Below are 113,153 nucleotides of genomic sequence, written 5' to 3' on the forward strand. Positions count from 1 at the left end.
GCCAGAAGGGCATGGCATTGGAGGCACAGCCATGACCGCCTGCACCGAGCGGCACCCAGCCGCACCGAACAACGGCATCGCACGCGAGGGCCAGAAGGGCATGGCATTGGAGGCACAGCCATGACCGCCTGCACCGAGCGGCACCCAGCCGCACCGAACAACGGCATCGCACGCGAGGGCCAGAACGGCATGGCATTGGAGGCAGCTCCGTGAGCATCTTGATCAAGGGCGGGACGGTCGTCGGGCCGACCGGGGCCGTCGCCGCGGATGTGCTGGTGGACGGCGAGACCATCGCGGCGATCTACGCGCCCGGGCGCGGCCCCGCGGAAGGCACCGAGGTCATCGACGCCACCGGGAAGTACGTGATCCCGGGCGCGGTGGACGCGCACACGCACATGGAGCTGCCGTTCGGCGGCACCCATGCCAGCGACACCTTCGACACCGGCACCCGGGCGGCGGCGATCGGCGGCACGACCACGATCATCGACTTCGCGGTGCAGCGCTACGGCGAGGTGGTCCAGGACGGGCTGGCCGCCTGGCACGCCAAGGCCGACGGCAACTGCCACATCGACTACGGCTTCCACATGATCATGGGCGGGGTCGACGACGAGTCGCTCAAGGCCATGGATCAGCTGGTGGCCACCGAGGGCATCAGCAGCTTCAAGCTGTTCATGGCGTACCCCGGGGTCTTCTACTCCGACGACGGCCAGATCCTGCGGGCGATGCAGAAGGCGCGCGACAACGGCGCCATGATCATGATGCACGCCGAGAACGGCCCCGCCATCGACGTGCTGGTGAAGCAGGCCCTGGAGCGCGGCGAGACCGACCCGATCAACCACGGGCTGACCCGGCCGCAGGAGCTCGAGGCCGAGGCGACCAGCCGGGCGATCTGGCTGGCGTCGGTGGCCGCGGACTGCCCGCTCTACATCGTGCACCTGAGCGCGTCGAAGGCGCTCGAACAGGTCAAGGCCGCCCGCGACCTGGGCCGCAACGTCTTCGCCGAGACCTGCCCGCAGTACCTGTATCTCACGCTCGAGGATCAGCTCGGCGCGCCCGGCTTCGAGGGCGCCAAGTGGGTCTGCTCGACGCCGCTGCGCAGCAAGCACGAGTCCCACCACGCCGACCTCTGGCAGGGCCTGCGCACCAACGACCTGTCGGTGGTGTCGACCGACCACTGCCCCTTCTGCTTCAAGGACCAGAAGGAACTCGGCCGCGGCGACTTCTCCAAGATCCCGAACGGCATCGGCAGCGTCGAGCACCGGGTCGACCTGCTCTATCAGGGCGTGGTGGACGGCAAGCTGTCGCTGGCCCGCTGGGTCGAGACGATCGCGACCACGCCGGCCCGGATGTTCGGCCTCTATCCCCGCAAGGGCGTCATCGCGCCCGGCTCGGACGCCGACATCGTGATCTACGACCCGAACGGCCGCACCCGGATCAGCGCCGAGACCCACCACATGAACATGGACCACTCCGCCTGGGAGGGCTGGGAGATCGACGGCAGGGTGGACACCGTCCTCTCCCGCGGCGAGGTGATCAGCTCCGGCGGGGAGTACACGGGCCGCGCCGGTCGCGGCCGCTACGTCCCCCGCGGCCTGTCCGACTACCTGCTGTAACGCCAAGGCGGCTTCGCCGCACTGCACAAGACATTCCGGGGTAGGAGAAACACAAGTGCACGAGATCAAACACTGGCTCGACGGTACGGCCGTCGAGGGCACGAGCGGCCGACGGTTGCCCGTGTGGGACCCGGCGACGGGCGAGCAGCAGGCGTACGTGGTCGCCGCGACCGCCGAGGAGACCGCGCGTGCGGTGGCCTCGGCCCAACGGGCGTACCCGGGATGGCGGGCGGCGTCGTTGTCACGCCGGGCCGAGGTCATGTTCCGCTTCCGCGAGCTGGTCGACGCCCACCGCAAGGAGATCGCCTCCCTCATCAGCGCCGAGCACGGCAAGACCGTGGCCGACGCGGCCGGCGAGCTGGCCCGCGGCCTGGAGAACATCGAGTTCGCCGCCGGCGCGCCGCACCTGCTCAAGGGTGGATACAGCGAGCAGGCGTCGACCGGCGTGGACGTCTACTCGATCCGCCAGCCGCTCGGGGTCGTCGCCGGCATCACGCCGTTCAACTTCCCGGCGATGGTGCCGCTCTGGATGCTGTGCAACGCGCTCGTCTGTGGCAACACGTTCGTGCTCAAGCCCAGCGAGAAGGACCCGTCGGTCGCGCTGATGCTCGCCGACCTGCTGCGCCAGGCCGGGCTGCCGGACGGCGCGTTCAACGTCGTGCAGGGCGACCGCGAGGCCGTCGAGACGCTCATCGACCACCCGGACGTGCGGGCGCTGTCGTTCGTGGGGTCGACTCCGATCGCCCGCGCCGTCTACGAGCGGGGCACGCGCGCGGGCAAGCGGGTGCAGGCGCTCGGCGGCGCCAAGAACCACATGGTGGTGCTCCCGGACGCGGACATCGACGCGGCGGCCGACGCGGCGGTCAGCGCCGGATACGGCTCCGCGGGCGAGCGGTGCATGGCGATCTCGGTCGTCGTCGCCGTCGGCGCGAGCGCGGACCCGCTGGTCGAGGCCATCAAGGAGCGGGTCGGCCGGATCTCGGTCGGTCCGGCCACCGACCCCGCCGCCGAGATGGGGCCGCTGATCAGCCGCGAGCACCGCGACAAGGTGGCCGGCTACCTGGCCGAGCCCGGCGCGGCCGAGGTCGTCGTCGACGGGCGGTCGGCGCCGATCTGCGAGGGTCCCGGCTTCTTCCTCGGCGCGTCGCTGGTGGACAAGGTGCCGACCGACTCGCCGCTCTACACCGACGAGATCTTCGGCCCGGTGCTGGCGGTGGTCCGGGTGGATTCCTACGAGCAGGCCCTGGAGCTGGTCAACGACAACGAGTTCGGCAACGGCACCGCCATCTTCACCCGCGACGGTGGCGCCGCCCGACAGTTCCAGTACGACGTCGTGTGCGGCATGGTCGGCGTCAACGTGCCGGTTCCCGTACCGGTCGCCTACTACAGCTTCGGCGGCTGGAAGTCGTCGCTCTTCGGCGACCTGCACATGTACGGCCCGGAGGGTCTGCAGTTCTACACCCGCACCAAGGTCGTCACCTCCCGCTGGCCCGACCCCGCCACGTCCGAGGTCGACCTCGGCTTCCCGAAGGTACGGTGAGAACGATGGACATCGGTGTCGTCCTGCAGTGCGACCCACCGTCGAGCGAGGTCGTGACGCTGGCGAAGCGCGCAGAGGACCTGGGCTTCAGCCACGTGTGGACGTTCGACTCGCACGTGCTGTGGCAGGAGCCGTTCGTCATCTACAGCAAGATCCTCGCGGAGACCTCGCGGGTCGTCGTGGGACCGATGGTCACCAACCCGGGCACCCGGGACTGGACGGTCATCGCCTCGCAGTTCGCCACCCTCAACGAGATGTACGGCAACCGCACGATCTGCGGCATCGGCCGGGGCGACTCGGCGCTGCGGGTCCTGGGCCTGCCGCCGAACACCCTCGGCCAGCTGCGCGAGAGCGTCGGGGTGATCCGCGGGTTGGCCAGCGGCGAGGCCGTGACCCTGCGGGACCGGGAGCTCCAGTTCGCCTGGGCCCCGAACAGCCGGCTGGACGTGTGGGTCGCCGCGTACGGTCCCAAGGCCCTGGCCCTGACCGGCGAGGTGGGTGACGGCTTCATCCTGCAGCTCGCCGACCCGGACATCGCGGCCTGGATGATCAAGGCCGTCCGGAGCGCGGCGGAGCGGGCGGGCCGCGACCCGGCGGCGATCAAGTTCTGCGTGGCGGCTCCCGCCTACGTCGGCGACGACCTGGCTCACCAGCGGGAGCAGACCCGATGGTTCGGCGGCATGGTCGGCAACCACGTCGCGGACATCGTCGCCCGGTACGGCGCGGACGGCGCGGTGCCGAAGGTGCTGACCGACTACATCAAGGGCCGCCAGGGCTACGACTACGCCGAGCACGGACGGGCCGGCAACTCCCACGCCACGTTCGTGCCCGACGAGGTCGTGGACCGGTTCTGCCTGCTGGGCCCGGTCGAGAGCCACCTCGAGCGCCTCGCGGAGCTGCGGGAACTCGGCGTCGACCAGTTCGCCCTCTACCTGCAGCACGACGACAAGGAGGCGACGCTCGAGGCGTACGGAAAGGACATCATTGCGACGATGTCCTGACCGAATGTCTCCGCTGTTTGCGAAACGTGCCGGGCGAGCGCGATCGACCACGTCAGTCGTCGGCGGTCGTCCGCCCGGGCACGTCTCGGCCCGTTTCACGCTTGTCGCGCGGCGAGCAGTTCGAGATGCGTGCGGTCCCGGGGTCGCTGGAGCATCCGCTTGGTGGCCGTGACGACGTCCAACCGCACGAGCCTGAACCCGTCGATCACGTCCGCCCCGTCGATCAACTGGTCGACGTCCCAGAGTTCGGGGAACCATCCGTCGAGGACCTCGATCTTGCCGCCGAACAGGCACACCCGATGGACGGTCGAGAATGGCGCGTCGACCACCGTCCCCAACCGGCAGACCTCGCGCCACGCCGCACCTCGGGCGACGACATCGACGTCACCGATGTCGTCGATCAGCCCGCGGACGTACAGCGGCCCACTTCCGGCTATCGCGAAATCCCCCCGAACCAGCGCAAGACTCTCCAGCAGCGCGAAGTCGGGATGCTCGCGAAAATTGTTCATAGCGCCGACAATCCTAGCGCCGGCCGGACGAGAGCCGCCTGATGAGAATCTCCGTCGGAGCTACATCGAGGTGAGGCGGGCGGCGAGGGCGACGGCGGCGATGTCGCCCTGGCGCAGGCGCGCCGCCGCGCCCGGTTCGCCGAGGCTGACGAGGCGCTCGGCGGCGGTGTCGACCAGGCGCTCGTTGCCCTCGGTGAGCAGCTTGCGGGCGAGGTTGGCCTGGATCGGGGTCAGCTCGGCGTAGGCGCACTTGTCGAGTGCCGTGACCGTCTCCTCGTCGAGGTTGCCGGCCAGGGCCCGCTCGGTGACGATGCGCAGCAGCCAGTTGGGCCACCAGCTGTAGCGGCCGATCAGATGGCCCGAGCGGACCGCGTCGGCCGGCGACTGGCCGCCCTCGAGCAGCCGCAGGGTCATCGGGATGTCGAAGCGTTCCAGGCGCAGCGCGGTGACGAACAGGCGGCGGAGCTTGACCGAGCCGACCAGCGGTTCGGCGGCGGCCGCCGCCTCGCCGAACTCGCCTCGCATGGCCGCCAGCACGATCGCCGCCTCCTCGGTGGCGATGGCCCCTCCGGTCGAACGGTCCTCGATGCGTTCGAGCGTCTTCGTGAGCCGCTCTATCGACTCGCGGGCCTGCTCCGCCCGCTCCTCGTTGGCGGGCCGTTCCAGATACCGCACCACCGCGTCCGCGGCGTTCTTGACCTCACGACGCAGCAGGGGCGAGTTGATGTGCGGAGCGACCAGGTCGCTGAAGTTCTCGAGCAGATAGGCCCGGTCGAATCGGTCCGAGTGTTCCAGGAACTGCGCCCACCACGACGCCAGGTGCACCTCCACACGATCAGGGTGGCGGAAAGACGGCCGCTTCGGGACCGAAACGCGCGGAGTTACCCTCGCGGGGCCCGGCGCCGGGTGCGCCGGAGCCCCGACAGGGCGGTCAGTCCTCGGATGGGGTCAGGACCACCGTCGCCGATCCGGTCTGCGGCGGGCTTCCGGGATCGGTGTATTCCGCCACGAACACGGCAACGAGGTTGTCGGCGCCGGAGTGGCCGCCGTCGATGAAGGTGGTGATCGAACCGGTGCAGCCGGAGGCCGTGGACAGCGGGTGCCCGTGCTGGTCGTGGCCCAGGATGTAGGTCACGGTGACCCGCGAGCAGTCGACCGGCTGGTCGTCGACGACGGCCACCCGGAAGGGCACCGTGTCGCCGAACTCGAACGGCTGATCCTCCGTCGGCGTCACGAAGGTCACCTGCGGCGCCAGCGTGCCGACCGGCAGGATCACCTCGGCGGAGGCCCAGCGGCCGGTCGGGTCGGTGACCTTGAGCGTCGGCCGGTAGTTGCCGTTCTCGGTGAACGTGTGTACCGCGTTCGGCTGCCGCGAGTCGACGATGCCGTCGGCGTTGAAGTCCCAGGCGTACCGCAGGGTGTCGCCGTCCGGGTCGACGGTGCCGGCGCTGGAGAACGTCACCGTCAGCGGCGCCTGCCCGCCCGCCGGGGTCGCCGAGACCTTCGGGATCGGGCTGCGGTTACCGCGCACGTAGTCGATGCGGGCGAGTTGCGCCTCCGGGTTCTCGGAGAAGAAGCCGTCGCCGTACTCGAGGACGTAGAGCGCGCCGTCCGGGCCGAACTCCAGATCCATCGGGTTGTCGAAGATGACCGACGGCAGCACCGGTGCGATCGCGGTGACCGCGTTGTCGGGGCCGAGGGTGAACTCCTTGACGTAGTCGCGGGTCCACTCGTAGAACAGCGGCTTGCCGTCGTAGTGCTCCGGCCACTTGGTCGCCGAGTTGTTCCGCGCCTCGTAGTCGTACGCCGGGCCGCCCATCGGGCCGATGCCGCCGACGCCCAGCTCGGGGAATTCGGCGCTGAGCCCGTACCCGTAGATGACCTCGGCCTTCTCCACCGGCGGCAGCGTGCGCAGGCCGGTGTTGTGCGGCGACTCGTTCACCGGGGCCGCGCAGTTGAACGGCGCGCCGGAGGTGTGGGTGGCGAAGTCGTAGTCGACGTAGGGCAGGTCCGGCGCCACGCAGTAGGGCCAGCCGTAGTTGGCGGGCTTGTCGACGGCCATCCAGCGCCCGTGCCCGGCCGGTCCACGCCTCGGGTTCGGCATGTTCGCGTCCGGCGAGTAGTCGCCCAGGTAGATCACGCCGGTGCCCTTGTCGACCGCGAAGCGGAACGGGTTGCGCAGGCCCATCGCGTAGATCTCCGGGCGGGTGTACGCCGTACCCGGCCTAAAGAGGTTGCCCCTCGGAATGCGGTAGCCGCCGGTGGGGTTCACCGCGATCCGCAGGATCTTGCCGCGCAGGTCGTTGGTGTTGGCCGCGGAGCGCTGCGCGTCGAAGGCCGGATTGCGGTTCGCCCGCTCGTCCAGGGGCGCGTAGCCGTCGGAGGCGAACGGGTTGGTGTCGTCGCCCGTGGACAGATAGAGGTTGCCCGCGGCGTCGAAGTCGATCTTCCCGCCGACGTGGCAGCAGATGCCGCGGTCGGTGGGCACGTCGAGGATCCTCTGTTCACTGCCCAGGGCCAGCGTGTTGCCGTCGAGCTTGAAGCGCGACAGCCGCATCACACCCTTGAACGGCGCGAAGTCCGCGGCGGTGCCTTCCTCCGGCGCGTCGCCCTCGTTCACCGTCGGCGTCGACGGATCGTCGGTCGGCGTGTCGAGCAGCGGCGAGTAGTAGATGTAGACCCACTTGTTCACCGCGAAGTCCGGGTCGATGGCGATGCCCTGCACGCCCTCCTCGTCGTGCTGATAGACGGGGAGGGTGGCGGCGAGGATGTTGCGGCCGCTCTTCGGGTCGTTGAGGCGCACGGCGCCCTTGCGGGCGGTGTGCAGGACCCGCTTGTCCGGCAGGACGGCGAGGGCGATGGGTTCGCCCGGGAAGTCGTTGAGCGTGACCTTCTGGAACTGCGAGTCGGGCGGCGGCACGGCGGCCGCCGGCGCGGCCGAGACCGCGGTCGTGGGGGCGGTCAGGGCGGTCAGGACGAGCGCGAGCGCGGGTACGGCGGCGAACGGACGCTTCATCGACGCTCCTCCTAGAACCGCAGGGTCGCGAGGTAGTCGTAACCGATTTCCGCGGTGACCAGTGCGTCCGCGGGCGTCCGCGGGGGGCTGCCGGCGTCGTCTCGCTCGACGATGTACTCCACCAGGCCGGCCTCCCGGGAGTGCTCGAAGATCCGGGCGAAGTCGATGAGCCCGGCGCCGGGATCGGCGAAGCCGCCGGTGTGCGCCAGATCCTTGACGTGCACCTGGCGTACCCGACCCCGGTTCTCGCCGATCAGGTCGACGGGGTCCCGGGCGCCCCGGAAGGCCCAGAAGAGGTCCACCTCGAGATGGACGAGGGCGGGGTCCGTCTCCCGGGTCAGGATGTCGTACCCGGTGGTGGTGCTGCCGTCCTGGCGGGCGAACTCGTTCTGGTGGTTGTGATAGCCGAGGCTGAGGCCGTACTCCCGGGCGATCGCGCCGGCTCGGTCGAGGTCGCGGGCGAAGGCCTTGTAGACGGCGCCGTCGCGGATCGGCGAGCCGTCGGGGCGGGCGCCGAAGTACGGGTGGACGATGAACCTGTTCCCGACGATCAGCGCGTCATCGAGCGTCGCGCGCCACTTGGCCTCGTCGAACGGCTGCGGTATGCCAGCGTGCCCGGAGGTGGCGCGCAGGCCGGCACGGTCCAGGGCGGCCCGGAACTCGGTCGCCGTGCGGCCGACGAAGCCGGCGTGCTCGACCCGGGTGTAGCCGATCTCGGCGAGCGCGGCGAGGGTGCCGGGCAGGTCGATGGCGAGCTGGTTGCGCAGCGTGTAGAGCTGCACGCTGATCCGGTCGAGCGGGACGCGGGACGGGTGGGAGTCGCCCCCGGTGGTGCCCTCGGCGGGCGAGGCGACTATCGCGGTGGTGCCGATGGCGGCCGCGCCCGCGGCGGCGCCCAGAAGCTGGCGGCGGCTGACGGTGTACTCGTTCTGCATCGCTTGCACTGCCTCCCGGTCGATGGTGCTCCGATGGACGTGGGCACGCGGGGACGGCCGATCCGGCGGCGACGGGTCGCGTGCCACAACGGAGCGCGGTGGTGCATCGAGAGCCTTCGAAGAAGGATGGTAAGCACAGGTTTCGCCGCAGCGAAGAAAAGAATCTTCGAAATATGCAAAAGTTTGGACGCGTCGGCGCCTAAGTCCGCGTCAAACGGGGCAAATCTCGGGCTCAGCCCGTGGCGACCGCCCGGCGCTGCGCCACCAGCAGCTCCGTCATGCTCGCGGCGGACATCGGCATCGCCAGGTGATAACCCTGGCCGTACGAGTAGCCGAGCGCCCGCAACTCCCGCGCCTGTGCCTCGTTCTCGATGCCCTCGGCGACCGTTTCCAGGCGCAGGGCCCCGGCGAGCTGGATCACGGCTCGGGCGACCGCCTGGCGCGCGTCCCGGCAGGCCGGATCGACCTCGTCGAACTCGAGGCCGTCCACGAACGACTTGTCGAGCTTCACGATCGCCACCGGGAAGGTCCGCAGCAGGCTCAGCGACGACTCGCCCGTGCCGAAGTCGTCGAGCGCGAGCCGCACGCCGGCACCGTCCAGGTCGTGCAGCGCCCGCGAGACCTGGCTGCCGCGCAGCACGGCCGACTCGGTGAGCTCCAGCACGAGGTGCCCCGGCGTCAGACCGGTGTCACGCAGCGCGTCGCGCACGTCCGCGACGAAGTCGAAGTCGTGCAACTGCCGGGCCGACACGTTGACGGCCACGTGGCCCGGCGCGTCCGAGCCGAACTCGGCCAGCCACGACGCCTCCTGCCGGCAGGCCTCGCGCAGCACATAGCGGCCCAGCTCCATGATCAGTCCGGTCCGCTCGGCGGCCGGGATGAACTCGCAGGGCGAGACCAGACCCCGGTCCGGGTGGTTCCAGCGCACCAGCGCCTCGGCGCCCACGATCTTGTTCGTGCCCAGGTCGAGGATCGGCTGGTAGAACACCTCGAACTCCTGGCGCGCCAGCGCCCGGCGCAGTTCGCCGCCGAGCCGCATGTGCGCCGTGACGGGCTGTGCCATGCCGGGCAGGTAGCGCACGTACGCCGCCTTGCCGCGCTGCTTGGCGGCGTACATGGCGACGTCCGCCTCGCGCAGCACGCTGTCGACGGAGGCGCCCGCCTCCGCCGTCGCGATGCCGATGCTGGCCTGCACGAGCAGCCGGTGCTCGCTGATCGGCTCGGTCAGCGCGTCCAGGATCCGCTGGGCCACGGTCTCGCCCACCGTCGTGCCGCCGACCAACAGCACGGCGAACTCGTCACCGCCGATGCGCACCGGCAGGCCGTCCTCGCCGGCCTGCTCGCGCAGCATGGCGGCCACCGACACCAGCAGGTGGTCGCCGACGTCGTGGCCGAGCGAGTCGTTGACGGTCTTGAAGTCGTCGAGGTCGACCAGCAGCACGGTGACGCCGTCGGAGCGGGTGAGCGCGTCGTGCATCGTGCTCCGGAACATGGCACGGTTGGCCAGACCGGTCAGCCCGTCGTGGCTGGCCTCGTGCTGCAGCCGCTCCTCGTGCGCGCGGATGTCGCGCAGCAGCGCGGCGTTGTCCCGGAACGCCAGGAACTGGCGCGCGATCACGAGCACGCTGACCACGACCGCCGAGCCGAGGGTGAGCCGCCCGGGCCATCGCAGCTCCCCCACCACGACCGCGATCAGCGGCAGGTCGACCGCGGCCACCGCCAGGTACGGCAGCAGGTGCGAGGAACGCCGCGAGACGCGACGGTGACCGATCGCAGAGTTCCACTGCGCGCGGACGGCCAGCACCAGCAGCAACGGCCCCAGCGGCAGCACGAGTGCCTGCGAGGGCGGACCGCCGGCGTCGCCGTACCTGGTGGCGCACACCGCCACCCCGGCCGCGGTCAGACCGATGGCCGCGACCAGGCGCAGCGCCGTACGGTCGACCGGCCCGTCGCTGAGGTACGCCACCTTGGTCATGCCGGCCACCGACAGCAGAAACGCGAGCCCGATGAGCGACAGCGTCTGCACGCTCCACCGCTCCGTGGCGGTGATCATCGGCGCGAGGCCGAAGTGCCAGAGCGGGGTCGCGCAGCCGAGGAAGGCGATCGTCCGGTCGAGGTTCATCCGCCGCCGCTCGGCCCGGCCCGCGGTGTCCACCGGCACGCGGGCGGCCGCCCACATCGCCGCCGCGAACCCGAGCCCGACGCACACCGCGGCGAAGATCGTCATGTCCGGCGGATCGTCGCCCACCGAGTAGCGGAACGCGTTGACCGCCATGAGCAGGAAGCCGATGGTCATGAAGCAGGCGCCGATCAGCAGCACCCCGCAGAACCGGCGGGCGTGGGGGTCGTCGCGCACCGCCCGCCACAGGCGACACAGGGCGACCACCGAGACCGCCCCGCCGAGCGGCACGGCCACATAGCCGAAGGCGACCGGACCGACCCCGAAGGTACGCCAGACCGCGAACCACACCCAGCTGGCGAGCACGAGACCGGCGACGGTCCACACATAGCGCAGCGGTGCGCGCCCGTCCTCGGCCATACCCGACCCGATCGGCCACCCGCCCGGACGCGTTAGGAAAACGGGGGTCGGCCGAAAGGCAGAGGGAGGCCGCTCAAGGCCCCTCCCCCGCCGGATGGTCCCCCGGCGCGGGCTTAGCGATGCTGACCGGGCCGTGCCGGCCTAGCTCTCAGGGGGAAACGATGACGTCCGGGCCGTACTCGTCCGACGCCACGCCGTTGGCGCACACCGACGTGCTGGTTCTCGACTATCTGGCGGCGCTCTGGGCTGCCGGGGAAGATCTCGATCCGGAGCTGCGCGACGAGCTCATGACCACGGTCGCCGACTACATCGCCATGCGCCGCGGCGCCGCGGGCGGGCCGGCCGACGATCCGGTGATGACTCTGCGGCGCCTCGGGTCGCCGGAGTCGCTGGCCGCCGCGGCCCGGCGCGGCCGGATGCCCGCCCACCTGCGGCGGCCCGCGGTGCTCGCGCCCGCGCCGGCGCCGGGCCCGTCGGCGGGTGCCGAATACGCGGGCCTCGCGTTGCTGGCGGGCGGGAGCGTGCTGCTGCCGGTGGTCGCCCCGCTGGCCGGGATGCTGCTGATCTCCGGTTCGCCGCGCTGGAGCGCCGCGCACAAGACGGCCGCCTGGGTTCTCGCCGCCGGGCCGGCGCTGCTCGGGTTCGCGCTGGTCGTGCTGGCCGCCCTGTTCGAGGGCGGCCCCGAGGCGCTGGTGATCGCCTACCTGATGACGATCGCCGGGGCGTTCGTGGCCGCCCTGTCCCTGCTGCCCGGGCTCACCGCTCGCCGCACCTACCCCCGGGGCTACTGACCGCTCGCGCCCACGGCGCCGGGTGCGTTCAGCGGGTCGCTCAGGAGGCTGTCGAAGGCCAGTTCCGCCGCGCCGATCAGGGGCGCGTCCGCGCCGAGGGAGGCCGCGCGCAGGTGGAGGTGCTCGCGGGAGGCCGGCAGTGCCATCGTGTCGAGCCGGCGGCGCACGGTGCCGGCGCCCGCCGCGTACAGCTCACGCAGGGTTCCCCCAAAGACCACGAGGTCGGGGTTGAAGACGTTGACCAGGTTGGCGACCCCGAAGCCCAGCCATTCCGCGACCCCGTGCACGGCGTCGCGGGCCACGGCGTCGCCGAGGGCGGCCGCCCGGAGGACGGCGACCGGGCTGGTGCCCGGCGGCGCTCCGGCCCGCCGCAGCAGGGCGTCGGAGCCGGCCTCGGTCTCCCAGCAGCCGCGGGATCCGCAGCCGCAGCGTCGGCCGTTCGGGTCGACCACCATGTGACCGACCTTGCCGCTGCGCCCGCCGTGGCCGACGACCAGGCGGCCGCCGGTCACGATGCCGGCGCTCAGGCCCGGGTCGCCGTGCAGGTAGACGAGGTCGTCGACGCCGGTGGCGACGCCGCGGGTGTGCTCGGCCAGCGCGGCGATGTCGGCGAGGTCGCCGGCCACGAAGCCGGGACGGCCGCGCCCGGCGCTTGCGAGGGCGGTGTCCAGCGCCGCCACGAGCGTCTCGTCCGCACCGGCCACGCGCACCGTCCCGTCGGCCTCCCGGACGGTGTCGGCGACCGCGACGGCGCTCCCGGCACCACGCGTGTCGTCGCTCAGATCCCGCTCCATCGCGCGGACCAGTTCGGCGAGCGGGACGACGGCGTCGAGCGGTGACGCGCCGCACGGGCGCGGCGTCTCGCGCAGATCGAGGATGCGGCCGCCGAGGCCGACGCGGGCCGCGCGCAGCCGGTGCGGCTCGATGCTCAGCGCGGTGGCGTGGACCCGGGTCGAGCAGGGGCTCACCACGAGCGAGGGCCGGCCCGCGCGCCGCGCGGTGGTCGGCGCCTCCTCGGTGACCAGACCGGCGGCGGCGAGGTCCGCGGCCAGCGCGCCGATGGTGCTGCGGTTGAGTCCGAGCCGGCTGGTCAGCTCGGCGCGGGAGGTGGGCCCGTGCAGGTGGACGAAGCGCAGCACCGCGCCGAGGTTCTGGCGACGGATCTCCTCCTGCCCGGCGGCGGGCGACGGCGGCGAGGGCTGCTGCTCGGGAGCCGGGGCGGCGGGCCCGGCTCGGCGCAGACCGCGCCGCAGCGGTATGGCCACGAGAACGAGCTCCTTAAGGGCGGCGGGTGGTGCACGGCAAAGGGTCCCCGGAGACGGACTCCGGGGACCCCAAGGGCCGTCAGCTAGATACTGGCGACCTACCCCTTGGTGAGCGGTCCGAGCGTCGGGTCGTTCGCGTACGCCTCAGCGGCGTTGTCCTTGGTCACGGCGACCGGCGGGAGCAGGTACGTCGGGACGATCTTGTTGCCGTTGTTGTACGACTTGGTGTCGTTGATCTGCGGCTCGGTGCCGGCCTGGAGAGCCTTGATCATGGTGATCGTCTCCTTGACCAGGTTCCGGGTGTCCTTGTTGATCGTCATGTACTGCTCGCCCTTGACGATCGACTTGACCGACTCGACCTCGGAGTCCTGGCCGGTGACGACCGGGACGGTCTTGCCGGCGCCCTTGATCGACTGGATGATCGCGCGGGCCAGGGTGTCGTTCGGCGACAGGACGCCGTCGAGCTCCTTGTTGCCGTAGGTCGAGGTCAGCAGGCTGTCCATGCGCTTCTGGGCCTCTTCGGCCTTCCAGCCCTGGGTGGCGGTCTGCTTGACGTCGGTCTGCTTCGAGCCGACCACGACGTTGCCCTTGTCGATCTCCGGCTTGAGCACGTCCATGGCGCCGTTGAAGAAGACACCGGCGTTGTTGTCGTCCGGCGAGCCGGAGAACAGCTCGATGGTGTACGGGCCCTTCGCCTTCTTCTTCTTCATGCCCTCCAGCAGGGCGGTGCCCTGGAGCTGGCCGACCTTGAAGTTGTCGAACGCGACGTAGTAGTCGAGGTCCGGGGTGTTCAGGATCAGGCGGTCGTACGCGATGACCTTGACGCCGGCCTTCTTCGCGGCGGCGACCTGGGTCGACAGCTGCGCGGCGTCGGTCGCGCCGATGACGATGACCTTGGCGCCCTTGGTGACCATGGCGGTGATCTGCGCCTGCTGGTCGGCGACCGTGGTCGACGCACCGGCGTGCTGCACGTCAGCCTTGAAACCGGCCTCCGTCAGACCCTTGTCGAACAGGTCCTTGGCGAGCACCCAGTTCTCCGAGGTCTTCGCGGGCAGCGCGACCCCGATCAGGGAGTCCGCCGCGAAGCCCTTGGCCGAGCCGCCGGCGGTCTTGCTGTCACCTTCGCGGCCGGAGCCGCAGGCCGTGAGGGCCAGCATCGCGATGGCACCGACGGCCACCGACTTGCCGAGGAAATTGCGCATGGGAGGTGTTGCCCTTCTTCTCGGGGTGTTGCGGGGTGAGAGGAGGTCGGTGGGCCGTCAGCCGGCCACCGTCGTCTTGGCGGGCTGGCTGCCCGCTTCCGACGATGAAGCCGGTGTGGCGGGTGCCTCCCGGCGGAACGGGCGAGTGATGCTGCCGATGATCGAGAACCGGCCCTGGCTCTTGTTGATGACGTCCAGGGCGACGGCGAGCAGCAGGACCAGGCCCTTGATGATCTGGACCCGGTCGGTGCCGACGCCGAGCAACTGCAGGCCGTTGTTGAGCACGGCCATGACGAGACCGCCGACGATGGAGCCGGAGATCGTACCGATGCCGCCGGAGACCGCCGCGCCGCCGATGAAGACGGCCGCGATGGCGTCGAGCTCCCAGCTGAGGCCGTCCTGCGGGCCGGAGGCGGCGGACCGGGCCACGAAGATCATGCCGGCCAGCGCGGCCAGGACCGACATGTTCATCATGACGAAGAAGTTGACGCGCTTGAGCTTCACGCCGGAGAGCTCCGCGGCGCGGGAGTTGCCGCCGACAGCGTAGATGTGCCGGCCGCCCGCGGTGTTGCGGGTGTAGAAGCCGTACGCGATCACCAGCACCACCAGGATGAGCCCGGAGATCGGGAAACTGGTGCCGACCCGACCGCCCGCGAAGCGCAGCGTCACGAAGATCAGGACACCGACCATGATGGCCATGCGGATGAGCGAGACCCACATCGGCGTCGGCTCGGCGTTCATCTCCTTGCGGGTACGGCGACCCTGCAACTCCCGCAGGACCACGGCGACGCAGGCGGCGAGGCCGAGCAGCAGGGTGAGGTTGTTGTAGCCGGTGTTCGGCCCGATCTCCGGCAGGAAGCCGCCGCCGATGCTCTGGAAGCCCTCGGGTACCGGAATCGTGTCGGCGTTGCCGACGTACTGGTTGGCGCCGCGGAACAGCAGCATGCCGGCCAGCGTGACGATGAACGCCGGGACGCCGATGTAGGCCACCCAGAAGCCCTGCCACGCGCCGATGACCGCGCCGATACCCAGTCCGTAGAGGATCGCCACCGGCCAGGGCAGGTCCCAGTCCACCATCGCCTTGGCGACGACGATGCCCACGAAGGCGGCGACCGAACCGACCGACAGGTCGATGTGGCCGGCCACGATCACCATCAGCATGCCGATGGCCAGGATGAGGATGTAGGAATTCTGCTGGAACAGCGCGATCAGGTTGTCCGACCGCAGGGTCAGGCCGTCACCGAAGCTGGCGCCGGCGTCGCGCGCGGTGAGGAACTGGAACAGCAGGACGATCGCCACCAACGTGAAGATCATTCCGAACTGGCGCGCGTTGGAGGTCGTGCCCCCGAACAGGTTCTTCTGAAGGTCCTTGAATCGGCTCATCGGCTCTGCATCTTCTTCGTCGAGGTCATCTGCTTCATGAGGGTCTCCGGATCCGCGTCCTTGCGGGCGATGTCACCCGTGATCTGGCCTTCGAACACGGTGTAGATGCGGTCGCAGAGCCCGATCAGCTCGGGCAGCTCCGAGGAGATGACGATGACGCCCTTACCCTGGTTGGCGAGCCGCTGGATGATGCCGTAGATCTCGTACTTCGCACCCACGTCGATGCCCCGGGTGGGCTCGTCGAGGATCAGCAGGTCGGGGTCCGTGAACATCCACTTCGCCAGGACGACCTTCTGCTGGTTGCCGCCGGACAGCTTCGAGACGCCCTCGTCGACCGTGGGCGCCTTGGTGCGCAGGTCCTTGCGGTAGGCCTCCGCGGCCTGGTACTCGGCCACCTCGTCGACCACGCCCCGCTTCGTGATCTTGGAGAGCTTGGCGGAGACCGTCGACGTCTTGATGTCGTCGAGCAGGTTGAGGCCGATCGCCTTGCGGTCCTCGCTCACGTACGCCAGTCCGTGGTGGATCGCGTCCGCCACCGACTTGAGCTGGATCGGCTTGCCGTCCTTGATGATCTGGCCGCCGAGATAGACGCCGTAGGAGCGGCCGAAGACGCTCATCGCCAGTTCGGTGCGTCCGGCGCCCATGAGACCGGCGAAGCCGACGATCTCGCCGCGGCGCACATGGAAGCTCTCGCCCTTGCAGACCAGCCGCTCGGCGGAGATCGGGTGCCGGACCGTCCAGTCACGGACCTCGAAGAACACCTCGCCGATCTTCGGCGTGTGGTCCGGGAAGCGGCTGCCCAGTTCGCGGCCGACCATGCCGCGCACGATCCGGTCCTCGTCGACGCCGTCCCGCTTGATGTTCAGGGTCTCGACCGACTTGCCGTCGCGCAGGATGGTGATCTCGTCGGCGATCGCCTCGATCTCGTTGAGCTTGTGCGAGATCATGATCGAGGTGATGCCGCGCTCGCGGAACCCGCGCAGCAGGTCCAGCAGGTGCTGGGAGTCGTGCTCGTTGAGCGCCGCCGTGGGCTCGTCGAGGATCAGCAGCTTGACGTCCTTGGCGAACGCCTTGGCGATCTCCACGAGCTGCTGCTTGCCGACCCCGATGTCCTTGATCAGGGTGTCCGGGTCCTCGTCGAGGCCGACCCGGGCCATCAGCTCGAGCGCCTGCCGCTGGGCGGCCTTCCAGTCGATCGCGCCGCGCTTGCGCGGCTCGTTGCCGAGGAAGATGTTCTCGGTGATCGACATGTGCGGGATGAGCGCGAGCTCCTGGTGGATGATGACGATGCCGGCGCGCTCGCTCTGCCGGATGTCCGAAAACCGCGCCTGCGCACCGTGGTAAACGATGTCACCCGCGTAAGTCCCGTACGGGTAGACGCCGCTGAGCACCTTCATGAGCGTGGACTTGCCGGCGCCGTTCTCGCCACAGATGGCGTGGATCTCGCCGGCCCGGACCACCAGACTGACGTCGGAGAGCGCCTTGACGCCGGGGAACTCCTTGGTGATGGACCGCATCTCCAGGAGGATGGGTTCGGTAGTCATCGCACGCACCACCTCGCGATCGTCATGATGCCTCCGGAGGGGAGTCGGGGTCGTTCCGATGTTTTGTTGCCGACGGCAACCTATTCCGACGCGAGACGGCTCCGCAAGCGGCGAGATCGACGCTCAGGTAACAATCCGGCAATGAAGAGAGCGGGCCGCCGCTTCGGCAACCCGCTCTCGTTCAGGACAAACCGTCAACCGACGGCGACTGGCACCCGCTCGGATGCCTGGTCAAGCTCCTTCCGGAGCTTTTCTCCCTCGATGTCGACGTTCGGCAGCAGGCGGTTCAGCCAACCCGGCAACCACCACGCTGAGCGACCGAGGAGTGAGATGACCGCTGGCACGATCGTCATCCGGACGACGAACGCGTCGATCGCGACGCCGACCGCCAGCGCGAAGCCCATCGACTTGATGACCGGGTCGTCGAGCAGCACGAAGCCGGAGAAGACCGAGATCATGATGAGCGCGGCGGCGGTCACCACCCGGGCGCCGTGGCCCATGCCGCTGATGGTCGCCTCCTGCGGGGTCTCGCCGTGCACGAAATCCTCGCGCATCCGCGACACCAGGAAGACCTCGTAGTCCATCGCCAGCCCGAAGAGGATGCCGATGAGCAGGATCGGCAGGAAGCTGATCAGCGGGCCGGGCACCGAGAGGCCGACCAGGTCGGCGAGGTGGCCCTTCTGGAACACCAGCACGGTGATGCCGAAGGTCGCCCCCACGGTGAGCAGGAAGCCGAGCGCGGCCTTGAGCGGCACCAGGATCGAGCGGAACACCAGCATCAGCAGCAGCACCGAGAGCCCGACGACGAGCAGCAGGTAGACCGGCAGGGCGTCGGAGAGCTTCTCGGACACGTCGATGCCGACCGCGGTCTGCCCGGTCAGCGAGACGTCCGCCCCGCCGAGCCCGTGGGTGCGGTCGCGGATCTCGTGCACCAGCGTCTCGGTGGCCTCCTCGGTCGGCCCGGTCGTCGGGATGACCGCCAGCACCGCGGTCCGCTGGTCCCGGCTGAGGTTCGGCGGGGTGACGGCGAGCAGGTTCGGCGTGCCCCGCAGTGCCTGGTTCACCGCACCGACCGCGGCCTTGGTCTTCTCCGCAGAGTCGCTGGAGACCACGAGCGCCAGCCGGCCGTTGAAGCCCTTACCGAAGCCCTCGGTGATCAGATCGGCGGCCTCGCGGGGGGCTGTGCCCTCGGGGCTCGCGCTCGCGGCCGGCAGTGCCACCCGCATGTCGAGGGCCGGCAGCGCCAGCGCGCCCAGGCCGAGGATGCCGACCAGGATCACGGGAACGCGCAGCTTGGTCACCAGGCGGGCCCAGCGGAAGCCGAAGCCCTCCTTCTCGGCCGCCAGCGGCGCGCGGTCGCCGCGCAGCCGCCGGGGCAGCACCCGGGCGCCGGCGAAGCCGAGCAGCGCCGGCAGCAGCGTGATGGCCACCAGGACCGCCACGGCGACCGTGCCGGCGGCGGCCAGGCCCATGACGGTGAGGAACGGGATGTTCACCACGGCGAGTCCGGCCAGGGCGATGACCACGGTGATGCCGGCGAAGACCACGGCGGAGCCGGCGGTGCCCACCGCGCGGCCCACAGCCTCCTCCGGCTCCATGCCCTCGGTCAGGTGCTGACGGTGCCGGGAGGTGATGAACAGCGAGTAGTCGATGCCGACCGCCAGGCCCAGCATGAGCGCGAGGACCGGCGCGGTGCCGGTGAGCTCGACGGTGCTGCTGAGCGCGAACAGTCCGGCCATGCCGGCGCCGACACCGATGAGCGCGTTCAGCATGGTCATCCCCGCGGCGACCAGCGAGCCGAACGTGATCACCAGAACGGCCAGCGCGATGACGACGCCGATGCCCTCGGTGCCACCGACCTCCGGTTCGGTGTTCATGACCTCGCCGCCGTGCTCGACCCGCAGGCCCGCGCTCTCGGCGGCGGCGCCGCTGTGCTCGTACGCGTCGCGCTGCTCTGCGGTGACCCCGTCGGCCCGCTCGGCGAACTGGACCTGGATCAGGGCGTGGCGACCGTCCTGGGACAGGGCCTTGACCTGGAACGGGTCGATGGCACCGAGCACGCCCGGAAGCACGGACGCCTCCTTGACCAGACCCTGCACCGCCTGCTGGAGCTGCGGGTCGGTCAGCGTGCGGCCCCGCGGTGCGGCCACCACGATGGTGCCGGTGGCGCCGCTGGCCTCCGGAAACTCGTGCTGCAGGGCGTCGATCGCGCGCTGGGACTCGGTGCCGGGCATGGTGAAGTCGCTGGAGGTCTGTCCCTTGAAGGCCATCGCCGCGCCGCCGAGGGCGGTCAACAGCACGAGCCATATGACGACCACCAGCCCGCGGCGCCGGAAGGAGACCCGGCCGAGCCGGTACAACAGGGTTGCCATGTCAGTCCTTGTCGTGAGGGTGGATCAGGGCACGCCGGGCCACACCCACGAGGGTGGCCCGCAGATCGGTGGGTTCCAGGTCCTCATCGATGACGACGGTGACGATCCCGGAGAGGAGCACCTTGGCGGCGACGCACTCGTCCGGGTCGGTGGACCGGGCGGCGAACGCGGCGCAGAGTGCGTCGAAGTGCGGCAGCAGGTCGGCGAAAGCCGGTTCCTGCAGAAACTGCGGCATGCCGCCGTAGATGAGCGCGGCCTCCTGCCGGTAGCGCAGGACGAGGTCGACGAAGCCGTCGATGGCCGCCTCCTGGGCGGCGGCGGCGTCGAGCGGCTCCAGCCGCGCGACCAGCTCGCCGAGCTCCCGCGCGGCGGCCTCGACCAGTTCGGCGAGGATCGTGTCCTTGCTGGCGAAGTGGTAGAGCAACGTCGCCTTCGAGCACCCCACCCCGGCGGCGATGTCCTGCAGGGAGGTGCCCTTGTACCCGAAGTGGGCGAACTGCTCGGCGGCGACGCGGAGAATCTCGTCGCGGGTGCTGACGCGAACCATGATCCCATCATGCCTGACCGATCGGTCAGAGACTGGCCGATCGGTCAGGAAAGTGCGGCACGTTACAGCCTGACGCCGACAGGCTCCGCGGGACGTACAATGCCGCCCTCGTCGTCGGGGCCGGTGGTGGCCTGGCGGGGAATGGCGGCGGTCACGACCTCCCGCTTTTCAGCGGTCCGCACCCCGCGACGCCGCCGCGCGGCGATCAGCATACCGATTGTGATCACCGCTACACCGGCGATCGCGTCCAACACCCAGTGGTTGGCGGTGCCGACCACGACCACCGCCGTGATCGCGGCGTAGAGCCCACCGAGCACGCGCGGCAGCAGGCCGGGCAGTGCCCAGGCGACCCAGAACGCCCAGCCGACGTGCAGCGACGGCATCGCGGCGAGTTCGTTGGTGAAGTGGCCGAGCCCGGCGGGCGCCGACGCGTGGCTCGACCACCAGCCCAGGTCGGCGGTGCTCGCGAGGGTGTCGACGAAGCCCGTGGGCATGAGGCGGGGCGGCGCGGTCGGCAGCAGCACGTAGCCCACCAGGCCGAGCGCCGACCCGATGATCAGGCCGTTGCGGGCCACCGGGTAGCGGTCGGGATGCCGGCGGTAGAGCCACACGAGCACCAGCGGGGTCACGAGGTAGTGCAGGGCGGCGTACCAGAACGACATCGCGGCGGCCAACCACGGCGTGCCGGTCACGGCCCGGTTGAGCACACCCTCGAGGTCCAAGCGCACCAGGTGCTCCACATCGAGCAGCGCCCCCGCCGTGGCCCGCGCCGAGGCGAGATCGGGATCCGCAAGCATCCGCGCCGCGCTGTACATGGCGAACGCCCCCAGCAACAGGACGATCTCGCGCCATCCTCGTCGTGACACCCGTGCCTCCCCCGTCGATCAAGGGGCAAGCCTGGCGTAACGAACGGCTTAACGGAATCCGGCGCGCGACTGAATCAGATCTTGCGCCGTCTCCTCCTTTCGGCCGATATCGCCCACCCGCCTACTGTGTCCCGTCCGATCCGGCGGCCACCCTGCGGCGCTCGAACGGGTCGCCGTACTCGCGGACCGCGGCCCGGGCGTACGCCTGCTGGAACGTCGCCACCCGCTCGGACCGGCCCCGGCCGAGGAAGCTGACGAACCAGTGCAGCACGGCGGTCACCCGGTTCTTGAAGCCGACGAGGTAGAGCAGGTGGACGGCGAGCCACATCAGCCAGCCGATGAAGCCCGAGACGTTCACCTTGCCGATGCTGGCGACCGCGTGGAAGCGCGAAATGGTCGCCATGCTGCCCTTGTCGAAGTACCGGAACTTCTGGCCCGTCTCCCGTCCCGCGAGCCGGCGCTTGATCTGGTCGGCGGCGTGCCGGCCGCTCTGGATGGCCACCTGGGCGACGCCGGGAAGGTTGTCGAGGGCCATCATGTCGCCGACGGCGAAGATCTCCGGGTGCCCGGGCAGGCTGCAGTCCGGCTCCACCTGGATCCGGCCGGCGCGGTCGGTCGACACCCCCGCGGCCTCGGCGAGCTTGCGGGCCAGCGGCGGCGCCGCGACGCCGGCCGCCCACATCTTCGTCATCGACTCGATGCGCTCGCGCCCGCGCGGGGTGTCGACGTCGATGCCGGTGGCGTCCACGCCGACGACCTTCGTCTCCAGCTCGACCTCGACGCCGAGCAGGTGCAGCTGGCGCAGCGCCCGGGTGGAGAGGCGGTCGCCGAAGGTCTTCAGCACCGCGTCCACGGCGTCGATCAGGATCACCCGCGCCTTGCGCGGGTCGATGTGCTTGTACTGACCGGGCAGGTTGCGGTGGGCCAGCTCGGCGATCTGCCCGGCCATCTCGACGCCGGTCGGGCCCGCGCCGACGACGACGAAGGTCATCCAGCGCTCCCGTTCGGCCGCGTCCGGCTGCAGGTCGGCCAGCTCGAAGGCGCCGAAGATCCGGGCGCGCAGCTCGAGCGCGTCGTCGATGCTCTTCATGCCGGGCGCGTGGTCGGCGAACTTGTCGTTGCCGAAGTACGACTGGGACGCGCCGGCGCCGACGATGAGCGTGTCGTACTCGACGGTGTAGTCGATGCCGGGCGCCGCGACGAACACCTTCTTCGCCTCGACGTCGACGTCGGTGACCCAGCCGAGCCTGACGTCCACGTTCTCCTGGCGCTTCACGATCTCGCGGATCGGCGGGGCGATCTCGCCCTCGGACAGGATCCCGGTCGCCACCTGGTAGAGCAGGGGCTGGAAGAGGTGGTAGGCGGTGCCGTTGATCAGGGTGATGTCGACGTCGGCGCGGCGCAGCGCCTTGGCGGCGAAGAGACCGCCGAACCCGGCTCCGACGATCACGACGCGGTGCCGTTGAGCAGTGCGTTGTGCCATGTGGGCCTCCGTGGTCGTTTGTCGTTCCCCGGGTACGGTATCGCTCGGCTTCGGTCCCTCACACCTTGCCCATTCCACCGGTGCGTCGATCGTGTGGGTGGTCACATTTCCCCGCTCTCCCGACGTGTAGCGTTTCCACACGTGCGTCGGGGACCGAAACTGAAACTGGCGGGCGCGGGCACGGCGATCGGAACATTCGCGGTCATCACCGCTCTCGCGCCTTCCGAATCCGGCCTCACCGCGGACCTAACCACCCGCGACTGGCTCGCTCACGCGGGGCCGTCGTGGCTCGCCACGGCAGCCCGCACCGCTACGTACGTCGGCCAGGGCGGACCACTCACGCTTGCCACGCTCGCACTCGCCGCCTTTCTGACCTGGCGGCGCAAAACGTGCAAGCCCGCGATTCTCTTCCTCGCGACGTTCATTCTCGTGATGGTTGTCGTCGGACTGCCGAAGGTCTATTTCCGACGGGGCGCCCCGGCCGATCCCGAGACCGACGCCGTGCGGTTCTTCAGCAAATCTTTCTGCGGTGGCCCTGAGTGTCAGTCCTATCCTTCCGGACACGCGGCCAACGCCGTGGCGTGGTACGGGCTGGCGATGCTCCTCCTGGCGAGCGCCGTGACCCTGGCGGCCCGATGGCTGATCCAGGGTGCGGCCGCGACGGTCACCGCGGTCGCGACGATCCTGTCCGGGTATCACTGGCTCACCGACACCGTCGCGGGCCTCGCGCTCGGTGTGGCGATCTACCTCGTGCTGAGCGTCGTGAACGGTGCCGACCCCAGGTATGTGACGTGGCTCGACGAGCGCCTCGTGAGAGTCCTCACTCGCGGTGGGCGACAGCGCGGCGATCCACCCGAGGGCGCCGGGCGGCCGATGCCCGTCCGCGCCGAGGCGGCCTAGTCTGTTCCGCACCGTCAAGTCGCAGGAGGCCGGCATGCGAGCCGCTCAGCTGTTCTGGGGTGTCGTGCTCCTCAACGTCGCCGTGGTGTGGACGCTGTTCTTCACCATGGCGCCCGAGCCGAAACATGTGCTGGTCGGCGTCGGCCAGTTCCTCGGACTGCACGCCGCCCTGCTCATGATCCTGCAGTTGACCCTCATCGCGCGGCTGCCGTGGCTGGACCGGCGGGTGGGCATGGACCGGCTCACCACGTGGCACCGGTGGACCGGGTTCACGCTGTTCTGGGTCGTCCTGGCCCATCCGATGTTCGTGATGGCGGGTTACGCGGCCACCTACCACTCCACGGTCCTGCGGGAATTGAAGAACCTGGCCGGAATGCCCGGGCCGTTGGTCGGCATGATCGCGCTGGTCGTCATCGTGGTCGCCGCCGGGACATCCATCCGGTACGCCCGCCGCCGCCTGCAGTACGAGACCTGGCACGCCGTACACGTCTTCCTGTACGTGGCCATCGCGCTCGTCCTGGTCCACCAGCTGTTCGAGATCTCCACGTTCACCGCCTCGCCGGTCGCGACCGCCTACTGGTGGGCGCTGTGGGTCTTCGCACTCGGCGCCCTGCTCGTCGGCCGGGTCGCGATGCCGCTGTGGCGCAACGCCCGGCACCAGTTCCGGGTCGCCGCGGTGGTGCCCGAGTCGGACAACGTCGTCTCGGTCCACATCAGCGGCCGCGATCTCGACCGCCTGCCCGCCCGGGCCGGGCAGTTCTTCATCTGGCGGTTCCCCGGGTACGCCTCCTGGTGGCAGGCCAACCCGTTCTCGCTGTCGGCGGCGCCGGACGGGCGTTCCCTGCGGCTGACCGCGAAGGCCGTCGGCACGGCGAGCGCGGCACTGCGGCACGTCCCGGTCGGATCCCGGGTGTTCGCCGAGGGGCCGTACGGCGCCTTCACCTCCCTGCACCGCACCCGGGACAAGACCCTGCTGGTCGCCGGCGGGGTCGGCGTCACGCCGATCCGGGCGCTGCTGGAAGAGCTGTCCGGCGACGTCGTGGTGCTCTACCGCGCGCACAGCCGGGCCGACGCGGTGCTGCTCGCCGAGCTGGAGTCGCTGGCGCGGGCTCGGGGAGCCCAGATCCACCTGCTGACCGGGCGTACGGGCGCCGGAGACCCGCCCTTCGCCCCGTTCGAACCGGACAACCTGGCCGCCACGGTGCCGGACGTCACCGATCGGGACGTCTATGTGTGCGGACCGCCCGCGATGACGGCGGCGGTGATCCGGGCGCTCCGGGTCCTGAAGGTGCCCCGCCGGCAGATCCACGCGGAGCGTTTCAGCCTCGCGGGGTGACGCCCGGCCCGCAGCGGCTAGAGTTCCGGGCATGAGTCTGCCGCCGCTGTCCATCCTGGAGGTCGCACCGGCGGAGAAGGGCCGCACCGCGTCGGAGACGCTCGCCGCCACCACCGCGACGGTGAAGGTGGCCGACGACCTCGGCCTGCGCCGCGCGTGGTTCGCCGAGCACCACGGCGCCCCGCTGATCAGCAGCGTGGCGCCCGCGGTGCTGATCGCGCACGCGGCGGCGACCACCACCCGGATCCGGACCGGCTCCGGCGGGGTGCTCCTGCCGAACCACGCGCCGCGGGCGGTCGCCGAGCAGTTCGCGACGCTGGACGCGCTGCACCCGGGCCGGATCGACCTGGGGATCGGCCGTGGCCCCGGCACCTTCGACGCCTCGGTCGTCGCCGCGCTGCAACGCGGCGCGGCGCCGACCACCGACGACAGCTACCGCGCCGGGATCGTCGAACTGCTCGGATACCTGTCCGGGGAGGGCGGGCCGCCGCTGCTGCCGGGATACCGTGCCGCCGTCCAGCCGTGGCTGTTGTCGTCCAGCACGACCGGTGCCTCGCTCGCCGGCGAGCTGGGTCTGCCTGTCGCGTTCGCGCACCACATCCGCCCGCAGAACACCGCCGAGGCGTTGGAGCGCTATCGGGAGTCGTTCCGGCCGTCGCGGTGGCTCGAACGGCCGTACGTGATGATCGCTGTCGAGACGATCTGCGCGGACACCGACGCCGAGGCGGCCCTCCTGGGCCGCCCGCTGGACCTCGTCAAGGCCGCGCTGTTCGCCGGGCGGGCCGACGAGCCCCTGCTGTCGCCCGCCGAGGCGACGGAGGTGATCCTGCCGGAGGACGTGCAGGAACGGCTCCGGGACTACCGCGCCCAGCAGGCCCAGGGGTCACCGACGACCGCGGCCGCGCGGCTGGCGGAGCTCGCCGACTCGACCGGCGCCGACGAGATCATGCTGGCGACCACGATCTACGACGCGGTGGCCCGGCAGCGCTCCTTCGAGCTGCTCGCCAAGGCCGCCGCCTGAGCCGCCGCCGGCCAGAGGGACGGCTCAGTTCGCGCCGTGTCGGCGGCGACGGGCATAGTTCCCGGCCACGACGAGGAGCAGCGGTCCCCAGGTGAGCATGGGGAGGTAGAGCGCCGCCACCTCGGATCCGGGTTGCGGGCGCGACGCCTCCGCCCTGGTCGGTCCGATCAGTACCGGTGCCTGCTCAACCCAGTGGAACACAGGGTTCAGGAGCGCGTAGAGGCACAGCCCGATGAGCAGCAGCGCACCGGCCATCGCGGGCACGGCGACGGCCGGTGCCGGAATGGCCCGGCCGCCCAGGAACGGCACCCACCGAGGGACGCGTTCACCCCACGGGTGCACCAGGCCGAGTGTGAGCAGCGCCAGACCGAGGGAGCCGACCGACAGGATCAGCAGGTACCAGCCTTCGGCGTCCAGGTCGACCGTGCCGTCGAGGAGCAGGGTGCAGCGCCACACCGCTGACGGCAGCACACCCGCCGGCACCGCGTACGCCGCGACAACCGCCCACCGCGGCGGCCGATTCGCCTCAGCGGACGCGTCATCCGTCGCCCGCAGAATACCGGTCGTCATGAATGGTCCCCCGTTTCAGTGGTCAACGAGGACAATCCTGCCGACCGGACCTGTGAGGCTCCTGAGGCGGCGGGTGACCCTCAGCTCCGCACGAACACCGCGACCGATCTCGCCGGGACGGTGAACGTGCCGGTTTCCGGGGCGAAGGACGCGGTGCGCAGGGCCGGGTCGGCCGCGGCTTGCTGCACCGGGTGCAGCGAAACCTCGGCCCCGCGCAGCGCGGCGACCGTCTGGGTGGTCACCGACGGCGTCGCGTTGAAGACCACCGTCACCGAGGTCCAGCACGGGTCGATGCCGCGCCCGTCGAGCGTCATCGTGATGACGCCGGGGGTCTCGGCGCCGCCGGAGAGCGGGAACGACAGCCGCTTGCGCACCTCGGCGGCGGTGGGCAGCCCGAACACCGGCGACGAGCGGCGGATGCTCAGCAGCTCGCGGTAGGTGGCGTCGGCGAGACCGATCGCCGCGCAGTCCGGCTTGAGCGCCGGGTCGGCCAACAGCGGCTTCGCGTACGGCCACTTCGCCTCGTTGTCCGCCGCCGGGGGCAGGCCGCGGCCGAAGCCGTTGCCCCGGGCGCAGTCCCATTCGATGCGTTTGAACCAGTCCCCGGAGTTGTACGAGTTACGGTCCAGCGACTTCGACCGCAGCAGCTCGCTGCCGCCCGTGACGAAGCCCGGGCCCTGGCCGAGGGCGGTGGTGGCCAGCGCCAGGGACTGCATGCGGGCCCGGTCGGTCGCCGAGGTGCCCTGCGGCAGCTTGTAGGCGAGCGCGTCGTAGAGGATCTCGTTGTCGTGGGCGTCCACATAGGTGACCGCCTCGGCCGGATCGGTGGTGTATCCGGCCGGGGAGCCGTTGTAGTCGATCTGGGCGCCGGTCTTCACCGTGCCGTCGGAGGCGGTGAAGGAGTACGACGCGAGGTTGCCGCTCAACCCCACCTTGATCAGGTCCTGGTAGTGCAGCAGGCGGGCCTTCTGCTCCTCGGCCGTCCCGTTGACCGGATCGCCGTTGGGCGCGGTGAACAGGCCGGAGCCGAATCCCTGCACGCGCGGGTTGTCGTCGAACGGGCCGCCGCCGCGGACGGCGTCGCGCAACCGGTCGTTGAAGGTGCCGACGCCGGTGCCGGCCATGTTGGCCTGGGTCGCCTGGACGAAGCGCGCGTCGTCGGCCACCTCGCCGAAGTTCCAGCCTTCGCCGTACAGGAGGATGTTCTTGCCGTCCACGCCGTCGCGGGCGGGGGTGAGCCGGTCGAGAGCGGCCCGGACGGCCAGGATGTTCGCCTTCGGGTGGTGGCCCATCAGGTCGAACCGGAACCCGTCCACCTTGTACGCCCTTGCCCAGGTGACAACGGAGTCGACGACGAGTTTGCCCATCATCGCGTGTTCGGGCGCGGTGTTGGCGCAGCAGGTGGAGTTCGCGACCGAGCCGTCGGCGAGCAGCCGCTGGTAGTAGCCGGGCACGATCTGGTCCAACACCGAATGCGGATCGGTGCCGGCGGCCGACGTGTGGTTGTAGACCACGTCCATGACCACGCGCAGCCCGGTGCCGTTGAGCGCGGCCACCATCTGCCGGAATTCCCTCGTCCGCGCCGCGCCTTCGGGATCGGTGGCATAGCCGCCCTCCGGCGTCGTGTAGTGCAGCGGGTCGTAACCCCAGTTGTAGCCGTCGCTGTCGGCCACGGCCGCGACGCACTTCTGCTGCTCGGCGGAGTCGGGCGGCAGCGCGGCGAGGTCACAGGCGGGCAGCTTCTGGTCGGCGCGTTTCTCGGGGATGGTGGCGAAGTCGAAGACCGGCAGCAGATGCACGTGGGTCGTGCCGGCCCGGGCGAGTTTGTTGAGGTGCGTCATCCCGGCGGAATCGGCGTCGGTGAAGGCCGCGTACGTACCCTGGTCGGAGAAGTCCCGTACGGACAGCTCGGTGATCTGGGTCTTGCCAGGCTTGGGCTTCCGCAGCCGGTTCCAGCCCGCCGGGGCCAGGGACGGGTCGTTCAGGTCGGCGATCTGGCTGTGCGTGGAGTTCGCCGACAGCGCCAGCGAATACGGGTCGGTGACGCTCGCCGTGACGACCTTGCCGGCGGCGGGCTGCCAGGCGGTCACCAGGTAGCGGTAGTACTTGCCCTTCCAGTTCCGTGCGCCGGTCACCGACCAGACGCCGGTCCGCGGGTCCCGCGACATCGGCACGATCCGGGCGGCGGAGGCCGGGGTGTCGAAGAGTTCCAGCCGCACCGACTGGGCGGTCGGCGCCCAGACGGCGAGCCGGGGACGGCCGCGGTCGACGACCGGACCGAGCCGGGCGCTCGTCGCGGCGGCGTAGACGTCGTCGAGCACAGCGGCGGTCTGCACGCCGGTGGCCGACAGCAGCTTGCCGTGAGCGTCGCGCTCGGTGATCGCGACCTGTCCTTTGAGGATCTCGCGGACGTCGGTGCCGCGCGGGAGCGTGAAGGCGCCGTACTGCCACAGGTGCGGGAACTTCTGCCGCTGCGCCTCGGTGAGGCCGTTGCGCTGGGAGCTCAGCCGGATGCTGTGCCCGGGCTCCTCCGGGTCCAGCCCACCGCCGGGTGCCCAGATCAGGTCGTAGACGCGTCCGTCGGTGCCGGCGCCTACCGGTTCCAGGCTGCTGCCGGTGCCGGTCTTCCAGGCGATGGTCGCGCGGTCCAGCCAGACGGCGGCGGCCTTGGTGAGGTCCACCCCTCCCCCGCCGCCGGCCTTGCGCACCGCCGGAACGAGCCGGTCCGCGACGCCGGCCAGGAGCCACACCTCCCGACCGGCCGAGGCGAAGTCGAGCCGCTGGTCCTCGGGCAGGTCCTTGATGTCTCCCTTGTGGATGATGTAGTTCAGCCCGGCGGCTCCGGCGGCGAGCGGCACCCGGAACGTCACTCCGAACGAGTCGGTGCCGGCCGGCGGCAGCGGTGCCGACCAGTCGGTCGGGGTCGCGGCGCCGTCCCACACGTGCAGGCCCCAGCCGGTGTAGTCACCGTCGGCGCGGCGATAGTGGATGATCGCGGTGTTTTCGTCCTGCGCCACCGGCGGTCGTTCGGTGCCGATCGCCGGATCGCCCTGCTTCAGCCAGATCTCGGGATTGACCGCCGGGTCGAGGAAGCGGTCGGCGGCCACGTCCTTCGTGCCGTTGGAGTCCACCACGATGAAGCCGACGTTGCGGGCGCCGGGCTTGAGTTTGACCCAGGCGAAGCGACCGTACGCGTCCACGCCGGCGAACGGCTGCCCCTGCGGCCAGGGGGTCTGGGCGGACTCGTCGATGTCGCCGAAGGCGTACAGCCCCCAGTCGTCGTAGTCGCCCGCCGGCCGCTGATAGTGCACGACCGCGTAGCCGGGTCCGGTCGTCACGACGGGCGTGCCCACCTTGATCCCACTGGTCGTCATGGCCGTCCGTCCCTTGCTGTCACGCACGGTGGCCCGGTAGGTGACACCGGTGGCGCCGGCGAGGCCGGTCAGATCGTGATAGACGCGGTACGGCGCGGTGTCGGCGGTGCCCAGGGTCCGCCAGCGGCCGTCGCCCACCCGGGCCTCGAACCGGACCGTGGCGAGCGGGTCGCCGGTGACGGCGGCGGTCAGCTCGGTGCGCGTGGGCACGTACGCACCGGACTCGGGCGCCGTGATCCGCACCGTCGGCGCGGCGGTGGGCGCGGCGACGGTCCCGCCGGCCCGGTAGGCGACCGACGACAGGGCCGGAACGGTGACGGTCAGCTTGCCGTCGGCGCCGGTGGCCGCGGCGCCCGCACCGCCGTAGATGCCCTGGAACGCCGTGCCCGGGGTCCACGTGTCGATGGTGACCGTCCGCGCGGCGGTCGCGTTGTTGACGGCGATCACGTATTCCCTGCGCTGGGCGCGGTCGATGCGCGACGCGGCGAAGACGCCGGGTCCGCCGGCGGCGTGCCGGGTCACCTGAAGGCCGTCGCGGAGCGCGGGGTGAGCCTTGCGCAGCGCGCCCAGCGCGGCGATCGTCTGGTAGACCGGGTGCGTCGTCTCGTAGTTGGCCTGCGCGTGCGTGCGGTCCGTGCCGAGCAGGTCGTCGTCGAGGTAGTCGGGCGTGCGGCTGGGGAACATGTCCTGGCGGGCGTCCTTGTCGCCGCCCGGGCCGGTAAAGCCCTGCTCGTCACCCGAGTAGATCACCGGCTGGCCACGGGTGAGGAACATCAGCTCGTGGGCCAGCTGGTCGCGGCGCAGGTGGGTGGCCGGGTCGGTGCCGCCCGCCGCGATGAAGGAACCGATCCTGCCCATGTCGTGGTTGCCGAGGAAGGTCGGCAGCCGGTCCGCGCTCGTGTCGTCGGTGGTGTAGAGGTCGTCCTTGGCGTACAGGGCGGCCAGCGCCTCGGCGGAGCCGCCGTCGGCGGTGAACGTGCGGGCCGCGGCCTGGAAGGAGAAGTCGAGGGTGGCGGGCAGGCCGCCGCGCCGCACGTAGGTCGACTCGATCTCCTGGTCGGCGCTGTAGACCTCGCCGAACATGAAGAACCCGGGCTTGCCCGCCCGCTTCGCGGCCGCCTCGATGCCCGCCGAGAACCGCGGCCAGAAGTCCAGGTTGGAATGCTTGACGGTGTCGAGCCGGTAGCCGTCGATGCCGGTGTCGGCGATCCAGTCGGCGTAGATCTTCGTCATGCCGCGGAGCACCTCGGGCCGCTCGGTCCACAGGTCGTCGAGGCCGAAGAAGTCGCCGTACTCGCTGTCCTCGCCGACGAAGGTGGTGTCGCCGCGGTTGTGGTACATCCTCGGATCGTTGAGCCAGGCGGGAACCTTGACCTTCTTGTCCGCGGCGGCCACCACCGGCGTGTACGGGAACGACGCCTCGTTCACGGCCGGGAACGCCCGGGTGCCGTCGGAGTAGTTGCGGTCCTCGAAGATCCGCCCCCGCGCGTCCCGGTACGGCTTCGCGGCCTTGTCGACGTAGGCGTACGTGTTCTGCGCGTACCTGATGACGTCGGCGGTGTGGTTGACGATGATGTCCAGGTAGATCTTCATGCCGCGCCGGTGCGCGAGATCGACCAGCCGCTTGAGGTCGGCGTTCGTCCCGAAGTGCGGGTCGACCTGGGTGAAGTCCGTGATCCAGTAACCGTGGTACCCGGCCGACACGTCGGCGCCGCTGCCCTGCACGGGCCGGTTCTTGAAGACCGGCGCCAGCCAGATCGCCGTCGTGCCGAGCCCCTGGATGTAGTCGAGGCGATCGATGACACCCCGCAGGTCACCGCCGTGGTAGAAGCCCTTGTCCGTGGGGTCGTACCCGGTGGCGAGCCGGTCGCCGGCCAGGCCGCCGCGGTCGTTGCCGGTGTCGCCGTTGGCGAACCGGTCCGGCAGGACAAAGTAGAACTGCTCGTTGGCGGTGGTGCCGCCGGGCCGGTCGAACCCCCGGTCGGCGGCCGTCGGCGCGGCCGGTGCGGCCTGCGCCGGGGCGTAGACCGGCATGCCGAGCACCAACAGAACGGCGAGCAGCAACGTGCTCACCCGCGAGGTCTTCACATCGAGGCCTTCCTATGGCGGACGACGCACGCTAACTCCCGCCGAAACCCCCATGCAAGGACTTGCAAGGCCTGACATGTAGTTACATCGCATCGTGCAAGAACGCACGGACGGTCCTATGCGGCCTGTTCCGCCTCGACCTGCTGGTTCCACTCGCGCTTGCTCGACTGCCAGCCGTCCTCGTTCAGCCCACGCCGCCAGTACCCGGAGATCGACAACCGGTCCATCGGAAGTTGCTTCTCGACGCGCAGCAGCCGCCGCAGATCCTTGACGAAGGCGGCCTCGCCGTGGACGAAGGCCTGCACGTCCCCGTCCGGCCAGTCGAGACCGCGCACGGCCGCCACCAGCGCCGCACCGACCGGCCGATCGCCACGGTGCACCCAGGTGACGTCGGCGTCGGCGGCCGTCTCGATCTTCTGCTCCTCGGCGGGACCGGCCACCTCGATGAAGGCGTGCACGCGCGCGCCGGCGGGCATGCCCTCCAACGCGGCGGCGATCGCGGGCAGCGCGCTCTCGTCACCGGCGAGCAGGTGCCAGCCGGCGGCGGGGTCCGGGGCGTACCCGCCACCCGGCCCCATGAAGCGGATCGGATCGCCGACCCGGGCATTGGCCGCCCACGGCCCGGCGATGCCCTCGTCGCCGTGCACCACGAAGTCCAGCCACAGCTCGGGGACCTCCGGCAGCCAGCGCCGGACCGTGTATGTCCGCACGACCGGCCAACTCTCGCGCGGCATGGTCTCGCGGATCACGCCGAGGTCGAACGGCTCGGGGTAGGTGACGCCGGGCTGCGGGAACTGCACCTTGACGTAGTGGTCGGTGCGGTCGCCGGCGGTGAGGCCGTGCAGGCCGGGCCCGCCCACGACGATCCGCACCATGTGCGGGGTGAGCCGCTCGACGCGGGTCACGACACCGGTCCGGGCCACCCGGACGGGACTGTTCGACATTGACTTCCTCCGGTTCGACCAGGCAAGGCTACCCTTAGTTGCCGGGTTCCGTACCCCACCCATTGTGACCTCGCTCACGGCACCCCGCGCGAGCGGCGTCAGGAGCGGAGGAAGGTCAGCACCGCCAGCACGCGCCGGTGGCTCTGCTCGGTCTGGGAAAGATCGAGCTTGAGGAAGATGTTGCGGATGTGCTTCGCCACCGCCGCCTCGGTGACCACCAGTTTCGCGGCGATCGCGGCGTTCGAGCGGCCCTCGGCGACGAGGGCCAGCACCTCACGCTCGCGGTTGGTGAGCGACTCGAGGGGATCGACGCGGCGGCGCAGAAGCTGGCGCACCACCTCCGGGTCGACGACGGTACCCCCTGCCACGACCCGGCCGAGGGCATCGAGAAACTCCTCGACATGCCCGATCCGGTCCTTCAAGAGATAGCCGACGCTGGTGCCGTCACCGGCATTGAGCAATTCCGTGGCATATCTCGTCTCGACATACTGACTGAGCACGAGAATCGGCAGGAAGGGGCGGATCCGGCGCAACTCGATCGCGGCCCGTAGACCCTCGTCCTTGAACCCCGGCGGCATGCGCACATCCGTCACGACCGCGTCGGGATCGTGGGACTCGACCGCCTCCCGCAGGCTTGCGACATCGGAGACCGCTGCCACGACGCGGTGCCCGAACCGCGCCAACAGACCGATGAGCCCCTCCCGCAGCAGGACGCTGTCCTCGGCGAGGACTATCCGGAGCTGGGCAGCGGCTGGCAAGGGATCTCCACAACTATCCGGGTCGGTCCGCCCGGCGGACTCGTCAGCGACAGTCTGCCATCGACGACGGAGACCCGGTCTCCGAGGCCGAGCAGGCCGGTACCGCCATTGACGTCGGCACCACCGCGACCGTTGTCGCAGACGCTGACGACGACACGCCCCTGCGAATATTCGCCATGGATCTCACCACGGTCGGCGCCGGAATGCTTGGCCATGTTCGACAGGGCCTCCGAGACGACGAAGTAGACGGTCGACTCGATCGGGCGCGAGAACCGTTGCGGGAGACAGAGGGCGACGTCGACGGGAATGGCCGACCGGGTCGCGAGATCCGTCACCGCCTCGGCCACGCCGAAATCGGTGAGCACGGGTGGATGGATGCCGCGGATCAGCTCCCGCAGCTCGACGAGAGCCACTTCGGCCTCGTCGTGGGCGCGCGTCAACTGCTCCGCGAGCGGGCCGGGCGGCGCGTCCAGTCGGGCTATGCCGAGCATCATCGTGAGGGCGACGAGCCGTTGCTGGGCACCGTCGTGCAGATCCCGCTCGATGCGGCCGCGCTCCGCCTCGAACGCGTCGACCAGCCGGACCCGGGACCGGGTCAGCTCGGTGATCCGCTCACCCAGCGCACCGCCGGCCGGGGTGAGGAGAAACCGGGCCAGCGCACCGCGCGCGCCGGCCAGCAGGCCCAGGCCGTACGCGCAGGCGCCCAGGGCGACGAGCCCCGCGGCGCAGACGGCGAGCGCGGCCGGCCAGGAGGTGACGGCGTACGCCTTCAGCACATTGACCTGCTCGCCGTCGCCCACCGTGGCGAGCAGCACGGGGGTGGCGAGCAGCGCAAGCGGCACGGACACTCCCAGGACCACAGCGAGCAGGTCGATCGGCCAGAGCACCAGCATGAGCAGGACCGCGTAGCCCCACTCCCGCCAGGTGAGCCGCTCCGCGAACCGGGTGCGCAGCCAGGAGACCAGGCCGCGGCGGGGCGGGGCACGATGGCCGTCGGGCACCGGGCGGTCGTCGATCATCCGCAGCGACCACCGCTCGAGCTCCGCCACGGGCAGGCCGAGCAGGGCGAGCGCGCCCAGGAGCGGAAGGCCGATCACGACCACGGTCAGCAGTCCGCCAACCGACAGCAGGAGCAGCGCGACGATCAGCGTCAGCAGCCCGGTCAACCCGTCGGCGACGAGATATCCGAGGGAGCGCAACGGCCAAGCGGACAACAGAAAACCGGGCCGGGCCAGGGCCTGCCACACGTTCCGCGCTCTCACCGGCACCACCGTAGACGCCGGAGGTAGTGCCTGCGCTACCGGCAAGACTCGCCTGGAGGGGAGTGTGCCCGGCCGCGCCGCGGACCAGGGTTGATTCCATGATCCGTGACGCGATCCGGCTCCGCTCCGTCTCCCGGTCCTATGGTTCGGCGGACGACGCGGTGACCGCACTCGACGACCTCTCCCTCTCCTTCACCGAGGGCACCTTCACCGCAGTCATGGGCCCCTCCGGGTCCGGAAAGTCGACACTGCTGCACTGTGCGGCCGGCCTCGACCGGCCCACCTCCGGCTCGGTGCTGCTCGGCGAGACCGACCTGACGGCCCTCAGCGAGACGAAACTGACACTGCTGCGCCGCCAGCGCATCGGCTTCGTGTTCCAGTCCTTCAACCTCCTGCCGGCACTGACCGCCGAGCAGAACGTCGCGCTGCCGTTGCGGCTCGGCGGACGCCGCCCGGGGCGCTCGGAGGTACAGGACGTGCTGGCCCGCGTCGGGCTCGCGGGCCGCGCGAGGCACCGCCCCGGTGAGATGTCCGGCGGCCAGCAGCAGCGGGTCGCGATCGCCCGCGCCCTGATCACCCACCCGGACGTCCTCTTCGGCGACGAACCCACCGGGGCGCTCGACTCCACGACGGGCCGCGAGGTGCTGCGGATGCTGCGCGCGATGGTCGACGAGCAGCGGCAGACCATCGTGATGGTCACCCACGACCCGGTCGCGGCGTCGTACGCCGACCGCGTCGTCTTCCTCGCCGACGGACGCCTCCACGGTGAACTGACGGCGCCCTCCGCGGAGTCCATCGCCGCCCGCATGACCCGGATGGAGACCGTCGCGTGCTGACCGTGACCCTCCGCACCCTGCGGACCCGCTGGGTGACACTCGTGGGCACCTTCGTCGCGCTCGCGCTGGGCGTGGCGCTGATCGCCACCATGGGTCTCGGGCTGGCGTCGACGTGGGAAGCCCCGGCGCGCGAGCCTGAGCGGTTCGCCGGCGCGGCCGTCGTGGTCCGCGGTGCCGACGAACTGCGGGTGCCGTCGCCGATCGGAGAACGCAAACAGCCCCTCGCCCGGCCCCGTGGCGTCGCGCCCGAGGTGGCGAAGGCGCTGGCCGCGAAGGCCCGTACGGTCGCCGACCGATCCTTCCCCGTCCGCGTGAGCAGGCGCGACGGCGACGACACGCTCGTCGGGCACCCGTGGTCGGTCGCGACCTTCGGCGGTTACCGGCTCAACGCCGGGCACGAGCCCCGCGCCGGCGAGGTCGTGCTCGCCGGATCGCCGGCGCTGGTCGGCACGGCGGTGCGGGTGCGCACCCCAGCGGGCGTGAGCACGCGGACGGTCGCGGGTGTCGTCGCGCCGGTGCGCTTCGAGCGGGCGCTGTTCTTTTCCGACGCCGAGGCCGCGAGGCTCTCGCCGCGGATAGACCACCTCGTCGTGGAGGCGGCACCCGAGTTGGTCCGTACCCTGGTCGGGCCCGGCGCGGACGTCCAGGTCCTCACCGGCGACGACCGGCGCCGGGCCGACCCGGATCCCGACCGCGACCGCGACGCCCTGATCGCCATGAACGCGCTGCTCGGCACCGCGGGCGGCGTCACCACCTTCGTCTGCGTCTTCGTGGTCGCGTCGACCTTCGCGTTCGCCGTGGCCCAGCGGCGCCGCGACATCGGCCTCCTGCGCACCGCCGGGGCGACCCCGCGACAGATCCGCCGGATGCTGGTCATCGAGGCGGCGGTGGTGGGAGTGCTGGCCTCGGCCACCGGATGTGTGCTCGGCTCCCACGGCGCCCCGATCCTCGCCGGCCTCCTCGTGGACGAGAAGCTCGCGCCGTCCTGGTTCACCATCGGGGCACACACCTGGCCCTACCAGGTGGCGTTCTGGACCGGGCTGCTGGTGGCGCTGGCCGGCGTCACGGTCGCCACCGTCCGGGCCGGGCGCATCCGCGCGGTCGAGGCACTGCGCGAGGCGTCGATCGACAAGGCCATGACGCCGGGCCGGTGGCTCTTCGGCGTCGGTCTGCTCGCCACCGGCGTGGGCATGCTCGTGTGGCGGCTCCTAGCCGACCCCGGCGACGCACTGCACCGCAAGACCTACACCACCCAGCCGATGCTGCTGATCACGGCGGTCGCTCTGCTCGCGCCGATCCTCGTCCGGCCGTTGACCCGGCTGCTGGCGTGGCCGCCTGCCCAACTGCCCGGCGCTACCGGCATGCTGGTCCTCCAGAACGCCGCGGCGGGCGTGCGGCGCACGGCGGCGGTCGCGGCGCCGGTCCTCGTCACCGTCGCGCTGGCCGGCTCGCTGCTGGGCGCGACGGCGACCATCGACGAGGCGAAGGCCGCCGAGATCCGCGAACAGACCAGGGCCGACCTCGTCGTGCGGGCGGACGACACGAGCGCCGGCTTCGACGACCGTACGGTGGCGCGGATCCGCGCGGTGCCGGGCGCCACGGTCATGGTCAGCGCCACCACCGCCGTCTACCGGCTCGAGGACGGCCACGCCCTGATCCGCTCGGACGCCCGGGCGGTCGACGCCCGGGGGTTGTCCGGCGCGCGCACCCTTCCGGTGGAGGCCGGCAGCCTCGACGGCCTCGACGACACGAGCATCGTCGTCAACACCGAGTGGGCGCAGCACACCGTCGGTGAGCGGGTCGACGTGTGGCTGGGCGACGGCACCAGAACATCGCTGCGGATCGCCGCCGTGATCGCCGCCGGTACGGGCGACAACGGCGTCTACCTGACCCGGCACCACGCCCGGGACGTGGCACCGGACCGCCTCGACGTGACCTGGGCTCCCGGGGCCGACCGCGTCGCCGGCGACGCCGCCGTCCGGGCCGCCCTCGAGCCCATCGGGGCGCGGGTGCTGACCCGGGCGCAGTGGATCGAGGCGGCCGACCCGAGCGTCAGCCGCCAGACCCGGGTCGGCTACGCGGTGGTCCTCGGCATCACCCTGGTCTACACCGGGATCGCGCTGGCCAACACCATGGTGATGGGGACCTCGGACCGTGCACCCGACCTCGCGACGCTGCGGCTCACCGGTGCCACCAAGCGGCAGATCCTCGTGCTCGTCGGCGCGGAGGCGCTGACGGTCGTCGTGGTCGGCGCCGTGCTCGGCTCGATCGTGACGGCGCTGAACCTGCTGGGCATCTGGGGTTCACTGGCGGCGCTGTCGGTTCGGTCTCCGATCGTCCTGCCCTGGCAGACACTCGGCGCGACACTGGCGGCGTGCGCGGTGGTGGCCGTCGTGGCTGCCATGCTCTCCGCGGTCGGCGCCCTGCGGACGCGTCCCATCGAGTCAGCCGGCGCCCGCGAGTAGGCACGCTGTCAGCCGGCCTCGGACAGACGGGCTCGCATCCAGGGGTACGGGTCGACGATGGCCCGGCGCCGCCGGCGGCACTCCTCGCGGAGCTCGCTCAGCCGCTGGCCAGCCAGGTAGTGCCGGCCACGGGTTTCCCCATGTGGACGCAGCAGCCCAAGGTCCGCCAAACGGCCAAAGTCGCGCGTGGCGGTGTGTCTTTCGACGCCGGTCATCTTCATGTATCCGGAACGCCGGACCCGGTAGCCGAGGACTGCCTCATAGAGCATGCCCGTCATCCGCTCGGGCAGCCGGTCAGCGCCGATGAGCTGGTCGAGCTCACCCCAGATCTGGGAGGCCTCATCCACCCGCTGCGCGACGGTCTGCGCCTGCATGTGGTGTGCGCGGAGATTGAAGGCGGCCCACAGGTTCGCGTCGGGGCGGGGCTGCCACGAACCCTGGCCGGTGATCGCAAGCACCCGGTAGTAGTCCTCGGTGTTGTGCCCGAGCCATTCCTCGATGCTCGAGAACGGCGGCTCGAGGATGGTTTGCCGGGCGATCGTCAGAGTCTGCAGAGCCCGGGCCATCCGGCCGTTGCCGTCACGGAACGGATGGATCATGACGAGGTTGAGATGTGCCATCGCGCCGCGGACCAGAGGGTCGACGCCAGAATCCTCCTGCACGCTGGACGCCAGTTCCTCCATCAGCGCGGGGACCCTGCCGACGTCCGGGCCTTCGTAGACAATGAGTCCGCTTTTGTCGTCATAAACGTAGATCGTGCCGGTGCGATACTGGCCGGGGCTCTTGCCCAGGTCGTGCGCGAGCATCATGTAGTGCATGCCCCGCAACGCCGAGGTGTCGGTCCTGAAGTGCGGATCGCCGGCCATCTGGAGGACGTAGCCGAGCGCCTGCCGGTATCCGCGGATCTCCGCCCACGTGCGCTCGTCCGCGCTCAGCGGCTCCTCGTCGTCGAGGGCCGCGGCGGCGTCGTCCTCGTCGACGACATAGCCCTCGATGCTGTTCGATCCCTGAATCGCCCGGGCGAGCATCGTGCGCCGCAGGCCGCCCTGCCAGCGGCGGGGGGCCCGCAGAACGCTCGCCAACTGTCGCCGCATCTCATGAATCTCGGCGAGGACCACGCGGTCCTCCGCGGTCAACGTGGGACTAACGAAGATCATGGTGCTGCGATGTCGCTAACATAACAACACTCTACTCTCACTTGTCGCTATGTAAGCAACATAGAGACACGAGGCCGAGGGCCTACTCCGGCTGCGGGGTGGCCAGGGCCAGGGTGAGCATGAGGAGCCATTGGGGGTCGCGGAGGCGGTCGCCGTAGAGCTCGCGGAGGCGGGACATGCGGTAACGCACGGTCTGTGGGTGGACGAACAGTTCCGCGGCGACGTCCTCGCGCCGACCCTGATGGAGGAGCCAGCTTCGTAGGGTTTCGACCAGTTTGGCACCCGTTGCGGCCCGTTCCGCGGACAGCGGGGCCAGCACCCGGTCGCGCAGGTCGGCGAGGGCCTGGAGGTCCGCCGTGACGACCAGGGCGAGCAGATGGTCCTCCGTGTCGACGACGGCGCCCGCGGGAGTGCGGAGGTCCATGCGGGAGACGCGGATCGCCCGGGTGAGCGAGTCTCGGGCGCGTAGCCAGGGGCGGGCCGGGCCGACGATGGCACCCCGGCCGGCGAGGAGCCGGATGAGGTGGGCGCGGGAGGGGCCCTGTGCCTCCGGGACCAGGAGCACCGCGGTTTCCGGGAGCTCCGGGCCCGCTTCGGCCACCTGGAGCGTGCGGGCGTCGAACAGGTCGGCCATCGAGCGGGCGGAGCGCTCGGGGACAAGGACGGCGGTCAGGGTCTGCGGTGGGGGCCATTCGGCGCGTTCCGCGGCGGCGATCACCACTTCCGGGGGGTCGCCCGCGACCAGGGCCTGGGCGAGCAGTTCGAGCTGGCGGCGGCGGGCCCGGCCGGAGGAGGCCAGTTCGTCGGCGTGGCCGGCGACGCTGGCCGCCGACAGCTCGTCGATGTAGGCGAAGACCAGTTCGGCGAAGCGGGCGATCGTGGTGGCGGGCTGGCCGGTGCTGACGCTGATGGCGGCGAACTGACGCCAGGCGACGCGGGCACCGACCCGGTACGCCCCGAGCAGGGCGTCGAGGCTGCGGCCGGAGCGGGCCTCGCCGCGGCCCAGGGCGTACGCCGCCTCGATCGCCGGGGCCAGCGGTGAGCCGGGGTCGGGGCCGGCCGCCCGGGAGACGAGGTTGAGGAACGTGCCGAGGGCGGCCCGGACCGCCTTCTCGATCTTGGCGCCGAGTTCGCCCGCGAAGGCCTCCGCGTACGCCGGGACGGTCGCGGTGATGGCGCCGATCGTCTGGACCGCGACCTCGGGCAGCCGCTGGCGCAGCGGGGCGACGATGTCCTCGGCGAGCCGGAAGTCGCGAACGTCGGGTAGCGCTTCGTTCATGGTCTCTCCGGGTTTCACCGCGCGATGTTGTCCTCCGCGCATAATATCCGCCGCGCGATTCACTTCGTCAGGTCATGCGTTCGTTCCCCCGCCACAGCAGGCTTGGGTGATGGCTCTCACGCGGACCCTGCGAACCGGGGCCTGGCGGGTCGTCGAGTTGATCACGACGCCGCTTGTCCCTGCCGACCACCTCGACGCGATCGTTCCCCTGCGCAACCGTTCGGTGCTGCGCGCGAAGATCGTCGGCGTCCAGGCCGAGACGTCGAACAGTGTGACGTTGACCCTGCGCCCCGGCGTCGGCTGGCGGCCGCACACGCCCGGTCAGTATGTCCGGCTCGGCGTCGACGTCGACGGCGTACGCCTCTGGCGCTCGTACTCGATCACCAGCGCGGCCCGGCCGGCCGGCCGGCGGGGTGACGACCGGTTCACCGTCACCGTCAACGCGGTCCCGGGCGGCGCGGTGAGCACCGAGCTGGTGCGCCGGGCGCGGACGGGCATGATCCTGCATCTCGACCTGCCCGACGGCGAGTTCACGCTGCCCGCCGTCGCCCCGGCCAAGGTGCTGTTCGTGACGGCCGGCAGCGGGATCACCCCGGTCATGGGCATGCTGCGCAGCCGCCTGCACGAGCTCGCCGACGTGGTGGTCGTGCACTCGGCGCGTGCCGCCGACGACGTGGTCTTCGGCGCCGACCTGCGGGCTCTGGCCGCGCAGGGTCGGATCCGTCTGGTGGAACGGCACACCCGGACCGACGGCCGGATCAAGCCGGCCGACCTCGACGAACTGGTGCCCGACCTCTTCGAGCGCGACACCTGGGCCTGTGGGCCCAATTCGCTGCTCGACGACCTCGAGGAGCACTGGGAGCAGGCCGGTGCCCGCTCCCGCCTGCGCACCGAGCGGTTCCGTCCCACGGTGGTGGCGGACGACGCCGGCGGCGGGGACGTGACCTTCACCCGTACCGGAAAGACGGTCTCGGCCGGCGGCGGGGAACCGCTGCTGGACGCCGGCGAGGCCGCGGGCGTGATCATGCCGTCCGGGTGCCGCATGGGCATCTGTTTCAAATGCGTGCTGCCGCTGCGGGAGGGCGCCGTGCGCGACCTGCGCGACGGCAGCCTCACCGTCGCCGAGCCCGGCGACTCCATTCTCGTTCAGACCTGCATCAACGCGGCCGCCGGCCCGTGCCGTATCGAGCTGTAGAAGAGGATCACCATGACCACGTTGCAGCGCAAGAAGGACAGCCCGATCGCGCACCTGACGCCCGAGGACATCGAGCAGCTCGGGATCGAACTCGACGCGATCCGTGACGAGGTGATCGCGAGCCGGGGCGAGAACGACGCGAAGTACATCCGCAGGATGATCGCCATCCAGCGCCGGCTGGAGCTGGGCAGCCGGGTGGTGCTGCTGTTCTCGATCTTCCCGCCGGCCTGGCTGGTGGGCACGGCCGGGCTGTCGGTCGCCAAGATCCTCGACAACATGGAGGTCGGGCACAACATCCTGCACGGCCAGTGGGACTGGATGCGGGACCCGAAGATCCACTCGTCGACCTGGGAGTGGGACAGCGCCACCCCGGCCGAGCAGTGGAAGCACTCGCACAACGAGCTGCACCACACGTACACGAACGTGGTCGGCAAGGACAACGACCTCGGGTACGGCATCATGCGCGTCGACGAGGACCAGCCGTGGACCCCGGCCTACCTGGGCCAGCCGTTCTACAACTTCGTCAACGCCGTCTTCTTCGAGTACGGCATCGCCGCGTACGACCTGGAGCTGGGCCGCAACCTCAAGTCGAAGAAGCGCCGCCGCTCGCCGGAGTTCAAGGCCCGGCTGAAGCAGGTCCGCCGCAAGATCGGCAAGCAGATGCTGAAGGACTACGTCGTGCACCCGGCGCTGTCCGGGCCGTCGTTCCTGCACACGATGGCCGCGAACTTCACCGCCAACATCATCCGCAACCTGTGGACGCACTCGGTCATCATGTGCGGCCACTTCCCGAACGGCGTCGAGACCTTCGAGCGGATGTCGATCGAGGGCGAGACCCGCGGCGAGTGGTACCTGCGGCAGATGCTCGGCTCGGCCAACATCAGCGGCAGCAAGCTGTTGCACATCATGACCGGCAACCTGTCGCACCAGATCGAGCACCACCTCTTCCCCGACCTGCCGAGCAACCGCTACCAGGAGATCGCGCCGAAGGTCCGTGCGCTGTTCGAGAAGTACGACCTGAAGTACGTGACCGGCCCGATGCCGAAGCAGGTCGCCTCGGCCTGGGCGAAGATCATCCGCCTGTCGTTGCCGAACCGGGGGCCGGCCTCGGTGCGCCCGCCGCGCAAGAAGCTGGACCCGGAGAACCTGCCGGCGCCCCGCTGGCAGCGCGCGCAGCCCAAGGCCTCCTGAGCTCAGCCGAGCAGTTCGTCCAGCCACGGGTTGCGGAAGACGCCGTCCGGGTCGTGCTCGCCGGCCAGTGCCACGAAGTCGGCGAAGCGCTCGTACCGGCCGCGTACGGTATCCGGATCGATGGTGTAGACCTTGCCCCAGTGCGGGCGCGGGTCGAGCGGGGCCAGCGCCTCCTCCACCCGCGCCACCGCCGGCAGGACCGCGTCCGCGTCGGCGATCCAGGTGAAGTGCAGGGCGAACGAGTCGCGTCGGTAGTTCGGGCTCAGCCACAGCGCGTCGGCCGCGACCGTACGCAGCTCGCAGACCTGGAGGACCGGCGCGACCCGCTCGCCGATCGCCTGGAGGGCGTCGATCGCCTCGAGGGCGCGGTCGCGCGGCACGTGGTATTCCGACTGGAGCTCCTCGCCACTGCTCGGGGTGAACTCCATCCGGAAATGCGGCAGCCGGGTGTGCCACGGTCCGGGCTCACCGGACTGGTCGGTGCTGTTGCGCGCCGCCATGCCCGGGACCGGGTGGCGCTGCGCGGTGGCACGGCGGGCGCCGTGGAAGTCGCCGGAGGGCATCGGCTCGCGCCGCTTGAGCCAGACCATCTCGATGTCGGGACTGGTCCAGGTCGTGAAGAGGCTGACGCTGTAGCCGTCGTCGAGGATCTCCGGCAGGTGGGCCTCTAGCGCGGCGCGGGGCAGGTCGTCGTAGACGTACTGGCGGATCTCGTAGGCGGGCTCGACGTCGAGGGTCAGCGCGGTGATGACGCCCAGCGCCCCCAGATGCACGACCGCGCCCGCGAAGCCGTCGGTGTCGCGGCGCAGGGTGACCGCCGTACCGTCGCCTCGGATCAGCTCGATCGCCGAGACGGCGGCGGCGAGGTTGGCGTGCCGGGTGCCCGAGCCGTGGGTGGCCGTCGCGACGGCGCCGGCGACCGAGATGTGCGGCAGCGACGCCAGGTTGTGCAGGGCGAGACCCTCGGCGTGCAGCCTCGCGGCGAGCTCGCCATAGCGGATGCCCCCGTCGATCCGCACCGACGCGCGGTCCGGGCCGATCTCGACGACGCGCGGCAGGCCGGCCAGCGAGATCAGGTCGCCGGCGGTGTCCGCCATGTGGTTGAAGGAGTGCCCGCTGCCGAGCACCTTGACCGGCCCCCCGGCCGCCACCAGGTCCCGCACCCGCTCGACGGTGTCCGGCTCGTGGAACCGGCGCGCGCTGTAGGCGATGGTGCCCGCCCAGTTGGTGACCCGCTCGTCGCTCATGGATCGAAGCACATCACCTCGCGGTGGGCGGCGTCCAGATCGTCGGGATGTGGCCGATCCGGACCCGCTGCGGGTGGTCGCCGACGGCGACGGTGGCGACCCGGCGGCCGGTCGCGAAGCTGATCGCCGTCACCCGGTCGGCGCCGGACTCCGAGATCACGCAGCTCTGCCCGTCGCCGCTGACCGTCGCCCAGTACGGCTTGCTCGCGCCGACCAGCTCCCCGGGCGCCAGCGTGGCCCGGTCGACGATCGTGGCGTAGTCGTCGACGGTGCCGGCCACGCACAGTTTGGCGCCGTCGGGGCTCATCGACAGCCCGTGGTGGCGGGAGTCGTTCACCCAGGTGGTGCGGTCCTCATTGGTCGTCGGACTCTTGGGGAACTCGCGGATCCGGGTGATGCGGTCGGCCGCCACGTCGTACTCCACGACGCCGCCGAGGAAGGACAGCTGGAAATACAGGGTGGACTCGTCGGGGGTGAAGACGGCCGGGCGGACGGCGTCGTTCAGGTCGGGACGGCCGAAGGCGTCGAGGCGCGGGCGCATGTCGATGGTGCGTACGGTCTGGAAGGTCCTCGGGTCGGCGATCGTGATGTGCCGGTCGCCCTTGGTCCAGTCCTGCGACGGGTCGTCGAGCGAGGTCGTGACCGCGCCGATCGACATGTTCCACAGCTGCCGTCCGCCGCCGGTGTAGAGGTTTTCGTGCGGCTGGTCGCCGGTGCCGAACGAGCCCAGCTCGCGGCCGGTGACGATGTCCAGCACGTGCACGGTGTTGGAGGTCGAGGCCGAGACCGCGACGGAACGGCCGTCGGGAGAGACGGCCATGTGGTCGCTGCGGAACCCGGATACCCCGAAACGCCACCGGACCGCCCCGGTGGTCAGGTCGATCGAGACCACGTCGGCGAAGCTGGGGCGCGAGACCACCAGCGCGTCACCGTCCGGGGTGGCGTACATGTCGTCGACCAGCTGGTCGTGGCCCTCGCCGGAGCTGTACCGCACGCCGAGGAAGAAGACGAGCTTGATCGGGTCCGTGTAGATCTCCCGGAGCCGTTCGAGCCGGTCGGGCACGACGTTGATCCGGCCGACGGGTGCGAAGTCGCCGCGGGCCTCGATGACGTCCACGGTCCCGTCCCAGTTGTTGCCGACGAACATGACCTCGCGCAGCGCGGGGGTCGCGGCCGCGGGGGTCGGGGCCGGCACGGCGCCGACGGACACCGCGAGCAGGAGGGCGACCAGAGCCCGGGTCTTCTTCGGTACGGACGCAGCGCTCACGACGCCTCCGGCGGACGGGCGGGACGCGGTGGGTGTTCCGCCGGACGCCCCGCAAATGTTACTTTGCGGTAACGCATAGGGAACAATGAATGTCCCCCGTGCCGGTAGAGGACGGGAACCAATGCCGCAGCCGCCCGTTGTGCACCGACCACAACCGCGCGACGACGCCCTCGCGGCGCTCGTGGACGACCTGGCAGCCGATCCCCACCTCGTCGACGAGGTGGTCCGCGCGGTCCGCGCGGCGTTTCCCGAGGCCACCCGGCGGCCGTCGGCGGAGATCCGGCAGGCGGTGGCCGCGCTGCTCACCGCCGGGTTCGTCGCCTTCACCCGCGACGGCGAGCCGGACTTCACCGAGGCGTGCCGGTTCGGCGCCGGCCGGGCGGCGCTGGGCGTGCCGGTCGCGGCGCTGCTGTCCGGGGTGCACGCCGGTCGCGGCCGGATCCTGGAGATCGCGATCGAGCGCGGACGCGCGGCCGGCATCCCCGCCGAGGTGATGATGCAGGCGCTGCTCCGGCTCGACCGGTACGGGATCCTGCTGGAGCGGCACGTCGTCGAGGCGTACCGGGCGGCACGGCGGGACCTGCGCCGCGATCACCGCGACGCCCGGATCGCCCTGCTGCGCACGCTGCTGCTGGGCGAGCACGGCGACGGTCCGGCCCCGGACCCGGCCCGCTTCGGCGTACGCGCCGACGGCCGCTACCACTGCCTGGTCGCCGACGCCGCCGATCCGGCGCAGATCCGGCACCTGGAACGGGCCTTCTCCCGGTGCGGCGGGGCCGTCGCCCCGGTCAGCGGCCGACTGGCCGGGCTCGTGCCCCGGCTCCCGTCCCCGGCGCCCGATACGCCCGCCCTGGTGGTGACCACCCCGGCGGTCGCCCTCGGCCGGGCGCCGGCCGCGTACGCCCTGTGTCTGACCGCCCTGCGCGCGGCCGGCGGTGACGCCCGAGCCGGGACCCGCCGGGCCGGGACGCACGACGTGACCGCGCTGGCCGGCGAGACGGCCCTCGCGGCGCAGCCGATGCTGGCCGGCTTCCTCAGCGAGAGCCTGCTCGGCGGCCTGGACCCCGGCGACGAGTTCCACCACGAGCTCGCCTCGACGGCCCTGACCTATCTGGACCACGGGCAGCGCCTGGACCGCACCGCCGAGGCGCTGCACCTGCACCCGAACACGGTCCGCTACCGGCTGCGCCGCCTGGAGGAACTGACCGGGCTCGGCGAGCGGCTGACCGTGCTGGAGACCGTGCGGTGGTGGTGGGCGCTGCGCTCGTGGCCCGCCTCCTCCATTCATTGACAGTTGTTAATGTCTTGACTACCGTCCGAGCCACCTGAGAAAACCCACCTTTTCTCGACTCCTCCGGACGGAGTGACGACGGTGACCGATCACCCTTCGACATCCCCGGGACGCACGAACTGGCGCCGCTTCGGCGTGGTGATGGCGCTCAGCGCCGTCGCCACCGCCGGCGTGGTGTCGCTCATCTCCCACGGCGCGCTGGCGGCGACCTTCGTGGTCTCCGGCCAACAGTTCAAGGTCAGCGCCGATGAGCTCGTGGCGACCGGCTTCATCCAGTACGGCACGGTCGACGCCCGCCTCGACCCCGGCGGCTCCGGGTCCCAGAAGCCCGAGCCGGTCGCTGTCTCGGCCATGAAGACCGCGACGATCAAGAACCTGTGCCAGTCGGTGATCACCGACCTCGGCGACTTCGGCTCGGTGAGCCTGGTCATCCGCGCGGGCACCGGCGAGCAGCCGGTCACCGCCCGGAACATGGTCGTCGACATGACCCAGCTCGACGGCAACGCCCGGTTCGAGACCATCGAGATCGGCCGCGACGCGTCCACCCTCGACAAGGGGCCGGAGAACGACCCCGGCGAGAAGGCGCAGCGCCGCGAGGGCTTCTTCAGCCAGCAGGCCGACAAGGTCACCATCACCAACCTCCAGCAGGTCGCCTGGTCCACGAACGCGGCCGAGTTCAACCTGCGCAACCTCAAGCTGGCCCTGCACTGGGGCAAGGACGAGTGCTTCTAAGGAGACACGATGCGACACATCCGTGCGGGCGTCGTCGCCGCCGCCGTCGGACTCGGCCTCGGCGCGCTGCCGGCGGCACCCGCCCTCGCGCTCGCCCCGGGCACCACCGTCGGTCCGGCCGGACACGAATACGCCGCCGCGCTGCTGAGCGGCACGACCGCGGACTTCGTGGTCGGCAACACCACGGTGAAGTGCAACCAGTCCGGCACCGTCGGCCAGGTGCCGGCGGAGCCCGCCAACACCAGCCCCGACGGCCCGGTCACGTCACCGCTCACCCCGGCGACCTTCGGCAACAACGGCGCCAACTGCCCGACCAACGTGCCGTTCACGACGGCCCGCACGGTCTCCAACTCCACCAACGGTCCGTGGACGATCGCACTGCGGTGGGACCCCGCGGGCGCCACCGGCACGATGTCCATCCCCGCCGCCGGCGTGGTCACCACGATCACCGGACTCGCCTCGTGCACGGTCACGGTGGCACCGGACGGCCCGGCGACGGTGAGCGGGCCGTGGCGCCCGGGTGACGAGGCCGGCCCGCCGGTCCTCGACTTCTCCGGCGGCGTCACCCTTCCGATCCAGGTCACCGGCGGCTTCGCCTGCCCGACGGGGGCGACCACGGCGACCTTCCGGGCGCAGTACACGATCGCCGACACGACGGACCCGACCCAGCGGATCACCGTCTCGGACGGCACTCCCCCGCCGCCGCCCGAAGGCTGAACTAGGACGGAAGCGCCACCCGGGCCGCGACGGTCGGGCCGAGGAAGGGCACCAGGACGAAGTAGGTGAGGTCGGGCAGGCGGTCCGGAAGCTCCGCCGCCCGACCCGTCGAGACCAGATCGAAGATGACGCCGTACACGCCGTTGATGACGGCCTCCACGACGCCGTCGGGCACCTCGGGAGCACCGGGGCGCCGGGGCACCTCGGAGAAGAAGCCGACGTAGCCCTCCAGCAGCCGCCGGCGGCGCTCGCGGGCCCGCGGCCCGGCGGCGAGCACCTCGACGATCGCGAGCACCGCGAACGCGGGCTCGGCGGCGAGGATCCGCAACAGCGTGTCGAGCCCGCGGTGGATCCGCTGCGGCCACCCCGCCGGCTGGGCGAACGCCTCGGCGACCGTCTTCTGCATCAGGACGATCCCGAGATCGAAGGCCGCGAGCAGGCACGTCTCCTTGTCGGCGAAGTGCTCGTAGAACGCCCGCGTCGACACGCCCGCGGTGGTGCAGACCTCGGTCAGGGAGGCGTTCGCATAGCCCTTCTGGGCCACCACCCGGGCCATCGCGTCGATGAGCCTGTCCCGCTGGGTGCGCGAGACGAACTCCCGGGGCAGGTCGTGGCGCCCCCGGGGCAACCGCGCGTCGGTCGGGCGCGACCCGGGCAGGCGCTCACGCTCGCCGGCGACCTCGACCATGGTGTCCCTCCCTGTACGTCGCCGCACAGCTTAGGGCCTGTCAGGCCGGCGAGCGGTCACCCACCGTCCCCGCGACGGGATACAGCATCCAGGCGCGCATGTCGCCCTTCGGATCGAACAGGTACGCGCCATCGCCCAGCGCCTGCGCGTCGTCGGTCGGGTTGTCGAAGACCGGCGTGGTCAGACCCCAGTACTTGTGGGTGGCGGTGTCTTTGCCCTTGCCGACGTGGACGTAGACCGAGCCGCCCGCCGGGATCGCGCTGCCCGCGCGGAACGTGTAGCGGCGCAGGCCCGAGTCGCGCACCCACCAGCCGCCGATCGGCACGGCCGACGCGGAGGGGTTGTCGAGGCGGACGTACTCGCCGTTGAGGTTCTGGTCGTCGAGGCCCTCGGCGTCGTAGTTGACGAAGGCCGTGATCGGCGCGTGCTGCGACGGGCCGCTGCCGCAGGCGTCGGTGTCGAAGAGGTTGAGGCCGTTCTGGGCGGCGCGGGCCTCCGCGGCACGGTACGTCGCGTTCCAGGCGTACTCGCCCTTGAACGGCTGCCACAGCGTCAGCCCGCGGCTCAGCAGGTCGAGGCCGATGTCGCGCCACACCCCGTTGATCCGGACCTGTACGGAGCGCAGCGGTCGGTTCTTGCTGGAGCTCGAGGCGTGCTGCGCGGTGAGCCGCACGACCCCACCACCGGCCCTGATCAGCTGCTCGACCCGCGCGGCGGCGTTCACGGCGTGGCACTGCCCGCGGCGGCGGGCCGCGACCGACGAGTAGACGGTCAGCTCCATGGCCTGCACGTTGACGAGCCGGATCCAGCGCGGGTTGTCACGGCCGTCGCCGGTGATGTCGACCAGGACCGTGTCGCCGTCGCCGACGCGTACCACCCTGCCGGTCCAGGTCTGGCAGGCCGGACCGCCGCCGGTGGGCAGGCAGGAGCCGGACGCGGCGGCCGCGGGGGCCGCCGGGGTGGCGAGGCCGCCCGTCCCGAGGACGGCGGCGAGCACGAGGGCGAGTCGGCGCAGCATGACCCTGGTATCGACCGCCGCGCGGCCGGCCTGAGCGATCACCGATAACGACCGGACGGCCGGTGCGGTGTCGCCCGATGCGTCACAAATTCCGCTCAGACAAGGGGTGGCACCGATCCGGCGCCGATTCCGCCTTAAGGTGGTCGGCGTTCCCAATGCCTCGTGAAGGATTCCGATGTCACTCGACGTATCATGGCCGTGGCACTCCGTAATGCCGGGCGACTCGTGGGACCAGCAATTATCCGACCGCGACGCACATTTCCTGCAAAGCACCCATTGGGCCGCATTCCAGCAGGCTCAGGGACGAGAGGTCTTCTTCGGCGAGGGACCGGGCTGGCAGTGCATGGCGATCCTCGAACGGGCCGGGGAGAACGCCCGCCTCTACGCCCCGTACGGACCGGTCGCTGACGACCTCGAGGCGTTCACCGCCGCGGTGGCCGCCCTGCGCGCGCTGGGCGAGAAGTACAACGTGCTGTTCATCCGGTCGGAGCCGTGGGCTCCCGTCGCGCAGGACGACGTCGCGGCGCTCGGCTTCTTCCGGGCCCGCAGCCTGCAGCCCGCGCTGACCTGGATCCAGGACCTGCGCAAGACGCGCGACGAGCTCTTCAGCGAGTTCTCGGCGAACAACCGCAACCGGTTCCGCAACGCGCACAAGAAGGGCATCACCATCGCGTCCAGCACCGATGTGGCCGACATCGAGATCGTGCTGGACATGATCCATGACGTCTCCAACAACACCGGCATGCAGCCGCACAACGACGACTACTACCGGCGCCAGGCCAAGGCGCTGCTCGACCGGGGCGCGGCCACCATCTACGTCACCCGGCACCACGACAAGCCGGTCGCCGCCGCCCTCGTGTACGACAGCGCCACCACGCGGTACTACGCGCACTCCGGGAGCCTGCTCGAGGCCCGCAACCTGCACCCCGGTGGCCCCATGCTCGCGACCATGGTCCTCGACGCGCAGGAGCGCGGGCAGGCGGTCTTCGACTTCATGGGCGCCGCCCCGGCGGACCAGCCCGATCACGCGTGGGCCGGCTTCACCCAGTTCAAGCAGTCGTTCGGCGGACGCTATCGGGCATATCTGGGCACTTGGGAGATGCCAATCACTGACAAAACCCGTTTCGCGGCGCAGAGTGATTCTCCCTCCCTCGACAAAGGCGGCCGGATAGCGTGAAAATCGACCCTGACTGCAACAGCGGACCGGGCGGGAAGCGTTCCCTTCCCATGACCACGAATCCGACCATCCGGCACCTCCTCGCCGCCGTGCCCACCGCCAGCCTGGAGCAGGGCGACGCGGACGGTCCGATCTCCGGCGTCACCCACGACTCCCGCCGGGTGGGTGCGGGCGAGCTGTTCGTCGCCATCCCCGGCGAGCGCTACGACGCGCGCCGGTTCGTCGCCGACGCGCTCGCGCGCGGCGCCGCCGGCGTCGTCACCGAGGGACCCGTCGACGTGCCGGACGGCACGGTGGTCATCCGGGTCCCCTCCGCCCGCGCCGCCCTCGCCGACTTCGCCACCGCCGTGTACGGCCCCGCCCCCGAACGCCTGCGCCTGATCGGCGTGACCGGCACGGACGGCAAGACCACCACGACGCACATGATCCACGCGGCGCTGGAGGCGCACGGCGAGCGGGCCGGGCGGCTGAGCACGGTCGGGATGACCGCCGGCGAGGGAGCGCCGCCGGCCGGCTTCGGCTTCACCACCCCCGAGGCCGGCGACCTGCACCGGATGCTGGCCGGCATGGCGGACGCCGGCTGCACCACGGCGGTGGCCGAGGTGAGCTCACACGCGCTGGCCCTCCAGCGGGTACGCGGATGCACCTTCCAGGTCGCGGTCTTCACCAACCTGACGCCCGAGCACCTCGACTTCCACGGCAGCATGCCCGAGTACGCCGCGGCGAAGGCCCAGCTGTTCGCGATGGTCGCGCGGAAGGCACCGGGCGGGTTCGGCGTCGTCAACGCCGACGACCCGGCGTCGGCCGTCATGCGCCAGCACGGCCCGAGCCGGATCCTGAGCTACGGCATAGACAACGACGCGGACGTGCGGGCCGTCGACATCCGGTGCGAGCCCGACCAGACCACGTTCACCATGGTCACCCCCTGGGGCGAGCAGAAGATCGTCTCCGCGATCCCCGGCCGGGTCAACGTCTACAACTGGCTGGCCGCCGCGACCACCGCGCTGGGCCTGGGCGTGTCCCTGGAGGCGGTCCGGGCCGCGGCCGAGGTCACCACCGTGGACGGCCGCCTGGAGAGCGTCGACAGCGGGCAGCCGTTCAAGGTGTTCGTGGACTTCGCCCACACGCCGCACGCGCTGGCGACCGTGCTGAAGACGGTGCGGCCGCAGACCAAGAACCGCCTGATGGTGCTCTTCGGGCACGCCGGAGGCCGCGACGCGGCCAACCGCGCGCCCATGGGCGCGGTCGCCGCGGGCCTCGCCGACGTGGTGATGGTGACGGCGGACAACCCGCTGCACGAGGACCCCGAGGCGATCGCCACGGAGATCGTCGCCGGCGCCCGGGAGCGCGAGGGCGCGACCCACGACGTCTCCGTGAACGTCGACCGCCGGCAGGCCCTGCGCACGCTCATCGACCGGGCCGAGCCCGGCGACACGATCGTCCTCGCGGGCAAGGGGCACGAGCGGTACCAGGCCCTGGCCCAGGGCAAGGTCGAGTGGAACGACGCCGACGAGGCCCGCCTCGCGCTGGCGGCCCGCGGCTGGACCTCGCCCGAGCCGGAAACCACCACCCGCCCCTCCGTGCCCCAGCAGCGGGCCGCGAGCGACGGGCCCGCGGAGGCGGCCGGGGTCACCCGGCAGCAGGGTGGCGTCGCGTAGCGGGACCTCGGGCGAGCCAGCCGCAGTCGGGGCACAGATCGAAGGTGGTGTACCGGCGGACCCGTCCGCGCTCGCAGAGCGGGCAGCGAGCCGGACGCTCCCCCGGCGGCCGGGGCCCGTCGAGGGCGAGCACCGTGAAATCCAGCACCGGGCGCAGCAGCCCGTCGCCCGGGTCGACGCGGAGCGTGCCGGTCGCCTCGGGCAGAGCGGCACGCACCACGAGCCACGGCCGGACCAGCGGCGCCTGGGAAAACAGGCCCGCCACGTCCTCGGGCGCCACCTGCTCGATGCCACTGACGGCCACCGCACCCGCTCGGACGCCCGGGGCCCCGAGGTCGTGGCGCCACGGGCGGTGCGGGCCGGGGCCCGGGTCCGGCTCGCCCGGGCCGGCCCGCAGCACCAGGCACACCCCGGCACCCTCGACGCTCACCATGGCGATCTTGACGGCTGCGGCGCGGCCGTCGTTGAGGCCGGACAACTTCGCGACGCCGGCGGGCGCCGAAGCACCGGGGTGCAGCACGGGGACCGCCCCGCGCACGAAGTCCCAGAGGACGGCCCGCACCGCGGGCGAGATCACCTCGTCACAGCGCCGCTCCAGCCAATGATCGGGATGCCGGCGGCGAGGCGGGACAAAGATCGCCGGGTGGGGCCGGGACGGCCCCGGAGACGCCGAACGCATGGAAGAAATCGTGGCATCATCGCCGCCGTCGATCGGAGCCGGGATCAGGCGGAGCAGACGCCGCGCCGGACCGCCTCGGCGGCAAGCCGGGAACGCCGCCGGTCGGCGTTGCTCAGCAGGCCGAACTTGTCGAAAAGACGGGTCAGGTGCTTCTTCACGGCGCTCTCCGACAGCCCCAGGGCGGACGCCAGCTCGCGCACCGACGGCGGCTCCGGAAACGCCGTGCCACCCGCCGTGTACGGCGCGCAGAGCGCCGCGAGCACGTCGCGTTCCCGGCGGGTCAGCGCCGGCGGGGCCGGCGGCGGGTCGGTGCTCACCGTCACGGTCGCCGGATGATCCGCCGGTGCCCGGAAGAGCAACCGGGCCGGCCCGATCTCGACCCGGTCACCGTCGCGCAGCTGGCGGGCCTGCCGCAGCCGCACGCCGTTGACCGTCGTGCCGTTGGTGCTGCCCAGGTCGCGGATCGACCAGCCGGACGGGAAACGCTCCACGACCGCGTGCAGCCGCGAGACGCTGCGGCTGTCGATGGTCAGCTCGTTGGCCGGCGCCCGACCGATCGCCAGCGGGCCGGCGGCCAACGGCACCAGCCGGACGGCGCCGGCCTGGTGCACCTCGAGATAGCTCACGGGCAGTGCGCGTCGGTCGTCACGGCCAGGGGGCCGGTGAGGCCTGCGCCGGTCATGGTGGCGGTCGCCCGGGTGCATCCGGTGGTGGTGGCCACCGGGTCCGTCCACAGTTCCAGCGGCTGGCCGGCGGCACGGTCCCTCTTGCCCCGCTCCGCGATGCCCAGCTCCACCGACCAGGTGCCGCGCGGGCCGGCGTTGTCGCGGTACTGCTTCCAGATCCACGCGTACGCCATCACCTTGCGGCAGCCCGGCGACCAGTACTGCTTCACCGAGATGGACTTCTGGCCGCCGACAAATCCGTACGCCGACTGCCCGACCTGGTAGGCGTCGGCGTAGCAGGGCCCCGGGGGCGGGTCGTCGTCGATCGCGTAGGACAGCAGGCCCGAACCGGTGACCGCGACCGTGCTGCCGGGCAGCCGCAGCGTGCCCCGGCGCGGCCCGGTGCCGGTGGGCGCGAACGCGACCCTGACCTCGCAACCGGCGCCCGGCAGGAGCGTATGCCCGCCGCAGCCGTCGGCGACGATCCGGAAGTCGGGGCCGTCGAGCGCCACCTGCCGCACGGCCACCGGCCGGCTACCGTCGTTGCGCACCGCCACCGGGCGTTCCCCCGCGGGCGAACTGACCTCCTGGCCGCCGAAGTCGACGGTGGCGGGCCCGGACACCGCGGAATTCCGCACGACACCCGATCCGCCGGCGAGGGCGAGCGTCGCCGCCACCACGCCCACCGCCGCCGCGGCCCGCTTCGGGGCTCGGCTTCGCACGGGTCGGCTGACGATGGTCACCGACATGCCACCCGACCGAGGGGCCGGGATGGGCACGGACACGAGCCCGTCGGACTCCGCGCCGGAGCCGTCTTCCCCGCCCTCCTCGCTGGCGATCAGCGGGGTGACGGCATGGCCGGTCGCCCGTTGCGCCCGCTGAAGCTCCTCCGCGAAGCGGGCGGCCGACGCGGGCCGGGCGGCGGGGTCCTTCGCCAGCGCCCGTTCCACCACCGCGCAGACGGCGTCGGGCACGCCGTGCGGCCGCAGATCGGGCACGCGGGCGGCGACGACGCGCGCCACGAGGTCACCGACCGGCTCGTGCGGTGCCGGGCCGAAAGCGGTGCCGCCGCGCAGCCACCAGTAGAGCGTCGACGCCAGCGAGTAGACGTCGGAGGCCACAGTGGCCGGCTGCCCCCGCAACACTTCCGGTGCGGCGTGCAGCACAGTCGCGGTGACCGTGCTCGGCGGCGGGGCGTCGCGGCGCACCGGGCGGGCCAGGCCGAAGTCGGCCAGCTTCGGGTCCCCGTACCGTGAGATCAGGATGTTCTCGGGTTTGACGTCGCGGTGCAGAACGCCGGCGCGGTGGGCACTCTCCAACGCCCCCGCGATCGCGATGGCGCCGGCTATGGCCTCCGGCCACGGCGCCGCACCCCGCCCGGCGAGCGAGCCGCCCTCCTCGAACGCCATGAGCAGGTACGGATTGCCGGCGGTGGTGAAACCCGCCTGGTGCACGGTGACGATGTGCGGGTGGCCGGAAAGCCGCCCCATCGCCTGCACCTCCCGCTCGAAGCGACGGCGGGCCGCGGCGTCGAGGCCGTCGGCGGCGAGCACCTTGACGGCGACCGTCCGCGAAAACGCCGGCTGCCGCACCCGATAGACGACGCCGAAGCCGCCACGGCCGATCTCAGCGGCGTCACCACATCCGGGTACGCCGATGTCCAGGCCGGACACGGCCACGGATTCCTGGCGGCGCACAGTCGCCTCCCGTGAGTTCGCCGCGCCCTCGTGAACGTCGGCGGCGAGGCGATGATACCGACCCCGTACGGACGGCTTCGGGGAGGGAACGGTGGCCATTTCGACACCTGTCGGCCACCCCGCACCGGCTGGTTTTCTTTGCACGGCCAAGAAATTCGTGGAAGGGAACCACATGTCGATCCTCAGCCGCACCCTCGCCGGAGCCGCCGCGGTCGCCGCCGCCGGTGTCGTGACTGTGTTCAATCCGACACCCGCTCTCGCCAGCACCCCGGCGAGCTGCTCCGACGTGCGCCAGATCGGCAGCACCCGGGTGCTGACCGTCGGCGGCATGGAGGCCGCCTCGGTCAAGCAGTACTACGGCTGCGGCTACAACTACGCCTACATCTACGTGTGGGAGCAGTACCGCAACACCCACAGCAAGTGGGACCTGCACGTGCACGTCATCGACCACTCGGACAGCGGCTCCGACTACGGCATGGCCACGCTGAACAACACGACCCGCAAGGAGCTGTGGGGCCCCCCGGCGAACACCGCCGCGCACTGCACGCACGTGACCGGCTACCTGAACTCGGTCGGCGGATCCACCAGCAAGGTCTGCTGACGCAAAGGAGAAAACCATCGTGAAGCTCGCACGTAAGCTCGCGGGCGGCGGCGCGGCTCTCGCGCTCGCCGCCACGGGCCTCGCGCTCAGCGCCGCCCCGGCCCAGGCCGCCGGCTACAACGGCGCCTGCGGTGCCGGCTACCGGGTCATCGACCAGATGAGCGTCGGCGGCACCGGCACGGGCACCGCGTACCTGACGTACAACAACGGCTGGAACTGCGTCGTGGTCATCACCAACACCCCCGGCAAGCGGGACTGGATGGTGGCCAGCATCGAACTGTCGAGCTCGCCGGGCAACGGCTGGATCGACGACGAGGGCTACTACACGAAGTACGCCGGGCCGGTCTACGTCTACGCCCCGAACGCCTGCATCGACTGGGGCGGCACGGTCGGCTACAAGGGCATGTCCTGGGTGCAGTGGAACGACCACTGCGGCTGAGCCGGTCGCTACGGGGGAGGAAGGGGCGCACCACACCGGTGTGCTCCTTCTTGCGTCCTTCCAGCTTCTGAGCTCACCAGTCGAGCGGCTTGCCATCAGCGAAGAGACCCCCCGTCGGCCCGTCGGCCGGCAAGGTGGCGAGCCAGATTGGCGTGGTGGCTCCCTCCTCGGGGCTTCGGGAGGTCTCGCCGTAGGCCATCCTGGTGTTCATACGGCCCGGCGAGCAGGCATTGACGAGAATGCCCTCGCCCTTCACCTCGGCGGCGAGGACGCGGGTCAACGCGTTGAGGCCGGCCTTCGAGACCCGGTAGGCGACGTTGGTGTCCGACATGGTCGATACAGAGCCTAGATGGCTGGTGATGTTGACGATTCTTCCGTAGTTGTTCTTCTTCATCTCCGAGACCGCGGCAGCCGAGCATCGCCATGCGCCGAGCAGGTTTGTCTCCAGCGTCGCGCGGACCTTCTCGAAGTCGGGATTGGTGGCGAGTTGTCCCCGATCGATGGCAATACCCGCGTTGTTCACGAGCACATCGAGCCGGCCCCATTTCTTCCCGGCGTCTGCGAGGGCGCGGACGACACTCGCCGGGTCTGTCACGTCAAGTCGGGAGGCAGTGGCCGCGATTCCGTCACGGCGGAGCTTGTTTGCCGCCGTTTCAACCGCGTAGGAGTCGCGACCTGCGACCAGGACGTGCATGCCTTGCCTGCCAAGACCTTCGGCGATCGCGAATCCGAGGCCCCGATTGGCTCCGGTGATGAGCGCGACTCGTTGTTCGACGGTCCCGCTCATGCCACCAGCCCCGCCAACTGCTCGTCCAACTCCTCGCCCCTCGGGTCGGAGCCGCTGAACGTGATCTTCTCGCGGGTGCGGTGGATCCGCTGCAGGTTTCGCTCTGACGGCGCCTGGTGGATCAGGGGAACAGCCTCCTTGATGAGGTGAGCCGCCTCGTCCATCTCACCACTGGCCGCCTGTGCGGCGGCGCGCCGAATCACATATGTCGCCCGGTCACGAATCTTGGTGTCGGGGGCCAGAGACAGCGATTGCTGAAGATAGAAGTCGGCTCGGCGGGAATCTCCAAGGTCCAGGTAGCACGTTCCCATCTGGGCGTAATACTCTGACTGATCGAAATACGTCAGCCAGGCGGGATGGTCGTCCGGGAACCGAAGCGAGCCAAAGGACGCCTCCGCTTCCCTGATGAGCCTTTCGCAGGACTTCGCGTCCTTCAACGCGGCGTGTGCCCGCGCTTCTCTCAGCGCGAGCATGGCTTTGGCCCGGGGCTGCGAGTCCTCGCTGCCCGCGTAAGCGCTTTGGGCCAGTGCCAACGCCTCAGCAGGCATTGCGAAGTCGTAGCACTGGAGGCTCATGGACTTCAGGATGTTGGCGCCAAGCAACCGATCGTCCGCCGCGTGCGCCAGGTGAAGCGCGCTGATCCAGTACCGTTGCGCGGCGGCATGAAGGCCGGCGTCGAAGGAGGCCCACCCCGCCATCCGACTCAATTCAGCCGCAAGCGCGTACAGGCGAATTCCGAGCGCGCTGGTGTAGCTGGAGTCGTTCAAGACGTCAATAACGATGCCCAGCTCAGCATCGATCAATCGCCTGGCACGGCTCCCCCCCGCGAGTCGCTTCCAGCAGCCGAAGGCGGCACAGGCCAGCTTCCATGCTGGCGACGAACTCTGACGCGACCTGCCCTCCGCGCAGAACTGCCGTCAGCGCGGCCGGCTCCACCCCCAGCCACTGGTCGGCCACATTGATCAACGACGGTCCCAGCACCTTCATGAAGGCGCGACGATCCAAGGCGGCGTACTCCAATGCGTCTGCCAGTGACTCGAGACTGCCGCGCTGGGTCCAGGCGTAGTCCGTCCGAATGGGCTGACCGTCAGGCAGCCAGGCCGGCCAACGAACTCGCCTCACGATCTCCGGGTCGAGCCCGAGAGCTCGCGCCAGCGCTTCCTGCGAGGCCAGGTCGGGCACGACGTCCCAGTTCTCCCAGCGCCATGCCTTCTCGCGGCGGGCCGCTGAACGTGTCCCATCGGCAATCCTGGCGACGTCTTGCAGCGTCCAACCTCGCTCGGCCCGCACGACGCTCAGGGGGTGCCCGAGCCGCTGGGGTGTGGTCGCTGGTACTCGACGTGCCATCGCTGACCTCCGCTTTCACTGGACTGTATAGCAGGCTCGACGCCCCGGTCCGAGGTCGATCAGCGCTCCTGACGACGAAGACAACACAGAGACAACGTTGCGCGCCTGGCCTTTCCGCGCAGTGCGCGATTGGCTGGAGACAGGCAACTTCCCATGGAGCGGGAGGCGTGATGTTGGTTCCTCGAACGGAGCACATCGGATCAGGCCCGTCATGGGACTGCCGTGTCTGCGCCAATCCGTGGCCGTGCGTCGTAGCCAAGGTGCAGCTGAGTGAGCAGTACGGTCGATGGCCGACAGGCCTCGCCGTCTTCCTGGCGTCGTGTATGTACAACGCCATCGAAGACGTGCGGGCGGCCGGCTGCAGATCGCCGACCGACATGTTCGACAGGTTCCTCGGCTGGGCGCGGCAGCCCGCCATCGACACTTCAGGAGGCGTCTTGAGCATCACCGCAGGCCGATCGGTCACGTGCGCTACGGACCCCCAGACTCTCGTCTCGGCCGAAACGTTCGACAGGATTGCCCGCTACTTCGCCACCAAGGCCGAGGTAACTCAGACCTATGCCGAGCGGGCGACCGGACAGTTTCTGCTCTTCCTCAAGGCACACGCCGACGCGCACCGCAGCCCCGACTTCGGGATGCGGCTGCCCACCGGCGAGTCATACCGGGTCGTTCCGACCCGCCCGGTCGACGCCGTCTGGCACGCCGCTCTTCAGATCAGCGAGTCCTACACCGCCGCCTGCGAGCGGATCGCCGGGGCCTACGTCCACCACCGCCCGATCCTGACCGAGGCCATGGGGGACGGCACCGCCATCACCTACACGGTGGCGGCACTGCACGCGACCGGCTTCCAGGTCGACATGGAGTTCTGGGCTGGCGAGGCCGAGTCCTGCTGTCCGCCGAACCCGCCTCAGCCCGGCGTCGCCGGCTGACGGATAGGGTGGCCGATGCGCATCGACTGGACCGCTTTGCCGGAAAGCGTCACGGCGGAGATCGCGGAGCGGGTTGGTGGAACCCGGGTGACCCCGGCTACCGGTGGCGACCATGCGGAGATCGCCTCGTCCGTCGCCGGGGCGAACGGCACGGTGTTCGTCAAGGCGGCTTGCTCGGAGCTGGGTGTCCGGTCGTTGCGGTACGAGCTGCTGGTGACGACGGCCGTCGACCGGCCCTACTCACCAGCGGTCGAGTGGCATTTCGAGACGGACGGTTGGGTGGTGGTGGGGTTCGAGCATCTCGACGGTCCGCACGCCGATCTGTCTCCGGGCAGCCGGGATCTCGATCTGCTCGCCGAGATCCTGGACGACCTCGGAAAGACGCCCGCGTCGGGTCCCGCCTGGTTCAGCCCGGCGGCCCGGCTCGGGTTCTCCCATCCGGCGATGGACGGCGAGACGCTCGTCCACTCCGACCTCAACCCGACCAATCTCATCGTGACGCCGAGCGGGCTACGGATCGTCGACTGGGCGTACGCGACCCGGGCCGCGCCGTGGCTCGAGCTCGCGCTGCTCGCCCAGTGGCTGATCGGCGGCGGCCACAGTCCGGAGCAGGCCGACCGGTGGTTGAGCCGCTTTCCCGCGTGGAGTGCGATCGGTCCCGCGACGCTGGATGAGTTTGCGTCGAGGAACGCCTCGAAGTGGGCGGCCAAGGCGGGTCAGAGCACCGAGAAGTGGGTGCGTGACCTCGCCGACTGGACTGGGGCGTGGGCGAAGTACCGGGTCTAGCGGGCGGGCTGGCCGCTGCGGCGGCGGGCCTCGGTGACGTCGGCCATCAGGCGGTCCCAGGCGGGGTCGGGGCGGAACGGGCCCAGTGGCAGCCGGCCGCCGACGCGGGCCCAGCTGTACTCCCACCAGGCCGCCACCCGGACCGGCCACAGGCCGACGCGGACCGCGCCGGCCAGGAAGCAGCGGTGTACGAGCAGGGTGGCGGCGAGCATCTCGTCGTCGAACTCGGCGTCCTCGATGTCGACGGCGCGGCCGAGGGCGCGGACGTCGCGGTGCATCTCCGAGTAGGCGATCAGGTCCGGGGTGGCCGGCACCCGGACCTCGGCGTCGGGCACCAGCATGTCGGCGGCGTACGCCGGCATGAAGACCACGTTGTCGACGGTGATGATCAGCGGGAGCTGCTCGTGGCCGCGCCGGATGCTGAGCTCGAGGCCCGGGTCGCCGGTCGGCACGACGATCTGTTCGAAGCCGAGCACGTCGCGGACCGCCAGGCGGACCGAGTCGCCGATGGCCGGCACGTGGACCGTCACCACGCCGGCCTCGACCGACACCTCCGTGCCCGGCACTTCGCCGAGCAGACCCACGAGCGCTTCATTGTGCATGCGCCCGGTTATACAGGATGGGCGCGACCTCGCTTCAGAAGCGTTCGAACTTGCTCTCCAGATCCGGCACGGCGACCTCGCCCCGGCTCGTGGTGGGGGTCTTGTTCTCGTTGTAGACCCCGCCGCGCTGGTAGCTGTCGTTCGTCCAGGTCTGGCGGCCCGGCGCTCGACTGTGCCGGTCATGATCGGCCGCGGCGTCGAGCCGGTGACGCGCGCCGCGAGGCCGAGCGGCTCAACCTGCCTTCGAGCTCGGCACGCCGAGCCCGTCGGTCGGCGCGGTGCTGGCGCTGGCCAGGCTGATCGGTGCGAAGGAGGAGTGATGTCTGCCGACGACGACATGCCCGAAGCGCTCGAGACGTTCGTGACCGAGGCGCGCGGCCTGGCGCAGCAGCTCGAGGAGGGCCTGCTGGACCTCGAGGGGAACCCGCCGGGTGGTCCGCGACGTCGGCGTGGAACTCGGCAAGGAGGTGTCGCTGGTCATCACCGGCGGCGACGCCGAGATGGACAAGGTCCTGGTGGAACGGATCAGCGACCCGTTGCCGCACCTGGTCCGCAATTCGAGGGACCACGGCATCGAGGCGCCGGCGGAGCGCCGGCGGCACGGCAAGGCGGCGCGGGGCACGGTGCGGCTCGACGCCTACCACGACGCCGGCAGCATCGTGATCGAGGTCAGCGACGACGGGCGTGGCCTGGACCGCGAGCGGATCCTGGACAAGGCGGTCGAGCGCGGGGTGGTCGCACCCGGTGCCGCCCTGAGTGACAACGAGGTCTACTACCTCATTTTCGGGCCCGGATTCTCCACCGCGGAAACCTGGGGCGCGGGGACGACGACCGCATCCGGTTGCCGCTGACCCCGCCGACGCCGTTCGCGACGCGGGAGGAGTGGGTGGCGCCGTGATCAAACCGCTGGGAGTGCTGTTCAGCAGGCTCGAGTGCATCAGTGGATCGACGATCCTCGGCGGTGGAGAGATAGCGCTCATCCTCGACGTCGGTCCGCTGGTCACGGACCATTCCGAACGGGAACACATCCGCCAGGCGCGGTCCGCGGCATGACCATTTCGATGCGTTATCGATCAGCTACACAAAGTCATATTTTCGGGGGGTGACAAGTGGACGAGGCTTAGCCTCCGAGTACTACGCACCCGCGCACTTGTCGACGACGGGGAATCGGACAAAGAATCGTGGCATGACGCTCGGCAAGAAGGATCTGCCTTTCCCGTATAATCAGGACTTTTCTGGCATCGTCACGCGTGTCAAGGGAGTCCGGGAGGCGACCCGTGCCGCGCTGGTCAACTCGCCGAAGGTCGCGTCGTACCTGAAGGCCGGCGCCAATCTGGTCGAGCAGAACCTGGGCGCCCGCACGGAGCCGCCGGCCGTCGACGGCCGCAAGCAGTACTGGTCGGGCCTGCGGTTCCTCACCGAACGCGCATTGTCGCGCGAGATGGAGAATCTCGAACCGCCGTTCCTGCGCCAGAAGGGCGACGGTCCCTATCGCGCCACGTGGGCGACCCACGACGACTACCTCAACGACCTGTTGACCTTTCTGTTCCACGCCATGAATTACGACCCGCAGTACGACGCGGAGGTCGAAACCCGCGGGTGGCTCGACGACGAGAAGAGCTTCGTCGACGCCATCGACCGGGCCACCTTCCACGAGCTGCAGGCGATCTGCCGGATGCCGCTGTTCCGGCTGCAACTGATCATGGTGGCCACCGCCGACCGCAACGACGGCATCCACGAGGCGATCTCCAACAACTACGCCGGCGCCCTCGAACCGTGGAAGAAGATCTACGAGTCCACATTCGCCTCCCGGGGCTTCCAGCTCCGGGAGGGGGTGACCCTCGATCAGCTCGCCTACATGCTCGCGGCGGTCACCGAGGGCTTCGCCCTGCACCACCTCGGCGATCCCGGCGCCGGCATCGTCGGCGACGACCCCGAGGACAACCTGGTGGGCATGGCCGTCCTCGCCATCCTCGCCGGCTACCTCGAACCGGTCGCTGAACCCACCGGCTCGACTCTGCGTGAACAGTTCCGAGGCGTCTCGAACCGAGCGCGTCCCGCCGACCGCACCATCGAGCACCGCGGGAAGTGACATGACGAGCACCACGCAGCAACCGGCCGTCCGGGCCGCCGACCCTCCCTCCTGGTGGGATCGCCAGAGCGACCTGGCCATGCGCCGCCCGTTCAACGAGTTCACCTTCACCCACATGAACTGGCTGATGCCGACCGAGCGGGTCGCCCGCGGCCCGGCCGCCCGGCCGCTGCCCTTCGCACCCGAGCCCCTGGACCTCACCTACCGCTTCGATGACCGCGACCTGAGCCTCACCGACCTGCACCGGCGCACGTTCACCACGGCGTTCGTCGTGCTGCACCGCGGCGCGATCGTGCACGAGAGCTACCCGGGAGCGTTCGCCGGGCCGCGCACCCGGATGCAGCTGTTCTCCCTGTCCAAGTCGGTCACCTCCGTCCTCATCGGCATCGCGCTCGCCGAGGGTGCGATCGGCAGCGTCAAGGACCAGGTCACCGACTACCGGCGCGACTTCGAGGGCACGGCCTACGACGGCACCACGCTGGCCGACCTGCTCGACATGACCAGCGGCGTCGGCGACCTGGAGACCTGGGACACCCCGGACAGCTTCATCCGGCGCTTCGAGCGGGCCGTGCTCAGCGGCGGCGACGTGCCGGCGATCATCCGCGCGGCGCCGCGGACGGCCTCGATCGGCGAGCGCTTCAACTACTCCACCTTCGACGCCCAGGTGCTCGGCTGGGTGCTGGAAGCGGCCACCGGACGGTCACTGGCGGCGTACGCGTCCGAGCGCCTGTGGTCGCGCATCGGCGCCGAACGCGACGCGTACTACGGGCTGACCCGGTCCCACCCCCGGACGGCCATCGGCGCCGGCGCCTTCAACGCCACCGCCCGCGACCTCGCCCGGGTCGGCCAGCTCATGGTCGACGACGGCGTCGTCGCCGGCCACCGCCTCGTGACCACCGAATGGGTACGCCGCAGCCGCGGCACCGGCCTGCCCCACCTGGCGGTCGGCGCGCTCGGCGCCAGCGGCTACGACCACTACGGGTACGCCAACCAGTGGTGGACCCTCGGCGAAAGCTGCTTCCACGCCTTCACCGGCCTCGGCGTCCACGGTCAGTACCTCTTCGTGGATCCCGCCGCCGACGTCGTCATCGTCAAGTGCAGCGCCTGGCCCACCGAGGACGACGAGGCCCGCGACCGGGAGACCGTCACCGCGTTGCGCCGCGTCGCCGACCACTTCGCCTAGACTTTCCCGCCGAACATCCCCTCGCCCCCACCCGCACCACCGTGCCCGCACCACCCCATGCCCGCGAGAGGAAAAACCCATGAGAACCGCGCTCCGGCGACGACTCGCCGTCCTCGCCGCCGCCGTCCTCGCCGCAGCCGGCGTCATCGCCGGCACCGGCGGCCCCGCGCACGCCACGTACGCTCCCGGCACCGTCCTCACCGTCACCACAGCGACGCTTCCCGCCGAGCTGAGCCCGCTGGCCACCGGCAAGCGCGTCCAGTACGTCACCACCACAGTCACCGGGACGATCACCACCGCCACCGGCCTGGTGCTGACACCCAGGAGCGGCAAGAAGAACCGGACGGTCGCGTGGAGCCACGGCACGACGGGCCTCGCCGACCGGTGCGCCCCGTCGACCAGCCAGGCCGTGTTCTGGCCCGAGGCCCGCGCGGCGATCGCCGGGTTGCTCCGAAAGGGCTGGACGGTCACCGCTCCCGACTATCCCGGCCTGGGCACCCCGGAGGCACACCCGTACCTGGTGGGCAACAGCGAGGGCCGGGCCATCATCGACAGCGTCAAGGCCGCCCGTTATCTCGACGGCGCGCTGTCCACCCAGTACGCCGTCGACGGCCACTCCCAGGGCGGGCAGGGCGCACTGTTCGCCGGGCAGCTCGCTCCCTCCTACGACGGTTCGCTGGTGCTCAAGGGCGTGGCGACCATCGCACCGGCGTCGAACCTCGACGCGATCGCCCCGTACATCCCGGGCACGCCCGGGCAGGGTTACCTGGTGATGGCCCTGTACGGCATCAACGCGGTCGAGCCGACCTTCAACCCGAACTCCTACCTGGCGCCACCGGCCCGCCAGCGCACGTCGGTCCTGCAGACCGGCTGCCTGGAGGAGATCCTCGACGCGTACGCCTCCCTCACCCCGGAACAGCTGGTCCCCGGCGGGGTGGTGTCCCCGACCGTCCTGGCCAAGCTGGCCCGCTACGGCAACCCGGCCACCGTGGCGCCGAGCGCCCCGATCCTCATCGTGCAGGGCACCGACGACGACGCGGTCCCCTACGACATCACCGCCGACCTTCTGCTCGAACAGCTGCGCGGCTACAGCCAGCCGGTCGAGTTCGTACCGCTGGCCGGCGAGACCCACGACGGCGCCGTCTTCGCCTCCGTGGAGACCGTCGCCACCTGGATCGCCGCCCGCTTCACCTGAGACGTCCCGACCGCCCCCTTCGGGACGAGGACACCCCACGCGACCACCCCCGCGTGGGGTGTCGTCATGAGCGGTGCATTCGCTCGAACGAGGCAGCCGTCCGTGGCGTGTCGGTCACTGTCCTGCGAGGATGGCCGTCCCATCGACGAGCGAGACGGCGGGTGACACGACGTGACGGAACTCGGACCGGCCGCTCGGGTCGTCATCGTCACCGCTCTGGAGGAGGAGGCGAACGCCGTCGTCGGGCACCTCGACGGCGTACGGTGGCAGCGCCACCCCACCGGGCAGCGGCATCGCGTCGGATCGTTCTCCGGCACCGTCCTCGAGTGGCAGGTGATCGTCGCGGAGGTGGGGCGGGGGAACGAGCAGGCCGCCATCGCCACCGAGCGGGCCGTCGAGCAGTTCCAGGCGCAGGTCGCCCTCATCGTGGGCGTCGCCGGCGGCCTCAAGGATGTCCGGGTCGGCGACGTCGTGGTCGCCACCGACGTCTTCGGGTACGAGTACGGCCGCGACGAGGACCTGGAGTTTCGCCCGCGCAGCAAGGTCGCGTCGGCCTCTTTTCCCCTGGTGGAGCTCGCCCGTCAGGTGCGGGCCGACCGCGCCTGGCTGCGACGCCTGCCGCGGGAGTTGACCGCCGTGGCGGCCGACGTCCGGGTCCTGATCGAGCCGGTCGCCTCCGGCGGCAAGGTCATCGCAGGCTCCGGCACCCCGTCCGCCGCGCTGATCCGCCGGCACTATTCCCAGGCCGTGGCGGTCAACCAGGAGGACCTAGGCGTCGTCCTGGTCGGACTGACCCGGCCCGACCTGCGGGTCGCGATGGTGCGCGGGATCTCCGACCTGCTCGACGGCAAGGCCGCTGCTGACGTCGCCGGAGGCCAGCGGATCGCGGCGGAACGCGCCGCCGCCTTCGCGTTCGAACTGCTCCACCAGGCCGTGCCGGAGGACGTGGCCGCGGGTGACGTCGCCGGAAGCTGGACCGCCGCCGGCCGACGGCGGTTCGAGGCGAACCTGACCTTTCCGCTGGTGCGTGCGCTGCTGGCCGTTCGCAGCCCCGACCCCGCCGCGATCGCCGCCACCCTCAACTGGGACCAGCTGCTCGCGGCCTACGCGGACCGCGGCTCCCGGCGACGTGTCCACCATTTCCTCGTCGAGGTGGGCGAGACGGTGATCGCCTACGTGGTGGAGAACCAGCGGCAACTCGTCCAGCTCATGACCCCGGCGCTGCTTGCGAGCGTGGTCGACGGCCTGGCCGGGACGCTGCACCGCGCCGCATCGACGGCAGGCGGCTCGGGTCGCCGCCCCAGGGTCCGCGCCGACGCGCTGGCGGCCCACTTCGCCGAGGCGGGTGCCGCCTGGTCGGACCTCGACGAGGGTCCGCTGTTTCCGCTGCGCACCCTCGCCGCCGAGCTGGGGGCGTACGGCAGCGAAGCGCTGCTCGCGCTTCCCGAGCTCACGATGGACACCTTGCCACGGCTGTCGGACGAGGTGCCCCGGCCCGGCGTGGTGCTCGGCGCGGCCCTCGGCCGGTTCCCCGGTCACGGCCGGCCCGGACGCAACCCGGTGGACGCCTACACCACCGATTACCTGCGCAACGTCGCCCAGGCGCTGGACGAGATATCGATGTTCGGCATAGACCTGGCGCCGGAGGTCCGGCGCTACTCGCTCACCACCGGATACGTGTCGTTGCGGGTCCGCGACGGCTCCCGGGGCGACGGCGACCTCCGGGCCATGGCGGCCGCGGTCCGCACACCCGTCGAGGTGGCCTTGGCCTCTGCCCACCGGATCCTGCTCACCGGTGAGGCCGGGTACGGCAAGACGACCCTTCTGCAGTGGATTGCGGTGTCGCTCGCCCGCAACAGCATGCCACCGCCGTTGCGGAAGTGGCACGGCCGGGTCCCGTTCCTTGTCCGGCTGCGCGCCTACCGCGAGGTGGCGTTGCCGACGGTGGACGAGCTGGCGGCCGACATCGCCGTGTCGGTGCGGCAGCCACCGGCCTGGTGCCGCGACCGGCTCGAATCCGGCGCGGTCGCCGTGCTCGTCGACGGCCTCGACGAGATGCCGGCCGAGAAGCGCCCCGAGGTGCGCCGCTGGCTGGCAGACCTCATCGCGGCGAGCGGGACGTCGTCGGTATTCGTGGTGGCGTCCCGCCCGATCGCGCTGCGCGACGAGGCGTACGACCTCGGCGGCCTGGAGTTCCATCGCGTCGAGGTCGCCCCGATGGGAGACGCCGAGATGTCCCGGCTGGTGACCGACTGGCACGCGGCCACCGCCGAGCGGCTGCCCCCGGCCGAGCGACCCGCCCACGTAGCCCGGGGCGAGCTGCTGTTCCGGACGCTGACAAACTCCTGGCAGCTCCGGGATCTCGCCAGCAGTCCGCTGCTCTGCGCGGTGCTCTGTGCCCTCAACTACGCGAGTCCGGGCGGGCTGCCGCACCGCCGGGTCGAGGTCTACGATCGGGCGCTGGCGATGATGCTCGGGCGGCGCGACCGCGACCGGGGCGTCACGCCGCTGCTGACCGACGACGAGCAGTGGACCTTGTTGCAGTACATCGCCCAGCGCTTCCTCAACGCCGGCCTGTCGGAGGCGTCCCGGCACAGCACCGAACGCATGATCGCCACCGTCGCGCGCTCCCTGCCGAACCTGCCCCGCGACCCCGCGTCCATCCTGGTGGAGCTGCTCGAACGCTCGGGCGTCATCCGGCTGCCCGCCGCGGACACGATCGACTTCGTCCACCGCTCGTTCCTGGAGTACCTGGCCGCCAGGTCGCTGCTGGACGAGGGCCGGATCGAGGAACTCCTCGCCCACGTGTGGTCGGTGGACTGGGCGGACGTCATCACCCTCGCGGTCGGCAGCGCCCGCAGCAGCGACGCGCTGCGGCTCATGCGCGGAATCCTGGATCAGGTCGACCGGGAACCGTCCGGCAGCGCCCGCCAACAGCAGGGGCGCGACCTGCTCGCCCGGTGCATCAGCGCCTCCACCCGCGTCGACATCGACGTGCACGAGAAGGCCATGGGCCTGCTCTCCGCCCTGGTCCCCCCGGCCACCCGGGCCGACGCCGACGCCGTCGTGGCGCTGGGCCAGGCGGCCCTTCCCCTGCTCAACCGTCATCTGAACGCGCCGGGAACCGATTCCCTCCCGCTCATCGACACCATCGCGAGGATCGGCGGCGACCGCGCAATGGGCATGCTGAGAGAGCACGCCGCGAGATGCACTGTCTCCTCCCACTACCCGCTCGTCAGCGCCTGGAGTCACTTCGACCCGGCCCGATACGCCACCCAGGTCCTGGCCGCGATCCCGGGGCAGACGGTGTGGATTTTTCTCGAGGACGTCAGCAGGCTCCCCTTCACCCCGCTGCTGCCTGAGCGTTTCTCTGTCCACCTCTCCGTGAACGTGCCGGGCGAGACCTTCCCCGCCCTGGCCTCCGGCGCCCGTGTCCGTTCCCTCGAGATGGTCGCCCGCGACGGCATGGCGATGGACTGGCTGGTGCAGATCGCCGGCGTCACCCAGGCGACGTTCCAGGATCTGGACGCTCTCGAGCTGGATCCGAGAACCGGCCGTAACCATCACCTGCAAAGGCTCGTGTTGTACGACTGCTTCACCGGCGAGGCCTTCCTCGACTGCCGAACGCTGCTCTGCTTCCCGGCGCTGGAGGAACTGGCCGTCTACGGCCCGGCCCGCATCAGGAACCTGCATTTCCTCGGCCACCTGCCCGCGCTGCGCGTCCTCTTTCTGGATGACGCGTCGGCGGTCGAGGTCGGCCCGTCCGTGATCGAGAGCGCCAGCCTCAGGGACGTCGAACTGCCGCGCCTGGCGGCGCAGGATCTCATGCTGGTGAGCGGGTGCGACAACCTCGAACGGCTCGACGTCCGGGAGTCCGCGATCACGTCGATGGACGGCGCGGCCGAGCTGCCGGAGCTATACCACCTCCGGGCGACGGACTGCACCTCCCTGGAGGACCTGACCGCCATCGCGGACCTGGGCAGGCTGACCGAGCTGGATCTGCGCGGCTGCGGTGCGCTGCCGATCGAGGCACGCGCGCACCTGTACGGCTGGCTACCCCATCTCAACCTGGACGAACGCCTGTCGCTTGCCCCCGACGACGACGTCCTCGGGCTGCGCCCCGCCACCATGACCGACATCGCCGAGGCGGTCGGTGACACCGTGGACGGTGACATGCGCGATGCGCTGTTCGAGGTGTTCGTACCCGTTCAGGATCAGAACGTGCCGCGGACCGGGCACCACGACGGCTGGATGGTGGGCGAGCTTGAGGAGATTCACCGCACCCTCGGGGACGTGCCCGGCGACGAGGACGGCTGAGCGACGGCGTCGCGGATCGCCGCGGCGACCGTTTCGGCGGCTGCCGCCCGTAGCAGATCGAGGTCGATCGCCCGCGTGACCTCGCCGGTCGCGAGGGCGACCACCGCGTCGCCGTCGAAGCGTGAGTGCGCCGGGTGCAGTGCCCTCGCGAAGCCGGCATGGCCGCTCTGGGCCAGCAGGTAACAGTCGTTCTTGGACAACCGGGCGTCCGTCAGCACCACCGCCACGGTGGTGTTCGCGATCCCGAACGGCGTCGGCGTCGCCCGCGGAGTCTCGCCGCCGCCGAAGACCGGCGAGCCGTCGGCGGCGAGGACGTCACCCCAGGCGTTGACCACGGCGACCGCGACGATCCGCGCCGCGCCCGCGGCGCCCTCGGCCCGGCCCAGCCCGCCCGGGTCGTGCCGCCGGCGCCAGGCGCCCGTCGAGGCTCCGGTGCCCGCGCCGACGCGGCCCGTGCCGAACGGCGTGCCGGACCAGGCGGCCAGTGCTGCCTCGCGGCCGGCGGCGGCGTCGGGCGGCCCGGTGCGCACCGATTCGTCGAACACGGACATGCCGATGACGATCGGCACCGGTCCGGCGGGCGTGGGAAACCCGAGGCCGCGCTCGCGCAGCAGGCCCACCACCCCGTCGGCGGCCGACAAGCCGAACGCGGAACCGCCAGAGAGCACCACGGCGTCTACCCGGTCGACCAGCCGGGTCGGCTCGAGCAGCGCGAACTCCCGCGTCGCCGGCGCGCCTCCCCGCACCTCGCCGGAGGCCACCGTGCCCGGCGGCGGGAGGATGACGGTCACGCCGGTGCCGGCACCGGTCCAGTGTCCGGCGTACGCCGACAGCAACTGCGGGTCTGTCATGCCCCGATCATGCCGTGGGCTTGCGCGCCACCGCACCGTACTCGTCGACCTCGCGCAGCTCCTCCGCGGTCGCGTTCGGTGCGGGCCGCCAGCGGGAGCACGGCACCAGACCCGGCTCGACGACCTCCAGCCCGGTGAGGAAGCGCGAGATCTGCTCCGGCGTCCGCAGGTGGTAGGACAGCGGCGCGTTGGCGTTCCACACCGCGATGGCGTCCTCGAAGGCCGGGCCGTCGATCACGTTGGTGCCGTCCGCGGTGACCAGGTAGCTGCCCGGCGCGAGGCCCGCGAGCAGCCGCCGGACGATCGTGACCGCCTCGTCGAGGTCGGCGACGTGGCCCAGGATGTTCATGAGGATCAGGCCGACGGGTTGCGAGAGATCGAGGGTGGTCCGCCCGGCGAGCTCCAGGATCGTGTCCGGGTCCCGCAGGTCCGCGTCGAGATATTCGGTCGCGCCCTGCGGGGTGCCGGTGAGCAGGGCGCGGGCGTACGCGAGGACCAGCGGATCGTTGTCGACGTAGACGATCCGGGCCTCGGGGGCGGCCGCCTGGGCCACCTGATGGGTGTTGTCGACGGTCGGCAGTCCCGTGCCGATGTCGAGAAGCTGCCGGATGCCGCACTCGGCGACCAGGTGGGTCACGGCCCGGGTGAGGAACGCGCGGGAGCTGCGTGCGACCGCCTCGATGTCGGGATAGAAGCGCGCGAACTCGTCGCCGACCCGCCGGTCGGTCTCGAAGTTGTCCTTCCCGCCGAGCCAGTAGTTCCACACCCGCGCGGAGTGCGGCACGGTTTCATCGATCGGCGTCCGCTCGCTGGTCACCCGCCCACCCTAGGGCATGTCCACGATGGTCGATACCCGTCGGCGGGCGGGGTACTCCTCGCGGGGCGCGATTCCTACTCGTCGCGGGATGCCGGTGCGGCGCGTCGCGGCGAGTACCCGGGGCTGCCCTCGTCCGACTTCTCGTCGTCGCCCGGCTCGGCGCTCTCGTCCTGCTGCTCGGCGTCCGCCGCGGCCCCGGCAGTGCCGGCAGCCTCCGCCTCCACCCGCGTGTCCGCCTCGGCCGGCGGCTCGCCGTCGGGCAGTTCGCCGGTCACCTGAGGCTGGTCCACCCAGAGCGCGCGGAGCTGACCCTGCATGAAGCCGGTGAGCCGGGATCGGTACTCGCGGTCGAAGCGCTCCAGGGCCTCGATCTGCTCCTGCAACGCCTCGCGCCGGGCGCCGAGGCTGCCGACCACATCGTCGTGCCGTTGCTGGGCGGCCAGGCGGAGCTGGTCGGCGTTGGCCTGGGCGTCGGCGGTGATGCGCCCGGCCGTGGCCCGCGCCTCCAGGACCACCTTCGCGGCGGCGCGCTGGGCGTCCTCCGCCCGGGTCTGGGCCTCGCGGGCGGTCTGCTCCGCGGCGGCACGCGCCTCGAACAGCACCTGCTCGGCCTCGCGCCGCACGGTGTGGGCGTGCATCTGAGCCTCGCGGCCGATCTCCTCGGCGGCCGCGAGCGCGTCAGTGCGGATCTTGTCCGCCTGCTGCTGAGCCTTGGCGAGGTGCTCCTCGGCGGTGCGCTGCGCCATGGTGAGCACCTGGAGCGCCTGGTTGTTGGGTCCGGCCGGCGAGACCAGCACGTGCTCGGAGGTGGCACCCTGCGAGGAAGTCCCGTTGAACATCACTTTCCACGATCCTTCGTCCGTTGGTCCGCCCAGGAACGGCGGGATGCTACCAACGGAAACGGCCGGCTCGCGAGGGGCGCTGCGTCATGGTGCCATCACCCTCAGTAGGGCGCGTGGCATTCACATTGGCTCGGTTGAATGTGAATTACTTGTCGCCGATCGCGATCAGAGGCCCGCGGAACGCCGGGGGTCCGGAGGCGCCGGGCGACGCATGCGGAACACCGCCGTCTGCGAATTCTGATGATCCTCGGCGGGGCCCAGCGCCGACTCCTCATACACGGCGACGCGTTCGAGGAGCCCGCTGACCGCATGACCGCGGCCGGGGTCTCCCGCCAGCACGAGCTCCCCCCGGGCCGCCCGTCGGGACAGGAAGGCCAGGACCCGGGCCGCCAAGGTCTCCTCGTAGAGCCCGTCGCCCGCGAGGATGACGTCGGCGTCCACGCCGTCGCCGGCCTCGCCGTCGAGCAGGTCATCCGACAGGCATGTCACGGGCACGCCGTTGGCCCGGGCGTTGGCCTCGATGGCCACGCTCGCGTACGGGTCGATGTCGTTGGCCACCACCGACGCCGCGCCGGCCCGCGCCGCCGCGATCGCGACCAGGCCGGAGCCGGAGGCGATGTCGAGGACCCGGCGCCCGGCGACGAGCGCGGGATTGTCCAGCACATAGCGAGCCAACGCCTGACCACCGGGCCAGGCGGACGCCCAGAACGGCGCCAGCAGCCGCTGCCCCGCGGCCGCCTCCAGGCGGGCCCACAGCAGGGTCGGATCCTCGGCGAGGTAGAGCCGGATCTCGGGCACCAGATCCACGGGGCGCAGGTGCAACGCGTCGACGGCGGGCGACCCCGCCGTGGCGGGGTCTTCGGTCAGCCACGGCGTCAGCGAAGCCGGTGGCACATGTGATTGCGCGCGAATATTGATGTCATATCACCGCCGAGAAATCTAGCACGGCGGCGGAAAACGATTCGCCGGAAGCAATCCCGAACGGATGACGTCGGGTGGCGAATCAGCCGGTCGTGTCGACCACCACGGCGATCGCCGACTTTTCCGCCGGGCCGGGCTTTTCCGCCGGGCCGAGAGCGCCGGAGGATCCGCTGCGGGCACTGACGGCGAAACCAGCGCAGATGCACATCACCATGACCAGCGTGAGGACGCCCAGCACGATCGTGGCCGCCATGCCCGGGTACTTCTGCGGCGGCGGGCCCAGCGCTCCCGGGATGAACGCGATCATCGGAGCCCGGTAGTCCAGCTCGACGGTCTGCCCCGGGTGCACGGTGACGCCGAGGTCCGCGACGCCGATCCGGGTCGGCAACAGGTACGGCACGTGCACGTGCACGTGGTGCTGGCCGGGCGGTAGCGGCACGACCGTACGCCCCCAGGCGTCCGTGACCCGGTGACCGTTGATCTCCACGACGGGCTTGAACAGCCCGAGCAGGAACGCGATCGGGTGGTGCTTGAGCGTCACCGCCACGGCGCCGCCGGGGTGAGGCGGGTAGGCGGGCTGCTGCGGACCCCACGGTGGCTGCTCGTACACGATGGTCCCTTCCGTGGCAATCCGGCCGGCGCAGGATACTGCCTCGGCCGGCGGGACGGACAGCCGGGGGCCGTCGGAGAAATTGTGCTCTCACGGGTGAATAAGGTGGCATGCCGGCGGCATCCTGGATTGTGTGACCTTCGAGCAGTTCGCGATGGAGCGGCTTGCCGGCCTGCTGCGGTACGCGGTGGTTCTCACCGGCGACCGCCACCTCGCGCAAGACGTCGTCCAGGAGGTGCTGGCCCGCGCCCACGTGCGCTGGGACCGGATCGGCGACACCGACGCGCCCGAGGCGTACGTGCGCCGGATGGTGCTCAACGAGTACCTCTCCTGGCGGCGGAGCTGGGCGACCCGCAACGTGTACGCCGTCGGCGAGCGGCTGGCGGACTTCGACGACGCCCGCGGCGGGGTCGGCGACCACGCGCAGAAGGTCGTGGAGGCCGACGAGCTGTGGAATCGGCTGGCCACGCTCGGCCGCGCCCAGCGCGCCGTGCTCGTGCTGCGCTACTACGAGCAGCTCGACGACGAGACTATCGCCGGCCTCGTCGGCTGCTGCCCGGCGACCGTCCGCAGCCATGCCGCGAGGGGGCTGAGGAATCTCCGGCTGAGGTCGCTGACCTCCGCCGGCAAGGCGTCCTGACGGGCGGATGATCAGAGGTCCAGGATCTGCACCCGCACGGTCGTGACGTCGCCCGCCTCGAGGTGCTCCGCGCGCCGGACGTCGCGCTTGACCGGCAGGACGTAGGTGTCGCGCTCCTTGTCCGGGAAGATCGACGTCGTCCAGGTGGTCGTGCCGGCCGTGGCCCGGACCCGCAGCGAGCCGAAGCCGCGCCGCCGGCCGGCGGTCAGCTCCCGCAGGACCTCGGACTCGTCGACGGGCAGGCTGACGAAGGTCCACGTGTCGGTCCGCCGGGCGTCCCAGACCCACAGCGCGGCGTCGAAGGTCACGATCACCCCCGCAGCATGCCACGGGCCAGCGACGACTCGCGCCCAAGGTGCACCACGAAAAGCGCCGCTGCGAATTCCACGGGGGAAGAACTCGCAACGGCGTGAGGTCAATTTATCCGACGGAGACCGTTCTCGTCCAATCGCGAGTGTCGTCGGTGGGCGGTACGGCCCGGCGAACCGGCCGCGCGGCCCGGCGAACCGGCCACTGTCAACAGCGAAGGACGGCCAGAACCCGAGCCATGGCGCCGACGCTGTCGCCGTGGACGGTCCGGGTGTGGTTGACCCAGGCGCCGAGGTCGAAGCCGGGATAGCCGATCCGGAACCGGTCGGCGAGTTCGGCCAGGTCCCGCGCGTCGAGGTCCAGGTCGGCGGTGAGCAGCGAGTAGGGCCGCACGTTGCCCGCGGCGAGCGCGGGTTTGACGGCCACCAGTTCGTCGACCACCACGCGTAACTGCTCGTCCTCGACCATCGCCACACCTCCACCAGAGGAGGCAGCGTGCGCCCGGCCGATGGAGGCCGGATCGCGGACGGCTCGACTCCGCCGGCGTCCGGTCAGTTCAGCGCGGGGTGGCAGCCCGTGAGCATCGGCGGCGGGGATCCGCCGACGCTGAGCAGGGCGACGGCGGCCGCATAAGGCCGGGGCACCCGGTAGACGAAGCCGTCCGGGATCGCGGCCGTGGTCTCGACCTCCACCAGGCCGAAGGTGGCGAGCTCCTCGGCCAGTTCCTCCGCGCGGCGCTCCTCGACCGCCAGCAACCCGGCCACGGCGCCCAGCGACGCCGGGTCCTCCATCCGCGCCAGCCCGCAGAACGCCGCGCGCAGTTCCTCGCCGAGCAGCCGCAACGTCCGGCCGAGGCTGCGGTGCACGCCCTCGGTGGGCGTCGCCGGGCGGCTGCCGCGCTCCTCGCGCGCACGGGCCCGACTGACCTGTCGGGCGATCGGCCAGTGTGGCTTCAACTCCAGGTGGGCGGCGGCCTCCCGCAACGCCATCGGCAGCCCCTCGCAGAGCTCCACGAGGTCGTGTGCCGCCGCGATCTGACGGTTGACCCGCTCCTCCCCCAGGATGTGCGCGAGCAACCTGTACGCGTCGGAGCACGCGAGCGGCCCCAGGTGGACGGTGGCCGCGACGGCCGGGTCGGAGAAGCGTCGCCGGGCGGCGATGAGCGTGCCACAGGAGAGCCCGGTCGGCAGCAGCGAGCCGATCTGCTCGGCGCCGGCCACGTCGTCGAGCACGGCGAGCACCCGGCGGCCCGCCGACCAGCTCCGGAAGAGGCTGGAGCGCTCGTCGAGCGGCTCGGGGATCGCGCCGGCCGCGTATCCGGCCGCGCGCAGGAAGCCGCCGAGAACCTCGGCCGGGTCGAGCGGCCGTCCCTCGTCGTCGGTCAGCCGGGCGTAGAGCAGCCCGTCGGGATACCGCGCTCGCAGTTTGTGCGCCACGTGCACGCACAGGGCGGTCTTGCCCGACCCCGGCGGCCCCGCGACCACCACCACGGGCGCCGCACTGCGGTCGGTGGCGGCGAGGGGTGCCGACACCTCGGCCACCTGGTGGCGCCGACCGACCAGCCGGGCCACGTCCGGCGGGAGCTGATCCGGCGGCTCGGCGGCACCGCGCACCGACGTGACGGCCCGGGCACCGGGAAAGTCCTCGTCGATGGCCGGGTCGGCGACCAGCACCGCCTGGTGGACCCGCTGCAGCTCCGGCATCGGCTCCAGACCCAGCTCGGCGGCCAGCACCTCGCGCGCCTGTTGATAGACGCGCAGGGCGTCGAGGCGGCGTCCGGCGCGATAGAGCGCGAGCATCAGCCGGCTCTGCAGGCTCTCGTCCGTGGGCTGCTGAGCGACCATCGCGGTCAGTTCGCCGATCAGCTCGTGGTGCCGGCGCAGCGCCAGGTCGGCGTCGATGCGTTGCAGGGTGAGGCCGCGCCGCTGCTCCTCCAGCCAGACGGTGGCGGCCCGCAGCAGCGGACCGGTCGAGACCTCGGCCAGCGCCGGGCCGCGCCACAGCCGTAGGGCCGTCCGCAGGGTGTCCACGGCCGGCTCCAGCGAGCCGGCGTCCAGCTCCGCGCGGGCCCGGTCCGCGAGGCGTACGAAACTCGTCGCGTCGACCGCGTCCGAGGCCAGCATCAGCACGTAGCCGGTGGGCGAGGTGGAGAGGGCGGGCGCGTCGCCACCCGGCCGCGCCGCCCGGGTCCTCCAAGCGAGCCGGTAGAGCTTGCGCAGCTGGTAGACGTAGGTCTGCAGGGTGGTGGTCGCGCTCGACGGTGGACGGTCGCCCCAGAGCTCCTCGATGAGTTGTTCCGAGCTGACCACCCGGTCGGCGTTGACAGCCAGCAGGGACAGGACCTGACGCAACTTGGGAGCGCTGGGTACGACCTGGCGGCCCTCGAGCTCCACATGGAACGGACCGAGCAGGCTCACCCGCACGTCGACCGCCCGGGTCTGTGCGCGTAATCCAGTTGACACACCAACACCGTCATCCCCCCGTTGTCGGCTCCTCGCATCGCCCCGGCGACGATTGCGCTCGCAAATATCGAAGCGGTTGCATCACCGTCAATATAGGCTTCCTGAGAGCCGACTGACAGCCCTGTAGGCCGGAGTCGAGAAATCGACACCGCCGGATGCGAGAGGCCGCGCGGGCACGGCCCGGCGGCGCATCCAGCAGGCAGGATGCAGGGAACGGCCCGGAGCACACCAAGAGTGTGGCCGCGTGCGAAACCTTCGGCGAAGCAGAAAAGAACTGTTTCCTCATAGGGAAAAGAATTGTTGACCACCGCCGCCAATGGCGACGACCCGACACCGGCGAATGGCGAATATGGACGGCACGACGAAGATCGGATAGCGAGCGCGGACGGGTCCCGACGCCCGGGCGGGGGCAAAGGCGCAGTTCGGAGCCACCTACGACACGATCCACTGTGCGCGATGCCGCACCCACGGATCGTCGCGTCACCTACATCCGTGGTCGTACGCACGGAACGGAAGCGATGACGTCGCGTACATCCACAGACGGTTGTGGCGGCGTACCCGTGGCAATAGGTTTCGACCGGGTCCGGGCGAATGCCGAAATTTCTCGAAGGTTGGTTGCGTCATGGCAAGGACAATCGCCGCGGCGGTCATCGGCGCCGTGCTCGGGATGATCATGAGCCTGATCGTCCTCGGCGACGACGGGCCGGGCTTCGAGGCGAAGCACGCGATCATGGCGTTGGTGGGCCTTGTCGTCGCGGTGGTCGTGCAGCGCACGGTGTGGGAGCGCCGCTCCCGCCGCTGAAGCCTCCCGCTCCGGCCGCGTCGGCCGTGGATCCGGCCTCGACGGGACCTCGAGCGTCCCCACTCACCATCGGTTGCGTCTTTGGACGTCGAGGGGCACGTCGGAGGATCAGATCGATCCGACGCGCGGGACGCAGAGGGGTACCGACCGATGGACGCGACAGGACCACTCCGGCGATGCGGACGGCTGGCCATCGCCGCGCTTCGCTGCACCTGGCACAGTTTCGCCGCCTACGGCATGGCCGTCACGGGAGTGCAGCCGTCGCCACAGGGCCCGGCGTTCCCCACCGGCGCGGCGGGGCAATCCGGTGGGGCGCGGTTGGCATCCGGGCATCCGGGCGCCGCCGCGGGCTATTCGGAAAGGCCGTCGGTCGCTCCGCCGGACTGGCTGCTGGACGGACCGCCGGCGGGTCACCCGGAGCGGCTGATCCCCGACGTGCCCCTTGATCCCGTCGAGAGCGGACTCTGGCGGCAGCTGCGCTGAGGCGTCGACGGCGTCGAGCCCGGATGGATCGCCGCTCCAGCGGCGGTCCGCACGATTTTCCTCGATCGGGCGCTCGGGGCGCCCGCACGGACGACAGGACACCGGATGAAACTGTATCTGCTCGAGTTGGGCACGATCCGCTACTACAAGGACCGCCCGGCGTGCGGCTACCTCATCCGCCGCGACGACGGCACCGACGTGCTGGTGGACACCGGGCCCGCCCGCGACGCCGCGCCCGATTCGCCGATCATCGCGCGTACCGATCCCGGCCTGCTGGATCAGCTCGCCGCGGTCGGCGTGCGGCCCGGTGACATCGACATCGTGGTCTGTTCCCACTTCGATCCCGACCACGCCGGCAACCACGACCTGTTTCCCGACGCCGAGTTCGTCGTGCAGCACAGCCACCTCGAGCTGGCCCGTTCCGGCACCGAGGCGCGGCTCGAGGCCACCCGGGCGCACTGGGATCTGCCGCACCTGAAGTACCGCACGGTCGACGGTGACACGACGCTGCTGCCCGGGATCGAGCTCATCGAGTCCGGCGGCCACATCACCGGACATCAGTCGGTGCTCGTCCGGCTTGCGCGGACCGGCGCCGTGCTGCTGGCGGTGGACGCGATCACGCAGGAGGCCGCGATGGATCCGGAGAACCGGCCGATGACCCGCTTCGACCTCGACGCGGACGGCGCCCGGGCCAGTACGCGCAAGCTCGTCGACCTCGCCCGGCGGGAGAACGCCATGGTCGTCCGCAACCACGATCCGAAGCAGTGGCCGACCCTGACGCAGTGGCCGTCCTGCTACGAGTGACCGACCGGTGACGGCGGGCACCCGTCGGCGCGGCGGTGTGCCTACAGTGGTCGGCATGTGGCGTACCCGGTGGGCGCCGGGGTGGCGGGCCGTGGCCATCCCGGCCCTGGTGCTCATCCTCGACGTCGTCGTCGTGCTGACCAGCGGCGACCGTGACGGCCGGCCGCTCGTGCCGGGCGGCTGGACCCTGATGGTGCTCAGCGCGGTCGCGCTGGTGTGGCGCCAGCGCTATCCGGTGGCCGTGCTGGCGGTCACGAGCGCGACCGGGCTGCTCTACTACCCGCTGGGGTTTCCCGACTCGCCGATCGCCGTGGCGTTCATCATCGCCCTCTACACCGTGGCCCGCGACCGTGGGCGGTGGCTGGCGATCGGCGCCGCGATCTTCCTGGCGATCGCCTTCTCGGTGCTGACCTCGCTCAATCTGAACGGTTCCGGCCGGAACCCGTCGGTGCAGAGCCAGGTCCAGACGGCGGTCGGGGTGGCCGCGATCCTGCTGCTGGCCATCGTCCTGGGCGAGGTCGCGCGCGGCCGGGTGCGGCACGTGGCCCAGGCGGAGCAGCGGGCGGCCCTGGCCGAGGCGACCCGGGAGAGCGAGGCGTCGCGCCGCGCCATGGAGGAACGCCTGCGCATCGCCCGCGACCTGCACGACGTGGTCGCGCACCAGATCTCGCTGATCAACGTGCAGGCGAACGCCGCCCTACACACCCGGTCGCCGGACGGTGCGTTCGAGGCGTTGGAGGCGATCCGCGGCGCCAGCAAGGAAGCCCTGCGCGAGGTGCGGGCGGTGCTGGGCGTGCTGCGCCAGGCCGACGGCGCCGATCCCGTGCGGCCCAGCCCGTCGCTGGCGCGGCTGCCCGAGTTGATCACCCGTACCGAGGCCGCCGGTCTGCCGGTGCGGACCAGCGTGGACGTGCCGACGACGCCGCTGCCCACGGCCGTCGAGCTGGCCGCGTACCGGATCGTGCAGGAGGCGCTGACCAACGCCGTGCGGCACGCGTCGGCGAGCAGCGCGGGCGTGGACATCCGGTGCACCGGCGGGCACGTCGTGGTCACCGTCGATGACGACGGCACCCAGCCGATCGATCCGCGGGCGCTGCGCGACGGCAACGGCCTGCTCGGCATGGCCGAACGGGCCGCCGCGGTCGGCGGCGAGCTGACCGCCGGCCCCCGCCCCGACGGCGGCTTCCGGGTGAAGGCCCGGTTGCCTGTCACCCCCGACGAGAACGGAACCCCATGATCTCCCTTGTCCTGGCCGACGACCAGACGCTCGTCCGGGCGGGTTTCCGCTCGATCCTCGCCGGCGAGCCCGATCTGACCGTGGTCGGCGAGGCCGCCGACGGCGACGAGGCGGTCCGGCTGGCCCGGGAGCTGCGTCCCGACGTCATGCTGATGGACATCCGCATGCCGGGGCTCGACGGCCTCGCGGCCACCCGGCAGATCTGCGCGGACAAGGCCCTCGACGGCGTGAAGGTGGTCATCCTGACCACCTTCGAATCCGATGAGTACGTCTACGGCGCGATCCGCGCGGGAGCGAGCGGTTTCCTGCTCAAGGACACCGAGCCGGTCGAGCTGATCCGGTGCGTGCGGGTGGTGTCCCGAGGCGACGCCCTGCTCGCCCCGTCGGTCACCAGGCGGCTGATCGCCGAGGTGGCGGCACGCCTCACCCCGCCGCCGCCGGCGCCCGAGCTGGCCACGCTGACCGCCCGCGAGGCCGAGATCATGGATCTGGTGGCGCAGGGCCTGTCGAACGAGGAGATCGCCGGCCGGCTGGTGATCAGTCACGCGACGGCGAAGACGCACGTCAGCCGGATCCTCACCAAGCTGGGCCTGCGCGATCGCGCCCAGCTGGTGGTGTGGGCCTACGAATCCGGCAGGGCGCTACCCGGCTGGCTGCCCTAAGTAACGCCCCGGGGTGGGGGTCAGAGGACACCGAGCCCACGGTCCAGGGTGGTGAGCAGCCGGTTCCCGGCGGGCTCCACCACGAACGGGTCCTCCACGTGCACCGCCCCGAAGCCGAACTCGTAGTACGGCGTCTCGGTGTTGACCACCGTGCCCACCTCGATCACGTCCTCGCTGGACGGCGTGACGAGGACGGGTTCGTAGATCTCCACACCGATGCCGTGCCCGACGTGGTGGCGGCGGTAGTGCGGCAGGCCGGCCTGGCGGACGCCCTCGACGGTGATGTCGAACAGCTCCTTGCCGCGCAGACCCGGACGGGCCTCCTCGATCGCGCGCTGTTCACCGGCGAGCACCGCGTCGTAGTAGCGGGCCAGCTTCGCGTCGGGCTCGCCGAGCACGAAGGTGCGGGCCAGGTCCGACCAGTAGCCGTTCAGAACGCAGCCGACGTCGAACCAGATCCCGTCGCCGCGCCGCAGCGGCACGTCCGTCGGGCGCTGCTGGCCGCCGACCGCCGCACGCCCGAACTTGATGAGCGAGAACCGGGGACGGGCGCCGTGCCGGACGACCTCGAGCTCGAACTCGCGGACGAGGTCGCGTTCGGTGGCGCCGGGCCGGGCGACCGCGACGGCCGCCCGGATGCCCGCCTCGGTGGCCGCGGCCGAGGCGGCGATCCGTTCCACCTCGGCCGGGGTCTTCACCTTGCGGACCCAGCGCAGATCCTCGGCGGCGGGCAGGATGCGCGCGCCGGGCAGGGCGTCGCCGAGGGCGGCCAGGAAACCGAACGGCGCGCCCTTCTCGTCGATCCCGATCGAGCCGCCGGCCACCCCCGCCCGGCGCAGCACGTCGGTCAGCGCGTCCAGGGCCGTGGCGGGTGCCGGGCCGAGCACCGACACGTCGTAGAGACGCTGCTCGGCCGGCGTCAGCACGGCGTCGCCGGCCAGTTCCCGGTGGAACGTGCCGAAGCCGACGGCGTCGGCCAGCGGCACCACCGCGTCCAGGAACTGGTCGACGTCGCACCGCGAGGTGAGGAAGTACGGCGTCGCGAGCTGATCGCGGACGACCACCGCCAGACACCGGCCGCCGTGCGGGTGGGTCTGCGCCGGCTGGCTCGCCACCCCGGTCAGGTAGTAGACGTTCTCGAACGTGGTGGCCACGAACGCGTCGAGGCCGGCCTCGTCCATCCGGCGGGCGAGCCGCTCGAGGTGTGCCAGCATGCGGTCCTCCTTGGATCGGTGCGGCTCAGGTCAGGGCCAACAGGTCGGCGAGGGCGGCCGGGGGATGGCTGGGCTCGCGGGCCGCCGCCAGCAGCCCGTCGAGGTCACCGAGGCCGGCCGCGGCGATCCGGGCGGCGAGGCCCTTGGCGCGCAGCCAGCCGTCGTCGAAGGACTCGTCGAGGTAGTTGACCGCGCCGTCCGCGGCGACGACGACGATCCGGCTGCCGGGGTGGTGCTGCGCGTGGTGCAGCGCCGCGAAGACCGCCGCGCCCGCCGACTCCCCCACCATGAGTCCCTCGGTGCGGGCGAGCAGCCGGCTGGTGGCGATGCCCTCGGCGTCGTCGACCAGGTGCACCCGGTCCACCAACGCCATCTCCAGGTTGCCGGGCCGCCAGGCGAGCCCGAGCCCGCGCATGGCGTAGGAGCGGAAAGGGTGGCCGAAGGCGGCCGAGCCCACCGCGTCCACCGCGACCGCGGTGACCTCGGGCAGTTTCTCCTTGACCGTGCGGGCCAGGCCGCTGATGTGCCCGCCCGTGCTCGCCGTGGCCATCAGCACGTCGAACCGCGGCACGTCGTCGAGCAGCTCGCGGGCGGTGTTCTCGGCGTGGGCCCGAGGGTTGTCGGGGTTGTGCATCTGGTTGGGCCAGAAGGCGCCGGGGATGGCGGCGACGAGCTGCTCCACCCGCTCCCGCCTCGGGCGTTGGAATCCGCCGTTCTCGTCGGGCTGCCGGACCATCTCCACCTCGGCGCCGAGGGCGGCGACGAAGTTGAGCATGGAGCGCGGGGCCTTCGGATCGACCACGATGATGACCCGGTAGCCGCTGACCGCGCCGATCAGCGCGAGCGCCTTGCCCATGTTGCCCGACGACGACTCGACGATCGTGCCGCCGGGGCGCAGCCGGCCGTCGCGCTCCGCCGCCGTGATCATCTGCAGGGCCGGGCGGTCCTTGATGCTGCCGGCCGGGTTGAAGGACTCGAGCTTGACGAGGATCTCGGAGCCGTACGAGCGGTCGAGGCATCCCAGCCGGACGACCGGCGTACGCCCGATCGTCTCGAGGATGTTGTCGAAAATCATGGGGAACCGTCCTTCACAGCGCGAGCCGCACGCGGTAGTGGTCGAGCCATTGGTTGAGCTGGATGGTGAGCTCGACGTCCGCCCGGGCCATCCGGTCCTTGGCGAGCCGCGGCAGGTCGCCCGCGAGGTCGGCGGCGCGGTCGAGGTCGATGAGCTCGCGGACCGGCGCCTGGGGATCCGCGACAATGGCCGCGATCTCGCGCTGGAGGCCGGCCGGGTAGTCGGCGTTGTTGCTGACCGGGGAGGCGCTGCGGTGCCGCCGCAGCACAGATTCGGGCAGCAGGTCGGCGACCGCCTGGCGCAGCACCGCCTTCTCGATGTCGCCGGTGTTGTGCATGGCGTTCGGGATGTTGTAGGCGTACTGCACCAGCCGGTGGTAGTTGATCGGCGAGCGCAGTTGCAGCCCGGCGGCCGCGTAGGAACCGGCGTCGATGCTGAACCGGGTGTTCATCAGGTAGGCGATCGTGCGCATCTTGCGCTGCCAGGGGTCCTCCTCCGGCAGGAACTCCACTTCGCCGACGGCGGTCGCGTACTCGTCGGCGTAGTAGGTGGGCAGGTCGAGCGCGGCGAGCGTGCCCGCGTTGAGCAGGCCGGTGCCGAAACCGTGCCGGGAGCCGTGCTTGCGGGCGAGAGCGATCCACGGGAAGGTTCCCGACTCGACCAGGTCGCGGTGGGTATACCAGGTGGCGCCCTGGAAGTACTTGTCGCCGCCGTACCCGGCGAAGACCACCTTGCAGCCCTGCTCGGCGGCGCGGTGCACGGTGAGGTACTGGGCCGTGTCCATGTCGTACTGCCGGGTCGGGAAGTCCTTGGAGCGCAGCATGCCGAGGCGCACGACCGGGTCGAGGATGTCGTTGGTCTCCAGCTCGACCAATGTGTGCCGGGAGCCGATCCGCTCGGCGACCTGCTGGGCGAAGGGTGTGTCGTTCGTGCTGCGCATGACGTCCGCCTGGAACTCGCTGCGCGCGAAGTCGATGGTGAACGTCCGCAACGGGCCGGTGCCACGGCGGCGCAGCTCCTCGGCGGCGAGGGCGGCCACCGAGGACGAGTCGATGCCGCCGGAGAGCATGACGAGCATGCGGGACGGGTCGTCCGCGAGGTTCTGCCGCACGCTGGTGGCGAGCATGTCGCGTACGGTGGCGACGGTGGTCTCGTAGTCGTCGGTGTGCGGCTCGGTGGTGAACTTCCAGTACCGCTCGCGGCGCCATCCCGACCGGTCGAAGCGGGCGATCTCGGCGGCGCCGACCCGGCCGAAGCCGCCGAAGATGCCCCCGTGCGGCAGCGCCTGGGAGATCGCCTCGCGCAGCCCGGCGGCGTCCACCCGGGGATGCACCTCGGGGTGGGCGAGCAGAGCCTTGCGCTCCGAGCCGAACACCAGGCCGGTGGGGGTCTCGACGTAGTAGATGGGCTGTCCGCCGAGGTGGTCGCGCACCAGGACCAGCTCGTCGGTGCGCCCGTCCCAGAGCGCGATGGCGAAGGTGCCGGTCAGCTCCGGCACGAAGGTCGTGCCCCACCGCAGGTACGCCCGCACGAACAGCTCGGCCGTACCCGCCGTGTCGATGCCGGCACCCTCCACCGGGCGCAGCTTGGCCCGCAGGGTGTCCAGGCCGGTGGGCCATCCGGTGACCGCGCCGGCGACCGCCCGGTCGCCGAGGTTGACGACGAAGGGTTGAGCCTCGGCGGGTTCGTCGATGGCGAGCGTCCGGTAGCCGAGCGCGGCGTGCCGGGACACCCACACCGCCTCGGCGTCCGGGCCCCGCTGCGCGAGCGTGGCGGTCATGGTGATGACCGTCGGCCTCTGTCGCTCGAGATCCCGCGCGAAGTCGATCCAGCCTACGAGTCCTGACATGGGCGTTACCTCTCCTCGATGGGTACGGGTGCCACCGTCGCCGGTGGCACTCGAATCCGGGTACAGGGCGGTTCGAAACCGCCGTTTCAGGCGTTCGCCGGCAGGGTGTCGACCGAGAGCTGCGAGATGCAGCGCATGGTGGCGTCGCGGAAGTACGCGCCGAAGCCCTCGGTGGTGGCCGTGTCGCGCTGCTCGGCGAGGAACGGCGCGAGCTTGTCCTCGATGGCGTGCACGCCCTTCTGCGCCGCCATCGTGCGGGCGATGTGCGCGAAGTCGCCCTCGTAGTGGATGACCCGGACCATCACCGTGTCCTTGATGAACACGGCGGTGCCGAGCAGCCTGCCGACCTCGGCGCCGCCCGCGTCGCGGACGGCGGGCGAGCTGACCCGCTGGAAATGGGCGAAGATCTCGGCGATCTCGTCCTCGTGGTCGGGCTTGACGTTGTAGGTGATCGCGGCGTACGGCATGGCTCCTCCATCGGTGGTGTCGCGTGGGTGGGATGCGGATGGTCTAGAGGGCGACCCGGACGCCGTAGCGGCGCAGCCAGGCGTCGAGGGCCAGCACCATCTCGGCGCTGGCGCGGGCGACCCACGCCCGCGGGCCGTGGGCGAGGACGCCCTGATCGGCTTGCAGGGCGCGGATTCCGCCGACGTCCACGAGCGCGGCGGCGGGCGAACTGGAGTCGGCGAGCAGCGCGGCGAGCTCGTCGACCAGCCAGCGCCCGTACGCGGGATCGGTGGTGACCGGGTACGGGCTCGCCGTCCGGTGCCGCACCGAGCGCGGCAGCAGATCCACGACGGCGGCCCGCAGCAGGCTCTTGTCCCGCCCGTCGAAGTTCTTCATCGCCCAGGGCACGTTGTAGACGTACTGGACCAGCCGGTGGTCGCCGAACGGCGTGCGCGCCTGCACCCCGGCCGCCATGGCCTGGGACTCGCGGAGCATCAGCCGGGTCTGGTCCCACCGGGTCAGCCGCAGGTACGCGGTGCGGCGCATCCGGCGGTCCCGCTCGTCCTCGCCGGGCAGGTGCTCCGCGTCGGCGACGGACCGGGCCCACTCGTCGTGGCAGTATCCGTTGAGATCGAGCCTGTCCTGCAGGTCCGGGTCGAGCAGGTCCCCGCCGAAGCCGTGCCGGCCGCCCCGTTGGCGCGCGAGCGCGATCCACGGCAGGGTCTGCCAGTCGGTCGTCGGCGCGTTGCACGCCGCGGCGTGACAGCCGAAGATCGCGTCGGAGAGCTCGTCGAAGAGCGCGCCGCGAACGTGCTGGCCGGCCTCGCGGCAGAGCAGGTACGTCGAGGTGTTCGCGCTGCCGAGCGCGTCGGGCACGTCGCGGGCCCGCAACGCCGCGGCGCGGGCCAGCGGGTCGAGGATGTCCGCGGTGTCGAGCACGACGTCGGTGTTCTCGGCACCCAGCCGGCGCACGACGTCCGCGACGAAGCGGGCGTCCGGGCTCGACCCCGCGTCCTGCGGTGGCACGCGTTCCGACTGCTGGGCGACGGTGACGGTGAACGTCCGCAGCCGGCCGCCGGCGCCGCGGGCCAGCCCCCGGGCGGCCAGGGCGGTCATCGCCGAGGACTCGAGGGTGCCGCTGAGCAGGATGCCGATGTCGTCGCCGCCGGCGAACTGGCCGGCGACGCTGTCCTCCAGCAGCTCCCGAACGGTGGCGACGGTGGTGGCGAGGTCGTCGGTGTGCGCCTCGGTGGTCAGTCTCCAGTATCGGCGGTGCGTCAGGCCGGACCGGCCGTAGCGGACCATCTCCCCGGCGCCTACCTGATGGACCCCGGAGAAGATGCCGTGTCCGGCCGTGCCGGCGCAGGTGAACAGCTGACGCAGCCCGTCGAGGTCGATCTGCGCCTCGACCGCCGGGTGCGCCAGCAGCCCCTTGCGCTCCGAGGCGAAGATGATGCCGCTGTCGGTCAGGTGGTAGTAGAGGGGCTGGTTGCCGAGCCGGTCGCGGACCAGCAGCAACTCTTCCGTGCGCCCGTCCCACACCGCCACCGCGAACCCGCCGGTCAGCCGGGTCACCCCGGCCAGGCCCTCGGCCAGGTACGCGTGCGCGACGAGGCCCGCGACGCCGGTCTCCGGCCCGGGCGCGGCCCAGCGTCCGGCGAGTTGGCCGCGCAGTTCGGAGCCCCCGGTGGGCGCGCCTGTCACGCAGACCGTGACGGGCCCCTCCGCGGTACGCACCGTGTACGGCTGAGGCGAGACGTCTCCGTGAACGGCCAGGCACCGGAAGCCGAACCCGGCGTACGGAGCCACCCACAGCGCCTCGTTGTCGGGGCCGCGCGCGGCGAGAGCGCCCGCCATCGCCCGCAGCACCGGCCGTTCCCGACGCTGGTCGCGGGCGTAGTCCACCCAGCCGACCAGACCCGACATCAGGCCTGACCGTCGTTCCGGGCGCCACCGTCGGTGAGCTGCTGGAGCAGTATGGCCGCCGCGTCGAGGCCGCCGCGCCCGGAGTCGACCAGCGCCTGGTAGCGCCGCTCGGCGGTGGCGATCACGGGCAGCTCCAGGCCGTGCCCGGCCGCGTCGCCGACCGCGAACCGCAGGTCCTTGCCCATGAGCTCGGCCCGGAAGGTGGGCCGGTCGTAGCGCTCCTCACGCATCACGCCGCAGCGGTAGGACATCACCGGGGAGCTGAACGCGCTGTCCGCGATGGTGCGCAGCAGCAGATCCCGGTCGAGTCCGGCCTTCTCGCCGTAGCTGACCGCCTCGGCCAGGGACACCAGCTGGGCGCCGAGCAGAGAGTTCAGGACGAGTTTCATCGTGCTGGCGGTCCCGATCGCGCCGAGCTCGACGAGCTGCCGGCCCAGCGCCACCAGGACCTCGCGGACCCGCGCGACGGTCTCCGGCTCGCCGGCCGCGAACACGCGGGCGTCACCGCCGCGGGCCTGCGCGGGGTTGGCGATCACATTGGCCTCGACCCGGCCGACACCGATCTCGGCGAGCCGCCGGGTGACGTCGCGGGAGAACGCCGGGGTGACCGTCGACGCGTCGATCACCACCGCGCCGGGCTTGAGCGCCTCCGCCAGCCCGTCCGGGCCGAAGAGGACGGCCTCGACGGCCTTCTCGTCGGCGAGGCTGATCAGGGCCACCTCCGCGCCGTCGGCCGCGTCGGCCGGGGTGGCGGCGATCCGCGACGCCACCGGTGCGAAGTCGACGGCCCGGTGTGCCGAGCGGTTCCACACGACGGGCGCCCAGCCCAGTTCGCACAGCCGATGGGCGAGGCCGCCGCCCATGCCGCCCAGGCCGAGGCACGCTACGGTCATCTTCTTTGACATGGCTGACAGCTCCTTAGATCAGTGGGTGGCGGGCGCGGGCGCGTCGCCGACGTGGCGGCGCAACCACCGCAGGGCACCGGCCAGGACGACGCCCACGGCGGTGGCGAGCCCGCCGAAGAGCAGGAAGTAGGCGGGCAGGGAGAGCGACCCGGCGAGCCGGGCGAGCTGGCCGCCGAGCCCGGCGCCGACGGCCGCGAAGAGCCAGAACAGGCCCAGGTACTGGCTGGTGTAGCCGGGCGGCGCGACCTTGACGGCCAGGCTCAGCCCGACGGGCGCCAACGCGAGTTCCCCGCAGACCTGGAGCAGGAAGGCGGTCAGCAGCCAGCCGGGCGACACGTCTCCCCCGGTGGCGAGGCGGGCGGCGACGGCGAGCAGCAGCCAGCTGGCGCCGACGCACACCAGCGCGCCGGCGAACTTCACGGGCACGTCCACCCGGGCGCCGAGCCGCAGCCAGAGGGTGGCGAACATCGGTGCCAGCACGAGGATGAAGAACGGGTGGGCCGACTGGAACCAGCTGACCGGCACCGTCCAGCCGGCGATGTCACGGTCGGTGTGCTGCTGGGCGAACATGGCCAGCACCGAGCCGCCCTGGGCGTAGAGCAGCCAGAAGACCGACGAGCCGGCGAGCAGCACCACGAAGGCGCCGAGGCGGCCGCGGTCCGCGTGCGTCAGGGCCGGGATGCGGCGCAGCGCCAGGATGTAGCCGACCGGCAGGACGAGCAGCAGGAGCCCGGAGGCCATCAGCACGTGTTCGATGTGGATGACACCGGACGCCCCACCCATGACCAGGACGAGTCCCACGACGCCCACGACCGTGCCGGCCCGGCGGCCCAGCACCCGGCGGCGATCGGGCGGCAGCGGCGCCGCCGGTCGCAGGCCGAGGTCGCCGAAGCGGCGGGCCCCGGCGGCGTACACGATCAGGCCGGCGGTCATGCCGACGGCCGCCGCGCCGAAGCCGAGGTGCCAGGCGACCTTCTCCGCGAGCAGCCCGACCACGACGGGCGCCAGCAACGCGCTGAGCTGAATGCTCATGTAGAAGATCGACATCGCGGCCTCGCGCCGCCGGTCGTCGTCGCGGTGCGGGCTGGTCACGAGCGTGGCCATCGCGGGCTTGAGCAGCCCGGTGCCGACGATCACGAGCAGCAGCCCGAGGTAGAGCGACCACCGCGCGGGCAGGCTCAGCACCGCGTGGCCGGCGGCGATGCCGGCACCGCCGTAAACGACCGCGCGGCGGGTGCCGAGCACGCGGTCGGCCAGCCAGCCGCCGGGCAGGGCGGCGAGGAAGACCAGCGACATGTACGTGCCGAACAGGGCCGCGGCGCTGCCGGCCGGCATGCCGAAGCCGCCGTCGGCGACGGGCGCGCTGGCGTACAGATAGAGGATGGCGGTCATCCCGTAGAAGCTGAAGCGCTCCCACATGTCCATCCAGAACAGCGTGCTGAACCACGCCGGTTGGCCCCGGAAGAGCCGTCCGGCCACGCCCGGACGAACCGGACGGTCGAGTACCGACGCCATGCCGCACTCCCCTTCGTGGTGATGTCGGCGAAAGTCTCGGCGGGGCCGGTACAAAACCACTCGAGGGACGGTCGACGGACCTCGTCGAGGAAGCCTTGAGCGGCGCTGGACCCCGACCCGGCACCGTCACGGCATGAGCGACATTTCGAGCAGCACGCCGGCGCAGGGGCCGTCGACCGCTGCGGTGCTGGTGGTCGGCGGTGGGGTCGTGGGCCTCTCCGCCGCTCTCTTCCTGGCCCGGCAGCGGATCCCGACGGTTCTCGTCGAGCGGCACCCCGGCACGTCCATCCATCCACGGGCGTGGGGCTGGTATCCCCGCACCCTCGAGCTGTTCCGCACCGCCGGCCTCGAGGAGGAGGTCCTGCGCGCGGCGGCCGGCTTCGCCGACCATCGCCTCAACGCCAAGGTCGAATCGCTGACCGGACGCGAGCTGCGCCGCAGCGTCCTGCCGGCCGCCGAGGACCTGGGCGACGTGACGCCTAGCCGGCAGATCTCCCTCGGTCAGGACCGGCTGGAGCCCCTGGTCCGGGCGGCGGCCGAGCGCAGCGGCGCCCAGCTGCTGTTCCACACCGAGGCGGTCGACCTGGTCCAGGACGACGACGGCGTCACCGTCACGGTGCGAGACCGTGACACCGGCGCCCTCCGCACCCTGCGCGCGCGGTACGTCATCGCCGCCGACGGCGCCCGCAGCCCCCTGCGGGAGAGGCTCGGGGTGCCGGCACGCGGCCGCGGCGTCTTCCGGCACCAGGTCAGCATCCTGTTCCGGGCGCCGCTGACCGAGGCGCTGGCCGGGCGCCGGTTCTCCATCTGCCAGATCGAGAACCCCGAGGTGAGCGCCATCCTCGGCCACGACGACTCGCTGACCGAGGGCACCCTGATCGTCACCTACAAGCCCGAGGCCGGCGAGTCGGCGAGCGACTTCACCGCCGAGCGCTGCGTGCGACTGGTCCGCGCCGCGGTCGGTACGCCGGAGCTGCCGGTGCACATCCGCGACGTCCTGCCGTGGGACATGGCCGCCCTGGTCGCCGAGCGCTACCGCGCCGGCCGGGTGTTCTTCGCCGGCGACTCCGCCCACGTGGTCCCACCGATCGGCGGGTACGGCGCCAACACCGGCGTGCAAGACGCGCACAACCTGGCGTGGAAGCTGGCGGCGGTGCTCGACGGTCAGGCCGGCCCGGACCTGCTCGACAGCTACGAGCGGGAGCGGCTGCCCATCGCGCTCGGCACCGTGGAGCAGGCCCAGCTCCGGCTGGCGATGCGGGCCGGCTTCGCCACCGACGAGCAGCGGGCGCAGACCCTCGACACCCTCGCCGTGAGCCTCGGCTACCGGTATCCGGGTGCCGAGGGGCCGCTGTTCGCCGACCCCGCCACGCGGACCGGTCAGGTCGGCACCCGGGCGCCGCACGTGTGGCTCGACGCGGCCCGCACGCGGTCCACCCTGGATCTGTTCGGCCCCTGGGTCGTGCTGGCCGCGGACGACCGCTGGTCCGACGCGGCCCGCGCCGCGGCCGAGGAGCTCTCGGTGCCGGTCGCCGCCCACGTGCTGCCGGCCGAGGCCTGGGAGCGGTACGGCGCCACGGCACAGGGTGCGGTGCTGGTGCGTCCGGACGGCTTCGTCGCGTACCGATGGGACGACGTCGCGGAGCCCGGCAAGGAACTGACCGCGGCGCTGCGGACGGCCCTGCACCGCTGATCCTTCCACCGCACGACGAAAAGGTGCCGCTGCCCAGGGCAGCGGCACCTTGTCGCGTCGGCCGACTTCATCGCACGGGCGCCAGCCACTGCTCCAGAAATCCGGTGGTGTGCTCGGCGGCCCGGAAGCCGGGCGCGTCGATCACCCGGGCGAGCAGCTCCGACGTGGTCCGCACGCCGCCGCCGGCGATCTCGAACTCGGCGAGGGCACGCCGCATACGGTCCAGCGCCTGGGTCCGGTCCGGGCCCCACACCACGAGCTTGGCCAGCAGCGAGTCGTAGTACGGCGTGATCCGGTAGCCCGGTGCCGCGTGGGTGTCGACCCGCACGAACGGGCCGGCCGGCGGCGCGAACCGGGTCAGCAGGCCCGGCGTCGGCGCGAAGTCGCGGTCCGGATCCTCGGCATTGATGCGGCACTCCACCGAGACGCCGCGCGGCTCGACGTCGGCCTGGCGGATCGAGAGCGGCCGGCCGGCGGCGACCAGCAGCTGTTCGCGGACGATGTCGACGCCGGTCACCATCTCGGTCACCGGGTGCTCCACCTGGATCCGGCAGTTGATCTCCATGAAGTAGAAGCCCTGATCGTCGACGAGGAACTCGAAGGTGCCCGCGCCGACGTAGCCGATCGCCCGGGCACCGCGCACGGCGGCGTCGGCGACGTCGGCCATCAGCTCCCGGGACAGGCCGGGGGCCGGGGTCTCCTCGATGAGCTTCTGGTGGCGGCGCTGCACCGAGCAGTCCCGCTCGCCCAGGTGCACGACGTTGCCGTAGTTGTCGGCGAGGATCTGCACCTCGACGTGGCGGGCCCGGTCGCAGTAGCGCTCGACGTAGACCCGGCTGTCGCCGAAGACCGCCTGTGCCGTGGCGCGGGTGCGCTGGTACGCCGGCAGCAGGTCGGCCCGCTCGCGCACCACCGCCATGCCCCGCCCCCCACCGCCCGCGGCCGCCTTGATGATGACCGGGAGGCCTAGCCGATCCGCCAGCTCCAACGCCTCGTTGGCGCTGTCGATGGTGCGGGTGCTGCCGGGCAGCAGCGGCAGGCCGGCCGTGGTCATCAGCTCACGGGCCACCGCCTTGTCGCCGAGCTTGGCGATGACGTCCGGCGGCGGCCCGATGAAGACGATGCCGTTGGCGGCGCAGATCTCGGCGAAGTCGGGATCCTCGGACAGGAAACCGTAGCCGGGATGGATGGCCCGCGCGCCGGTCATCGTGGCCGCCTCGATGATCGCGGCCGCCGACAGGTAGCTCTGCCGCGGCGCCGGCGGTCCGATCTGGACGGCCTCGTCGGCCAGCCGCACCACCGCCGAGTCCCGGTCGGCGGTCGAGTGGACGGCCACCGTGCGGATGCCCATCTCCTGGCAGGTACGCACGACGCGCAGCGCGATCTCGCCCCGGTTGGCGATGAGGACCTTGTCGAACATGGCGCTCATTGTTCGTCCGTCACGGCGATGACGAGCAGCGGCTGCTCGTACTCGACCGCGTCGCCGGAGCCGGCGAGCAGCCGCAGCACCGTGCCGGAGCGGTCGGCTTCCACCGGGTTCATCAGCTTCATCGCCTCGACGATGCCGATCTGCTGGCCGGCGACGACCGGGTCGCCGACCTTCACGAACGGCGCCGCGCCGGGCTCGGGCGTCACATAGAACGTGCCGACCAGCGGGCTGGTGACGGTGTGCTCGCCAGGAGCTTGGAGAATCGCCGTCGCCGGCGCCGTCGCCGACACCGGCAGGGGCTGGGGTTCCGCGGAGACGCGGCTTTCCCACTCCACCTCCACCGTCGCCGCGCCGAGGCTGAGTCGCACCCGCCGCAGCGGCGTCGCGGCGTCGCCCGCCATCGCGGCCACGCTGCGCCGCATCTGTTCCAGCAGGAGCGCGTGGGACGTGCCGTCCTCGCCGATCGCGAGGTCGAGTTGAGGATCATCCATGATGGTCATGCCGAGGTCTCCGTTTCTCCTGTTGTGGCCACGCCGAACCGCCGGAACCGCTCGAACCGGTGCCGCAGCAGCTCTTCCGGCTTGTGGTCGGCGAGCTCCGAAACGGCGGCGGCGACCGCGCGGTGCACCAGCTCGGCGGCCGCGGCCGGGTCGGTGTGTGCCCCGCCCGGCGGTTCCGGGACGACACCGTCGACCACGCCGAGCGCGAGCAGGTCGGCGGCCGAGATGCGCAGGGCCCGCGCGGCGTCGGCGGCGGCGTCGGGCCGTTTCCAGAGGATGGCGGCGCAGCCCTCCGGGCTGATCACCGAATAGATCGAGTTCGCACACATCAGGACCCGGTCGGCGACTCCGAGAGCGAGCGCGCCCCCGCTGCCGCCCTCGCCCGTCACGACCGCGACCACCGGGACGGGCAGCCGGCCCAGCAACCGCAGCGATTCCGCCACGGCGATGGCCTGCCCCTGCTCCTCGGCCCGCAGACCGGGATCCGCACCCGGGGTGTCGATCAGCGTGACCACGGGCAGGCCGAGCTTGGCGGCGAGCCGGAACAGCCGGCCCGCCTTGCGGAAACCGGCCGGCGAGGGCATGCCGAACTTGCGGCGTACCAGCTCGGCGGTGGTGTGTCCCTTCTGGTGGCCGACCAGCACGACCGGGCGACCGGCCAGCCAGCCCAGGCCGCCGACGACGGCCGGGCAGTCGGCGCCGGAGCGGTCGCCGTGCAGCTCGATGAATCCGTCCAGCCAGTGCCCGGCGTGGTCGAGGGCGGTCGGGCGCTGCGGCATCCGGGCCAGGCCGACGACCTCGCGCGGCTCACGCCCGGCGACCTCCGGGGGCAGCCGGTCGGGGTCGGTCCAGACCTCACCGTGCGGGATCTCGGCCGCCGGCGCGCCGTCGTCGTCGCGGCTCATCGCGACGAGTCGGCCCAGCGTCTGACGCAGCTCGCCGCGCCGCACGACGCGGTCGACGAGGCCGTGTGCGAGCAGGAACTCCGCGGTCTGGAAGCCCTCGGGCAGCTGGGTGCGGATGGTCTGCTGGATGACGCGCGGGCCGGCGAAGCCCATCCGCGCGCCGGGCTCGGCGATCACCACGTCGGACAGGGTGGCGAACGAGGCCGCCACTCCGCCGTACGTCGGATCGGTGACCACCGTGATGGTGAGCAGGCCCGCCTCGTCCAGCGCCGCGAACGCGTTGCTGGTCTTGGCCATCTGCATCAGCGACAGGGCGCCCTCCTGCATGCGGGCACCCCCGGACGCGGCGACCACGATCAGCGGCGTGCGTCCCGCGAGCGCCGCCTCGGCGGCCGCGGTGACCGCCTCGCCCTCCGCGGTGCCGAGGCTGCCGCCGAGGAACGCGAAGTCCATGACGGCCAGGACGACCGGGTGGCCGTCGACGCGGCCGCGCACGGCGATCACCCCGGTGTCGCGACCGGTGCGGCGGACCGCCTCGGCATGGCGATCCGGGTACGGCCGCAGATCCGCGAAGCCCAGCGGGTCGGCGACGGTCGCGGCCACCTCCACCGCGGTCACCGAATCCGGGTCCAGCAGGTGCTGGATCCGCAGCGCGGGCTCCACCCGGCCGTGGTGGCCGCAGGACGGGCATACCCGCAGCTCCCGCTCGTAACGCTTGCCGTAGGTCAGGGCCCGGCACGGACCACAGCGGATCCACTCGGGATCGGTCATGTCGCTCAACGCGGCTCTCCTTCGCAGACGTTGCGTGCCCTCAGCGTCGGAAACCGCGCTGGAAGGCGAATCGAGGCCCGATCAGCCCGGCTTGACCGCGGTGAAGACGCCGTACCGCATGACGTTGCGGTCGTAGGCCTGCTTCATCAGCGGCACGGAGTTGAGGAAGCGGAAGATGTCGGCACCCTTGGCGCGAACGAGCTTCCACACGTACGAGGGGTCGCGCATCAGCGGCTTGACGATGTCGGCCGACAACGTCCAGGTGCCGCGGACGTGGTCGGTCCAGTCGGCGGTGGCGACGTCGGTGTAGCCCAGCTCGGCGCAGGCCCGCGCGTAGTGGTCCAGCGGCAGCACGTGGGACACCGCGAAGTCGCGGTAGAGCCGGCGCAACAGCTTGACCTCCGACGGATCGAGCCGGTCGTCGCGGCTGACCCAGGTCGCCACGACGAGCCGGCCGCCGGGTTTGAGGATGCGCAGGTTCTCCGCGAGGTACGCCCGCTTGTCGGGCATCAGCTCGCAGCTCTCCATCGACCACACGACGTCGAAGGTGTCGTCCGGGTAGTCGGTGTGCATGGCGTCCAGGACGCGAAACGACGCGCGCTCGCCGACGCCGGCCGCGGCGGCCTTCTCCGTCGCCCGTTTGACCTGCTCGTGGCTGAGGGTGATGCCCTGCACGGCGCACCCCGTCTCGGTGGCCAGCATGACGGCCGACGCGCCGATGCCGCAGCCGCTGTCCAGCACCCGCGCGCCCCGCGGCACCCGGCCGAAGGCCGTCAGCTCGCGGGTGGTGCGCCGCTGGGCGGCGTCGCGCGGCACCTGGGGTGCGTCGAGGTCCCAGTAGCCGTGGTGGATGTGCTCGCCCCACAGGTCCTCGTAGAGGTCGACGAGCTTGTCGTAGTGGTCCCGGACGGCCCGGTGCAGGTCCGCGACGGACCCTTCCTGGGTCATGCCGGTGTCGATGGCGGTCATGGTCTCTCCTTGCGGTGAGGGGTCAGGCGGCGAGACGGGTGCGGGCGTGCCGGTCGGCGAAGTCGGTGACCTGGCCGAGGAGGATGTCCAGGCGCCGCATGAGGCGGGCGTCGCCGCGCAGCGCGGCACGGGCGGACGCGGCGTCGAGAGCGGCGACGCCGGTGGCGTCGACGGTGACGGCCATCGGCGCGACCCAGCCGCGCAGCGACTGCACGGTGGTGCGCAGCGACGTCACGGCGGTGGCCGCGCCGTGCTCGCTCCAGCCGACCGCCGCCACGCCCACGACCTTGCCGTCGAGATAGGCGGGGCGGTCGTGGGCGAGCTCCTCCGCGTGGTCGAGGGCGTTCTTGATCAGGCCCGACATCCCGCCGTGATAGGTCGGCGTGACGATGACCAGCCCGTCGGCGCGGCGCAGCGTCTCGGTCAGCCGCCGGGCGCCCGGCGCGCGGTGCGCGGCGCCGGGCCGGTAGAGCGGCAGGTCGAGGGTGTCGGCGGTGCAGACGGTGGCCCGGGCGCCGCACCCGGCGGCGAGACCGGCGCAGAGGCGCAGCACGGCCTCGCTCGCCGAGCCCGGGCGCAGCGACCCGCCGAGCAGTGCCAGCTCCATGACGTCAGCCGATCGCGCCCGCGGCCACCCGTGCCGCGACGCGGGGACGCTGGAGCTTGCCGCTCGACGTCTTCGGCAGGGTGCGGGGCGACACCACGATGACCCGGGCGGGCCGGACGCCGGTGCGGCGGGCCACCACGGCGCCGACCTCGTCGGCGGTCGCGGCGCACATCCCCGGATCGCGGTGGTGGACGGTCTCGACGACCAGGACGAGCCGTTCCGTGCCGCTGTCGGGGTCGGGTACGCCCACCGCGGCGGCGCCGCCGGGACGGACGCCGGCGACCGTCTCGGCGGCCCGCTCGAAGGACTGCGGCTGATAGTTGCGGCCGGCCAGGATCACCAGGTCCTTGTGGCGGCCGGTGACGAAGAGTTCGCCGCCGAGCTGGAAGCCGAGGTCGCCGGTGTCCAGCCAGCCGTCGCGCAGGTCGAGGACCGGGTCGGCGCCCGGGGTCTCGAGATAGCCGGTCATCATCGACTCGGCCGCGACGAGGATCCGGCCGACCCGGCCGTCGCCGACGTCCAGCCCGGTGTCGTCGACCACCCGGATCTTGATGCCGGGCACGGGTACGCCGCAGGAGACGTACGGGTGGGCGTCCTCGTCCGACTCCGGAGGCGCGGCGCGGCCCTCGCTGAGGGCGGAGCGGGACAGCAGCTCCACCCGCGGGGCGGTGCCGGCCGGCGAGAACGTGGCGGCCAGCCCCACTTCGGCCATGCCGTAGCAGGGGCGCAGGTGCTCCGGGCGGAAGCCGTAGCGAGCGGTGAGGTCGGTGAAGTCGTGCAGCGTGGCCGCGTCGACTACCTCGGCGCCGTTGAACGCCGTCCGCCAGCAGCTCAGGTCGAGCGCGCCCAGGTCGGTGCGGCGGGCGACGGCGGTGACCAGCCGGTAGGCGAAGTTCGGCGCCGGCGACAGCGTGCCCCGGTACTCGTGGATGAGCCGCAGCCAGCGGTCCGGCTTGCTGCCGAACGCCATCGGCCGGATGAGCACCGACGGCAGCGATAGCAGGAACGGCGTCAGGGTCGCGCCGATCATGCCCATGTCGTGGTGCAGCGGCAGCCAGCTCACCATGACGTCGTCGGGCAGGAACGGGCCGCCCAGGCCGATCGCGGCCGCGGCGGCGAACACCGCGCGGTGACTGAGCACGATGCCCTTCGCGGCGCCGGTCGTGCCGGAGGTGAACTGCATGAACGCGGGAGCGTCCGGCGGCGCGGAGAGCACGGGCTTCGCCAGGGTGCCAGGGGCGAACGGCGGGCTGATCACGGTGACGCCGGCGCCCTCGAGCGCCGCCTCGACGTCGGCGCGCAGCGGCTCCTCGCAGACCAGGACGGCGGGCTGGGCGACGGCGACGATGTGGCGTACCCGGTCGAGCCAGAGCCCGCGGCGCCCGGCGGTCATGGGCGGTTCCACCACGGACGGCACGGCACCGGCCAGGGCGGCGCCGAAGAGCCCGGCCAGCAGCGGCGCGGACGTCTCCAGGCAGAGACAGACCCGGGAGCCCGGGGTCACGCCGGCCGCGACCAGGGCGGCACCGGCGGCGTGGGCGCGGCCGAGCAGGTCCTTCACGGTGATGCGCCGGTCCGGCTCCGGCTCGTCCGGCAGATAGAAGGCCACGGCGGCGGGTTCGCGGCGGGAACGCTCCACGAGCGCCTCCGCCACCGTTCCGGCGTCGAGAAGCAGGGCGGGATCGGCGGTGGTACCGGGCCGGTACCCGCGCCGATCGGGATGGATGTCGGGAATCGACATGGTGACTCCAGGGTCAGCTGAGCACGAATGGGAAGCCGTGGCGGTCCATCTCCCGCGCCGCGTCGGTGACGGCGTCGCAGATGACGTCCACGTCGGCGTCGGTGTGGGCGTCGCCGGTGTAGAACATCGGCATGCTGAGCGTGTAGACGCCGCGACGACGCAGCATCAGCGTGAGCATCGCGGGACCGATCGGGTTCACCGCGGCACCGAACTCGCGGTAGGTGTCGTAGGACTCCTGCGCCACGAAGCCGAAGGTGCCGGCGAACGCCCCGAAGCCCAGCAGGCGCAACGGAATTCCGGTCTCGGCGCGAAAGGCCGCCAGCCGGTCGCGCACCCGATCCACCTTGGCATCGGTACGCCGGTAGAAGTCCTGCCCCGCCTCGCGGAGCAGGTTCAGCGAGGCGTAGGAGGCGGCCAGCGACAGGTGATTGCCGGAGTGCGTGTTGACGACGAAGGTGCGGGTGCCGATGTCGGTCAGCGGCGTACCGGAGGTGTGGATCACCTCCAACATGTCGGCCCGCCCGCCCACCGCCGCCAGCGGCAGCCCCAGCCCCGACACCACCTTGCCGTAGCAGTACAGGTCGGCCGGGATGTCGTAGCGACCGGCGGCGCCCGCGGTGCCGAACCGGAAGCCGGTCAGCACCTCGTCGAGGATGAACGGCACGCCGAGCGCCCGGCACCGGTGGGCCACCTCGGTGACCTCGGGGATGGTCTTCTCCACGTACGGCCACGACTGGCAGGCGGGGTCGGCGATGACACAGGCCAGCTGGTCGCGGTAGCGCTCGATGAGCGCGCCGGCCGCCGCGGCGTCGTGCGGCAGGATCAGCAGGTCGGGCCGGGCCACGCCGGTAAAGGCGCTGAGCGGGGGAATCCCGTCCGGGCCCTGCTCGGGGAACGGGGTGATCCGCGGGTGGCCGTGCGCGAAGAAGGAGGTGTTGTGGGCCGCGACGTCGTGCGTGCCGTGCCAGCACCCCTCGAACTTGGCGACCATGCGGCGGCCCGTGAAGGCCCTGGCGACCCGGATCGCCACATTGGTGGCGTCGGTGCCGGAATTGAGCAGCGCGAACCGCTCGCAGTGCGGGATCAGCTCGTGCAGCAGCTCGCCGAGTCGCAGCTCGATCGGGTTCAGGTAGCCGTTGCCGGTGTTGTGCCCGACGTGCTCGCGGACGAAGTCGACGACCGCGGGCGGGTTGTGGCCCCACAGCGACTGCCCGCCGAAGCCGAGGTGCGCGTCGACGTAGGTGTTGCCGTCGAGGTCGGTGAGCCGGCCGCCCTGTGCCCGCGCGACCGCGACCGGGAACATCGGGGCGTGGAACGGCAGGAAGACGTGGTTGGTGACGGTGTGCTCCAGCACCCGGTCGGCCAGCTCGAGCGACGTCTTCTGCCGCTCCTCGAGCTCGGTGAAGAGGTCGATGACCCAGGGCTGGCCGAGCAGCTCGGCGACGATCTCGTCGGTGGTGCGGGGCGGTTCGGTGATGGTCATGGACTGTTCTCCTCGGCGGTGCTTCAGGACGGCAGCACGAACGGGAAGCCGTGTTTGTCGAGCTCGCGCGAGGCGTCGAGGACGGCCGCGAGCACCTCGTCGACGTCTTGGTCGCTGTGCGCGTCGCCGGTGAAGAACATCGGCAGGCTGAGCGTGTAGACGCCGCGTCGGCGCAGCATCAGCGTGAGCAGGAAGAGACCGAGCGGGTTCACGGCGGCGGCGAACTCGCGGTAGTCGGCGTAGGACTCGCCCTCGACGTATCCGAACGAGCCGATGAAGTCGCCGAATCCGAGCAGGCGCAACGGAATCCCGCTCTCGGCGCGGAACGCGGCGAGCCGATCCTGCACCCGGGCGACCTTGGCGCGCGTCCGCTCGTAGTAGGCGTCGCCCGCGTCGTGCAGCAGGGTCAGTGAGGCGTACGAGGCGGCCAGCGACAGGTGGTTGCCCGCGTGCGTGGTCTGCACGCAGGTCTTGCTGCCGAGGTCGGTCAGCGACAGCCCGGAGGTCTGCGCGTGGTCGATGATGTCCGCGCGACCGGCCAGGATGGACAGCGGCAGGCCGAGTCCGGTCACCACCTTGCCGTAGCAGTACAGGTCGGCGGGGATGTCGAAGTGGGCGGCGGCGCCCGAGGGGCCGTAGCGGAAGCCGGTCAGCACCTCGTCGAGGACGAACGGCACCCGCAGCTCCCGGCAGCGCCGCGCCACCGCCCGGATCATCGGTACGGTGTGCTCCGCGTACGGGAAGGACGACGACACCGCCTCGCCGAGCACGCACGCCAGCTCGTGCCGCTGCGCCTCGATGAGCGCCAGCGCCGCGTCCGTGTCGTTGGGCAGGATGAGCAGCTCGGTCGCCGGGGCGGGGGCGACGCCGGTGAGCGCCGGCAGCGGAGAGATGCCGCCGGGGCCGGACTCGGGGAACGGCGCGGCCGGGTGGCCGTGGTACCAGAAGGCGGTGTTGTGCGCGGCGATGTCGTGCACGCCGTGCAGCGCGCCCTCGAACTTCGCGACGAGCCGCCGCCCGGTGTGCGCCCGGGCGAGCCGGATCGCCGCCGCGGTCGCGTCGGTGCCGGAGTTGAGGAACGCGAACTTCTCGCAGTGCGGCAGGAACTGCTCGAGCAGGTCGACCAGCTGCAGCTCGGTGAGGTTGAGGTAGCCGTTGCCGGTGGAGCGGCCGAGCAGCTCGCGGACGTGCTCGGTGACCGCCGGCGGGTTGTGCCCGAACAGCGCCTGGGCGCCGAAGCCCAGGTGCGTGTCCAGGTAGGTGTTGCCGTCGACGTCGGTGATCCGGCTGCCCGACGCGTCGGCGACGACCAGGGGGAACTGCGGCGCGTGGAACGGCCAGAAGACGTGGTTGGTGGCGGCGCGTTCGCGCACCTGGCCGGCGATCTCGGTGGACTGGCGCTGCCGGTCGCCGAGCTCGGTGAACAGGTCGATGACCCACTGCTGTCCGAGCAGGTCGGCGACCAGGGTCTCGATCGAGGACATGGGCCCCGCTCCAATTCTGGTGACGTGGTTCAGGGTCAGAAGCGGACCAGGGCGGATTCCATGGTGAGTCCGGGTCCGAAGGCCATCAGGACGCCGTGCTCGCCGGGCGCCGGGCGGGAGTGCCGCAGGATGCGGTCGAGGATCAGCAGCACCGTCGGGGAGCTGCAGTTGCCCCACGACGAGAGGATGTCCAGGGACGGTTGGAGGGCGGCGTCGGGCAGGTCGAGCCGCTCGCCGACGAATTCGATGATCTTCGGCCCGCCCGGGTGGATGGCCCAGTGCCGCACGTCGCCGACGTCGAGCCCGTGCGGCGCGAGCAGGCGTTCGACGAACGGCCTGACCGCCTCCGCCAGGTACAGCGGCACGTAGGGCGACAGCGTCATCCGGAACGCGTCGTCCATGACCTTCCACGTCATGGCGGACGACGTCTCCGGGTGCGCCTCGGTGTGCGTGCCGAGCAGCAGCGGCCCGTCGCCGGGGTCGAGCGGCCCGTCGGCGGCGGCCAGCAGCGCGGTGGCCCCGGCGTCGCCGAACAGGCCGGTGATGACCACCTGTTCCTTGGTGGCTTCCGGGCGCAGGTGCACCGAGCAGACCTCGGCGCAGGTGACCATCGCCAACTCGTCCGGCCGCCCGGCCAACGCGTCCAGGCCGATCTTGACGCCGTTGAAGGCGGCGTAGCAGCCCATGTGGCCGACGAAGGCGCGGCGCAGGTTCTGCCGCAGGCCGAACTCCTTGGCGAGCAGCAGCTCCGGGGTGGGGCCGGCATATCCGGTGCAGCTCACGAACGTGTAGCTGCCGACCTGCTGGGCGTCGACGCCCGCCAGGACGCCCGCGACGGTCTCCCGACCCATGGCCAGGACGCCGCGTTCCCACGCCTCGATGCGTTCCCGCATGCCCGGCCAGCCGTCGCCGTAGTACTCCGAGGGCGGCCAGGCCAGCCGGCGCTGGTCGACCCGCGTACTCAGGAACAGCTTCTCGGCGTCGGGCACCTCGGCGAACAGGTCCCGGTAGAAGGAGTCGAAGAGCTCCTGCTGGGCGATGGCCGGCCCGGCCGGCGCGACCCGCAGGCCGACGAGCCGGGCCGGGCGTGGCAGTGCGGCGCCCCAGGTCATCTCGGCACGCCCGCGGTCTCGAGCCGGTCCTTGATCGCGGCGAGGAAGCCGAGGGTGACCTCGCCGGTCTCCTTCTGCGCGAACGGCTCGATGAGCACCACGACGACGCGGGCCACGTCGACGTTCGCCTCGGAGCGCATGTCGATGCGGAGCACGACCTCGTCGGTCGACGGGCCGTCGAGGACGTGGAACGTGCCCCACGAGCGGAAGTTGTGCTCGCCGTGCGGCTCCCACGTGATGGCGTCCGGGTCGGAGACGTCGTATTTCGCGACGTAGTCCGGTCGGAACCGCACGACGCCGTTGGAGACCTCGGCCAGCCGGAAGTGGTACAGGCCGTCGCCGACCTGCTCCATCTCCTCGACGCCCGGCATCATCCGGCCGCAGCCGGTGACGTCGAGCAACAGTGCCCGCAGCGCCTCCCGGCTGGTGCGGATGGTGATCTCCTTCGCGGTCTTCGTCCTGATCCAAACCATGTCTCAGCCCTCCTGGGACTTGACCGCCCGGCCGATGTAGCTCACGGCGGTGGAATCGGTGAGATGGAACGGGCCCACAGCGCCGCCGCGCAGCACGGCGGCGAAGATCCGGTGTGGCGGCGCCACGGGCTCCAGGCCCCGGACGTCCGTCACGACGAGGCCGTGCGCGGCGAACGCGTCCCGCAGCTCGTCCGGGCGGATGAACATGGACCAGTTGTGGGTGCCGGGGTACACGATCCGCAGTACCCGCTCGGAGAGCACGATCGCCTTCAACCAGGCGGCCACCGTACGGTTGATCGTGTCGAAGACGACCAGCCCGCCGGGGCGCAGCACGCGGGCGATCTCCGCCGTGGCGGCGCCCAGGTCGGCCAGGTGCTCGAGGACGTCCGAGACGACCACCAGGTCCACCGAGCCGTCCTCGCGCGGCAGGTCGAACGCCGAGCCGACGACGTACTCGACGTCGACGCCGCGGGCGGCGGCGTGTCGGCGGGCAATCTCGATCGAGCCGGCGGAGAGGTCGACACCGGTGACGCGGTAGCCGAGGGCGGCCAGCCGCTCGGACACCAGCCCGCCGCCGCAGCCGACGTCGAGGACCCGGATCGCCGACCGGTCGGCGCTGAGCGCCTCGCGCGCGGCCTTGTCGAAATAGGACACCCGGGCGGGGTTCATGTCGTGCAGGGTGCGCAGCGGCCCCCGCTCGTCCCACCACCCCTCGCCGACCTCGTGGTAGTAGTCGTTGTCGATGGTGGCGTCGCCGCGGCGGGCCATCACAGCCACCTCGGCGTGGCGTCGAATTCGATGCCCAGCGCGGCCTTGCCGGCGAGCTCGCGGCAGCGGTCGTCCGACATCGGCGGCGTCACGCGCAGGTCCCGCCGCAGCTCGACGAGCCGGGCCGCGCCCTCGGGGTCGTGGGCGAGCAGGCGCTCGGCCGCCGCGACGACCCGCTCGGCGGCCTCGTCGACGAAGATCGCCGCGGTGCAGGCGGCGGCCAGGGTGTCGGGCGTACGGTCCAGCAGCGCGGTCATGGTGTCGCAGGCGGCGCGCATGCCGGCGACGGCGAACTGCGGGCCTGGCAGCCGGGCCGCGGGCCCGCCCGCGACACACCGCACGGCGGTGGCGTAGGCCTCCCGGGCCACGCGGGCCTGGGCCGCGGCATGGTCGAGCACGGGTCCTGACAGGGACACGGAGATCACCCTTCCCAGCGGGGTTCGGCGAAGATGGGCACGTCCAGCGCCTGCTTGCCGGCCCACTCGAGGACCACGTCCGTGGCGGGCGGCACGAGCAGGCCGGCGACGACGTCGCGGTACATGCGTTGCAGCGGGTCGCCGGACGCCAGCCCGGAACCGCCCTGCACCTGCATGCCGAGCGTGACCACCTCGTGGGCGAGCCTGGTGACGCTGGTCTTCATGACGCTCATGTCGACGTAGTGGGTCAGCGGGTCCACGTCCTCGTGCTCGGCGTGGATCGCGGCGTCCAGGTGCGCCTCGGCGGCGGCCACCTTCGCGGCCATCTCGGCGATCCGGAACTGGATGCCGGGCAGGTGCGCGTTCGGCTTGCCGATGACGCTGATGACCCGCTTCCGCTGGGTGCGTACGACGTGCTCGAGGGCGGCCCGCGCGATGCCGACGAAGCAGCTGGCGAAGCTGCACCACGCCCAGTGCACGCCGAGCATGAACAGCATCGGCAGGGCGCCGCGCTCACCCACCGCCCAGCGGGCGTCCACGAACAGGTCCTCCAGCGCCAGCGAGTGGCTGCCGGTGGCGCGCATGCCCGCGGCGTCCCACTCGGCGGTGACCCGCACGCCCTGTTCCGGCTTCGGGATGAGGAAGGCGACCGGCTCGGGCAGGCCGCGGTCGTCGGTCACGGCGGCGGACAGGAACAGGTGGGTGGCGCCCGGGTATCCGGTGAAGAAACCCTTGCGGCCGTTGAGCACGAACCCGCCGTCGACCACGTCGGCGCGGGTGGTGGGATGCCACCAGTTGCCGCCGACGCCCGGCTCGCTGAAGCCGCCGGCGATGACGGCGCCATCGAGGACCGCGCGACAGGCCCAGCCGGCGCTCTCGCCGCCCACCCGGGCGATCATGGCCAGTCCGTGGACGTGCATGTTCACGGCGAAGGCGGTGGACGCGCAGGCGCCGGCGAGGATCCGCTGGGCCGCGCAGAGGTCGGCCAGGCTCACGGCCGGGCCGCCGTGTTCGGCCGGAACCGTCATCGCCGTGTATCCGCTGGAGACCAGCTCGGCCAGGTTCTCGTGCGGGAAGGTCGCGTCGCGGTCGTGCGCGGCGGCGCGCTCGGCGAGGGTCGGGGCGAGGTCGCGGGCCAGCGCGACGACGTCGGTGCGCGGCGGGGCGGGCGCGGCCGTCACCGGACCGGCTCCGCGGCCGCTCGCGACGGCGCCAGCATGCGTGCCATCGATCGCACGCTGTCCACCTCGGACGACATCGCGTCGGTCAGCCACGCGCGCAGCTCGAAGTCCGGGTACGCGGCGGTGATCCGGGTGGCGAGCTGGACGAGGTCCAGCGAGTCAAGGCCGAGGTCGCGGGTCAGCGACGCGTCGAGGTGGACGTCGCCGGGGCTCAGCGCCGGCTTCACGGCCACGATCGCGTCGATCACCGCCTGGGTGGTCGGGGCACCGGTCATGGGATCACCTCCAAGGGGTTCGGTCACAGCGAGGAATGGTTCGCCGAGCCGCTGGGGGCGGCGTCGCAGTCGGCTCGAAAACCGTTGGTGCCCTGTCGAGCCGGTGATTCGAGCGGGACTCCAGCGAAATTCGAGTGGGACTCGAGCCGGCTCCGGCCGGGGCGTGTGAGCATGCCGCGACCACACCGACCGGCGTCCGGCCGTGGCCGGGCCGCCCCCGACCGACCCGGGAGCGCACGACGTGAAGCCCCTCGTCCGGTTCTCCATCGCCCGCCCGAAGACCGTCGTCGCGATCTGGATCGTGATCGCGGCGGTCTGCGTGCCGTTGATGGGCGCGCTGACCGGCGCCCTCAAGGCCGGCGGTTTCGACAATCCCCGGGGAGAGGCGGCCGCCGCCCAGCGCACGCTCGACCGCGCCTTCGCCGAGCTCCCCGAGACCCTGCAGGTGGTGCTCACCCGCACCGACGGCGACGTCACCGCCTCCGTGGACAGAGCGATCGCCGTAGCCAGGGCCACCCCGCACGTCGCGGACCTGCGGGACTACCGGCAGAACCCGGGCTGGCTGTCACCCGACCGGCACACCACGTTCCTGCAGCTCGGCTTCCGGGCCGACAAGTCGGCCATCCAGCACGAGGTGCCGGGCCTGCGCGAACGGCTGTCCGCGGCGCTGGCCGGAGCCGGCGTCACCACCCACGTGACCGGCGCGCAGGCGCTCGACCACGATCTGAGCGTGCAGGCCGAGAACGACGCGGTGACCGCCGAGATGATCGCGTTCCCGCTGCTCGTCGTGGTGCTGCTGGTGGTCTTCCGGTCGGTGGCGGCGATGCTGCTGCCGGTCGTGCTGGCGGGCGTGGCGTTGGTGGTGGCCTCCGCGATCGGCTACCTGCTGACGTACGCCACCGACCTGTCCACCCTGTTCACCAACGCGGTGTCCATCATCGGACTCGCGGTGGCCGTGGACTATTCGCTGTTCGTCATCAAGCGCTACCGGGACGAACTGGCCGCCGGCGATCCGTACGTCCCGGCGCTGCGCACCGCGATGCGCACGGCCGGGCACGCCGTGGTCTTCAGCGGCCTCGCCGTGGTGGTGGCGCTGCTCGCCCTCTTCATCCCCCGAATCATGGTGTTCAGCAGCATGGCGATCGCGGGCGTCGTGGTGACGCTGGTGGCGCTGGCCATGTCGCTGACGCTGCTGCCCGCCGTGCTGCGCCTGCTCGGCCGGCGAATCGACTGGCTGTCACTGAAGCGGCGCCCCCTCGACGCCCGACCGGTCCGGCCCCCGCGCCGCCGCGCCGCCCTCGCGCTGACCCTCGCCCTGCTGGTCGCCGCGTTCGGCGCACTCGCCTGGCCGGTCACCGACATCCGGCTCCAGTCGCCGGTGGCCAGCGCGACGATCCTGCCCCCGGACGCCGACTCCCGGCAGGGCATCGAGCGGATGCGGGCGGCGCTGGAATTCCGCACGCTGTTCCCCGTACAGGTGGTCCTCACCGCCCCGGCGACCATGCCGGCGGCCGATCTCCTGGCCGGTGCCCGTGCCGCGGCCGGCGTGGTCCGCGCCGCACCGCACGTCGCCGAGGTCACCGATCTGACCTCCCTGAACCTGCCTCCCGCCGTGCTTGCCGACCCGGACGCCCTGGAAGAGGAAGCCCGCGAGGCCGCCGGTCAGCTCTGGACGACGACCGGCGGCACCCGCGTCGCCCGCATCGTCGCCATCCCCGCCGCCGACCCCGACTCGGACGCCGCCCACGACCTTGTCCACGCCCTGCGCGACCGCCTGCCCGGTGCCGTGCCCGACGACATCACCGTCCAGGTCACCGGCGCCACCGCGACCGGCGTGGACTTCGACGAGGTGCTGACCGACACGCTGCCGGCGGTGCTCGGCACGGTCGTCCTCATCACCGTCGTGCTGCTGGCCCGCGCGTTCCGCTCCTGGCTGCTGCCGCTGCTCGCCCTGGCGCTCAACGCCCTCGTGGTCGCGGCCAGCCTGGGCCTGCTCACGCTGATCAGCCAGCACGGGCTGGGTCAGCGGATCGACAGCACCACGCCGGCGCTCGTCTTCGCCATCATGTTCGGGCTGAGCATGGACTATATGGTCATCATGATCTCCCGCATGAGAGAGCACCACACCCTCCACGGCGACCACCACCGCGCGGTATCCGAGGGCCTGCGGGAGACGGCGGGCCTGGTCAACGGCGCGGCGCTCATCATGGTCGCCGTCTTCGCGTCGTTCCTCATCGCCAAGGTCAGCGTCGTGCAGCAGCTCGGCCTGAGCCTGGCGATCGCCGTCGTCCTCGACGCCGTGGTGATCCGCCTGATCGTCATGCCGGCGGCGCTGCACCTGATCGGCCCCCGCGTCTGGGGCCGGGCCGCCGCCCGCCACCGAGCCGCAGGAGGTCTCTCTGGCAATGGGGATCGTCACGATTGGGCGAACACGGTGGGACACGGTCGCTAAACTGCCCCGACCCGTCCGGTAACCCCCGCGATCCTCGGAGTGGTCAGGCATGTCTCTCTACAGCACCCAACGCCTCCACGCGCTCCGCATGATCGTCACCGGCGGCGGCACGGGCGGGCACACGTACCCCGCCCTGACGACCGTCACCACGCTGCAGGCGCGGCTCGCCGAGACCGGCACCGCGCCCGAACTGCTGTGGGTGGGCGTCGCCGACGGCCTCGAAGCCACGATCGCCGAGCGCAACGACATCCCGTTCACCGCGATCACCACCGGCAAACTGCGCCGCTCCCTGCGCCCCCGCGACCTGGCCCGCAACCTCGCCGACGCCTTCCGCATCCCGCTGGGCGTCATCCAGGCCGCGGTCACCGTCGCCCGCACCCGGCCGGCGGTCGTGCTCAGCACCGGCGGATACGTCTCCGTCCCGATCGGGCTCGCCGCCCGCCTCTTCGGCGTGCCCTACCTGCTCCACGAGCAGACCCTCGTCCTCGGGCTGGCCAACCGCATCCTCGCCCGGTTCGCCACCCGCATCCTGCTCAGCCACGAGGCGTCCCTCGACCACCTCCCGCCCCGCGCCCGGGGCCGCGCGGTGGTCACCGGCAATCCCATCCGGCCCGCGGTGCTGCGCGGCAACCCCGAGTCGGGCCTGGCCGCCTTCGGTCTCGACCCGGCCGTCCCCCTCGTGCTGGTGACCGGCGGGGCCGCCGGCGCCCAGCAGATCAACCGGATGCTCGCCGCCGCGCTGCCCGAGATGCTGCCGTACTGCCAGGTCGTCCATCAGTGCGGCAGCCTCAACCACGCGGAGATGCAGGACGTCGCCCGCAACCTTCCCCCACGGCTGGCACACCGCTACCGCGTCGTCGACTTCATCCACGACGAGATGCCCGACCTGCTCGCCGCGGCCACCGTCGTCGTCGCGCGCAGCGGCGCCGGCACCGTCGCCGAGCTCACCGCGCTAGGCAAGACCTGCGTCCTGGTCCCCTATCCGCACGCCGCCGGCGACGAGCAACGCATCACGGCCCGCCACCTCGCCGACCGGGGCGCGGCCGTCATGCTCGACGGTGACCACGCCACCCCGGAACACCTCCGCGACACCATCACCCACCTCCTGGCGGACCCCGGGCGCCGCGCCACGCTGGCCGACGCCGCCAGAGCCCACGGCCGACCCGACGCCGCCGGCCAGGTCGTCACGGAAATCCTGACGGTCGCGGCCGACAGCGGCCGCTAGGTGTCGTATACGGCCATGCTTCAGCCGGTGATCTTCGACCTTTACCACACCCTGATCCACGGCGCGGACGACGAGCGCGACCAGGTCGTCGCCGATATGGCGGGCATGGTGAACGTGGCCCCGGACGCGCTGGTCGCCGCCTACCACGACACCTGGCGTGACCGGATCGTCCGATGGAACGTCGAGGAGACCATCCGTATTCTCAGCAGACGCCTCGGCGCGAACCCCACCCACGAGCAGGTGGCACGCGCCGGAGAACACCGACGAGCACTCGCCCGCCGAATTCTGGGAACCGTCCCCGCCACCACGTTGGACGCGCTGGACTCGCTGCGCGCCGCCGGGCACCCGTTGGCGCTGATCAGCAACGCCACCTCGGACACCGCCGAAGCATGGCCACACAGCCCACTGGCCGACCGATTCGACGTCGTCGTGTTCTCCTGCGACGTCGGAGTCGCCAAGCCCGACCCGGCGATCTACCTCACCGCCACCGACCGGCTCGACATCAACCCGGCAAACTGCCTCTACATCGGCGACGGCGCGGACGGCGAACTGGCCGGAGCGACAGCAGTCGGCCTGCCGACACTGCGCATCACCGAACTCAACGACACCGATCCGGACTGGCCGGGACCCACACTCGCCGCGATCGGCGACCTGCCGGCCCTGCTGCGCGACCGACATGCCGCCTCCGGCGAAGACGTCAGGCCGCCCAGGGCGGGTTGACCGTGCGGTCGCCGATGGTCGCCAGCATGCCGGCGGTGGTGCATGCCAGGGTGCGTGCCGGCTCGTCGAAGGGGTTGGCGAGCTGGAACGCGGTGTTGGCGGGCACGGTGAGGGCGTCGCCGGGTGCGAGCTCGACCTCTTTTCCGGCCACGGTCGCGACGAAGCGGCCGGTCTGCACAACGAAGACCTCGTCCTGGCTCATGCGGTGCTCGGGGCTGGTGGATCGTGCCGGTGCGTCGACGGTCCAGATCGACAGTTCCGGTGAGCCCAGGCTGGGTGTGGCCAGCGAGGAGAAGGTGAACCCGTGCATCTGGTGTGCGCGGGCCTGGTGGGAACGGGTGAGTGGCATGCTGGATTCCTCTCGGTCAAGGTGGTTGACTGAGACGACCATAGCCACCGTGCGACACTTCAGTCAAGCGCCTTGACCGAGAGAGTGATCATGACGGAGCACCAGCCCCTTCCGGCACTGGGCCTTGCCGAGCTTCTGTTGTTGGCGACCCGGGTGGTCGTCGAGCGCGTTCATGACCGGCTGGCCGCCGAGGGCTTCGCGGTAAGGCCGGCCCACGGCTACACCTTCCAGCTCCTGGCCACCAGCGGCGGGGCCTCCGGCGCCGAGCTCGCCGAGCATCTGGGCGTCACCAAGCAGGCCGCCGCGCAGCTGCTCGACGGCCTGCACCAGGCGGGCTACATCACCCGCCGGCCCGACCCCCGCGACCACCGGGCCCGGCTGGCCGTCCTCACCGAGCGGGGCTGGGCCTGCATCCACGCGGCCACCGCCGCCTGGCGGGAGGCCGAGACCGCCGCCGCTGCCCTGCTGGGCGCCGACCGGCTCCAGGCGCTGCGGGAAGACCTCCACCGCCTCGCCGCCGACGGCGGCGCCCTGCAGCCGCCGTTGCGCCTGCGCCCGATCTGGTGAGCTCCGGCCGCCGGACGGCGACCGGAGCAAGCGACACGTCCTAGTAGGACGCCTCGACCTCGTAGACCCCGAACGGCATGGCCAGGCGGGTGTCGCGGAACGGCCGCAGCGGCGCGGTGCTGGCCCGGTGCGCGGGCCCCTGCTCCCACTGGCGAAAGGCCGCGAGGTCGGCCCAGCGGCTGACCACCACGAAGCCGGTGGGGTCCGGCACCGAGCGCATCAGGTCGTTGCCGAGCATGCCGGGCACCTCGGCGAGGACACCACTCACGTCGTGGTAGGCCTTGCGGACTCCGGCCACGTCCTCGGTGGCGTGGTAGACCAGCACCCGCAGCTCGGCTCCCATCAGGCCGCCGCCAGCCACTCGGCGTGGGTGCCGACCGTGGCGGACGGTGCGACGAACGCGACCACCTCCATGGTGCTCATCGCGCCGCCCGACCGGTACGGGTGCAGCTTCTGCCGGTGCTCGAGGTGCCGGTCGCTGGTCTCGAACTCGCGGAAGCGCGCCTCGTCCACCCAGTCGCTGACGATGTAGTAGACGCCATCCTCATCGGTGGCGCGCGACAGCCACTGGCCCAGGTTCGCCGGGTGCGAGGTGACCGAGTCGCCGACGGCGAGCCAGGTCTGCTCGAACTCCCGCGCGAGGCCCGGCTTGATGTGCATCTTGAGCATGACGCGGAACGTGGTGTCGGTCGTCATGAGATTCCTCCGTCGACGTGGATAGTGGCGCCGGTGACGTAGCGCGACAGGTCGCTGGCGAGCCAGAGCACGGCGCCCGCGACCTCGTCCGGGGTGCCCAGGCGGCCCAGGGCCGTCTTCTCGCTGTAGCGCTTGCGCATCATCGCGGCCTGCTCGGCCGGCATGGCGTCCATCGCCTCGGTCTCGATCACGCCGAGGGCCAGCACGTTGAAGCGCAGGCCGCGTCCGCCGAACTCCTTGGCCAGCGACCGGGTGAGCCCGCGCAGCGCGGCCTTGGTCGCGGTGTAGTGGGCCCGCAGCGGGATGCCGACCTCGGACGACTTGGAGCCGATGCTGATGACCGAGGCGCCCTCGGACAGCAGCGGCAGCGCGCCCTGGATGATGAGGTACGGCGCCGTGAGGTTGGTGTCGATGACCCGCCGCCACTCCCGCTCGCTGAGGTCGCCGTACGGGATGTGGCTGATGGCGCCGGCGTTGTTGACCACCAGGTCGAGCCCGCCGAGCGTGTCGCGTACCGTGTCCAGCAGCAGGGCCACCTGGGCCGGATCCGCGATGTCGGCCTGGACCACCAGATGGTTTCCGCCGATCTCCTTGAGTTCGCGTTCCAGCGACGCGACCAGCTCACTGTCCTGCCGGTAGCACGTCACGACGTCCACACCGGCGCGGGCCAGGGCCAGCACGATGCCGCGGCCGACGCCACGCACCCCGCCGGTCACCAGAGCCTTCTTACCGTTCAGTCCGAGGTTCACCCGAGTCTCCTTAGTCGGTCACAGCGCCAGCGCCACCGCGGCGCAGTTGACCACCAGCGCCGCCACGGTCAGCCAGCTTCGTAGCGAGTTCCATCGCCCCCACACCCGCCGCCGGCCCGCG

General features: G+C 71.5%; 103 protein-coding genes (1 of these 103 running past the window's edge). 37 read left to right on the forward strand and 66 right to left on the reverse strand.

Features of this window, described 5'->3' with window-relative positions; all coding sequences use genetic code 11:
- The first annotated feature begins 209 nt into the window (after positions 1 to 209).
- The 3 genes from hydA to AB0M36_RS22625 are packed head-to-tail and all read left to right on the forward strand — an operon-like array spanning position 210 to position 4,154.
- Positions 210 to 1,613: a dihydropyrimidinase gene (gene hydA, locus AB0M36_RS22615; protein WP_364160533.1), complete on the forward strand. Its 1,404-nt coding sequence runs from the start codon at positions 210 to 212 to the stop codon at positions 1,611 to 1,613.
- A gap of 55 nt (positions 1,614 to 1,668) precedes the next feature.
- Positions 1,669 to 3,153: a CoA-acylating methylmalonate-semialdehyde dehydrogenase gene (locus tag AB0M36_RS22620; RefSeq protein WP_364160535.1), complete on the forward strand. Its 1,485-nt coding sequence runs from the start codon at positions 1,669 to 1,671 to the stop codon at positions 3,151 to 3,153.
- A gap of 5 nt (positions 3,154 to 3,158) precedes the next feature.
- Complete coding sequence (locus tag AB0M36_RS22625) at positions 3,159 to 4,154, forward strand: TIGR03842 family LLM class F420-dependent oxidoreductase (RefSeq protein ID WP_364160537.1); 996 nt, start codon at positions 3,159 to 3,161, stop codon at positions 4,152 to 4,154.
- Between the two features lie 95 nt (positions 4,155 to 4,249).
- On the opposite strand, the gene AB0M36_RS22630 is transcribed toward AB0M36_RS22625, so the two are convergent.
- The 5 genes from AB0M36_RS22630 to AB0M36_RS22650 all read right to left on the reverse strand — a co-directional run bounded on the left by AB0M36_RS22630 (position 4,250) and on the right by AB0M36_RS22650 (position 11,153).
- Positions 4,250 to 4,663, reverse strand: a complete 414-nt coding sequence (locus AB0M36_RS22630) for a hypothetical protein (RefSeq protein WP_364160539.1) — start codon at positions 4,661 to 4,663, stop codon at positions 4,250 to 4,252.
- Positions 4,664 to 4,723: 60 nt separating this feature from the next.
- Positions 4,724 to 5,494, reverse strand: coding sequence for a hypothetical protein (locus AB0M36_RS22635; RefSeq protein ID WP_364160541.1), 771 nt, complete (start codon positions 5,492 to 5,494; stop codon positions 4,724 to 4,726).
- Between the two features lie 100 nt (positions 5,495 to 5,594).
- On the reverse strand, positions 5,595 to 7,679 hold the full coding sequence (locus AB0M36_RS22640) for a PQQ-dependent sugar dehydrogenase (protein WP_364160543.1): 2,085 nt from the start codon (positions 7,677 to 7,679) through the stop codon (positions 5,595 to 5,597).
- Between the two features lie 11 nt (positions 7,680 to 7,690).
- Positions 7,691 to 8,614 (reverse strand): sugar phosphate isomerase/epimerase, encoded by a 924-nt coding sequence (locus tag AB0M36_RS22645; protein ID WP_364160545.1) that lies wholly within the window; start codon positions 8,612 to 8,614, stop codon positions 7,691 to 7,693.
- A 232-nt stretch (positions 8,615 to 8,846) separates the two neighbouring features.
- Positions 8,847 to 11,153 carry an EAL domain-containing protein gene (locus tag AB0M36_RS22650; protein ID WP_364160547.1) on the reverse strand — a complete coding sequence of 769 codons (2,307 nt, stop codon included), beginning with the start codon at positions 11,151 to 11,153 and terminating at the stop codon, positions 8,847 to 8,849.
- Between the two features lie 161 nt (positions 11,154 to 11,314).
- Between AB0M36_RS22650 and AB0M36_RS22655 the strand changes: the two genes are divergently transcribed.
- On the forward strand, positions 11,315 to 11,944 hold the full coding sequence (locus tag AB0M36_RS22655; RefSeq protein ID WP_364160549.1) for a hypothetical protein: 630 nt from the start codon (positions 11,315 to 11,317) through the stop codon (positions 11,942 to 11,944).
- Here the strand turns inward: AB0M36_RS22655 and AB0M36_RS22660 are convergent.
- The 8 genes from AB0M36_RS22660 to AB0M36_RS22695 all read right to left on the reverse strand — a co-directional run bounded on the left by AB0M36_RS22660 (position 11,938) and on the right by AB0M36_RS22695 (position 22,606).
- Entirely contained in the window at positions 11,938 to 13,107 is a 1,170-nt protein-coding gene (locus AB0M36_RS22660) for an ROK family protein (protein ID WP_364161052.1), read from the reverse strand. The genes AB0M36_RS22655 and AB0M36_RS22660 overlap by 7 nt on opposite strands.
- A gap of 200 nt (positions 13,108 to 13,307) precedes the next feature.
- Entirely contained in the window at positions 13,308 to 14,411 is a 1,104-nt protein-coding gene (locus AB0M36_RS22665; protein ID WP_364160551.1) for a sugar-binding protein, read from the reverse strand.
- A 57-nt stretch (positions 14,412 to 14,468) separates the two neighbouring features.
- Positions 14,469 to 15,794 (reverse strand): multiple monosaccharide ABC transporter permease, encoded by a 1,326-nt coding sequence (gene mmsB / locus AB0M36_RS22670; protein ID WP_364160553.1) that lies wholly within the window; start codon positions 15,792 to 15,794, stop codon positions 14,469 to 14,471.
- Complete coding sequence (gene mmsA, locus AB0M36_RS22675) at positions 15,791 to 17,338, reverse strand: multiple monosaccharide ABC transporter ATP-binding protein (RefSeq protein WP_364160555.1); 1,548 nt, start codon at positions 17,336 to 17,338, stop codon at positions 15,791 to 15,793. Before mmsA ends, mmsB begins: the two co-directional genes overlap by 4 nt.
- Positions 17,339 to 17,532: 194 nt before the next feature.
- Positions 17,533 to 19,710, reverse strand: coding sequence for an MMPL family transporter (locus tag AB0M36_RS22680; RefSeq protein WP_364160557.1), 2,178 nt, complete (start codon positions 19,708 to 19,710; stop codon positions 17,533 to 17,535).
- A gap of 1 nt (position 19,711) precedes the next feature.
- Positions 19,712 to 20,257: a TetR/AcrR family transcriptional regulator gene (locus AB0M36_RS22685; RefSeq protein ID WP_364160559.1), complete on the reverse strand. Its 546-nt coding sequence runs from the start codon at positions 20,255 to 20,257 to the stop codon at positions 19,712 to 19,714.
- Between the two features lie 62 nt (positions 20,258 to 20,319).
- Complete coding sequence (locus AB0M36_RS22690) at positions 20,320 to 21,123, reverse strand: phosphatase PAP2 family protein (RefSeq protein ID WP_364160561.1); 804 nt, start codon at positions 21,121 to 21,123, stop codon at positions 20,320 to 20,322.
- Positions 21,124 to 21,244: 121 nt separating this feature from the next.
- Positions 21,245 to 22,606, reverse strand: coding sequence for an NAD(P)/FAD-dependent oxidoreductase (locus AB0M36_RS22695; protein WP_364160563.1), 1,362 nt, complete (start codon positions 22,604 to 22,606; stop codon positions 21,245 to 21,247).
- 141 nt (positions 22,607 to 22,747) lie between these two features.
- Between AB0M36_RS22695 and AB0M36_RS22700 the strand changes: the two genes are divergently transcribed.
- Genes AB0M36_RS22700 through AB0M36_RS22710 form a run of 3 tightly spaced genes read left to right on the forward strand, consistent with a single transcriptional unit; the run spans position 22,748 to position 25,863 of the window.
- Positions 22,748 to 23,506 carry a phosphatase PAP2 family protein gene (locus AB0M36_RS22700; RefSeq protein WP_364160565.1) on the forward strand — a complete coding sequence of 253 codons (759 nt, stop codon included), beginning with the start codon at positions 22,748 to 22,750 and terminating at the stop codon, positions 23,504 to 23,506.
- Between the two features lie 34 nt (positions 23,507 to 23,540).
- On the forward strand, positions 23,541 to 24,842 hold the full coding sequence (locus tag AB0M36_RS22705; RefSeq protein ID WP_364160567.1) for a ferric reductase-like transmembrane domain-containing protein: 1,302 nt from the start codon (positions 23,541 to 23,543) through the stop codon (positions 24,840 to 24,842).
- A gap of 31 nt (positions 24,843 to 24,873) precedes the next feature.
- Positions 24,874 to 25,863, forward strand: a complete 990-nt coding sequence (locus AB0M36_RS22710; RefSeq protein WP_364160569.1) for an LLM class flavin-dependent oxidoreductase — start codon at positions 24,874 to 24,876, stop codon at positions 25,861 to 25,863.
- Between the two features lie 24 nt (positions 25,864 to 25,887).
- Here AB0M36_RS22710 and AB0M36_RS22715 read toward each other — a convergent pair whose 3' ends face one another.
- The 5 genes from AB0M36_RS22715 to AB0M36_RS22735 form a co-directional block, all read right to left on the reverse strand.
- Positions 25,888 to 26,433, reverse strand: coding sequence for a hypothetical protein (locus AB0M36_RS22715; RefSeq protein ID WP_364160570.1), 546 nt, complete (start codon positions 26,431 to 26,433; stop codon positions 25,888 to 25,890).
- Positions 26,434 to 26,513: 80 nt separating this feature from the next.
- Positions 26,514 to 31,841, reverse strand: a complete 5,328-nt coding sequence (gene pulA, locus AB0M36_RS22720) for a pullulanase-type alpha-1,6-glucosidase (protein WP_364161054.1) — start codon at positions 31,839 to 31,841, stop codon at positions 26,514 to 26,516.
- 170 nt (positions 31,842 to 32,011) lie between these two features.
- Positions 32,012 to 32,839 carry a siderophore-interacting protein gene (locus AB0M36_RS22725; protein ID WP_364160572.1) on the reverse strand — a complete coding sequence of 276 codons (828 nt, stop codon included), beginning with the start codon at positions 32,837 to 32,839 and terminating at the stop codon, positions 32,012 to 32,014.
- 98 nt (positions 32,840 to 32,937) lie between these two features.
- Positions 32,938 to 33,597, reverse strand: coding sequence for a response regulator transcription factor (locus tag AB0M36_RS22730; protein ID WP_364160574.1), 660 nt, complete (start codon positions 33,595 to 33,597; stop codon positions 32,938 to 32,940).
- Complete coding sequence (locus AB0M36_RS22735) at positions 33,570 to 34,859, reverse strand: sensor domain-containing protein (RefSeq protein WP_364160576.1); 1,290 nt, start codon at positions 34,857 to 34,859, stop codon at positions 33,570 to 33,572. The genes AB0M36_RS22730 and AB0M36_RS22735 overlap by 28 nt, the downstream gene beginning before the upstream one ends.
- 98 nt (positions 34,860 to 34,957) lie before the next feature.
- Between AB0M36_RS22735 and AB0M36_RS22740 the strand changes: the two genes are divergently transcribed.
- Both AB0M36_RS22740 and AB0M36_RS22745 read left to right on the forward strand, forming a co-directional pair.
- Positions 34,958 to 35,695 carry an ABC transporter ATP-binding protein gene (locus AB0M36_RS22740; protein WP_364160578.1) on the forward strand — a complete coding sequence of 246 codons (738 nt, stop codon included), beginning with the start codon at positions 34,958 to 34,960 and terminating at the stop codon, positions 35,693 to 35,695.
- Positions 35,689 to 38,160: an FtsX-like permease family protein gene (locus AB0M36_RS22745; protein ID WP_364160580.1), complete on the forward strand. Its 2,472-nt coding sequence runs from the start codon at positions 35,689 to 35,691 to the stop codon at positions 38,158 to 38,160. The genes AB0M36_RS22740 and AB0M36_RS22745 overlap by 7 nt, the downstream gene beginning before the upstream one ends.
- An 8-nt stretch (positions 38,161 to 38,168) precedes the next feature.
- Here AB0M36_RS22745 and AB0M36_RS22750 read toward each other — a convergent pair whose 3' ends face one another.
- Both AB0M36_RS22750 and AB0M36_RS22755 read right to left on the reverse strand, forming a co-directional pair.
- The gene (locus AB0M36_RS22750; protein ID WP_364160582.1) at positions 38,169 to 39,317 is read right to left on the reverse strand and encodes a Fic family protein; all 1,149 of its coding nucleotides are present in this window, start codon (positions 39,315 to 39,317) and stop codon (positions 38,169 to 38,171) included.
- A gap of 82 nt (positions 39,318 to 39,399) precedes the next feature.
- Positions 39,400 to 40,596: a helix-turn-helix domain-containing protein gene (locus AB0M36_RS22755; protein ID WP_364160584.1), complete on the reverse strand. Its 1,197-nt coding sequence runs from the start codon at positions 40,594 to 40,596 to the stop codon at positions 39,400 to 39,402.
- A 109-nt stretch (positions 40,597 to 40,705) separates the two neighbouring features.
- Between AB0M36_RS22755 and AB0M36_RS22760 the strand changes: the two genes are divergently transcribed.
- Positions 40,706 to 41,791 (forward strand): ferredoxin reductase, encoded by a 1,086-nt coding sequence (locus AB0M36_RS22760; protein WP_364160586.1) that lies wholly within the window; start codon positions 40,706 to 40,708, stop codon positions 41,789 to 41,791.
- Between the two features lie 12 nt (positions 41,792 to 41,803).
- Positions 41,804 to 42,982 (forward strand): acyl-CoA desaturase, encoded by a 1,179-nt coding sequence (locus AB0M36_RS22765; RefSeq protein ID WP_364160588.1) that lies wholly within the window; start codon positions 41,804 to 41,806, stop codon positions 42,980 to 42,982.
- Positions 42,983 to 42,984: 2 nt separating this feature from the next.
- On the opposite strand, the gene AB0M36_RS22770 is transcribed toward AB0M36_RS22765, so the two are convergent.
- Positions 42,985 to 44,229 carry a D-arabinono-1,4-lactone oxidase gene (locus tag AB0M36_RS22770; RefSeq protein WP_364160590.1) on the reverse strand — a complete coding sequence of 415 codons (1,245 nt, stop codon included), beginning with the start codon at positions 44,227 to 44,229 and terminating at the stop codon, positions 42,985 to 42,987.
- 13 nt (positions 44,230 to 44,242) lie between these two features.
- On the reverse strand, positions 44,243 to 45,376 hold the full coding sequence (locus AB0M36_RS22775; RefSeq protein ID WP_364161056.1) for a YncE family protein: 1,134 nt from the start codon (positions 45,374 to 45,376) through the stop codon (positions 44,243 to 44,245).
- Positions 45,377 to 45,617: 241 nt separating this feature from the next.
- Here AB0M36_RS22775 and AB0M36_RS22780 point away from each other — a divergent pair, with 241 nt between their 5' ends.
- The 3 genes from AB0M36_RS22780 (at position 45,618) to AB0M36_RS22790 (ending at position 48,236) form a co-directional block, all read left to right on the forward strand.
- Positions 45,618 to 46,787, forward strand: a complete 1,170-nt coding sequence (locus AB0M36_RS22780; RefSeq protein ID WP_364160592.1) for a helix-turn-helix domain-containing protein — start codon at positions 45,618 to 45,620, stop codon at positions 46,785 to 46,787.
- Positions 46,788 to 46,868: 81 nt separating this feature from the next.
- Entirely contained in the window at positions 46,869 to 47,519 is a 651-nt protein-coding gene (locus tag AB0M36_RS22785) for a DUF6230 family protein (RefSeq protein WP_364160594.1), read from the forward strand.
- Between the two features lie 9 nt (positions 47,520 to 47,528).
- Positions 47,529 to 48,236: a hypothetical protein gene (locus AB0M36_RS22790; protein ID WP_364160596.1), complete on the forward strand. Its 708-nt coding sequence runs from the start codon at positions 47,529 to 47,531 to the stop codon at positions 48,234 to 48,236.
- A gap of 1 nt (position 48,237) precedes the next feature.
- Here AB0M36_RS22790 and AB0M36_RS22795 read toward each other — a convergent pair whose 3' ends face one another.
- Positions 48,238 to 48,924, reverse strand: coding sequence for a TetR/AcrR family transcriptional regulator (locus AB0M36_RS22795; RefSeq protein ID WP_364160598.1), 687 nt, complete (start codon positions 48,922 to 48,924; stop codon positions 48,238 to 48,240).
- Between the two features lie 40 nt (positions 48,925 to 48,964).
- Complete coding sequence (locus tag AB0M36_RS22800) at positions 48,965 to 49,984, reverse strand: lamin tail domain-containing protein (RefSeq protein ID WP_364160600.1); 1,020 nt, start codon at positions 49,982 to 49,984, stop codon at positions 48,965 to 48,967.
- Positions 49,985 to 50,117: 133 nt separating this feature from the next.
- On the opposite strand from AB0M36_RS22800, the gene AB0M36_RS22805 reads away from it, so the two are divergent.
- Positions 50,118 to 51,119, forward strand: a complete 1,002-nt coding sequence (locus AB0M36_RS22805; protein WP_364160602.1) for a peptidoglycan bridge formation glycyltransferase FemA/FemB family protein — start codon at positions 50,118 to 50,120, stop codon at positions 51,117 to 51,119.
- 50 nt (positions 51,120 to 51,169) lie between these two features.
- Positions 51,170 to 52,777, forward strand: a complete 1,608-nt coding sequence (locus AB0M36_RS22810; RefSeq protein ID WP_364160604.1) for a UDP-N-acetylmuramoyl-L-alanyl-D-glutamate--2,6-diaminopimelate ligase — start codon at positions 51,170 to 51,172, stop codon at positions 52,775 to 52,777.
- Here the strand turns inward: AB0M36_RS22810 and AB0M36_RS22815 are convergent.
- Genes AB0M36_RS22815 through AB0M36_RS22825 form a run of 3 tightly spaced genes read right to left on the reverse strand, consistent with a single transcriptional unit; the run spans position 52,749 to position 55,917 of the window.
- On the reverse strand, positions 52,749 to 53,456 hold the full coding sequence (locus tag AB0M36_RS22815) for a hypothetical protein (protein WP_364160606.1): 708 nt from the start codon (positions 53,454 to 53,456) through the stop codon (positions 52,749 to 52,751). The two genes, AB0M36_RS22810 and AB0M36_RS22815, sit on opposite strands and share 29 nt — an antisense overlap.
- Positions 53,457 to 53,500: 44 nt before the next feature.
- A complete protein-coding gene (locus AB0M36_RS22820; protein WP_364160608.1) occupies positions 53,501 to 54,082 on the reverse strand; it encodes an FHA domain-containing protein in 582 nt (193 codons plus the stop codon).
- Positions 54,079 to 55,917, reverse strand: a complete 1,839-nt coding sequence (locus tag AB0M36_RS22825) for a protein kinase (protein ID WP_364160610.1) — start codon at positions 55,915 to 55,917, stop codon at positions 54,079 to 54,081. The genes AB0M36_RS22820 and AB0M36_RS22825 overlap by 4 nt, the downstream gene beginning before the upstream one ends.
- Positions 55,918 to 55,990: 73 nt before the next feature.
- Between AB0M36_RS22825 and AB0M36_RS22830 the strand changes: the two genes are divergently transcribed.
- Together AB0M36_RS22830 and AB0M36_RS22835 are read left to right on the forward strand one after the other, a co-directional pair.
- Positions 55,991 to 56,419: a hypothetical protein gene (locus AB0M36_RS22830; RefSeq protein WP_364160612.1), complete on the forward strand. Its 429-nt coding sequence runs from the start codon at positions 55,991 to 55,993 to the stop codon at positions 56,417 to 56,419.
- A gap of 19 nt (positions 56,420 to 56,438) precedes the next feature.
- Positions 56,439 to 56,858, forward strand: a complete 420-nt coding sequence (locus AB0M36_RS22835) for a spore-associated protein A (protein ID WP_364160614.1) — start codon at positions 56,439 to 56,441, stop codon at positions 56,856 to 56,858.
- A gap of 73 nt (positions 56,859 to 56,931) precedes the next feature.
- Here AB0M36_RS22835 and AB0M36_RS22840 read toward each other — a convergent pair whose 3' ends face one another.
- From AB0M36_RS22840 to AB0M36_RS22850, 3 genes are read right to left on the reverse strand one after another with little or no spacing between them, the layout of a single operon-like run.
- A complete protein-coding gene (locus tag AB0M36_RS22840) occupies positions 56,932 to 57,645 on the reverse strand; it encodes an SDR family NAD(P)-dependent oxidoreductase (RefSeq protein ID WP_364160616.1) in 714 nt (237 codons plus the stop codon).
- Positions 57,642 to 58,448 (reverse strand): transcriptional regulator, encoded by an 807-nt coding sequence (locus AB0M36_RS22845; protein WP_364160618.1) that lies wholly within the window; start codon positions 58,446 to 58,448, stop codon positions 57,642 to 57,644. The genes AB0M36_RS22840 and AB0M36_RS22845 overlap by 4 nt, the downstream gene beginning before the upstream one ends.
- Positions 58,435 to 58,935, reverse strand: a complete 501-nt coding sequence (locus AB0M36_RS22850) for a helix-turn-helix transcriptional regulator (protein ID WP_364160620.1) — start codon at positions 58,933 to 58,935, stop codon at positions 58,435 to 58,437. Before AB0M36_RS22850 ends, AB0M36_RS22845 begins: the two co-directional genes overlap by 14 nt.
- Positions 58,936 to 59,429: 494 nt before the next feature.
- On the opposite strand from AB0M36_RS22850, the gene AB0M36_RS22855 reads away from it, so the two are divergent.
- On the forward strand, positions 59,430 to 59,921 hold the full coding sequence (locus AB0M36_RS22855; RefSeq protein ID WP_364160622.1) for a hypothetical protein: 492 nt from the start codon (positions 59,430 to 59,432) through the stop codon (positions 59,919 to 59,921).
- A 15-nt stretch (positions 59,922 to 59,936) separates the two neighbouring features.
- Positions 59,937 to 60,707 (forward strand): phosphotransferase, encoded by a 771-nt coding sequence (locus AB0M36_RS22860; RefSeq protein ID WP_364160624.1) that lies wholly within the window; start codon positions 59,937 to 59,939, stop codon positions 60,705 to 60,707.
- On the opposite strand, the gene AB0M36_RS22865 is transcribed toward AB0M36_RS22860, so the two are convergent.
- Positions 60,704 to 61,309, reverse strand: a complete 606-nt coding sequence (locus AB0M36_RS22865) for a hypothetical protein (protein ID WP_364160626.1) — start codon at positions 61,307 to 61,309, stop codon at positions 60,704 to 60,706. The two genes, AB0M36_RS22860 and AB0M36_RS22865, sit on opposite strands and share 4 nt — an antisense overlap.
- A gap of 232 nt (positions 61,310 to 61,541) precedes the next feature.
- On the reverse strand, positions 61,542 to 61,772 hold the full coding sequence (locus AB0M36_RS22870; protein ID WP_364160628.1) for a hypothetical protein: 231 nt from the start codon (positions 61,770 to 61,772) through the stop codon (positions 61,542 to 61,544).
- Between AB0M36_RS22870 and AB0M36_RS22875 the strand changes: the two genes are divergently transcribed.
- From AB0M36_RS22875 to AB0M36_RS22900, 6 genes are all read left to right on the forward strand, one after another.
- On the forward strand, positions 61,759 to 62,160 hold the full coding sequence (locus AB0M36_RS22875) for an ATP-binding protein (protein ID WP_364160630.1): 402 nt from the start codon (positions 61,759 to 61,761) through the stop codon (positions 62,158 to 62,160). The genes AB0M36_RS22870 and AB0M36_RS22875 overlap by 14 nt on opposite strands.
- Before the next feature lie 43 nt (positions 62,161 to 62,203).
- Entirely contained in the window at positions 62,204 to 62,362 is a 159-nt protein-coding gene (locus tag AB0M36_RS22880) for a hypothetical protein (RefSeq protein WP_364160632.1), read from the forward strand.
- Positions 62,363 to 62,495: 133 nt separating this feature from the next.
- Positions 62,496 to 63,401, forward strand: coding sequence for a hypothetical protein (locus AB0M36_RS22885; RefSeq protein ID WP_364160634.1), 906 nt, complete (start codon positions 62,496 to 62,498; stop codon positions 63,399 to 63,401).
- Position 63,402: 1 nt separating this feature from the next.
- Positions 63,403 to 64,584, forward strand: a complete 1,182-nt coding sequence (locus AB0M36_RS22890) for a serine hydrolase (RefSeq protein WP_364160636.1) — start codon at positions 63,403 to 63,405, stop codon at positions 64,582 to 64,584.
- A gap of 79 nt (positions 64,585 to 64,663) precedes the next feature.
- On the forward strand, positions 64,664 to 65,779 hold the full coding sequence (locus AB0M36_RS22895) for an alpha/beta fold hydrolase (RefSeq protein ID WP_364160638.1): 1,116 nt from the start codon (positions 64,664 to 64,666) through the stop codon (positions 65,777 to 65,779).
- 171 nt (positions 65,780 to 65,950) lie between these two features.
- Positions 65,951 to 70,096, forward strand: a complete 4,146-nt coding sequence (locus AB0M36_RS22900; protein ID WP_364160640.1) for an NACHT domain-containing protein — start codon at positions 65,951 to 65,953, stop codon at positions 70,094 to 70,096.
- On the opposite strand, the gene AB0M36_RS22905 is transcribed toward AB0M36_RS22900, so the two are convergent.
- From AB0M36_RS22905 to AB0M36_RS22925, 5 genes are all read right to left on the reverse strand, one after another.
- Complete coding sequence (locus tag AB0M36_RS22905; RefSeq protein ID WP_364160642.1) at positions 70,054 to 70,947, reverse strand: P1 family peptidase; 894 nt, start codon at positions 70,945 to 70,947, stop codon at positions 70,054 to 70,056. The two genes, AB0M36_RS22900 and AB0M36_RS22905, sit on opposite strands and share 43 nt — an antisense overlap.
- 7 nt (positions 70,948 to 70,954) lie before the next feature.
- Positions 70,955 to 71,764 (reverse strand): SAM-dependent methyltransferase, encoded by an 810-nt coding sequence (locus AB0M36_RS22910; RefSeq protein WP_364160644.1) that lies wholly within the window; start codon positions 71,762 to 71,764, stop codon positions 70,955 to 70,957.
- 74 nt (positions 71,765 to 71,838) lie between these two features.
- On the reverse strand, positions 71,839 to 72,603 hold the full coding sequence (locus AB0M36_RS22915) for a hypothetical protein (protein ID WP_364160646.1): 765 nt from the start codon (positions 72,601 to 72,603) through the stop codon (positions 71,839 to 71,841).
- A gap of 168 nt (positions 72,604 to 72,771) precedes the next feature.
- Positions 72,772 to 73,428 (reverse strand): 50S ribosomal protein L11 methyltransferase, encoded by a 657-nt coding sequence (locus AB0M36_RS22920; RefSeq protein ID WP_364161058.1) that lies wholly within the window; start codon positions 73,426 to 73,428, stop codon positions 72,772 to 72,774.
- Positions 73,429 to 73,609: 181 nt separating this feature from the next.
- Positions 73,610 to 74,137, reverse strand: a complete 528-nt coding sequence (locus AB0M36_RS22925; RefSeq protein WP_364160648.1) for a hypothetical protein — start codon at positions 74,135 to 74,137, stop codon at positions 73,610 to 73,612.
- A 133-nt stretch (positions 74,138 to 74,270) separates the two neighbouring features.
- Here AB0M36_RS22925 and AB0M36_RS22930 point away from each other — a divergent pair, with 133 nt between their 5' ends.
- Positions 74,271 to 74,777, forward strand: a complete 507-nt coding sequence (locus AB0M36_RS22930) for a SigE family RNA polymerase sigma factor (protein ID WP_364160650.1) — start codon at positions 74,271 to 74,273, stop codon at positions 74,775 to 74,777.
- Positions 74,778 to 74,788: 11 nt separating this feature from the next.
- Here the strand turns inward: AB0M36_RS22930 and AB0M36_RS22935 are convergent, their stop codons facing one another.
- The 3 genes from AB0M36_RS22935 to AB0M36_RS22945 all read right to left on the reverse strand — a co-directional run bounded on the left by AB0M36_RS22935 (position 74,789) and on the right by AB0M36_RS22945 (position 77,548).
- Complete coding sequence (locus AB0M36_RS22935) at positions 74,789 to 75,091, reverse strand: DUF1905 domain-containing protein (protein WP_364160652.1); 303 nt, start codon at positions 75,089 to 75,091, stop codon at positions 74,789 to 74,791.
- A gap of 202 nt (positions 75,092 to 75,293) precedes the next feature.
- Positions 75,294 to 75,554, reverse strand: coding sequence for a hypothetical protein (locus tag AB0M36_RS22940; RefSeq protein ID WP_364160654.1), 261 nt, complete (start codon positions 75,552 to 75,554; stop codon positions 75,294 to 75,296).
- Positions 75,555 to 75,637: 83 nt separating this feature from the next.
- Entirely contained in the window at positions 75,638 to 77,548 is a 1,911-nt protein-coding gene (locus AB0M36_RS22945; RefSeq protein WP_364160656.1) for a BTAD domain-containing putative transcriptional regulator, read from the reverse strand.
- 622 nt (positions 77,549 to 78,170) lie between these two features.
- Here AB0M36_RS22945 and AB0M36_RS22950 point away from each other — a divergent pair.
- The 5 genes from AB0M36_RS22950 (at position 78,171) to AB0M36_RS22970 (ending at position 81,536) form a co-directional block, all read left to right on the forward strand.
- Entirely contained in the window at positions 78,171 to 78,350 is a 180-nt protein-coding gene (locus AB0M36_RS22950; RefSeq protein WP_364160658.1) for a hypothetical protein, read from the forward strand.
- Between the two features lie 150 nt (positions 78,351 to 78,500).
- On the forward strand, positions 78,501 to 78,833 hold the full coding sequence (locus AB0M36_RS22955) for a DUF6059 family protein (protein ID WP_364160660.1): 333 nt from the start codon (positions 78,501 to 78,503) through the stop codon (positions 78,831 to 78,833).
- Between the two features lie 105 nt (positions 78,834 to 78,938).
- Complete coding sequence (locus AB0M36_RS22960; protein ID WP_364160662.1) at positions 78,939 to 79,637, forward strand: N-acyl homoserine lactonase family protein; 699 nt, start codon at positions 78,939 to 78,941, stop codon at positions 79,635 to 79,637.
- 55 nt (positions 79,638 to 79,692) lie between these two features.
- Positions 79,693 to 80,874 (forward strand): sensor histidine kinase, encoded by a 1,182-nt coding sequence (locus tag AB0M36_RS22965; RefSeq protein ID WP_364160664.1) that lies wholly within the window; start codon positions 79,693 to 79,695, stop codon positions 80,872 to 80,874.
- Positions 80,871 to 81,536 (forward strand): response regulator transcription factor, encoded by a 666-nt coding sequence (locus AB0M36_RS22970; RefSeq protein ID WP_364160666.1) that lies wholly within the window; start codon positions 80,871 to 80,873, stop codon positions 81,534 to 81,536. The genes AB0M36_RS22965 and AB0M36_RS22970 overlap by 4 nt, the downstream gene beginning before the upstream one ends.
- Positions 81,537 to 81,556: 20 nt before the next feature.
- Here the strand turns inward: AB0M36_RS22970 and AB0M36_RS22975 are convergent, their stop codons facing one another.
- The 7 genes from AB0M36_RS22975 to AB0M36_RS23005 form a co-directional block, all read right to left on the reverse strand.
- The gene (locus AB0M36_RS22975) at positions 81,557 to 82,750 is read right to left on the reverse strand and encodes a Xaa-Pro peptidase family protein (protein ID WP_364160668.1); all 1,194 of its coding nucleotides are present in this window, start codon (positions 82,748 to 82,750) and stop codon (positions 81,557 to 81,559) included.
- A gap of 25 nt (positions 82,751 to 82,775) precedes the next feature.
- Positions 82,776 to 83,825 (reverse strand): cysteine synthase family protein, encoded by a 1,050-nt coding sequence (locus AB0M36_RS22980; protein WP_364160670.1) that lies wholly within the window; start codon positions 83,823 to 83,825, stop codon positions 82,776 to 82,778.
- A 13-nt stretch (positions 83,826 to 83,838) separates the two neighbouring features.
- Complete coding sequence (asnB, locus tag AB0M36_RS22985) at positions 83,839 to 85,674, reverse strand: asparagine synthase (glutamine-hydrolyzing) (protein ID WP_364160672.1); 1,836 nt, start codon at positions 85,672 to 85,674, stop codon at positions 83,839 to 83,841.
- An 86-nt stretch (positions 85,675 to 85,760) separates the two neighbouring features.
- Positions 85,761 to 86,141: a SchA/CurD-like domain-containing protein gene (locus AB0M36_RS22990; protein WP_364160674.1), complete on the reverse strand. Its 381-nt coding sequence runs from the start codon at positions 86,139 to 86,141 to the stop codon at positions 85,761 to 85,763.
- 43 nt (positions 86,142 to 86,184) lie between these two features.
- Positions 86,185 to 88,047 (reverse strand): asparagine synthase-related protein, encoded by a 1,863-nt coding sequence (locus AB0M36_RS22995; RefSeq protein WP_364160676.1) that lies wholly within the window; start codon positions 88,045 to 88,047, stop codon positions 86,185 to 86,187.
- Positions 88,047 to 88,952, reverse strand: coding sequence for an NAD(P)-dependent oxidoreductase (locus AB0M36_RS23000; RefSeq protein WP_364160678.1), 906 nt, complete (start codon positions 88,950 to 88,952; stop codon positions 88,047 to 88,049). The genes AB0M36_RS22995 and AB0M36_RS23000 overlap by 1 nt, the downstream gene beginning before the upstream one ends.
- 18 nt (positions 88,953 to 88,970) lie before the next feature.
- Positions 88,971 to 90,467 (reverse strand): peptide MFS transporter, encoded by a 1,497-nt coding sequence (locus tag AB0M36_RS23005; protein ID WP_364160680.1) that lies wholly within the window; start codon positions 90,465 to 90,467, stop codon positions 88,971 to 88,973.
- 133 nt (positions 90,468 to 90,600) lie between these two features.
- On the opposite strand from AB0M36_RS23005, the gene AB0M36_RS23010 reads away from it, so the two are divergent.
- Positions 90,601 to 92,160 carry an FAD-dependent oxidoreductase gene (locus tag AB0M36_RS23010; protein WP_364160682.1) on the forward strand — a complete coding sequence of 520 codons (1,560 nt, stop codon included), beginning with the start codon at positions 90,601 to 90,603 and terminating at the stop codon, positions 92,158 to 92,160.
- A 67-nt stretch (positions 92,161 to 92,227) separates the two neighbouring features.
- On the opposite strand, the gene accC is transcribed toward AB0M36_RS23010, so the two are convergent.
- The 14 genes from accC to AB0M36_RS23080 all read right to left on the reverse strand — a co-directional run bounded on the left by accC (position 92,228) and on the right by AB0M36_RS23080 (position 106,274).
- Positions 92,228 to 93,580: an acetyl-CoA carboxylase biotin carboxylase subunit gene (gene accC / locus AB0M36_RS23015; protein WP_364160684.1), complete on the reverse strand. Its 1,353-nt coding sequence runs from the start codon at positions 93,578 to 93,580 to the stop codon at positions 92,228 to 92,230.
- A gap of 5 nt (positions 93,581 to 93,585) precedes the next feature.
- Positions 93,586 to 94,089: a biotin/lipoyl-containing protein gene (locus AB0M36_RS23020; protein WP_364160686.1), complete on the reverse strand. Its 504-nt coding sequence runs from the start codon at positions 94,087 to 94,089 to the stop codon at positions 93,586 to 93,588.
- Complete coding sequence (gene accD / locus AB0M36_RS23025; protein ID WP_364161060.1) at positions 94,086 to 95,765, reverse strand: acetyl-CoA carboxylase, carboxyltransferase subunit beta; 1,680 nt, start codon at positions 95,763 to 95,765, stop codon at positions 94,086 to 94,088. The genes AB0M36_RS23020 and accD overlap by 4 nt, the downstream gene beginning before the upstream one ends.
- A gap of 81 nt (positions 95,766 to 95,846) precedes the next feature.
- A complete protein-coding gene (locus AB0M36_RS23030) occupies positions 95,847 to 96,734 on the reverse strand; it encodes a methyltransferase domain-containing protein (RefSeq protein ID WP_364160688.1) in 888 nt (295 codons plus the stop codon).
- A 22-nt stretch (positions 96,735 to 96,756) separates the two neighbouring features.
- Positions 96,757 to 97,341: an NAD(P)H-dependent oxidoreductase gene (locus AB0M36_RS23035; protein WP_364160690.1), complete on the reverse strand. Its 585-nt coding sequence runs from the start codon at positions 97,339 to 97,341 to the stop codon at positions 96,757 to 96,759.
- 4 nt (positions 97,342 to 97,345) lie between these two features.
- Positions 97,346 to 99,082, reverse strand: coding sequence for an AMP-binding protein (locus AB0M36_RS23040; protein ID WP_364160692.1), 1,737 nt, complete (start codon positions 99,080 to 99,082; stop codon positions 97,346 to 97,348).
- A gap of 13 nt (positions 99,083 to 99,095) precedes the next feature.
- Positions 99,096 to 100,565 carry an aminotransferase class III-fold pyridoxal phosphate-dependent enzyme gene (locus tag AB0M36_RS23045; RefSeq protein ID WP_364160694.1) on the reverse strand — a complete coding sequence of 490 codons (1,470 nt, stop codon included), beginning with the start codon at positions 100,563 to 100,565 and terminating at the stop codon, positions 99,096 to 99,098.
- Between the two features lie 23 nt (positions 100,566 to 100,588).
- A complete protein-coding gene (locus tag AB0M36_RS23050; protein ID WP_364160696.1) occupies positions 100,589 to 102,049 on the reverse strand; it encodes an aminotransferase class III-fold pyridoxal phosphate-dependent enzyme in 1,461 nt (486 codons plus the stop codon).
- A gap of 35 nt (positions 102,050 to 102,084) precedes the next feature.
- On the reverse strand, positions 102,085 to 103,161 hold the full coding sequence (locus tag AB0M36_RS23055; protein ID WP_364160698.1) for a type III polyketide synthase: 1,077 nt from the start codon (positions 103,159 to 103,161) through the stop codon (positions 102,085 to 102,087).
- A complete protein-coding gene (locus AB0M36_RS23060; RefSeq protein WP_364160700.1) occupies positions 103,158 to 103,634 on the reverse strand; it encodes a hypothetical protein in 477 nt (158 codons plus the stop codon). Before AB0M36_RS23060 ends, AB0M36_RS23055 begins: the two co-directional genes overlap by 4 nt.
- A 3-nt stretch (positions 103,635 to 103,637) precedes the next feature.
- Positions 103,638 to 104,402: a bifunctional 2-polyprenyl-6-hydroxyphenol methylase/3-demethylubiquinol 3-O-methyltransferase UbiG gene (gene ubiG / locus AB0M36_RS23065; protein WP_364160702.1), complete on the reverse strand. Its 765-nt coding sequence runs from the start codon at positions 104,400 to 104,402 to the stop codon at positions 103,638 to 103,640.
- Complete coding sequence (locus tag AB0M36_RS23070) at positions 104,402 to 104,818, reverse strand: hypothetical protein (RefSeq protein ID WP_364160704.1); 417 nt, start codon at positions 104,816 to 104,818, stop codon at positions 104,402 to 104,404. Before AB0M36_RS23070 ends, ubiG begins: the two co-directional genes overlap by 1 nt.
- 5 nt (positions 104,819 to 104,823) lie before the next feature.
- Complete coding sequence (locus tag AB0M36_RS23075) at positions 104,824 to 105,999, reverse strand: acyl-CoA dehydrogenase family protein (RefSeq protein WP_364160706.1); 1,176 nt, start codon at positions 105,997 to 105,999, stop codon at positions 104,824 to 104,826.
- Complete coding sequence (locus AB0M36_RS23080) at positions 105,996 to 106,274, reverse strand: phosphopantetheine-binding protein (protein ID WP_364160708.1); 279 nt, start codon at positions 106,272 to 106,274, stop codon at positions 105,996 to 105,998. Before AB0M36_RS23080 ends, AB0M36_RS23075 begins: the two co-directional genes overlap by 4 nt.
- 241 nt (positions 106,275 to 106,515) lie before the next feature.
- Here AB0M36_RS23080 and AB0M36_RS23085 point away from each other — a divergent pair, with 241 nt between their 5' ends.
- Genes AB0M36_RS23085 through AB0M36_RS23095 form a run of 3 tightly spaced genes read left to right on the forward strand, consistent with a single transcriptional unit; the run spans position 106,516 to position 110,671 of the window.
- On the forward strand, positions 106,516 to 108,726 hold the full coding sequence (locus AB0M36_RS23085; RefSeq protein ID WP_364160710.1) for an MMPL family transporter: 2,211 nt from the start codon (positions 106,516 to 106,518) through the stop codon (positions 108,724 to 108,726).
- Positions 108,727 to 108,775: 49 nt separating this feature from the next.
- Positions 108,776 to 109,951 (forward strand): UDP-N-acetylglucosamine--N-acetylmuramyl-(pentapeptide) pyrophosphoryl-undecaprenol N-acetylglucosamine transferase, encoded by a 1,176-nt coding sequence (locus AB0M36_RS23090; protein ID WP_364160712.1) that lies wholly within the window; start codon positions 108,776 to 108,778, stop codon positions 109,949 to 109,951.
- A gap of 27 nt (positions 109,952 to 109,978) precedes the next feature.
- On the forward strand, positions 109,979 to 110,671 hold the full coding sequence (locus AB0M36_RS23095; protein WP_364160714.1) for an HAD-IA family hydrolase: 693 nt from the start codon (positions 109,979 to 109,981) through the stop codon (positions 110,669 to 110,671).
- On the opposite strand, the gene AB0M36_RS23100 is transcribed toward AB0M36_RS23095, so the two are convergent.
- A complete protein-coding gene (locus AB0M36_RS23100) occupies positions 110,649 to 111,020 on the reverse strand; it encodes a cupin domain-containing protein (RefSeq protein WP_364160716.1) in 372 nt (123 codons plus the stop codon). The two genes, AB0M36_RS23095 and AB0M36_RS23100, sit on opposite strands and share 23 nt — an antisense overlap.
- 90 nt (positions 111,021 to 111,110) lie before the next feature.
- Between AB0M36_RS23100 and AB0M36_RS23105 the strand changes: the two genes are divergently transcribed.
- Positions 111,111 to 111,587, forward strand: a complete 477-nt coding sequence (locus tag AB0M36_RS23105) for a MarR family transcriptional regulator (RefSeq protein WP_364160718.1) — start codon at positions 111,111 to 111,113, stop codon at positions 111,585 to 111,587.
- Positions 111,588 to 111,627: 40 nt separating this feature from the next.
- On the opposite strand, the gene AB0M36_RS23110 is transcribed toward AB0M36_RS23105, so the two are convergent.
- The 4 genes in view from AB0M36_RS23110 to AB0M36_RS23125 are tightly spaced (at most 18 nt apart) and all read right to left on the reverse strand, a layout consistent with a single transcriptional unit that may run on beyond the window.
- Complete coding sequence (locus tag AB0M36_RS23110) at positions 111,628 to 111,930, reverse strand: antibiotic biosynthesis monooxygenase family protein (protein WP_364160720.1); 303 nt, start codon at positions 111,928 to 111,930, stop codon at positions 111,628 to 111,630.
- Entirely contained in the window at positions 111,930 to 112,283 is a 354-nt protein-coding gene (locus AB0M36_RS23115; RefSeq protein WP_364160722.1) for an antibiotic biosynthesis monooxygenase family protein, read from the reverse strand. Before AB0M36_RS23115 ends, AB0M36_RS23110 begins: the two co-directional genes overlap by 1 nt.
- Complete coding sequence (locus AB0M36_RS23120; RefSeq protein ID WP_364160724.1) at positions 112,280 to 113,032, reverse strand: SDR family NAD(P)-dependent oxidoreductase; 753 nt, start codon at positions 113,030 to 113,032, stop codon at positions 112,280 to 112,282. Before AB0M36_RS23120 ends, AB0M36_RS23115 begins: the two co-directional genes overlap by 4 nt.
- A gap of 18 nt (positions 113,033 to 113,050) precedes the next feature.
- Positions 113,051 to 113,153, reverse strand: the 3' portion of a protein-coding gene (locus tag AB0M36_RS23125) for a DUF1772 domain-containing protein (RefSeq protein WP_364160726.1). Its footprint extends 368 nt past the window's final position; only the last 103 of its 471 coding nucleotides appear in the window; its start codon lies beyond the right edge, outside the window; its stop codon occupies positions 113,051 to 113,053.

The organism is Actinoplanes sp. NPDC051346, from assembly GCF_040682215.1.
GTDB lineage: Bacteria > Actinomycetota > Actinomycetes > Mycobacteriales > Micromonosporaceae > Actinoplanes.

Bases quoted from the DNA above. Each gene is read 5' to 3' on its own strand.
- AB0M36_RS22625 (WP_364160537.1), top strand. From the start codon at position 3,159: ATGGACATCGGTGTCGTCCTGCAGTGCGACCCACCGTCGAGCGAGGTC.
- AB0M36_RS22630 (WP_364160539.1), bottom strand. From the start codon at position 4,663: ATGAACAATTTTCGCGAGCATCCCGACTTCGCGCTGCTGGAGAGTCTT.
- AB0M36_RS22640 (WP_364160543.1), bottom strand. From the start codon at position 7,679: ATGAAGCGTCCGTTCGCCGCCGTACCCGCGCTCGCGCTCGTCCTGACC.
- AB0M36_RS22645 (WP_364160545.1), bottom strand. From the start codon at position 8,614: ATGCAGAACGAGTACACCGTCAGCCGCCGCCAGCTTCTGGGCGCCGCC.
- AB0M36_RS22650 (WP_364160547.1), bottom strand. From the start codon at position 11,153: ATGGCCGAGGACGGGCGCGCACCGCTGCGCTATGTGTGGACCGTCGCC.
- AB0M36_RS22655 (WP_364160549.1), top strand. From the start codon at position 11,315: ATGACGTCCGGGCCGTACTCGTCCGACGCCACGCCGTTGGCGCACACC.
- AB0M36_RS22665 (WP_364160551.1), bottom strand. From the start codon at position 14,411: ATGCGCAATTTCCTCGGCAAGTCGGTGGCCGTCGGTGCCATCGCGATG.
- mmsB (WP_364160553.1), bottom strand. From the start codon at position 15,794: ATGAGCCGATTCAAGGACCTTCAGAAGAACCTGTTCGGGGGCACGACC.
- mmsA (WP_364160555.1), bottom strand. From the start codon at position 17,338: ATGACTACCGAACCCATCCTCCTGGAGATGCGGTCCATCACCAAGGAG.
- AB0M36_RS22680 (WP_364160557.1), bottom strand. From the start codon at position 19,710: ATGGCAACCCTGTTGTACCGGCTCGGCCGGGTCTCCTTCCGGCGCCGC.
- AB0M36_RS22685 (WP_364160559.1), bottom strand. From the start codon at position 20,257: ATGGTTCGCGTCAGCACCCGCGACGAGATTCTCCGCGTCGCCGCCGAG.
- AB0M36_RS22695 (WP_364160563.1), bottom strand. From the start codon at position 22,606: ATGGCACAACGCACTGCTCAACGGCACCGCGTCGTGATCGTCGGAGCC.
- AB0M36_RS22705 (WP_364160567.1), top strand. From the start codon at position 23,541: ATGCGAGCCGCTCAGCTGTTCTGGGGTGTCGTGCTCCTCAACGTCGCC.
- AB0M36_RS22710 (WP_364160569.1), top strand. From the start codon at position 24,874: ATGAGTCTGCCGCCGCTGTCCATCCTGGAGGTCGCACCGGCGGAGAAG.
- AB0M36_RS22715 (WP_364160570.1), bottom strand. From the start codon at position 26,433: ATGACGACCGGTATTCTGCGGGCGACGGATGACGCGTCCGCTGAGGCG.
- pulA (WP_364161054.1), bottom strand. From the start codon at position 31,841: ATGCCGGTCTACGCCCCGGCGCAGGCCGCACCGGCCGCGCCGACGGCC.
- AB0M36_RS22725 (WP_364160572.1), bottom strand. From the start codon at position 32,839: ATGTCGAACAGTCCCGTCCGGGTGGCCCGGACCGGTGTCGTGACCCGC.
- AB0M36_RS22740 (WP_364160578.1), top strand. From the start codon at position 34,958: ATGATCCGTGACGCGATCCGGCTCCGCTCCGTCTCCCGGTCCTATGGT.
- AB0M36_RS22750 (WP_364160582.1), bottom strand. From the start codon at position 39,317: ATGATCTTCGTTAGTCCCACGTTGACCGCGGAGGACCGCGTGGTCCTC.
- AB0M36_RS22755 (WP_364160584.1), bottom strand. From the start codon at position 40,596: ATGAACGAAGCGCTACCCGACGTTCGCGACTTCCGGCTCGCCGAGGAC.
- AB0M36_RS22760 (WP_364160586.1), top strand. From the start codon at position 40,706: ATGGCTCTCACGCGGACCCTGCGAACCGGGGCCTGGCGGGTCGTCGAG.
- AB0M36_RS22765 (WP_364160588.1), top strand. From the start codon at position 41,804: ATGACCACGTTGCAGCGCAAGAAGGACAGCCCGATCGCGCACCTGACG.
- AB0M36_RS22770 (WP_364160590.1), bottom strand. From the start codon at position 44,229: ATGAGCGACGAGCGGGTCACCAACTGGGCGGGCACCATCGCCTACAGC.
- AB0M36_RS22775 (WP_364161056.1), bottom strand. From the start codon at position 45,376: ATGTTCGTCGGCAACAACTGGGACGGGACCGTGGACGTCATCGAGGCC.
- AB0M36_RS22780 (WP_364160592.1), top strand. From the start codon at position 45,618: ATGCCGCAGCCGCCCGTTGTGCACCGACCACAACCGCGCGACGACGCC.
- AB0M36_RS22790 (WP_364160596.1), top strand. From the start codon at position 47,529: ATGCGACACATCCGTGCGGGCGTCGTCGCCGCCGCCGTCGGACTCGGC.
- AB0M36_RS22795 (WP_364160598.1), bottom strand. From the start codon at position 48,924: ATGGTCGAGGTCGCCGGCGAGCGTGAGCGCCTGCCCGGGTCGCGCCCG.
- AB0M36_RS22805 (WP_364160602.1), top strand. From the start codon at position 50,118: ATGTCACTCGACGTATCATGGCCGTGGCACTCCGTAATGCCGGGCGAC.
- AB0M36_RS22810 (WP_364160604.1), top strand. From the start codon at position 51,170: ATGACCACGAATCCGACCATCCGGCACCTCCTCGCCGCCGTGCCCACC.
- AB0M36_RS22815 (WP_364160606.1), bottom strand. From the start codon at position 53,456: ATGCGTTCGGCGTCTCCGGGGCCGTCCCGGCCCCACCCGGCGATCTTT.
- AB0M36_RS22825 (WP_364160610.1), bottom strand. From the start codon at position 55,917: ATGGCCACCGTTCCCTCCCCGAAGCCGTCCGTACGGGGTCGGTATCAT.
- AB0M36_RS22830 (WP_364160612.1), top strand. From the start codon at position 55,991: ATGTCGATCCTCAGCCGCACCCTCGCCGGAGCCGCCGCGGTCGCCGCC.
- AB0M36_RS22840 (WP_364160616.1), bottom strand. From the start codon at position 57,645: ATGAGCGGGACCGTCGAACAACGAGTCGCGCTCATCACCGGAGCCAAT.
- AB0M36_RS22860 (WP_364160624.1), top strand. From the start codon at position 59,937: ATGCGCATCGACTGGACCGCTTTGCCGGAAAGCGTCACGGCGGAGATC.
- AB0M36_RS22865 (WP_364160626.1), bottom strand. From the start codon at position 61,309: ATGCACAATGAAGCGCTCGTGGGTCTGCTCGGCGAAGTGCCGGGCACG.
- AB0M36_RS22885 (WP_364160634.1), top strand. From the start codon at position 62,496: ATGACGCTCGGCAAGAAGGATCTGCCTTTCCCGTATAATCAGGACTTT.
- AB0M36_RS22890 (WP_364160636.1), top strand. From the start codon at position 63,403: ATGACGAGCACCACGCAGCAACCGGCCGTCCGGGCCGCCGACCCTCCC.
- AB0M36_RS22895 (WP_364160638.1), top strand. From the start codon at position 64,664: ATGAGAACCGCGCTCCGGCGACGACTCGCCGTCCTCGCCGCCGCCGTC.
- AB0M36_RS22905 (WP_364160642.1), bottom strand. From the start codon at position 70,947: ATGACAGACCCGCAGTTGCTGTCGGCGTACGCCGGACACTGGACCGGT.
- AB0M36_RS22915 (WP_364160646.1), bottom strand. From the start codon at position 72,603: ATGTTCAACGGGACTTCCTCGCAGGGTGCCACCTCCGAGCACGTGCTG.
- AB0M36_RS22940 (WP_364160654.1), bottom strand. From the start codon at position 75,554: ATGGTCGAGGACGAGCAGTTACGCGTGGTGGTCGACGAACTGGTGGCC.
- AB0M36_RS22950 (WP_364160658.1), top strand. From the start codon at position 78,171: ATGGCAAGGACAATCGCCGCGGCGGTCATCGGCGCCGTGCTCGGGATG.
- AB0M36_RS22955 (WP_364160660.1), top strand. From the start codon at position 78,501: ATGGACGCGACAGGACCACTCCGGCGATGCGGACGGCTGGCCATCGCC.
- AB0M36_RS22960 (WP_364160662.1), top strand. From the start codon at position 78,939: ATGAAACTGTATCTGCTCGAGTTGGGCACGATCCGCTACTACAAGGAC.
- AB0M36_RS22965 (WP_364160664.1), top strand. From the start codon at position 79,693: ATGTGGCGTACCCGGTGGGCGCCGGGGTGGCGGGCCGTGGCCATCCCG.
- AB0M36_RS22970 (WP_364160666.1), top strand. From the start codon at position 80,871: ATGATCTCCCTTGTCCTGGCCGACGACCAGACGCTCGTCCGGGCGGGT.
- AB0M36_RS22975 (WP_364160668.1), bottom strand. From the start codon at position 82,750: ATGCTGGCACACCTCGAGCGGCTCGCCCGCCGGATGGACGAGGCCGGC.
- AB0M36_RS22980 (WP_364160670.1), bottom strand. From the start codon at position 83,825: ATGATTTTCGACAACATCCTCGAGACGATCGGGCGTACGCCGGTCGTC.
- asnB (WP_364160672.1), bottom strand. From the start codon at position 85,674: ATGTCAGGACTCGTAGGCTGGATCGACTTCGCGCGGGATCTCGAGCGA.
- AB0M36_RS22990 (WP_364160674.1), bottom strand. From the start codon at position 86,141: ATGCCGTACGCCGCGATCACCTACAACGTCAAGCCCGACCACGAGGAC.
- AB0M36_RS22995 (WP_364160676.1), bottom strand. From the start codon at position 88,047: ATGTCGGGTCTGGTCGGCTGGGTGGACTACGCCCGCGACCAGCGTCGG.
- AB0M36_RS23000 (WP_364160678.1), bottom strand. From the start codon at position 88,952: ATGTCAAAGAAGATGACCGTAGCGTGCCTCGGCCTGGGCGGCATGGGC.
- AB0M36_RS23005 (WP_364160680.1), bottom strand. From the start codon at position 90,467: ATGGCGTCGGTACTCGACCGTCCGGTTCGTCCGGGCGTGGCCGGACGG.
- AB0M36_RS23010 (WP_364160682.1), top strand. From the start codon at position 90,601: ATGAGCGACATTTCGAGCAGCACGCCGGCGCAGGGGCCGTCGACCGCT.
- accC (WP_364160684.1), bottom strand. From the start codon at position 93,580: ATGTTCGACAAGGTCCTCATCGCCAACCGGGGCGAGATCGCGCTGCGC.
- AB0M36_RS23020 (WP_364160686.1), bottom strand. From the start codon at position 94,089: ATGACCATCATGGATGATCCTCAACTCGACCTCGCGATCGGCGAGGAC.
- accD (WP_364161060.1), bottom strand. From the start codon at position 95,765: ATGACCGATCCCGAGTGGATCCGCTGTGGTCCGTGCCGGGCCCTGACC.
- AB0M36_RS23030 (WP_364160688.1), bottom strand. From the start codon at position 96,734: ATGACCGCCATCGACACCGGCATGACCCAGGAAGGGTCCGTCGCGGAC.
- AB0M36_RS23035 (WP_364160690.1), bottom strand. From the start codon at position 97,341: ATGGAGCTGGCACTGCTCGGCGGGTCGCTGCGCCCGGGCTCGGCGAGC.
- AB0M36_RS23040 (WP_364160692.1), bottom strand. From the start codon at position 99,082: ATGTCGATTCCCGACATCCATCCCGATCGGCGCGGGTACCGGCCCGGT.
- AB0M36_RS23045 (WP_364160694.1), bottom strand. From the start codon at position 100,565: ATGACCATCACCGAACCGCCCCGCACCACCGACGAGATCGTCGCCGAG.
- AB0M36_RS23050 (WP_364160696.1), bottom strand. From the start codon at position 102,049: ATGTCCTCGATCGAGACCCTGGTCGCCGACCTGCTCGGACAGCAGTGG.
- AB0M36_RS23055 (WP_364160698.1), bottom strand. From the start codon at position 103,161: ATGACCTGGGGCGCCGCACTGCCACGCCCGGCCCGGCTCGTCGGCCTG.
- AB0M36_RS23060 (WP_364160700.1), bottom strand. From the start codon at position 103,634: ATGGTTTGGATCAGGACGAAGACCGCGAAGGAGATCACCATCCGCACC.
- ubiG (WP_364160702.1), bottom strand. From the start codon at position 104,402: ATGGCCCGCCGCGGCGACGCCACCATCGACAACGACTACTACCACGAG.
- AB0M36_RS23080 (WP_364160708.1), bottom strand. From the start codon at position 106,274: ATGACCGGTGCCCCGACCACCCAGGCGGTGATCGACGCGATCGTGGCC.
- AB0M36_RS23090 (WP_364160712.1), top strand. From the start codon at position 108,776: ATGTCTCTCTACAGCACCCAACGCCTCCACGCGCTCCGCATGATCGTC.
- AB0M36_RS23100 (WP_364160716.1), bottom strand. From the start codon at position 111,020: ATGCCACTCACCCGTTCCCACCAGGCCCGCGCACACCAGATGCACGGG.
- AB0M36_RS23105 (WP_364160718.1), top strand. From the start codon at position 111,111: ATGACGGAGCACCAGCCCCTTCCGGCACTGGGCCTTGCCGAGCTTCTG.
- AB0M36_RS23110 (WP_364160720.1), bottom strand. From the start codon at position 111,930: ATGGGAGCCGAGCTGCGGGTGCTGGTCTACCACGCCACCGAGGACGTG.
- AB0M36_RS23115 (WP_364160722.1), bottom strand. From the start codon at position 112,283: ATGACGACCGACACCACGTTCCGCGTCATGCTCAAGATGCACATCAAG.